Origin of the sequence: Microbacterium amylolyticum (assembly GCF_011046975.1) — a bacterium.
GTDB classification, from domain to species: Bacteria; Actinomycetota; Actinomycetes; order Actinomycetales; family Microbacteriaceae; genus Microbacterium; species Microbacterium amylolyticum.
Genome location: NZ_CP049253.1, coordinates 1,201,590 through 1,311,951, shown reverse-complemented (window position 1 = coordinate 1,311,951; position 110,362 = coordinate 1,201,590). Strand labels below are relative to the sequence as shown.

The following is a 110,362-nucleotide window of genomic DNA, read 5'->3' as shown; positions in this document are numbered from 1 at the left end:
GAAGGCATCCCGGAAGTCTTCGACCGCGATGTTGCGGTCTTTCTTCGCCTGCTGGAGGAACCGCACGCCATTGCCCTGCGGGATGAGGCAACAGGCCGCGTAGTAGTTGATTTCGAGGCGCTGCTGCAGAAAGTCCGCGTACGACGTGGGTGGCTGGTGCCCGAGCAGGCGGTGCGCCATGGCCTGGAGCGCCATGGATCGCAGGCCGTGCCCACCGGGAATCGACGCGGGCGGCAGGTAGATGCGGCCGTTTTCGAGGTCGGTGATTGAACGAGTTGAGCGCGGCAGATCGTTGACGTAGATCAGATCGAAGCCGAGTTGCTCCGCCATGATGCTCACGGTGCGGTGGGTCAGCGCGCCCGCCTGGTGCCCTGCGGCGGCGAGTTGTTTCTCCGCGAGATCCTCGATGTCTGGCAGATAGTTGTTAAGGGCACGCATCTTGCGGCGCAGCTCGGTGTTTGCCCGCCGGGCTTCTTCCGGGGTGGCGTTCGCCTCCCGATCGCGGCGTTGCAACTCGTTGTGCAGCCCCAGGATCGACTCGAGGGTGTCGTCGCTGATGCCCTTGGTGACCTTAATTGCTGGAATGCTCAGCTGGGCGAACGAGGGGCTCTGCTGTGCACGTTCGAGTTCGATCTCCAGAGCTGCACGCCGGTTCGGCGGCTCGGAGGAAATCAGGTCGGTGACACTGACGCCGGTCGCCTCGGCGATTTTTTGAAGCAGCGTGAGCTTCGGCTCACGCTTGCCGTTCTCGATGAGGCTCAGCTGGCTACCCGCCACTCCGACGGCATCGCCGAGCGCATCCAGGGTGTAGCCGCGCGCGAGGCGATGGTGGCGGATGCGGTGACCGAGTGTTTTGAGTTCGATGTGGGGCGTGGACGCTGCCCCCGACGTTGCCGGTGCCATTCCGTCACCATATCCGAAAGAAGCGCGATTCTTTAACCCGTTTTTGGTCGCAAGCCTTGCGAATTTGCCATGAAACTTGGTGTACGGCCCCGCCGTGAACAGTCAGACATCCCGAAGGAGCGCACGATGGCGATCGCAGAACCGCAGGCAGTCACCCGCCCCTCCCGCCTCCGTGAGTTCGGAGACATGCCCCGCTTCACGGGCGATGCCTTCCAGGAACTCGTGGCGTGGGTGCAGGAGATCGCGGATCTCACGAAGCCCGACCGCATCCACTGGGTTGATGGGTCCGCGGACGAGAACGCCGCGCTTCTCGAAGACATGGTCGAGCAGGGAACGCTCATCCCGCTCGATGAGGAGCGCCGCCCGAACAGCTACCTCGCCCGATCAGACGCGGGGGACGTCGCCCGTCTCGAATCGCGGACGTTCATCTCCTCGGAGCGCGAAGAAGACGCCGGCCCGACCAACAACTGGGTTCCGCCGCAGCAGATGAAGAGCGTGCTCACCTCACTCTTCGACGGTGCCATGCGCGGACGGACGATGTTCGTCGTCCCCTTCTCCATGGGCAAGATCGGCGGACCGATTTCGCAGCTTGGCGTGCAGATCACCGACAGTCCCTACGCTGTCGCGTCGATCGGCATCATGACGCGCGTCGGCACGGAGGTCACTCGCTTGATCGCCGGAGGGACCCCGTGGGTACGAACGGTGCACTCGGTCGGCCACCCCCTCACCCCAGGTGAGCACGACGTGTCGTGGCCGTCGAACGAGGAGAAGTACATCGCGCACTTCCCCGACACCCTCGAGGTGTGGTCGTTCGGCTCCGGCTACGGCGGCAACGCGATTCTCGCGAAGAAGTGCTTCGCCCTGCGCATCGCTTCGGTTCTCGGCCGGGACCAGGGCTGGATGGCCGAGCACATGCTGCTCATCCGGGTGATCTCGCCCGAGGGGCGCCGTTTTCACATCGCGGCGGCTTTCCCGTCCGCGTGCGGCAAGACGAACTTGGCGATGCTCCGCCCGACGATCCCCGGCTGGCGCGTTGAGACTCTCGGCGACGACATCGTGTGGATCCGACCCGGCGAGGACGGCCGGTTGCACGCCATTAACCCCGAAGCCGGGTTCTTCGGCGTCGCGCCCGGAACCGGTGCGTCGACGAACGTCACGGCGGTCGAGGCGCTTCACGGCAACGTCATCTTCACCAATGTGGCGCTGACCGACGATGGCGACGTGTGGTGGGAGGGGCTGACGGACGATCCGCCCGCGCACCTGACCGACTGGCAGGGGGAAGACTGGACCCCCGACAGCGGACGCCCGGCCGCGCACCCCAACTCACGCTTCACGGTCGACGCCACACAGGCCCCCTCGATTTCTCCCGACTGGGAAGAAGACGTTCCGCTTGACGCGATCTTGTTCGGCGGTCGTCGAGCAACAAACGTTCCCCTCGTTGCCGAGGCGTTCCACTGGAACCACGGCGTCTTCATGGGGGCGACGATCTCGTCCGAGCGCACGGCAGCCGCCGAAGGCGTCGTCGGCGAGCTGCGGCGCGACCCGTTCGCGATGATGCCGTTCTGCGGATACAACATGGCAGACTACTTCGGTCACTGGATCGAGATGGGGCAGACCGTTCCCCAGCCGCCGGCGATCTTCCAGGTCAACTGGTTCCGCAAGGGTGAGGATGGCCGGTTCCTCTGGCCGGGCTTCGGCGAGAACTCTCGGGTGATCGAGTGGATCTGCCGCCGCCTCGACGGTGAGGCGGGCGCGTTCCCGTCACCCGTGGGCCTCCTCCCCACGCCGGGGTCGCTGAACCGTGACGGAATCGACGTTCCCGCCGGCGACATGGTCGAGCTGTTCGACGTCGATGCCGCATCGTGGCTGGCTGAGGCTGATCTCACCGAGGAGTTCTTCGACTCCTTTGGCGAGAAGATTCCGCAGGAGCTGCGCGAGCAGCTTCGCGCGCTTCGTGCGCGCCTTGAGACCGCGAGGGGCTGACCGCACTCGGCCCGCTCGCGTGGGAGAAGGGACCGCACACCTTCTCCCGCACAACGAAAGCGGCCCACCCTTGCCGATCCGGGGGTGGGCCGCTTCTTCGTCTTCTCGGCCGGAGCGGGGGTCAGTGCGCCATCGCCGCGAGTGCCTCCGGATCGATCGTGGCGATCGAGTGGGTGTCCTGGAAGGCTCGGACGCCGTCAATGCCCTGTTCGCGCCCGAAGCCCGACTGCTTCATGCCGCCGAACGGAGCGCGCAGGTCGAGACGCGTTGCCCCGTGGTCGTTAACCCACACGTATCCGCACACCAATTGCGATCCGATGCGCTGCGCGGTCTCAGGGTCTGCGGTCCACACCGAGCCACACAGGCCGGCCCACGTGTCGTTCGCCGCGGCAACGGCCTCCTCTTCCGAATCGAAGGGGATTACGCCGATGACCGGACCAAACTGTTCCTGGGTAACAACGCGCAGCGACGGGTCCGGGTTGATCACGAGGGCGGGGCGCACGAAATTGCCGTCCGTCATGTCGCCGCCGGGTAGCTCGCCGTATTCGCGCACCTCCGCGCCCGAGTCCTTCGTCTCCTGGATCAGCTCCTCGACGAAGGCCTTCTGCGCCGGCTGATGCAGCGGACCCATCGTTGTCGACTCGTCGAGGCCGTATCCGAGCACCGTCTTCGACAGGCGTTCGTCGAGTCCGGCGATAAGCTCGTCCATTCGCGAGCGGTGCACGTAAATGCGCTTGGCATTCATGCAGATCTGACCGGTCGTGTCGTAGACGGCCGCGAAGATCCGATCAAGGTGAGTGTCGTCGATGATCGCGTCCTCCGCGAAGATCGCCGCGTCGTTCCCGCCCAACTCGAGCGTCACACGGGTGAGCGAGGCGGCACCCATCTCCATCATCTTCTTCCCGCCACCGACGCTGCCCGTGAAGCACACCTTCGCCACATCGGGGCTCTGGATCAGCTGCGACATGTTGGCGTCCTCACCGGTGACGACGTTCAGCACACCCGCGGGGAGCTTCTCCGCCACCCGCTGCACAACGCGCGTTGTCGCGAGCGGCGCTGAGGGCGGTGGCTTGACGATGACGGGGTTTCCCGCCAAGAGGGCATGAGGCAACGCCGCTCCGAGAATGGCGATCGGCCAGTTGAACGGCACAATGATCGTGGTCACCCCGAGCGGCTGGTAGCTGACCTCAGTTGTCACGGGGATGCCGGGCGCCGTTTCCAGCATTCGGCCCTGGTCGACCTCGTCGGCGAGGTCGAGGGCAAGTCGCCAGCGCAGTTCGAAGACGAGAGCGTCGATCCAGCCCTCCATCCGGATCTTGCCGTTCTCCTGCGACAGGATCGCGGCGTCGGTGTCGCGATCGTCCGCGATGCCATCGATGGCGTGCAGCATCTTCTCGGCCCGCTCGGCGGGCGTGAGCGTTCGCCAGCCGCGGTAGGCGCCCTTCGCCGCGGAGATGGCCTCGGCGACATCGTCAGCAGATGCGCTCGCAGCCTCGCCGACGATCACGCCGGGCTTGGCGGGGTCGGCGACGCGTAGCACATCGTCTGTGAAGCGCTCCGCCCCGCCAATGAAGAGTCCTGTTCGGACGGGTTCGTGTGATGAGGTAATCGACATTGATTCACGTGCCTCTCTGTGTTGTGTCGCGCCGAGTCACGGACTACTCGAAGGAATCGGCGTTGTCGTAACCCTGCCCGTTGTAGCGCCGCACGACAACCGTCGACACGGCGGGCTGGCCGTCTTCTGTCGTGGTGATCGAGGTTCCGTCGAGCATGAGCGGCGCCTGGAGCCCGTCGATACTGCGGATCGCCGTCATAAACGACTCCCGGGTGGGCTCCGTCATCGTCGTGAACGCCTCTTCGAGGGCGGCGCCGATCATGTAGCTCCACATACAGTGCGGGAAGTCCGGCGTTGTCGAGTAGGCGCCGGAGTATTCCTCGAGCGCCGATCGGCCGATGAAGTCATGGTCGAATGCCACGTTGCGGTCATAGCCCAGGTCGTACGGGGTGAGGTAGAAGTCCGTGATGTCATCCGAAGTGAATGAACCAGCGAGCGACCCCGCGCGTTCCGCGGGCAACCACGATCGGTACTCGGCAGTCTGCTGCCCGGAGAAGATGGCCGGAAGCGGCGATGGCACCCACGCAGATTCGAGGTTGGCTGACGAATATGCCTGCGATCCCACGAGAACCAGCCCGAGCTCCGCGCCCGCCGTGACAATCGCATCACGCACACTCTCGCCCACGGACTCCATCAGCTCCATGGCCCGCGGGCCCTGGATCTCGTAGCGGTACAGCGCGGGGTTGCCGTCGCGAACGAGTGAGTTGCCATCGCGCATGAAGGACACCTCTTCGTCGCCCGTCTCGCCGTGGAACTGCACCCAGTCGATCACCATGGGATGTCCGACCAGGTCGAACTCTCCGTCGTCGAGATGGAAGAGGATCGCGTCGCCGATAAGAAAACCCTCGTGGTTCACCGCGACGAACTGCTTCGCGCGACCTGGTCCGAAGTTGGCGAAGGAGTTTACTCCGATTCGGCTCAACAGGCGTAGCGCATCGGCACCCGTGATGAACAGGTCCGTCATGTGATGGGACTGGTCGAGGAAGGCAACCGACTCGCGCCACGCACGCTGCTCCGATCTCCAGTTGCTGAACTCCGCGCGGACGGGGAATACCGTCGGCACAAACTGCTTCGCGGTGTTGACGGGGAAGTTCGCGAAACTGTTGATGCCCGTCTCGCTGAGGAGGCGCAGCGCGTCCGGTCCCTTCATGAAGAAGTTGACCATGTGGTGGGTTTGGTCTTAGAGAACGGCGGTGTGTCGCCATGCCTTCTGTTCCCGGCGCCAGTTGGAGAACTCGGTGGGGACAGCGGGGTAGATGTATGTGCCGAGCTTTGATCCGCGAAGAAGGTCGACGGTGTTGCCCGATCTGTCGATGAGCTCCTGCAGGGTGTTCGCCATTGTGGCCTCCGTGTGCGACGGCGTTGTCGGATGATCAAACTAGTGTCGCCGAAATTGTAGACAATATCGGCGACATTAAATGGGGGGAGGAGCGAACCCGATCACGCCACCGGGTCTTAGAGTGAGGGCGATGAGCTCTTCTTACGATTCCCTCGACGACTTTCTCGCACTTCCTCGCCTCGAATCGATCGCTCTTGCGCCTGACGGAACCTGGGCCGCCGGCGTTGTCGCGACGCTGGACCACGATGAGACGGCATGGCGGCGCGCTATCTGGCGGCTTCCGATCACAACGCGGGAGGCACCCATGCGCCTGACCCGCTCCGCGAAGGGAGAGGCTTCGGCGGCGTTCCTCCCGAACGGAGATCTGCTGTTCACCTCCTCGCGGCCCGACGCGGAAACGAAAGAAGAGATCGACGCGGCTCAGCTCTGGGTTCTGCCGTCTTCGGGAGGAGACGCGCGCGCCGTCACCGCGCTTCCAGGCGGCGTTGCATCGATTGCAGCGTCGGCGCGCGGCACCGAGTGCGTTGTCGTCGCCGCCGAGCTCCTTCCCGGAGCCGCCAATCTGGACGCCGAGGGGGAGCTGCGGAAGGCGCGCAAAGACAAAAAGGTGCGAGCGATTCTGCACGAGTCCGCGCCCGTGCGGTTCTGGGACCACGATCTGGGCCCCGCCGAGCCGCACCTGCTCGTGCTGGACGGCGCGCTCGCCGCGGAGAGCACGGCCGGTGCGCCCTCGCGTCCGCCCCTTCGTGATCTGACGCCGCGGCCGGGCGGTGCACTCCGTCGGAGCTCGCAGGCGATCACACCCGATGGGTCCACGCTGATCGCCGGATTTTCCCGCATCGCGGACGGACAGCCGACGACGGCTCTTGTGGCGATTGACGTTGTGACCGGGCACCGGACGACCCTCTGCGACGAGCCGGGAATCTCCCACGGCGGCGTTGTGATCAGTCGCGACGGAACGCGCATCGCCTACACCCGAACACCGGAATCGACCGCGGAGGCCGTGGCCGATAGCGAGATCTGGGCGGCGCGAATCGACGGCTCCGATCCCATCCGGCTGGCCGGTGAGTGGGATCGTTGGCCGGCATCGCTGGCGTTTGCCCCCGACGGCAATGCTCTGATCGCCACAGCCGATGACGACGGCCGCGGACACATTTTCCGCATTCCCCTCGACGGTTCCTCACCCGAGGCCATCACGCGTGACGACTACGCATACGCCTCGGTGAATGTTGCCGACGACGGAACGGTGATCGCCCTGCGCTCGAACTGGCTCGAACCGCCCCATCCCGTTCGCGTCCTCACGGACGGAACGGTCACCCGGCTGGCGACCCCCGCGCCCGTTCCCACTCCGAACGCTCGGATGGAGCGCGTCGAGACGCGTGCAGAGGACGGCGCCCGCGTTGCCGGGTGGTTGCTGCTTCCCGAGCAGGCGGACGAGGCATCACCGCTTCTGCTGTGGGTGCACGGCGGCCCGCTGAACAGCTGGAACGCGTGGAGTTGGCGCTGGGCGCCGCAGCTTGCTGTTGCGCAGGGCTACGCCGTTCTCCTGCCCGACCCTGCTCTGTCGACCGGCTACGGGCTCGACTTCATCCAGCGGGGCTGGGGAGCATGGGGTGAAAAGCCCTACACGGATCTGATGGCGATCACGGATGCCGTGGAGGCGCGGGACGACATAGATGAAACGCGAACGGCCGCGATGGGCGGATCCTTCGGTGGCTATATGGCTAACTGGATCGCTGGCCACACCGATCGTTTCGACGCAATCGTCACACACGCCAGCCTGTGGGCGTTCGATCAGTTCGCCGGAACTACCGATTCCCCTACGTACTGGCGCACCCTGATGTCCACGGAAGCGGCCCAGGAGAACTCCCCTCACCTGTTCGTCGACGCGATCACGACGCCAATGCTCGTCATCCACGGCGATAAGGACTATCGCGTACCGATCGGGGAGGGGCTGCGGCTGTGGTCAGACCTGTACACCGCGCACGCGGATGACACCGGTGCGATGGTCCACCGATTCCTCTACTTCCCCGATGAGAACCACTGGATCCTCACGCCGCAGCACGCGAAGATCTGGTACCAAACGGTTTTTGCGTTCCTCGCTCAGCACGTGCTCGGAGAAGAGGCCACACGGCCGGAACTTCTCGGATAGCGGGTGTGGGCCTCGCCGCTACGGCCGCGAGGCCCACACCCGACCTCGGATCAGGACTGTTCGGAGACGTCGTAGGTGCGCAGTCGGCCGCACATGCCGAAGCCGAGTGCTCCCGGAGACGGCGCCGCCTGCTGAACACGGGCGCCCGACAGATGAGAGAGATCGCCCGCCGCGACGGCCTGCGCCATCGCCAGACTGGCTTCAGCAGCGGCGAGCGGGCGGCGCCGAACCAGGTCGGGCCACGCAGCCGCCCGCCCGCGCACGATGGCACCGGCAGCACCGTGGAATGCCGCAAGCGCTGAACGATCCCCCGCGATCACGGCCGTCTTTAGCGCGAGGAACCCCGTCACGGCGAGGTCCCGTCTGGCGGCTGCTCGTTCCGCTCGGCGATCGGGTTCGTCGCCCAGTGACGCCGCATCGGCATACGACGACGCGTCGGCGACGATCTCGGCGGGGAACGTCATGACCGCATCGCCCGCCTCGGGCAGCCCAGAATTGCTCATCAGAACAACGGCCTGCAGATCACCGTGGTTGACGGCACGGTGAATAACGCCCGGCGTGAACCACACGATCGATCCCGCCTCGAGCCGTGTTTCGCGGAACCCCTCATCAGCGTCGAGAGTCTGCAGGGAGCCGTGTCCGGAGATCACGATGTAGGCCTCTGTCGACACCGTGTGCATGTGAGGAGAACCCCCGCAGATGCCGTCGGGCGCTGCATCGCCGTAGACATCGAGGCGCGAGACAAGCGTTCCGCCGGGGAAGGTCGAATCGGGTGCAGAGAGGGCGCCATTATCGGCGCTCATGATGCCACCGGAACGGCTTTGACGGGCGCCCACGGCACGATTCCGCCACTCATCGACGTCATAAACGGATCATCGCCCGAGATGTCTCCCGCGGCGATCGGCGTGCGCCGGAATGCGGACGCATACGTCGCCGCGGCGAACTCCAGGGTGCGGCGGGCATCGACGATGTCGACGTCCGGACGTTTTCCGGCCGCGATGGCATCGGCGATTGCCGCGATCTGGTGGCGATGGCCGCTGATCCCGTCGTCCGGCAGATCGGTGTTCCAGCGCTCGGCCAGATGTTCGTGACCGGGAGCGGGCGTGAACGTCCAGTCGGCATTGGTGTGCCCATACAGGTGCTCCACCTCCACGGAGGCGTTCTCGAAGTCGATCCGCAGGCGCGATGTTTCCTTCGGGGAGACGAGGGAATTGATGACGGTGGCGATCGCTCCGTTGTCGAAGCGAACGAGCGCCGCGGAGACGTCCTCGGTGTCGGTGGGGCGCAGCTGGCGCTCGGCGACGGCCGTGACCTCTGACCATGGGCCGAGAACCGCCAGGAGTAGATCGAATTGGTGAATGCCGTGACCCATGGTCGGGCCTCCGCCCTCGACGTCCCATCGGCCGCGCCACGGCACCTCGAAGTAGGCAGCGGGGCGGAACCAGAGCGTTTCGCAGGCGGCGACGAGGGGACGGCCGAGTGCGCCCGAGGTGACGAGTTCGCGCAGACGCAGCGACGCTGCTCCGAAGCGGTGCTGGAAGACCGTGAGTGTCTGCGTGCCGGTCTCCTCTTCGACGCGGGCGATCTCGTCCAGCTCGGCGAGGCTGAGGGCGGTCGGCTTTTCGACGAGCGCCGTGACACCGGCGCGCATTGCCGCGATGGCGAGGGGAGCGTGGGTCTGCGGCGGTGTGCAGATGCAGACAACATCCGCCCCGGCGTGAGCGAGAAGATCGTCCGCGCTGGCAAACACGGTCGCACCGCCGTGATCTGCCGCGAAGGCGGCGGCGCGTGCCGCGTCGATATCGGCGACGGCGACAAGCTCGACGCTGCCGCCGAGCTCACGGATCGCCGTCGCGTGAGCACCAGCGATGCCGCCGGTGCCGATGACGCCGACGCGGAGCGCCATACGGGAAGAGGTCATCGAGAGAGGTCCTTTCAATCAGACGGGTGGAGAGTTCCCGTGGACTCGCGCCACACGACGCGTGCCAGAGAGCCCGCACGTTCGGGCTCGGCCTCGCCCCGCATTTTGGCGAGGAGGCGATGGACGGCATGCCGGCCGAGCGCCTGCCGATCGAGTGCCACGGTGGTCAGGGACGGATCGAGGAACGCCGAGAGGTCCAGATCGTCCCATCCGCTGACGCTGACCTGACCGGGAACGGTCCATCCACGTGCGTGGGCGCCGCGAATGGCGCCGGCCGCGACGAGATCGTTCGATGCGATGATCGCGACGGGCGGCGTGTCATCCGGCAGGGTGCGCAGCGCGCGCTCACCGGAGTCGCCCGACCAGTCTCCGGCGATGACGCCGAGGGAGTCGAGCCCGAGACGGGCGATGGTGGACTCGTATGCTGCTCGGCGGGCGAGGGCCGATGCATAGTCTTCGGGGCCGGCGATGTGGAGAAAACGTCGATGCCCCTGCGTGGCGAGCGTCTCGATGATCTCGGCGATGGCGCCAGCCTCGGCCATTTCGCCGGACACGTGCAGGTTCTCGTCGTATGCGGAGAGGGCGAAAACGGTGGTGTGTTCATCGAGGTCGTCGCCGCCCGGCACGCTCATGAACGACAGGATCCCTTCGAATTCGCCTGTTCCGGCGATCTCGAGGAGGCGCTGTTTTCGTGCCTCGGCGGTTCCCGTCAGTCCCTGGAGTTCGAGGACGTATCCGGCTTCCTGCGCGGCCTCAGCGGCACCGCTGATGGCGTCGCCGATACTCGGCGTTGTGAGGGGCATCACGACGGCGAGTCGCCCCGACTTGCGCGTGCGCATGGAACGCGCGGCGAGATTGGGGCGGTAGCGCAGCTCTTCCATCGCCGCGAGAACCCGTTGGCGGGTGGCGTCCGTGACGGTTGTTTTTCCGGTGAGGACGTGGGAGACCGTGGACTGCGAGACACCGGCGCGCGCGGCGACATCCCGGCTGGTTGTTCGTTTCGGCACGGTAGGAGCCTTCCACGTGGTGGCGGCCGTCGTTGGCCGCGGTGGTCACCCTTGACGTGAGGGGGTGTTGTCGAGCGTAGTCCATCATACGTATTAATGATACGTATGAATCGCGCAGACAACGCTGTCACGCGAGCATCAGAAGTACTGCCATCAAGGAGGATGTGCACCGCATGAGCATCGCCGAACTGCGCCAGATTGCGCGCGACCGCCGCCGTAAGGGGGTGAAGGGCGCCAGAGTCCGACTGCCGGACAACAAGGCCGCTCTCTTTTTCCTTGCGCCCTTCGTTCTGGGGGCGGTGCTGCTGACAGGCGGATCTACCGCGCGGCGTTCTACATTCCCAGACTGCTTGGCGCATCGGTTGCCATCGCCGTGATGTGGCGCCTCGCGCACGCGCGCGGGGCGCCACATCACGTCAACGAGAAAGAGCCGTCACACCATGTCCCAGTCCACTGCTCCGGTTGTCCGGTCCGGAGAGTTCGTTTTTGCCGCCGCATACCTCGATCACGGACACGTTTTCGGAATGTCGGAGGGGCTCATCAACGCGGGGGGCGCTCCTGGAGCAGCTCGACGCCGTTCGCGAAACGAGCGCCCGCACGGGGAAAAAGTACGCCGTGTACTACGGCGAGAGGGTGCACTCTGAAGCGGCAGTTCTCGCCGGACGCCTCATCGACGACGGCGCGATCGGACGCGTTGTTCACGTCACGGGAATGGGCCCGCACCGCATCGGGATCCCGCAGTCACGGCCGGAGTGGTTCTTCGACCGCGAGAAATTCGGCGGCATCATCTGCGATCTGGGAAGTCACAACTTCGAGCAGATGCTCCACTTCACGGCCGCGCGTTCCTCATCGGAACGGAGGGATACATCGAACTGCGCAAATACACCAACGTTGCCGCCGAGAACACCCCCGGCCATGTATTCCTCGTGAACGGTGCGGGTGAGCAACACCTGAGAGCCGCAGGTCAGACGGGCTTTCCGTACTTTGGGGAGCTCATCCTCGACTGTCTCGAGAGAACCGAGAAGGCGATGACGCAGGCGCATGCCTTCGCCGCAGCCGAGTTGAGCGTTCGCGCACAGATGATGGCGCGTCGCCTGGGATAACGGCGGTGCTCGCCGTTGTTACCAGATGACGGCGAGCCCGGCGTTGGCCGCCGTCAGAATTCCCACCGACCAGAACAGCCCTGCCGGAACCGAACCCGTGCGCTTCTGCTTCGCAGCGCCAATGCCCAGAAGCGCTCCGACGATCACAACGACGATCAGCTTGATGCCGACCTTCATGTGGTTCAGATCGCCGTCGCCGAGACCCCACGGGGCGGCGAGGGCGAGACCAGCCACGAGGGCGATCGCGAGGCCCCAGTTCATGAGCTTCGTGATCTCGCGGCGGCCGGAGACGGCCTCCACAAGCCACGCGCCGAACAGGGCAGCAAATCCGATCAGGTGAACGAGCACAACAATGCTCCGCAGCGTCTCCATGTTTTCTACTCTACGTAGAATTCTTGGCTAGCGAAAGGTGATCGCTGGCGCGGCGAAGAACAGGCGGGAATAGATCTCCGTCTCCAGCGTTATGCTGGGGGAGAACGTGCTCCGGGGTCGGTGAGAATCCGAACCGGCGGTAAAGTCCGCGAGCCCCTCTTCGAGGGGTTGATCCGGTGAGATTCCGGAACCGACGGTGATGCAGGCACACGCCTGCGAGTCCGGATGAGAGGTAGCACGACAGGTCCTTCGCGGGCCCGTTTCGTGAACCCCGGCGCCACCTGCGCAGAAGGGACGAAACGGATGGCCACACCAGCGGAGATCGCCGCGATGCGTCGCGGGCTCGAACTCGCGACCCGTGGACCGGCCAGTCGCAACCCGCAGGTGGGCGCTGTCATCCTGTCCGCATCCGGAGACGTCATCGCCGAGGGATGGCATCGCGGGGCCGGAACCCCGCACGCCGAAGTCGATGCGCTCTCCCACCTCCCCGCCGATGCGGCGCGCGGTGCCACGGCGGTTGTCACGCTGGAACCCTGCAACCACACCGGCAGAACGGGGCCGTGCGCCGAGGCACTCGTGACAGCGGGCGTTGCCCGCGTCGTCTACGCCATCGACGATCCCGGCGACCGCGAGGCGGGCGGCGCTCGCCGCCTCCGCTCGGCGGGGATCGACGTTGAGGGCGGCGTGCTCGCGGACGAGGGCCACGCGCTCCTCGACCCGTGGCTCACCGTGCGACGGCTGGGGCGCCCACATGTCACCGTGAAATGGGCGCAGAGCCTCGACGGCCGGGCCGCCGCCGCCGACGGATCCAGCCAGTGGATCACGGGCGCGCAGGCGCGTCACGACGTGCACAGGCGACGCTCCGAGGCCGACGCGATCGTCGTCGGAACCGGAACGCTGATCGCTGACGACCCCGCGTTGACGGCGCGAAACGGTGACACCCTCTTCGCCCGGCAGCCCGTTCCCGTTGTCATCGGGACGCGGCCGCTGTCGCGTGACGCGAAGATCTGGCAGCACCCGCAGGAGCCCCTGCTGTTTGCAACGTACGATCTCGCCGCTGTTCTGGACGAGCTGGCTGATCGCGGATTGCATCGCGTGTTCATCGAAGGCGGACCGACGCTCGCCAGCGCGTTTCTTGCGCAGGGACTCGTCGACCGTCTGCTTGCCTATATCGCCCCCACTCTGATCGGCGGGCCGCGGCACGCCATCACCGATATCGGCGTCGCATCGATCGGTGCTCAAATGCGCCTGACGATCGACCAACTCCTTCCCCTCGGCGGCGACGTTCTCGTCGTCGCGACCCCTGAAAGCGCGGTGCACTGATGTTCACAGGACTCATCGAAGAGATCGGTCGCATTTCGGCGATCGAAGAGTCGGGCGATGGTATTCGCCTGACCATCAGCGCCCCGGCCGCGACGGTCGGTGCACACCACGGCGACTCGATCGCGATCAGCGGTGTGTGCCTGACGGTTGTCGACCAGACCGAGGGGGGCTTTACCGCCGATGTGATGAAGCAGACGCTCGACATGTCCACCCTGGGCGATCTCGCCGTCGGGGCGCACGTCAACGTGGAACGCGCTCTCGCAACAGGCGATCGCCTCGGCGGCCACATCGTCCAGGGCCACATCGACGGCACGGGTGTCATCGCCGAGGTGCGTCCGGGGGACGAGTGGCAGGTGGTGCGGGTGTCGATTCCGGCACATCTCGCTCCCCTCGTCGTCGACAAGGGGTCGGTCACGCTCGACGGCACCTCGCTGACGATCAGCGATGTCAGCCCCCCGGATGCCCCGGAGCAGTGGCTTGAGGTATCGCTGATCCCCGAAACCCTCCGCGCCACAACGCTGGGGGAACGCGTCCCCGGCGACCGCCTCAACATCGAAACCGACATCCTCGCGCGCCACGTCCAGCGGCTTGCGGCGTTCGCGACGATTGCAGAAGGATCCGCGCAATGACCTCTGACACCCTTCCTCCGCTGTCGACCATCGACGAGGCACTTGACGCGCTGCGCGCGGGCCGACCCATTCTCGTTGCCGATGACGAAAATCGCGAGAACGAGGGCGACGTCATTCTCTCGGCGCAACTGGCCACACCCGAGTGGATTGCCTGGACCGTTCGGTACACATCGGGCTATCTCTGCGCACCGATGCCACAGGAGTGGGCGGACCGCCTTGAGCTGGCGCCGATGGTGGCCAACAACGAGGACATGCGCGGAACGGCATACACGGTGTCCGTGGACGCCGCGCACGGCGTCACCACGGGAATCAGCGCGCACGATCGCGCGCGCACCCTCAACGTGCTCGCCGATCCCGAATCCACGGCGACCAGTGTCATCCGTCCGGGCCACATCCTTCCGCTGCGCGCTCGGGACGGCGGCGTTCGCGAGCGCGCCGGACATACAGAAGCGGGCGTTGATCTGATGCGGCTCGCTGGTCTGAGCCCTGTTGCCGTGATTGGCGAGGTGCTTGCGGAGGACGGCGACATGATGCGTCTTCCGGGCCTGCTCGAGATGGGGCAGCGCGACGGCATCCCCGTTGTCACCATCGAGCAGCTCGTCGCCTACTTAGGTGAGCGTGACCCGCAGGACGACTCCAGTCATGCGCTCCGCTCCGTGAGCCTCCGCGCCGACACGCGCATTCCCACCGCTCACGGAGATATGCGCTTCCTGGCATACCGCGACAGGGTCACGGGAACCGACCACCTGGCGATCGTGTCGGGTGGGCTGAACAGCGACGCCCCCATCGTCCGCGTGCACTCCGAGTGCCTCACGGGCGAGGCCTTCGGCTCGCTGAAGTGCGAGTGCGGGCCTCAGCTGGATGCAGCTCTCGCCACAATCGCCGAGCACGGCGGTGTGGTGATCTACATGCGGGGGCACGAGGGGCGGGGAATCGGCCTCATCAATAAGCTCCGCGCCTACGCGCTGCAGGAGCGCGGTTTCGACACGCTCGACGCCAATCTCGAGCTGGGGCTGCCGGCCGACGCTCGCGACTACGCCGCGGCGGCATCGATTCTGGCTGATCTCGGTATCAGTCAGATCCGGTTGCTCACGAACAACTCCGACAAAATTGCACAGCTGCGTAGCTTCGGTATCGACATCGTTGACCAGGTTCCGCTGATCGTCGGCGTCGGCCCGAACAACCACCAGTACCTAGAGACCAAGCGCGACCGCATGGGGCACATCATCGGAGAGTCTGAGCTTGAGACCGCCGTCGCAAAGATGAACGAGGGAGCATAAACATGGCAGGTTCCGGAGCACCGGTTCAGGATGCCGTCGATGCCACAGGCATGCGCGTTGTCATCATCGCGGGTACGTGGCACGACGAGATCTCGAACGGCCTGATCGCGGGCGCAGAGCGCTACCTGGAAGCAGCGAACGCCGACTATCGCCTCGTGCGGGTTCCGGGGTCGTTTGAGCTTCCCCTCGTTGCGAAGGCGGCGCTCGAGGGTGGCGCTGATGCGGTCGTGGCGCTCGGCGTGATCATTCGCGGCGGAACGCCTCACTTCGATTTCGTTTCCTCGGCCGCCACCGAGGGGCTGACGCGTGTGGCGCTCGACACCGGAAAGCCCGTGGGCTTCGGTGTGCTCACGCTGGACGACGAACAGCAGGGTATCGACCGCGCAGGGCTTCCCGGATCGAAAGAGGACAAGGGGAACGAGGCGGCCGACGCTGCTGTGCGCACGGCCCTTCTTCTTCGCACGCTGTAGGCGCTTTTCCTCGCCCGTCGCGGGGACGTTCCGCTCTCGGATGGTGCTGGCGGGACATTCGAGCGGAGATCGTGTGCGCTGCGGCGGAAATGCGCACAGCAGCGGATCAAAAGCTGGATGCGGGTCCGCTGGAGCGCACATCTCCGCGTGAAGGCTCGGTGATGTCCGCGGGAGCGCACGGCGCATGGCGCCGCTTGTGGCGGTCGCAATAGCCTGAGGGATGATGCGTAACTGGAGCGTTCCCCACCCACCGCACGCGTGCGATTTCGCGAGATGGAGCTGAGCGACCTCGACAACATGGCGAAGCTCGGGGCTGACGTGGCAGAAGGTCAACGGCCGGGATGTTCTCGAGGTGGGTTACCACGTGCGACGTGACGCCCAGGGTCGTGGATACGCCACGGAAGCGGCGCAGGCGTGCCTCGCCGAGGCCAGGCGTCGAGGGGTTTCCGACCCGTTTAGCGGCCATCATCCACCCCGAAAACAGCGCCACCGTGTACTGAGGGAACGACTCGAGCTCAGATACTCCAGGTCGCCTCGGTGCGCGGATCGGTGCTCAGGAGGCCGGCGAGCCAGCCGTCGAATCGCACGTGGCGGCCATCGAACTCGTGGCTGAGGGCGCTGCGCCGTGTGCCCTCCAGCTGGAAGCCCAGCTTCTGGGCCACACGAGCGGACGCTTCGTTGCCGACGACCGCGTGCCATTCGAGTCTGGACAGCCGCATAGGCCCGAACGCGAAGTCAACGGCCGCACGGGCGGCTTCGGTGACATAGCCGCTTCCGCGCGCAGACGGGGCGGCCCAAAAGCCGATCTCTGCTGAGCCGTCGCGAACGTCGTCCAGCCCGACCAGGCCAGCGAACTCACCGCCCGCGCGGAAGGCCCACGTGAAGGATGTGCCGTCGGCCCAGCCCTTTTCCGTCAGGGCGATGAACCCCGTCGCGTGATCGTGGCGGTAGGGGGAGGGAACTGTTGTGAACTTCTGGATCTCCGGATCCTGGCATGCCTCGTAGACGGCGTCGGCGTCGGCAGACGTCGGCGGGGTCAGAACGAGGCGGTCAGTTCGGAGCGTAACCGGCTCAGCCACGGCCGGGAGCTCGGAGCAGGCCAACACGCTCGTACACCTGCGCGAGCGTCTTCTCAGCCACCTCGGACGCCCGGGCGGCGTTGGCACCGAGCAGGCGGTCGAGCTCGGCGGGGTCTTCCAAAAGTTCGAGCGCACGTGCACGCACCGGCTCGAACTCAGCGACGATCACGTCACGCAGGCCCTTTTTGAAGTCTCCGTAGCCGCGGCCCGCGTACTCATCTTCGATCGCGCCGATCTGCCGTCCTGTGAGGGCCGCATAGATCGTGAGGAGGTTTGAGACCCCGGGCTTGTTTTCGCGGTCGTACCGAACGATGCCATCGCTGTCCGTGACGGCGCGCATGATCTTCTTCGCGGTCACGTTGATATCGTCCAGCAGATAGAGCACGCCGGCCTGCGACTCGGCAGACTTCGACATCTTGGATGTCGGCTCCTGCAGATCGTAGATACGTGCCGTGTCTTTCTGGATCACCGGGTCGGGGATCGTGAACGTCTGGCCGAACCGCGCATTGAAGCGCTCCGCGAGGTTGCGGGTGAGCTCAACGTGCTGCTTCTGGTCGTCTCCGACGGGAACAACCTTGGCCTGATAGAGCAGAATGTCGGCTGCCATCAGCACGGGGTACGTGAACAGCGCAACGCTGGCTTTGTCAGCACCGTAGCGCTGCGACTTGTCCTTGAACTGCGTCATCCGGCTGGCCTCGCCGAAACCTGTGACGGTGGACAAAATCCAGGCGAGCTCGGCATGCGCCGGAACCTGCGACTGCACATACAGCGTCGACTTCGCGGGCTCAATGCCGGCGGCGATGTACTGCGCAGCGGTGCGACGGGTCTTCTCCCGCAGCTCCTTCGGATCCTGCGGCACCGTGATGGCATGCAGGTCAACGACGGTGAAGAACGCATCGTAGGTGTCCTGCATCGTGCGCCACTGCATGAGCGCGCCAATGTAGTTGCCGATCTGGAGAGAATCGGCGGAGGGCTGCATGCCGGAGAAGAGTCGAGCCTTTGTCACCTTCTGATCCTACGCCCGTGATGCATGGGACTCGATCGCGATGATCCCTGATCCTGGATTCGTGCGGCTGATGTGCGCAACGGTGAACCCCGCCGTGGCGAGGCGTGTGGCATCGCCGATGTGGCTCGTGCGCACGGTTCCGGTCGCGAGAACGAGAGCATCCATCACCAGCGGGAGAACGGGTGCGTGCGAGCAGAAGATGGTCGCCTTCGTCTTGGCGACGCGCTGCCCGACGATCAGTTGCGGGTCGGTCAGCCCGTCCTGCCACCTGTCCTGGCTGAGGCTCTTGTGCCGGTGGATTTCGCGGCCGAGCGTCTTCGCCAGGGGCGTCATGGTCTGCACACACCGTGTCGCCGGTGAGGAGTGGATACCCTTGACACCGAAGGCGACAAGCGATCCGACGGCCCCCGCAGCCTGGGTCTCACCACGCTTGGTGAGCTTGCGATCGGCGTCGACTCCTCCGGCCTTCGAGGCCGACTCCGCATGCCCATGCCGCATCAGCACGATGGGGAAGGTGCCGAGGCCACCGGCGGCAACGACCTTTTCAAACTCGTCCAGGATGAGCCCGTCAACCGGGTAGCTGAGGCGCTCACGAGCCTCGGCCAGCGTCGCCCACTCGATGCCGGCGATCTCGCGCCCCGGCCGGAACGTCGACATGCGGACGGCGTCTTCTCTGGCCTCAACCGTCCAATAGTGCACCGTCTTGTCGCGGCCAGATGGCAGGCGGTATTGCACCGTGCCAAGTGACGGACCGAGGTTTCCCGCGATCCCCGTCTCTTCACGAATCTCTCGCACGGCCGTTTCGGCTAGCGACTCGGTGCCTTCGACCTTGCCCTTGGGGAACGAGAAATCGCGGTACTTCGTGCGGTGCACAAGAAGGACCCTGAGTTCTCCCGCGACAAAGCGCCACACCACCCCGCCCGCGGCGAACACGTGTCGCGCTGAGCGGGTCGTCTCATCCGGAAGGGACGATACGAGTGTTCCGGTCACGTGGTGGTCCTTGTGCGACGCGGGCTGCGGCGGCGCTGGATGAACTTCATCCTCTGGTCTTGCAGCTCAACCAGCGGTTTCCCGTCGGCGTCGACACGGTGCCGGGTCCAGGTGCCGTTCTCTCCGAGGTGCCACGTGGCCGTGCCATCGTCCATGGCCAGGTCGAGGTAGTCGGTCAGCTCTGTGATCTGCGCAGGACGCGTAATCTGCACAAGAGCCTCAACGCGACGGTCGAGGTTGCGGTGCATCATGTCTGCGCTGCCGATGAATACCTCAGGCGAACCGTCGTTTTCGAAGGCGAAGATTCGGGCATGCTCGAGGTAGCGGCCAAGCACACTACGAACACGGATGTTGTCGCTGACACCAGGAAGATCAACGCGGAGGCTGCAAATACCGCGAACCCACACATCGACCTTTGCGCCCGCCATGGACGCCCGGTAGAGCGCGTCGATGATCTGCTCGTCGACCATCGAGTTCACCTTGATGCGCACGCGTGCGGGCTTGCCCGCGAGGGCGTTCTGCCGCTCGCGCTCGATCAGGCGGAGCAGCCCCTTGCGCAGGTGCAGGGGAGCCGTCAGTAGCCGCGAGAACTTCTTCTCGATGGCATAGCCGGACAGCTCGTTGAACAGGCGCGTCACATCGCGGCCCACAACCGGGTCGCACGTGAAGAGGCCGAAGTCTTCGTAGATGCGGCTGGTCTTGGGGTTGTAGTTTCCCGTTCCGACGTGCGTGTAGTGCCGCAGGCGGCCGTTCTCTTCGCGGACAACCGACGCGATCTTGCAGTGCGTTTTCAGGCCGACGATGCCGTACACAACGTGCACGCCGGCCTTTTCGAGAATGCGCGCCCACTCGATGTTGTTGGCCTCGTCGAACCGGGCCTTAACTTCAACGAGTGCCAGTACTTGCTTACCCGCCTCAGCCGCCTTAATCAGCGACTTGACGATCGGGCTATCACCCGAGGTGCGGTACAGGGTTTGCTTAATGGCGAGAACGTGAGGATCGCTGGCTGCCTGCTCGAGGAATGCCTGAACGCTGGTGGCAAACGACTCATACGGGTGGTGCACGAGAACATCACCCTTGCGGATCGCCGCGAAAATGTCGGCGCGGGCGTGCTTCGAATCGCTGTCGGTGGGAGCGAAGGCCGCGGCCGTGACGGGAACGTGCTTGTTGTGCTTGAGGTCGGGACGGTCGAGCTCGCTCAGCTGGAACAGCGCGCGCTGGTCGAGGGGAGCGGGAAGGCGGTAGACCTCCTGCTCCGAGATGTCGAGCTCTTCGATCAGCAGGCCGAGGGTCAGGTCGTCCATGTCGTCCGTGATTTCCAGACGAATCGGCGGGCCGAACCGGCGGCGCAGCAACTCCTGTTCGAGAGCCTGGATCAGGTTCTCGGTCTCGTCCTCTTCGATCACCATGTCCTCGTTGCGCGTGAGACGGAACGCATGGTGGTCGAGAACCTCCATTCCCGGGAACAGCTCCGAGAGGTTCTGGGCGATGAGGGACTCCAGGGGCAGATAACGCACGCGATCGGTGTCGCGCTCCGGCACCCGCACGAGGCGGGGGAGCATGGGGGGCACCTTGATGCGTGCGAACTCTTCACGGCCCGTGCGGGAGTGGCGAACGCGAACGGCCAGGTTGAGCGAGAGCCCCGAGATATAGGGGAAGGGGTGTGCCGGGTCAACGGCCAACGGCATCAGCACGGGGAAGACGTAGTCGTGGAAGTACTCGTAGAGGCTCGCACGCTCGAAGTCGGTCAGTTCGGACCATTCGGCGATCGTGATGCCCTCTTCTTCGAGCGCCGGGCGCACGCCTTCCGCCCAGGCGCGCGCGTGGCGCTCCTGCAGCGTGTGTGCCTCGCGGCCGATCGCTTCCAGAACACGCTGAGCGGGCGTGCCGATGTTGGTCGGAACGGCCAGGCCCGTGACGATGCGGCGCTTGAGCCCTGCCACGCGCACCATGAAGAACTCATCGAGGTTGCTCGCGAAGATGGCGAGGAAGTTCGTGCGCTCGAGCAGCGGAACCGTTGGGTCCTCCGCGAGCTCAAGAACGCGCTGGTTGAACCGGAGCCAGCTCAGTTCGCGGTCGGTGTAGCGATGCTCGGGAAGTTCCGAACTCGCTTCCTCAAAGAGGTCGTCGAAATCGTCATCCTCGGCGTCACCGAGGCCCGTATCGACGATGGCAGTTTCACTCATGCGTTCATCCTCCCACTCCCGATTGACGACGAGGTGAACGAAAAAGACGTTCTTGCGTCATCTGTGTCTCGGCGGCTGGTTCGCGTTGGATCCCTCTAATCGGCTTGCGATGGTGATTTTGGTCGAGAACGGGGTGCCGGCACCTGATCGTCTTCGTACACGTTGAAGCGGTATCCGACATTGCGGACCGTGCCGATGAGCTGTTCGAGATCGCCGAGCTTGGCGCGCAGACGGCGCACGTGAACGTCCACCGTTCTGGTGCCACCGAAGTAGTCGTACCCCCACACTTCGCTGAGCAGCTGTTCTCGCGTGAAAACGCGGGACGGGTGCGTTGCGAAGAAGTGCAGAAGCTGGAATTCCTTGTAGGTGAGGTCGAGGGGCTTTCCATGCACCTTGGCCGAGTAGGAGGATTCGTCGATCGAGATACCCGATGTCTGAACGCGCGTCGACTGTGGTTCGGCATCCTGGCGGCCGATCAACAGGCGAACACGGGCATCGACTTCTGCGGGACCCGCGTCGACGAGGATGACATCGTCGATTCCCCAGTCGGCGGAGACGGCGGTGAGACCGCCCTCGGTCACGATGAGCATGAGCGGTGAGTCGAGTCCGGTGGTGCGGAGGATCTTGCACAGGGACTTTGCGCCGACGAGGTCGCCGCGCCCGTCGACGAAGATGACATCGGCGCTGGGCGCATTCACGAGCTGGGCGGGTTCCGCGGGGATCTGGCGCACGCGGTGGCTCAGGAGTTCGAGCGCCGGCAGGACCGGGTTGGCGCTGTGAGATGAGCTGAGAACGAGCAGTTGGGCCACGAGAACTTCCTTCCGGGCCAACCGGGGTTGGGCCCTTGCAGAATGCCCATAATAGGCGAACTCTGAAAGGGTGCTGTACGAAGGTCAGAGGCTACCCGAGTTTGCAGGGTGCCGTGAGGCACAATGGAACGGAGTTCACGCCCCGGAGGAGGCAGTATGGCTGACGCCACGCAACGGTCTCACTCTCGCGTTGGAGTGATGGGACGAATCGCGACCAGCCAGGGCCTGGTTCTGCCGTGGGGCGTGACCTTCGTGATCGGATTGCTCATCGCCCTGTTCGGGCCAGCATCCGAACGCTGGTCCTGGTACGCCGCTGCGGCCGGTATCTGCGTCATCGTGTCGTTCGTCGTTCAACTGATCATCGGCCGCGCGGATGGCTTCATTCTTCGTACCGCGACCGCGTCGCTGGGGAGCATCGTGCTGCTGGGGATGATTTCGCTTGTCGGAACGCTGTTTTCCGCCGTCGGCTCGGCGGGTTCCCTCTTTCCATAAGTCTCCGCCGGGACGGCTCGTGCCGTAGCATGGCGACATGCTCGAATTCCTCGCCAACGTGGACGTATTCGCCCTCGAGATGTTCTTCATCGGCCTGCTGGGTCTTGCTGGCCTCGCCATCGCCTTTGTCTCGGGCACCGTTCTCGTGAACCTCTTCCGCGGTCAGAAGTAGCCGTCACGCTCAGCTAGCAGCGCCCGCTCAGAGTCGAGCGATTCGGCGCTGTTCCCGCGTCGCGCGGATACGCTGGAGGGATCATGATCGAGATTCCCGCAGACATTCCCGCCGAGCTCGTCCCGCTGTCCTGGCTTGTTGGCGTCTGGGAGGGCACAGGCGTCATCGACTACACCGTCGGCGACACCCATTACTCGGGTGAGTTCACGCACCGCGTCAGCTTCAGTCATGACGGCGGATCCTTTTTGAACTACTCCGCCACCGGCGTGATGCGCGCGACGGCCTTCCAGGCCGAGCGTCCTCTCGTTTCCGAGACGGGATTCTGGCGGCTCGCGGTTCCTGCCGACGACACGACCCCTGGCCCCGGTCTTCTGCCGCCGTTGCGTGCGGCCACCGAGCGCACAGCTGAGGACGTCGAGCGGCTGCGCACAGCCGACGGCTCCTTTCCGATCGAGGTCGTTCTCTCGCATTCGGACGGTGTCCAAGAGCTTTACCTCGGTCAGGCGAAAGGACCGCGCATAGATCTGGCGACCGACGCCGTTGTTCGTACCGCGACGTCGCAGCCATATGTCGCGGCATCGCGCATGTACGGCCTCGTCGATGGCCATCTGCTGTGGGCGTGGGACATCGCCGCGCTTGGCCGCGAGCTGGGATCACATGCTTCCGCCCGCCTCGAGAAGGTCTCCTGATGCTTGATGTCTTCCGCGCCCGTTCCGGCGTTGTCTCCTCCGATGACGGCGTGATCCAGCACGCCGGTAATCCGGTTCTTGAACAGCGTCGGCTGATCGCGGGAACGGCCATTGCTCCGCGCGCCGACCGCACGGTGATCGAGGTATCGGGGCCAGATCGACGCACGTGGCTCGACTCGATCACCTCGCAGGCGCTCGGCGCACTGCAGCCGGGCGACAGCACAGAACTGCTTGTTCTTGATCCGCAGGGCCGAATCGAACACACGGCGGCCGTCCTCGAAGACGGTGAGTCGATCTGGCTCCTCGCCGACGCGGGCGATGCTCCCGGACTGGCGAAGTGGTTGACGATGATGCGCTTCCGCTCGCAGGTGGCCGTGGCCGTTCGCGACGATCTGGCGGTTGTCGGCGGCTTTCGCGGGGGCGAGGTATTCGACAGCCTGGTCGCCGCGTCGGTTCACACGGGCGACCTTCCTCTCGTCTGGACCGATCCGTGGCCGCAGGTTTCGGCAGGCGGCTGGCAGTACGCACAGGCAACGGATCACCCGGGCGCGGAGTATCTCTGGGCCGAGGCGATCGTTGACGCGGACGGCATTGTGGCGCTTGCGACAGCCGAGATCGCGGGCGCACTGGCCACCGAGGCGCTCCGCATCGCCGCCTGGCGTCCGCGCTGGGCACACGAGGTTGATGAGCGCGCGATTCCGCACGAGGCCGACTGGATCCGCACGGCCGTTCACCTCAACAAAGGGTGCTATCGCGGGCAGGAGACGGTGGCGAAGGTGCACAACCTCGGACACCCGCCGCGGCGCCTCGTCCTGCTGCACCTCGACGGCTCCGAGAACGTCTTCCCCGAGCGCGGTGACACCGTGTTCGATGGCGAAAAAGAGGCGGGCCAGATCACCTCGTCGGCCCGCCACCACGAGCTGGGGCCCATCGCGCTCGCGCTGGTCGGACGGCGCGTCGACGGTGATGCGACGCTGGAGGTGCTGCATGACGGCGTCCGCGTTGCGGCATCCCAGGAGATCATTGTTCCCGCGGATGCCGGATCTGTCGCCGATGTGCCGCGTTTGACGCGCCTCAGCCGCCGCAAGCAGGCGGCCCCTCCCGCGTGATCAGCATCCGCCGGTAACCTCGCACCGTGTCCGATACTGATCCGCTGACCGAGGTCTTGCCCACCCGTTGGCAAAGCCGGTACCGTCCGCGCGCCGGCATCGTCCGCCTCCGGGATTCCTGGGCGGCAATCGCACAGATCGTCATCGCCGCGGCCGGCGCGTACGGTATCGCCCACCTCCTCTTCGGGCACCAGACGCCCTTGCTGGCCGTCACCGTGACGATCTCGAGTCTCGGGCTTGCGCGAGATGCCCGCCCCTCGAAGGTTCTGCAGACGGTGGCGGGAATGCTCACCGGTATCGCGATCTCGGAGATCGCCCTGTTGTTCTTGCGGCCCGGATGGTGGCAACTCGCGGTTGTTCTCGCCGTGACGCTTGTGATCGCGCGATTCATGTCGCCATCACCGGGCTTCCCGATCGCGGCGGGGATTCAGACGGCGATCGCCTTCATGTTGCCGCTCGGCGAGTTCACCGGCATGCGGATTCTGGATGGCGCGGTCGGTGGAGTGATGGCGCTGCTCGTCACAGCGCTGCTCCCGAGGAATCCGATCAAGGCGATCCTCCGCGACGCCCATGTGGTCTTCGCCGACGTCGACCGAACGATGTCCCGCGTGTCACAGGGACTGCGCCGCGGTGATCGCCTGCGGGCCGAACGCGGGCTACAAAAAGCGAGAGAGCTCGAGGGATCGCTCGCGTCATGGGAGACGTCGTTGGAGTCCGGGCGGGCAATTTCGAGCATGTCGCCGTTTCTGCGGTCGCGTCGGCAGCAGCTGGCGCGGCTCGCGCGGATCATGTCGGCGATGGACCTCGTCACACGAAACCTGCGGCTCGTCGCGCGCCGCGCGCACTACGCCGTTGAGGATGGCCAACCTCGCCCCGTTCTGGCGAGGCTCATCGGTGATGTTCAGCGGTCGGTGGCCCTCGTCTCCGAGTGCCTGACGGATCCGAGCGCCGAGACCGCCGCGCAGGACGAGGTGCGCCGTATCGCTCGCACCCTCGACCCCGCTCTCTTACTGCCAGGGGCCGGACTCGGTGACCAGAATGTGGTCGTATCGCTTCGGCCGCTCGTCGTCGACCTGCTGGTCGCCGCGGGCGAACCCCGCGACGATGCCGCTCACGAACTCCCGCGGATCTAACTCTCGTTTCGTGGCTCGACGGCGGACCAGGGCAGCGTGAGTTCTCCCAACCGCCAGCGTGACTTGGTGCCCTGCACCGGCCACCCGGCATCCCGCAGGGCGGAAACGGTCGCGAGCCACCGCTGGATGGGGCCGAACGTCGCGTATCCGGCCGAGCGGTCCCAGGCGCCATCGAGGGCCGTGAGCAGCTCGTGGATCCTCTCGCCGTCAACGTTGCGGTGGATGAGGGCCTTCGGCAGGCGCTCGGCAACGATCGAGGGCCGTTTAACGTGTGCGAGGCTCAACGAGAGGCTGAACCGCAGCGGCTGCGCGTCTGCTGAAACGTCGATCCACGAGCTGACGCGGCCGATTTCGTCGCAGGTTCCCTCGATCAGAAGGCCATCGGGGGTCAGCTGCGCCGCCATCCGCCGCCATGCCCCGCGCACGTCGGACTCGTCGTACTGTCGGAGCACGTTGTAGGCCCTGATGATCGTTGCTGGCCGCGGGACGGGAACTTCGAAGCCTCCGCGGGCGAACGACACCGGAAGGTCGCTCGGAAAGGGTGTCAGACCTGCGCGCGCGGACGCGAGCTGGTCCTCCGCGACGGCCACACGATCGGGGTCGATCTCCAGGCCCAGCACACGAACGGTGGGGTTAGCGCTGCGCAACCGTGTCGCGAGTTCGAAGGCCGTCACACCGGACGCACCGAAGCCGAGGTCAACGACAAGGGGATCGTGTGCGCGCCGGAACGCCGGAAGATGTGCGATCCACCGGTCAACGCGCCTCAGGCGGTTCGTGCCTGTGGTTCCGCGCGTCGGTGATCCCTCGTGCCCAGCCATCCCTCCATCATCCCGTGAGGGAGCGGGGGAATCCGTGTGGGCGAGGAATTCACACGGCGTTTGATCAGAGGTACGGCGCCGGCGCCGAGGCCCGGTTTCGCACAGCGATACGATGGGAGTATGACGCACACCCTGATCCTGCTCCGCCATGGGCAGAGCGACTGGAACGAAAAGAACTTGTTCACCGGATGGGTCGACGTGCGGCTCACCGAGCAGGGCCGGCGCGAGGCCGCGCGCGGCGGCGAACTGATGAAGGAACAGGGCGTTCTGCCCGACGTTCTGCACACGTCGCTGCTGAGCCGCGCGATTCAGACCGCGAACTTGGCCCTTGAGACGGCCGACCGCCTGTGGGTCCCCGTGAAGCGCTCCTGGCGCCTCAACGAGCGCCACTACGGCGCTCTGCAGGGCAAGGACAAGGCTCAGACTCTGGAAGAGTACGGGCAGGAGAAGTTCATGGAGTGGCGTCGCTCGTTCGACGTGCCGCCGCCCGAGATCGACGCCGACGATGAGTTCGCCCAGACGAACGACCCCCGCTACGACGGGATGGACGGCGAGATGCCGGCGACAGAGTCGCTCAAGCTCGTCATCGACCGCATGCTGCCTTACTGGGAGAACGAGATCGTTCCCGATCTGAAGGCGGGCAAGACGGTTCTCGTCACGGCACACGGCAACTCGCTGCGCGCGCTGGTGAAGCACCTCGACGGCATCAGCGATGAGGACATCGCGGGTCTGAACATCCCCACGGGCATCCCTCTCGTCTACGAGCTCGACGACAACATGGTGCCCACGGGCCCCGGACGCTACCTCGACCCCGAGGCAGCAGCAGCGGGAGCCGCTGCCGTCGCCTCACAGGGCAAGAAGTAACGCCGGACACAAACAGAATCGGCCCCCGCCAGCTGGCGGGGGCCGATTCTGTTTGTGTCAGGAGGCGTTCTCGTCGACGATCTCGATGGTGGAAACGTCTTCTTCGCCCGACCAGTCGCCCGTTGCCAGGTAGACAACCTTTTTCGAAATGGCCACTGCGTGGTCAGCGAAACGTTCGTGGTACCGGCTCGCGAGGGTCGCATCGATCGCACCGGAAACTTCTCCGCCGAAGGAATCGCCGAGCACGCGCTCGTACACAGATGCGTGAAGTTCGTCGATCTCGTCGTCGGTGTCGCGAATCTGCGTGGAGTAGCGCAGGTCCTCGGTGCGCAGCAGCTCGACGAGAGCCTTCGCAACGAGAACGTCCAGCTCTCCCAAGCGCTTGAAGGTCTTCTTCAGGCCCTTGGGAATCGCCCGCTCGGGGTAGCGCTGGCGCACGAGAAGCGCGATGTGCTCGGCGAGATCGCCCATGCGCTCGAGTGATGCGCTGGCGCGCAGCACCGTGACGATGATGCGCAGGTCGCGCGCAACGGGCTGCTGCATCGCGAGGGTTTCTATCGCGATTTCGTCGGTGGTGAGCACCATCTGGTCGATGCGCTCGTCGCCCGCAATGACCTCTTCGGCGAGAGCGACGTCGCCCGTCGTGAAGGCGGTTGTGGCCTTCTCGATCGCCTCGGCCACGAGCTCTGCGACCTCGACGAGTCGGTTTTGAATATCTTCGAGCGTGTCGTGGAACACTTCGCGCATCGGAACGGCCTTTCGGGTTTCGGAATCTTGGGGCCAGTATGGCACCGTCGACCACGTTGCCGCATGGGAGCGGCGCGCCGGTCGATCGAAGGTGAACGCCAGGTGTCACCCTCGTGAATAATCCAGGGTGTCGCCTTGATATCGCGCGACGGTTGTCCTCGGACGTACAGCGGATGACTTTACTCTGTAGTCATGCCGCAAGAGCTCCTGGCCCTTCTCGTTGGGGTCGTCATCGGGGTCGCAGCAACGCTCACGATCTTCGCCGCACGCCGGGCAAAGGCCCGTGCGATCGACGAAGCGAGCCCTCAGCTGCCCGACGCCGTTCCGGCGATGCTGGACGTGCTCGATGACGCCGCCGTTGTCACGGATGCCTCGGGCAATGTCGTGGCCGCGTCCCCGACGGCCACCTGGCTGGGCGCCCTGCCGGGCGAGCGGCTGGAACAGGACGAACTCCGGGCGCTCATGAAGGTGGCTCGTCAGCATGGCGTGAGCGAGGCGCAGACGATGCGGATCCGGTCGGGGCGGCTCTCGCGTGAGCCGCGCCTGGTGATCGCCCGCGCCGCGCAGATCGGGCGCGACTATGTCCTGGTCTCGGTGCGGGACATCTCCGAACAAGAGCGCCTGCAGCAGATGCGCCAGGACTTTATTCAGAACACGAGCCACGAGCTGAAAACACCGGTGGGAGCGATTGCGCTTCTGGCCGAAGCGCTCGAGGTGGCGGCCGACGACCCCGATCAGGTGCGCCGGTTCTCCGAGCGCATGTCGGCGGAAGCCGATCGCCTCGGCCAGTTGACGGGCCGCATCATGAACCTCTCGCGCCTGCAGGCAGCGGACGAGCTCATCGATATTGGTCCCGTTGCCGTCGACGAGGTTGTGCAGGGCGCGATTGAGGCAAACGCCGTCACGGCCAAGGCAGCCCTCGTCGAGGTGCGTTCCGGCGGCGATAAAGGCCTGTACGTCCACGGCGATTCCCGCGTGCTGGTGGAAGCGGTGAGCAACCTCATCTCAAACGCCGTGGCCTATTCCCCCGAAGGATCGCATGTCGGCGTCGGTGTGCGATCGGCCGAAGGTGCCGTCGAAATCGCCGTGACTGATCAGGGAATCGGCATTGCTGATGGAGACCAACGCCGCGTCTTCGAACGATTCTTTCGGGCCGACCAGGCGCGATCGCGGCGCACCGGCGGCACGGGCCTGGGGCTGTCGATCGTCAAACACGCGATCCAGCGCCACGGTGGCGAAGTGCGCCTCTGGTCGCGCGAGGGCCAGGGCTCGACGTTCACCATCAGACTTCCGCAGAAGAACGCGCCAGATGGTGCGACATTCGGCGGCAAACGACCTAAAAAGGGCGCCATCAAAAAGGCGCTACGGAAGGAAACGACCGCATGACGCGTGTTTTGCTCGTGGAGGACGAACCCGACCTCGCGGAACCCCTGGCGTACCTCCTTCAGCGCGAGGGGTACGAGATCGAGATCGCCGACGACGGCGAGAAGGCCCTGCGGATGTTCCGCGAACAGGGCGCAGATGTGATCCTGCTGGACTTGATGCTGCCCGGCATTCCCGGAACCGAGGTGTGCCGACAGGTGCGCGCGAGCTCATCGGTGCCGATCGTGATGCTCACGGCGAAAGACAGCGAAGTGGATATCGTCGTCGGACTGGAGCTCGGCGCGGATGACTATGTCACCAAGCCCTACTCGTCGCGAGAGCTGTTGGCGCGGATGCGTGCGGTGATGCGCCGCTCCGCGGCCGCGGAGGAAGACCTTGAGGAGCACATTCTCGAGGGGGGCCGTGTCACGCTCGACATCGACAGGCACACGGTGTCCGTCGGCGGCGAGCAGATCAACATGCCGTTGAAGGAATTTGAGCTGCTTGAACTTCTGATGCGCAACACGGGCCGTGTCCTTACCCGTGGACAGCTCATCGACCGCGTGTGGGGATCCGATTACTTCGGCGATACCAAAACCCTCGATGTGCACATCAAGCGCATCCGGTCGCGCATCGAAGAGACACCGTCCAAGCCGGTCATGCTCGTGACCGTGCGCGGCCTCGGATACCGCTTCGAGGGATAGCGTCCCTCCATAAGTGCGTTGAGCGCCTCCGGACGGATCCGGGGGCGCTCAGCGCACTTATGAGCAAATCAGTGGTCTGCTTCGGAGACCGATTCGTCGAGATAGCGCTCGCAATAGATGCGATCGGATGTGGCGGAATCGGGTGCGAGGCCGGCGTACTCATCGAGGCAGTCGTTGAGGACGGGGATCTGGGCGTCAATGCCGTCGCCGTTCCCGGACTGTAGGTAGATGTCGGCGATGGCGCCGGGCTCGACGCCCAGGCCGCTGAGCAGGAGGGGCTCATCGTCGGCGCCGAGGGCAATCGTCTGCCCGGCCGGGACGGTGTACTGAGCGCTACCGCCCTCCCAGTCCAGGGTGAGCGTTTCGGCCTCGTTGCCGTCGTTGATGAGCGCGGCGACGAAGTTGCCTTCTGCACCATCCGCCGTTGCGACGATCATCGCGTTGCGAACGAGAAGGTCGCTACCGTCACGGTCGGTGACGTTGATGCCATCGCCCGCCGTATAGGTGTAGGTCGTGGCGACGGGCGTCACGGTTCCGCAGCCGGCGGCCGATAAGAGCACGACGCCACCGAGGGCGAGGGACGCGATGGTGCGCGATTTCACGGATCCTCCAGAAGGTACGACAGGGCCGGAGCTCCGGCTCACCTTCTTCATCTTAGAGGAGGTTCCCGGGTGCCAAGAGACACGGGCGCGCGTAAAGGGCGCGCGTAAAGGGCGCCGATCATAGCGCATCTTTGCCTGTGGTAAACTAGGGGAAGCCGGGAAGGGACGTAATCCATATGCTTTTTGAGGTTGGCGAGACCGTCGTCTACCCCCATCATGGGGCCGCGACTATCACTGAAGTTAAGACTCGAGTCATCAAGGGCGAGGAGCGCACTTACCTCAAGCTCAACGTTACCCAGGGCGATCTGGTTATCGAGGTACCGGCCGAGAATGTCGACCTCGTTGGCGTCCGTGACGTTATCGACGAGGGCGGCCTCAGCGAGGTCCTCGACGTCCTCAAGGCTCCTTTTACGGAAGAGCCGACCAACTGGTCGCGCCGCTACAAGGCCAACCTCGAGAAGCTCGCTTCCGGCGACGTCATCAAGGTCAGCGAAGTTGTTCGCGACCTGTGGCGTCGTGATCAGGACCGCGGGCTTTCCGCCGGTGAAAAGCGCATGCTGGCAAAGGCACGACAGGTGCTGGAGTCTGAGCTCGCGCTCGCCAAGAAGGTTTCGGAAGAGGAAGCCGCGAAGATTCTCGACGTGGCTCTCGCAAGCGACTAACGCGCATCTTCTTTGTCGTCCCGTCTCCCCCTGGGGAGGCGGGACGACTACTTTTATGGGGTGAGCACAGCGACCCGTATTGATACTGCGATCATCATCGTTGCCGCGGGCAGCGGCACCCGGCTCGGAGCGGGTGAGCCGAAAGCGTTCGTTGGCATCGATCACCACAGCCTGCTGCGCCACTGTCTGCGCGGAGTATTCGAGGCGGGACCAGCGCAGGTCATCGTCGTTGCACCGCAGGACCGCGCAGGGGAGGCGCTGGCGCAGGCATATGAGGCCGCGGGCGACAGGCGCGAGCTGGTGACAACCGTGGTCGGCGGAGAAACGCGGCAACTGTCGGTTGCCGCGGGCCTGTCCCGGGTATGGCCCGGTGTGGATGTTGTGCTCGTCCACGACGCGGCACGATCGCTCGTTCCCGGTGACATGATCGACCGCGTCGTCGCGGCCGTGCGGGAAACCGGCCACGGAGCCATTCCCGTTCTGCCCGTCGTTGACACCCTCAAGCGCGTCGACGAGAACCGCGTTGTGGGTGTTGTCGATCGTTCCGAGCTGGCGGCGGCGCAGACCCCCCAGGGGTTCCGGCGCGATGTTCTCGACACCGCGTACGCAGTATCGCGCGAGGAGTACACCGATGATGCCGCTCTCGTTCAGGCTGCCGGGCATCCCGTTGTGGCTATCGAGGGATCTGCGCGCGGCTTTAAGATCACCACCCCGGCGGACCTTCTGCGCGCGCGGCGGATCGTCGCCGACGCACCGGTACCGCCCGTCACCGCGGGCGCCGCGCCTCGTACGCCCCTTCCCCGTGTCGGAATCGGAACAGACGTCCATGCCTTCGGCGGAACAGGATCGCTCTGGCTGGCCGGAATCGAGTGGCCGGACGAACCCGCGCTGTCCGGACACTCCGACGGCGACTCGGTGGCTCACGCGATCGTCGACGCCGTGCTGAACGCCGCGGGGCTCGGCGATATCGGCAGTCATTTCGGAACGGACCGCCCCGAGTTCGCCGGAGCTCACGCTGGTGCTTTCCTTGCGGAAACGCACCGGATTCTGCAGGCAGCGGGGTGGCGCGTCGGAAACGTCTCGGTGCAGGTGCAGGCCAACAGCCCGCGGTTCGCGCCCCGTCGCGCCGAGGCGGAACGGGTGCTCTCCGATGCGCTGGGTGCCCCCGTTTCGGTGACGGCAACAACAACCGACGGGCTCGGACCAACGGGTCGCTCCGAGGGGATTCAGGCGTTCGCCGTGGCGCTTGTCGTACCCGTGTGAGGGCCATCCGCCCGTTTCACGCACGACGAGCAGGGGCGCTCTGCGGACAGCAACACTAGGCTGGAGGGGTGACCGTCCAGCTGTATGACTCCCGCGTTCAGGCGCTTCGCGACTTCGTCCCTCTCGACCAGGGAAACGTCACGATCTACTTGTGTGGGCCCACCGTGCAGTCAGGCCCTCACATCGGACACCTGCGCGGGGCACTGGCATTCGACCTGCTGCGCCGGTGGCTCGTTCACCGCTTCGGCCGTGTCACTCTCGTGCGCAACGTCACCGATATCGACGACAAGGTGCTCGCCAACGCAACGCTCGACGAGCCGTGGTGGGCCCTTGCGTATCGGATGGAGCGCGAGTTCACCTCGGCGTACGAGGCGATCGGAATTCTGCCGCCAACGTATGAACCGCGCGCGACGGCAGCGATCGATCAGATGCAGAAGCTGATTCAGCGCCTCATCGACGCAGGCCACGCCTATGCCGCCGCGGGCGATGTCTACTTCGACGTGCGCTCCTGGCCCGAGTACGGCTCCCTCACCCGACAGTCGCTTGACGCGATGGAGGATGCCGCCGATGCGGACTCTCGAGGGAAGCGTGATCCTCATGACTTCGCCCTCTGGAAGGGTGCGAAGGCTGACGAACCCGCGTCCGCCGTGTGGGCCTCGCCCTGGGGAGCGGGACGGCCGGGGTGGCACATCGAGTGCTCGGCGATGTCGAAGCAGTACCTGGGCAGCGCATTCGACATTCACGGTGGCGGCCTTGACCTGCGCTTTCCTCACCACGAAAACGAACTCGCACAGTCGACGGCAGCAGGCGATGAGTTCGCTCGCTACTGGGTGCACAATGGGCTCGTCACGGTGGACGGGCAGAAGATGTCGAAGTCACTTGGGAACTTTGTTCTCGCGCATGATCTGATCGCCGCGCGACCATCGCGCGTGATTCGATACGCCCTCGCTGCCGCCCACTACCGGTCGAATCTGGACGTGTCGGACCGCGCGTTCGACGAGGCCGCATCGGCGCTCGAGCGCATCGACGGTTTTCTGCGCCGTGCCGAGGGCGCGATTGGTGCGTCCGACGCGACCCCGCTTCCCCCTGCCTTTGCCGCGGCAATGGACGACGATCTGGGGATCCCGCAGGCACTTGCCGTTGTTCATGAGACAGTTCGGGCGGGCAACACCGCGCTCGATCGGGAAGACAGCGACGCGGCGCGCGGCGCCTTCTCAGCCGTTCAGGGCATGATGGGCATGCTCGGTTTCGACGCGCCATCCGGCGATTCTGCGGGGGACGGCGCGAAGCACTCGGCGCTCACCACGATTGTCGATGCACTCATCGAGCAGCGCCAGGCGGCGCGCGCAGAGAAAAACTGGGCGGCCGCCGACCGCATCCGCGACACCTTCGCGGCTGCCGGCGTCATCCTCGAAGACACCCCCAACGGAACGGTTTGGAGCATCGATGGCTAAGCCAGGACGCCCGGGCGCAAGCAAGGGCAAAAAGGGCGCGACGAAGGGCTCAGGCGGCCAGGGGCGGCAAAAGCTCGCCGGTCGCGGGCCCACTCCCAAAGCGGAGGATCGCACCTATCACACCGCGCACAAGCGCAAGAAGCTTGCCGAGAAGGCCGCCGCAAAGCGCAGCCCTCAGCAGCAGAAAAACTCGCAGCGTCGCCGTCCGAACGACGACAACGAATACGTCACCGGGCGCAACAGCGTTCTCGAGGCGTTGCGCACCAAGATCCCCGCCGCGTCGATGTACATCGCGCAGCGGATCGAGATGGATGACCGCGTCAAAGAGATGCTGTCGCTTGCGCGCAAGCGTGAGCTGCCCGTTCTCGAGGTCACGCGGCCCGAGCTCGACCGCATGGCAGGCTTCGACGGCGTGCACCAGGGCGTCGCTCTAAAGGTGCCGCCGTACGAGTACCCGCACCCGCAAGACCTGCTGGAGAGCATCGTCGCCCGCGGCGAGACTCCTCTTCTTGTTGCTCTCGACGGCATCACCGACCCGCGCAACCTCGGTGCGATCATCCGATCGACCGGTGCGTTCGGCGGGCAGGGCGTCATCATCCCGCAGCGCCGCTCGGCCGGTGTGAACTCGGCGGCATGGAAGACGAGCGCCGGAGCGGCGGCACGCATCCCCGTTGCGATGGCGCCGAACCTCACGAGCATCATCAAGGACCTGAAGAAGCAGGGCGTTTTCGTGCTCGGCCTCGACGGCGGCGGCGATGTGCAGCTGCCCAGCGTTGAGCTGGCTGACCGCCCGCTTCTCGTCGTCATCGGGAGCGAGGGCGAGGGGCTCAGCCGCCTCGTCGCTGAGAACTGCGATCAGATCGTCTCCATTCCGATCGCCGAGGTCACGGAGTCGCTGAACGCCGGCATCGCGGCATCGGTGGCGCTGTACCAGATCTCCACCATGCGCGCGGCACAAGATAACTGAGCCGTCTACGCAAAACGGCCCCGCACCGAAAGGTGCGGGGCGGTTTTGCGTTCATCAGCCTTAGACAGAAGGCTTGATCGGCTCCTTGATGAGGCGCTCGCCTGTTTCGGCATCGAACACGTGAACGTGGTCGGGCGCCGGGGTGAGCGTCACCTTTTCGCCGGCCATCGGGTGCTGACGTCCGTCGACGCGAGCGAGCAGCTGAACCGTCTCACCCTCAATCTCGGTGTGGCCGTACAGGTAGCCGTCGGCGCCGAGCTCTTCCACGAGGTCGATCGTGACCTGCAGACCGGGCTCTCCGGCCGGGGATACGACGAAGTCCTCCGGACGGACGCCTGTCTTGACCTTCGACCCGTGCGCACGGCCGAGCGCCTTTGCATCAACGCCCACGGTCTTGTCGCCGAACAGCACGCCGCCGTCGGTAATGTCTGCCGGGAAGAGGTTCATCGCGGGCGAGCCGATGAACCCGGCGACGAAGTCGTTCTGGGGGGATTCGTACAGGTCCCGGGGCGTTCCGACCTGCTGCAGAATGCCGTCCTTGAGAACCGCAATGCGGTCACCCATGGTCAGAGCCTCGGTCTGGTCGTGCGTGACGTAAACCGTTGTGACACCGAGGCGGCGCTGCAGCGACGCGATCTGCGTACGCGTCTGAACGCGAAGCTTGGCGTCGAGGTTCGACAGGGGCTCGTCCATGAGGAACACCTGGGGCTCACGCACGATTGCGCGACCCATCGCAACACGCTGACGCTGACCACCCGAGAGGGCCTTGGGCTTGCGGTCGAGGTAGGGCTCGAGGTCGAGCAGACGAGCGGCCTCTTCGACGCGCTTGCGGCGGTCTTCCTTGTTCACACCGGCGATCTTGAGGGCAAAGCCCATGTTGTCCGCAACGGACATGTGGGGGTACAGCGCGTAGTTCTGGAACACCATCGCGATGTCGCGGTCCTTCGGCGGAACATCGGTGACGTCGCGCTCGCCGATGCGAATTGCGCCGGCGTTGACCTCTTCGAGGCCAGCGAGCATACGCAGCGAGGTGGACTTTCCGCAGCCGGAGGGGCCGACCAGAACGAGGAACTCGCCGTCGCCAACCTCGAGGTTGAGCTTGTCAACCGCGGGGCGAGTGCCGCCGGGGTACAGGCGGGTGGCCTCATCGAACGTGACAGATGCCATGATTTCTCCTTCACCGGCAGGTACGTGCCGGACGATCCGTTGTGGAGGAAGCGGTACCTTGCGGCGCCGAACGCCCACCTTTGGGCGCTGGCGTAAGTATGCCACAGGTCTCGAGGAGATCGCGAGGCGGGCCGAACGCGGACGGTTCCCAGGGGGCGTCACTATGATCGCCGCGTTGCCGCGACAGCGGACCTGCGAGGAGAGAACTGTCATGACGAACGATGAGACGCCGAACCCGACCGAGGTGTCCAGTGAGCAGCGCGAGGCTGTGCGCAAGAGGGCGCAAGCCGTCAACGCGCGGATCACCGCGAAGAAGATTGCGCGTCGCGTGATCGTGACACTGCTGATCGCTGCTGTCGTTGTCGCCGGAGCGTGGTGGGTATGGCAGCAGGTTGCGCCCGAGCTCGACAACGAAGTGCAGGTTCCGCAGAACTTCACGAGCACCGATGGCATCGATGTCATCGCGCTTGCGGCGGGGGAGCCCGTCGACGAGCGGGAATCGACTCCGGCCGATGGTGTTTTGGACATCGACGTGTACATCGACTATTTGGCGCCGGAGGCCGGTGCTTTCGAGACCGAGGTTGCCCCGCACATTTACGAGCGCATCGAGGACGGCACGGTCACCCTGACGTATCACCCGATTGCGATGATGACGGGGCAGGCCCAGGGTACGCAGTACTCCAAGCGTGCGGGCTCAGCGGTCGCGTGCGTTGTGACGCTCGACCCCGCCACCTTCCCGGCGTTCAACACGAGCCTTCTCGAACAGCAACCGGCCCCGGACTCTGAGGGATACAGCGACGAGCAGCTCTCGCAGCTCGCCATTGACGCCGGGGCCGCAGAGAACTCCGGCGTGCGTGAGTGCATCGAGGAGCGCCGCTACGCGTCCTGGATCACCGAGGCCACAGAACGCGCCAGGGACGGCGCCGTGCCCGGAACTGATGATGTGCAGCTGACATCGCCGTTCCTTCTCACGGTCGACGGTCAGGCATACGCCGGCAGCCCCGATGATCCTGCGGAGCTGCAGCAGTTTCTGCTGCTGGTGGAGAGCGAACAGTACTTCGCGCCGACGCCGATGCCCGATGCCGACGACACGGACACCCCGGCCGACTCGTCGAATGAGGACGACACCGAGTAAGGTAGATGCCGGCCCTTCGGGGCCACCGCCGGCTTAGCTCAGTTGGTAGAGCACCTGTCTTGTAAACAGGGGGTCGTCAGTTCGAACCTGGCAGCCGGCACCGTCAGCCCCCGTCTCCCACAGCAATGTGCGGGAGGCGGGGGCTTTCTGCTGGCCGGCCGGGCGCGTTCGAGCGTGTCGCTTACGCGTTCGGTCGTGAAACGACCGGGCCTCGGTGAAGGAAAGACAGGGCAACGCCGATGACGATGTAGACCCGTCCGAATTCGTCGGGGTCGCCCTCGATGGCTGCGCCGATCCAGCCCCACTGGTTGTTGTCGTCGTTGATTCGCGTCCAGGACGTTCCGTCGTCGATCGAGCGGAACACTCCACGCACACCCTCGTACTTCGCGGCGGTGTAGATCGCGGGAGAAGATGCCCCGGGAGTGGCCTTTCCGAAGCCAACGGAGTCAGCTTCATCGAACCCCGAAACAGAGGGCCAGGTCGATCCGGCGTCGGTCGAACGCCACATGCCGTACGGCTCTTCGTCGTCATCGCCTCCGGCCAGCCAGAGATGACCCGCCGCGCCTGGAACCGCTCCGAAACGCACCCGATCGGCGGAGCGAAGCGGTGCGGCACCAACCGGAGCCCACGTCACTGCCGATGCATCAGCGTTGACCGTAATCGTGCCGCTCCCGGACGCTCCGACCGCTGCCGGAGACGCTGTCCACGTCTGCCCTGCGTCCGAAGACACGGCGGCGATAATCGATCCGTCCCCGGCCCGCCCCGTGCGAACGAACGTGTCCGGGGCCAGGCTCGCCGCGTCGACACTTGTCGCTTCGCCGTAGTGCGGGTCCTGGAAGGTGTTCGTCACCGTGTCCGCCCAACGCCGCGATCGACCGCTCACCGGGGTGTCAGATCGCGCTCGGGGCGCTGGGCCGCCTCCGAAAAATGACACCGGAGCTCCTCGCGGCGGACACCGCGGCCGAGCCCGAGACGGACGAAAGCTCGGTCCAAGGCATCTTGGCCGGAATCGTCCTTGACGCCCGATCAGGTCGCCGCATCCCGATCACCACACCCCAGCAACAGGCTGATCTCGGCATCACCGAGGGCGCAGCGGCGTCACCAGACGTGGCCTAACTCCCCGCCACCGGGCTGGCGCACCACGGACAACTCACGGGTGGGCCCGCGATGACGACATCGCGGGCCCACCCGTGAGTTGTTACGCCGAACGGTGCTCGCGGTAGTACGCCAGCAGCGCCCTGGTCGAAGGATCCTGAGCCTCGATGGCGCTCTCATCTCCCTCGATCGCGGGGGCGATCTGCAGAGCCAGCTGCTTGCCCAGCTCGACGCCCCACTGGTCGAAGGAGTTGATACCCCAGATGACGCCCTGTGTGAACGTGATGTGCTCGTACAGCGCGATCAGCTCGCCGAGCACCTTCGGCGTCAGCGAGGACGCAAAGATCGATGTCGTCGGACGGTTTCCCTCGAAGGAGCGCGCCGCCACCAGAGGGCCGGTCGTTCCCTCCGCCTCGACCTCTTCCTCCGTTTTCCCGAAGGCCAGGGCCTTCGTCTGCGCGAGGAAGTTCGCCAGGAAGAGCCCGTGCACATCACGGCCACCGTCCTGCAACGGGTAGGCGGGGTTGGCGAAGGCGATGAAGTCGGCGGGAATCAGTCGCGTTCCCTGGTGGATCAGCTGGTAGAAGGCGTGCTGACCGTTGGTGCCGGGCTCGCCCCAGAAGATCTCTCCCGTGTCCGTTGTGACGGGTGTTCCATCCCATCGCACCGACTTGCCGTTCGACTCCATCGTCAGCTGCTGCAGATAGGCAGGGAACCGGTGCAGCTGCTGGGCATACGGGAGCACAGCGTGCGACTGGGCACCGAGGAAGTTCGTGTACCACACGTTCAGCAGCCCCATGAGGACCGGCACGTTCTGCGCGAGCGGCGTTGTGCGCACGTGCTCGTCAACTGCGTGGAAGCCCGAGAGCAGATCGCGGAAGGCCTCGGGGCCGAGGACAACGGCCAGCGAGGTGCCGATCGCGGAATCCACCGAGTAGCGACCACCCACCCAGTCCCAGAATCCGAACGCGTTATCGGTGTCGATGCCGAACTCCGCGACCTTGTCGAGAGCCGTTGACACGGCAACGAAGTGCCGGGCAACGGCTGCGGTACGGGCATCGTCGTTATCGGCGATCGCGCCCGAGGCCGTCAGCCCCTTCCACAGCCAGTCACGTGCGAGACGCGCGTTCGTCAGCGTCTCCAGCGTCGTGAACGTCTTCGACGCCACGATAAACAGCGTCGTCTCGGGGTCAAGACCCGCCGTCTTCTGGGCAAGGTCGGTCGGGTCGATGTTCGAGATGAAACGCGCCTCGATACCGGCATCCGCGTACGGCGCAAGCGCCTCGTACACCATCACGGGGCCCAGATCGCTTCCGCCGATGCCGATGTTGACAACGTGTGTGACCTTCTTGCCCGTCACACCCGTCCACTCGCCGGAACGCACACGGTTCGCGAACGCCTCGATGCGGCCGAGAACCTCATGAACATCGGCGGCAACGTCCTGGCCGTCGACGACAACAGAAGAACCGGCGGGCAGACGCAACGCCGTGTGGAGAACGGCGCGGTCCTCCGTTGTGTTGATGTGTTCGCCGGCTTCCATCGCGGCGAATCGCTCAGCAACGCCCGTCTCCTCGGCCAGCTTCACGAGCGCCGCCAGCAGGTCGTCCGTGATGAGGTTCTTCGACAGGTCGACATGCAGGTCGGCGAGAGGGAAGCTGAGGCGCTCAGCGCGGGCGGGATCCTCCGCAAACCATTCGCGAAGGTCGGGGGAGAAGCCGTCGCCAAGCGACGTAAGCTCCTCCCAAGCTACTGTGGAGGTGGGATCGACGGGAGCTGTCATGGGCCCCAACTTACTCCCTGCGGATCACGAGCCATGATTGCTCGTTGTGACGTCGGTGCGGTATGACGACCTGTGTCGTCGCGTTGCGTAACAGAGGAGCCCCTGTCGCCGGGGCTCCGTAGGCTCGTTGTATGTCGAGTGAGCAGAGTACGTCCGCGAACGCGCCAGCACGTGGCGCACGAACGCGGGCAGCGCGAGGGGCCAGCAAGCCCCTTGGGCAGTGGAAGGTCGACGGCACCGAGCCGCTCAACGCGAACGAGCAGTTCAAAAAAGAGAGCGGTGGCCTCGAGGTGCGCGAGCGCATCGAGAACATCTACGCGAAGGAAGGCTTCGCGTCGATCGACCCCACCGACCTCCACGGTCGTTTCCGCTGGTGGGGTCTGTACACCCAGCGCAAGCCCGGAATCGATGGCGGTCGCACCGCAACGCTTGAGCCTCACGAGCTCGAAGACGAGTTCTTCATGCTCCGCGTGCGTATCGACGGCGGTCAGCTCACAACCGAGCAGCTGCGCGTTATCGGCCAGATTTCGGTCGACTTCGGCCGGGGCACGGCCGACCTCACGGACCGTCAGAACATCCAGTTGCACTGGATCGAGGTCGAGTCGATGCCCGAAATCTGGCGCCGGCTCGAAAGCGTCGGACTGGGAACGACCGAGGCCTGCGGCGATGTTCCGCGCGTTGTCCTCGGATCGCCCGTTGCCGGAATCTCCGAGGACGAACTGATCGATCCGACGCCGCAGATCGAAGAGATCACGCGTCGATTCATTGGCGACCCCGAACTGGCGAACCTGCCGCGAAAGTTCAAATCCGCGATCACCGGGCACCCCAGCCAGGACATCGTCCACGAGATCAACGACATCGCCTTTGTCGCGGTCAATCACCCCGAGCACGGCGTCGGCTACGACCTCTGGGTCGGCGGCGCGCTGTCCACCGTTCCCCGTCTGGGCGAGCGGCTCGGAACATGGGTCGCCCCCGACAAGGTTGCTGATGTGTGGCACGGCGTGTGCCAGATCTTCCGCGACTACGGATACCGCCGCCTGCGCAACAAGGCGCGCCTGAAGTTCCTCATGGGCGACTGGGGGCCGGAAAAGTTCCGTCAGGTTCTGGAGACCGAGTACCTCGGCTACGCGCTTCCCGATGGCCCTGCTCCCGTGCGGGCAACCGGACGCGGCGACCACGTCGGCGTGCACCGTCAAAAAGACGGACGCTTCTACATTGGCGTGACCCCCGTCGTCGGCCGCGTGTCCGGAGAACGCCTGACCGAGCTCGCGGAAATCATTGAAGAGCACGGATCCACGCGCCTGCGCACAACGCCGCATCAGAAGCTCGTCATCCTCGACATCGAGGAAGATCGCGTTGAGCCCCTGATCGCCCGGCTCGACGAGATCGGTCTCAGCGCGCGGCCCAGCCTCATCCGCCGCGGCACAATCGCCTGCACGGGGATCGAGTTCTGCAAGCTCGCCATCGTCGACACGAAGGACACAGCGATGGCTGCCGTTGCCGACCTCGAGAAGCGATTCGCGGGCGAGGACCTGCCTGCTCCGATGAGTCTGCACATCAACGGATGCCCCAACTCCTGTGCGCGTATTCAAACAGCCGACATCGGGCTCAAGGGTCAGCTGATCACCGACGATGACGGCAACAAGGTCCCCGGTTTCCAGGTGCACCTCGGAGGCGGACTCGCTTCGTCCGACCGGGAAGAGGCCGGCCTGGGCCGGACGGTTCGCGGCCTGAAGGTGTCCGCCGATGGCATCGCCGACTACGTCGAACGCGTTTCTCGTCGCTACGCCGATGATCGCGACGGCGACGAGACGTTCGCACAGTGGGCACACCGTGCAGAAGAAGAGGCACTCATATGACCGTCAGCCTGGCCCCCCGCGCGCTCTCGCGCCGCACGGCCGAAGAGCTCGAAGAGATCGCGCGGGCCGGCGTACAGGAGCTCGGCAGCGGAACCGACCACGAGGCCACCGCCGCCGAAGCCCTCGAATGGGTCGCGCGCACGTTCGGTCTGGGGGCGGTTGCTGTTGCGTCCTCGATGGCCAACACGGTGCTCCCTCACCTCGTGTCGCAGACGCTTCCCGGTGTCGATGTGCTTTTCCTCGACACGGGGTACCACTTCGTCGAGACGATCGCGACGCGCGACGAGGCCCAGCGCCAGCTCGACATCCGGGTTGTGGACATCACGGCCGATCTGACGCCGAAAGAGCAGGACGCGGCGTACGGAGCAGACCTGTTCGCCACGAACGCCGAGTACTGCTGCGCGATGCGCAAGGTCGAGCCGCTGCGGGATTCCCTGCGCGGATACGAAGTGTGGATCTCGGGCGTGCGCCGCGAAGAAGCATCCACCCGCGCTCTCGCTCCGCTCGTGACCTTCGACCACAAGAACGGGCTCGTGAAGGTCAACCCGCTTGTGGCATGGACCAGCGACGAGCTCTATGGGTACGCCGCGCAGCACGGGGTGCCGATGAACCTGCTTCTCAGCGCCGGATACCCCTCGATCGGCTGCGAGCCGTGCACGCAGCCCGTTGAGGAGGGCGCCGACCCGCGCTCGGGCCGCTGGGCCGGCAGCGCGAAGGTCGAGTGCGGCATCCACGTCATCTGATGTACCGCGAGGTGTGCCCGCCTCTCCGTGCGCTGCACGATGAGGCGGGCGTACCGCTCAGGCCTCGTCGGGCGTGAAGTTCAGCGACAGGGAGTTCATGCAGTAGCGGTCGCCCGTTGGCGTGCCGAAGCCGTCAGGGAAGACGTGCCCGAGGTGGCCGCCGCAGGCCGCGCAGCGCACCTCTGTGCGCACCATGCCGAGGCTTGTGTCATCGATGAGCTCAACGGCATCGGGGCGAACCGACTCGTAGAAGCTCGGCCACCCGCAGTGCGAGTCGAACTTCGTGTCCGCCTGAAAAAGCTCGGCGCCGCATCCTGCGCAGGTGTACAGGCCCGAGCGCTCTTCGTCGAGCAACTCTCCCGTCCACGCGCGCTCCGTTCCCGCTTCGCGGAGCACTGCGTACTGCTCGGGCGTCAGCTCGGCGCGCCACTCCTCTTCCGACTTCTCGACCTCGTATGCCATGCCTCCAGGTTACGTCTGTCTGGCGGGCATCGGCTGGGTGTGATCGACACGTGACGTTGGCGCGTCACGGCGGCGGCGCACAGCAGAATAGGGGGATGAGCGAGGCGATCAACGAGGTGCAGGAACGATTCGCGCGATTTGCGCGCGATGAGGCTCCTGGCCGCAGTGCTCGGTACGCGGAGTGGGCCGCTGGAGTGGCGGATGACGCCCGCATCGCCGGTGTGTTCGCACCCCTCCCTTCGCCCCATCGCCAGCCGCCCGTCGTTTTCGCTGTGACGCGGATGCTGGGCGCTCCGCTCCAGAGCTACTCCGCCTGGGCGGAGTTCGTGTGGGCGAACCAGGAGCGTGTTGTCGCGGAGTGCGCCGTTCGCACCACCCAGACGAACGAGCCGCTGCGCTGTGTGCCCCTTCTGCTCGCGCTGGAGCGCGTGGCCGGCCCCATCGCTCTTCTTGAGCTGGGCGCCAGCGCGGGCCTGTGTTTGTTCCCCGATCGCTATTCGTATCGCTTTCGCGACGACGCGGGCCGGGTGATCTCCCTCGACCCGGACGAGCGGGAGAGCGCGGTGGTCCTGACATCGGATCTGCGCGGGGTGAACGCTCCGTCGCGTTTGCCGAATGTCGTGTGGCGCGCCGGAATTGATGTTCAGCCGCGCCGTGCCGATGAGGCGGAGGACCGCGCGTGGATCGCGGGTCTGGTGTGGCCGGGAGAGGATCAGCGTGCACAGAGAGTGAACGCCGCGCTCGATGTCGCCGCAGCGTCCCCTCCTCTGCTCGTGGCGGGGGATGCGGCGGATGGTCATGCGCTGGCCGCGCTCGCTGCGCAAGCGCCGAAGGATGCGACGCTCGTGATCTCAACGCCCGGCGTTCTTCCGCACATTCCGCGCGTCGCGCGCGAGCGGCTGATCGACGCGATTCGCGGGATGGATGCGCGATGGATCACCCTCGACAGTCCGCGGTTGCATGATGCGTGGAGCACGCCGATCGCTGACGGTGCCGAGGGGTTTGCGCTGGCGGTCGACGGTGAGGTGATCGCCCTGTCTGATCCGCTCGGCGGGTGGATTGCGCGCCTTCCCTGACGATCTCGGGAGTGTCTCGGCGGGACCATAGGAGTGACGAATTATCCTGCTGTGATGACGGACGTGCAGCACGACGACGCGGCGGTGGCGAGTCTTGACGAACGTGCGCGCGCGGTTCTGGCGTTTGAGAGCGAATGGCCCCGTCCCTCCGGTGCGAAGGAAGAGGCGATTCGCGCTCACCTGGATCTCGAGCCGGCACGTTACTACCAGCTCCTCGCTCGACTCGTTGATGACCCTGCGGCGTGGGAGCACGCTCCGATGCTCGTTGCCCGGCTCCGTCGTCTGCGCGAACAGCGTGCTGCGCACCGTGCGCGGCTCCTTCGATGACCCGGTAGACAATGTCCCGGATGACGTTCCCTCGAGACAGTTTCGATGATGTTCCGCGCGATGCGCAGCGTGTTGGCGCCCATCGCGCCCAGCGTGCACGGTTCCACGGCCTGGTCGTTTTGCTGTGGTGGTTGCTCGCGGTGGGAATTCTCACAGGCATCGGCATCATCGCGTTCTTGACGTTGTCTCGCAACGAGACGATTTCGCTCCCTGAGCTGTCACCGCGCACGGAACAGACCCAGCCCGTTGTCGACACGTCGTACACGGTTGTGATCCTCAACGGGACCTGGAGTCCGGACACCGGAGATCAGATGCGCGACAGCATTATCCAGATGGGGTGGGATGAGGGGGCAGTTGTTCCCCTGCCGTCTGATGCGGACGACATCCCGACGACGGCTGTCTACTATTCGGGGAGCGAGGATGAGGCCGCGGCGAGGGGGCTCGCAAACGCTCTTGCCGTTGACACCGTCACCCACAGTGATGAGTTTGCGAGCCTGTCGGATGGCGGGCTGACGGTGGTCGTTGGCACCGACCGTGTTTCCGCGCCGTAAAGATCTTGCGACGCTTCTGTCAAACGTGCCGATTTTCGCTCTTGACCGGCGAATTTCGACGGTAGCATCACTCCCGTTACCCGGTCTGGGTAACGCACCGCAGCATCAGGAGTGAGCATGGCCCAGGGCACTGTGAAGTGGTTTAACGCTGAGAAGGGCTTCGGGTTTATCACCCTGGCCGACGGTAGCCAGGACGTCTTCGTTCATTACTCGAATATCGAGATGGACGGCTTCCGCATCCTCGACGAGGGCCAGTCCGTGGAGTTCTCGGTCGGCGCCGGCCAGAAGGGTCCGCAGGCTGAAGCCGTTCGCCCTGTTGGATAGGGGCGCCGACGCCCGATTTCCCCAAAACGCCGCTCGCGAGCATGCCTCGCCGGGCGGCGTTTTGACGTGATCTGTGCGGAATGTTGTGAGACATGCTGTGAGCGTTCGCCGCAGGCACGAGTACGCAAACAGCGGCAACGCGGCGGAAGGAAGTCCTTCGGGATGTTCCTCGTTATCGTCCCGCTGCTCGTGCTGGTGTTCCTGTTCTCGTACTTCCCTCTCTACGGGTGGATCTACTGACGCGAAAGAGGGCGCTGGTTGCCGCCCCGATTGTGATGATCGGAAGACAGGTCAGAAGGAGCAACACGTTCAGGCCGATGAACGATAGGAAGGTCGTCGCGCCCTGCAGGGTTCGGCTATCGGTGTCGATCCGCATCAGTTCACGCCTCAGCGCTGGTGGAGCCGAGCCGTGGCGGCAGCAGCTCGATTCTGTCGCGCTTGGTTCCCGCCAGCAGGTCCAGTGCGGCGCGCGCTGCGGCAGCGCCGATATCCTCTGCAGGCACGATGATGGTGTCGGTGAGTCCCGGCACGGTGCGTGCGAGATGCTCCGGACACATGGCGATGACGTCTCGTCCGCCGGCGATGATGCGCGGGGCGACGTGAGGGAGAGCGCCCTCGTTGTGGAAAAGAACGCCCGTCATTGAGGGGTTCTCGGCGAAAATTCCGTCGACGGTTGCTCGCGCGTCCGTTGAGGTCGGGCAGGCGTGAACGGATCCGCTCAGTCCGTGTTCTTCGCACCCGCCGATAAACCCCTGGCGGAGCCGGTCAACGTAGGAAGTGTGCCGCTCCATGACTTCCTGAGGTGCGCCGAACAGCGCCACGCGCTTGTGCCCCAGCTCGGCGAGCCGCGCAGCGGCGAGCCGGCCAGCGGCCTCGAAGTCGAAGTCGACACAGTGCGCGTCGCCGGACTCGGAGGGGAGGCCGATGAGAACGCTCGGCGCCGGGAGATTCTTCACGGTCTCGATGCGCGGATCAGTGGATTCGACATCCATGACCACAAGAGCGTCAACCGCCGATGCCCGGGCGGCGTGCTCGAGTGCTTCGGAATCGTCACCGGTGAGCAGAAGAATGTTGTAGCGATTGGCGCGCGCGGCGCGTGCGATGCCCGCGACGATCTCCATCACAACGTGCACGTCCACGCCCGCGCGGAGGGGAGCCTGGAGGCCGATCACCTGCGTCGACCGCGACGCGAGAGACCGGGCGCTCGCGTGAGGACTGTAGTTCAGATCGGCAATAGCCTGTGTGACGCGTTCCTTGGTGTCGGGTGAAATGGTTCGCTTGCCACTGAGGACATACGAAACGGTGGAAATGGACACGCGTGCGGCCCGCGCAACATCGGCGATCGTCGTCATGAGGTTTCCTTTGACTCGATGATCATGGCGCGATTCGGGGAAATATCGCAACGTACAGCGGGGAGTCCCGGTCCGGAGAGGGTGGTGGCGGTGCGGGACGCACTCCGCACGGTGACCCGCGTTACTCGAGCGTTCGCCCACGCGACGTCCACGGTGATGCCACCGCGGCACCGGATGCCGGTGATGTTTCCCGTCACCCACGAGGGCGGAAGCGCGGGAAGCAACCGGATCTCCTGCTCGTGCGACTGCACGAGTGCTTCTGCGATGGCTGCGGTGAATCCGAGATTCCCGTCGATCTGGAATGGCGGGTGTGCGCTGAACAGATTGTGGTACACCCCGCCACGGTGCTGTCCTGCCGCGTCTTCGGCGGGGCGCAGCAGCATGCGCAGCTGTCCGTGCACGCGCGCACCCTCACCGAGGCGTGCCCACATCGCGGCGCGCCACGCCAACGCCCAGCCCGTTGACTCCGCGCCGCGGTTCACGATCGAGGTCGCGGCCGCGCGCGCGAGGTCCGGTGTGCGGCTGGGCGTCATACTCCCCAGAGGGAACAGGCCGACTAGATGGGAGAGATGGCGGTGGTCCGGTTCTGCGGGGGTGAGTGGCTCAGCCCACTCCTCAATGCTGCCGTCGGCGGCGATGCGAACGGGCGGTAACAGATCGACGTGCGCGCGAAGTTCGGTGACCCATGCGTCATCGCGGCCCAGGGCCTGTGCTGCTCGTGTGCAGGCGTCGGAGAGCGCTCGCAGCAGTTCGGCGTCCATCGTCGCGGTCATGGTGATGGCGAGCTGCTGCCCGGATTCGTCGAGGTAGTGGTTCTCGGGCGAGGTTGAGGGTGCTGTCCAGGCGGTCTCGCCATCGGTTTGGACCCAGCTGAGTGCGAAGCGTGCCGTTGCTTCAAGAACGGGCCACGCCTCATCACGCAGCGCGCGCAGATCCTGGTCGAAGGTGAAACGGTCCCACATGTGCAGACTGAGCCAGACGCCACCCATGGGCCAGCAGGCCCACGCAGGGTCACCGTGGCCTGCTCCGACGGGTGCCGCGTACCCCCAGATGTCGGAATTGTGGTGCAGAACCCAGCCATCAGCGTCGTAGAGAGCACGCGCGGCGGCGGGGCCGGTTTTTGTCGCGACGCGCGCCACGAAATCGAGAAGCGGCTCGTGGCATTCGGGAAGGGATGTCGTCTCGGCTGGCCAGTACGCCATTTCCATGTTGATGTTCGTCGTATACGCGCTGGACCAGGGGCCGGGAAGCTGAGCGTTCCAGATGCCCTGGAGGTTCGCGGGAGGGCCGCCAGGGCGTCGCGCATCCGGGCGAGGGCCTCGGGACCGCGATCAGCGAGGCTCGCAAGAGGGTCATGTTCCGGTGTTCCCGACCACGCCTCGGCATCGTTGAGCCAGAGTTTTTCGCCGGCGTATTCGCCGGCGCACATGGCACCGCGGTGGCCGTTCCCGACCGGTAGCGCGTCGGTCCAGACGCGCGCGGGGGTGCTATATCGCAGCACGTGGAGGGCTGAGTGGGTCTTCATGGACAACGGCACGTGTCTAGTATATCGTCACCGTGTTGAAGCGCTTCGATAGATGTCTGGAGAGTCTGACGCTGATGTCACCGACACCTCATGTTCCCGGCACGTTTTCTGCGCTCAGCGCAGACATCGGCATTGGCGTCGGCGGCGATTACAACCCGGAGCAATGGCCTCGCGAAACCTGGCGAGAAGACGTCGATCTGATGCGCGAAGCGGGGGTCAATCTCGTCACCGTTGGCGTTTTCAGCTGGGCGATGATCGAGCCCGAGCCGGGACGCCGAGAGTTCGCGTGGTTAGACGAGGTGCTGGAACTTCTGCACGACGGCGGGATCGCCGTTGACCTCGCTACCACCACCGCGTCACCCCCGCCGTGGCTTGGGGTGCGCTATCCCGAGACGCTGCCCGTCGACCGCGAGGGTGTTCGCCTTGTGCCCGGATCGCGCAATCAGTTCTCGCCGTCCTCGCGCGTCTACCGCGAACATGCCCTGTCGATCACGCGTGACCTTGCGACGCGCTACGCCCATCACCCCGCCGTGCGAATGGGGCACATCGGCAACGAGTACGGGCAGATCGACTACGGCGATGAGGCAGCACGCGAATTCCGTACCTGGCTGCGCGAGAAATACGGCACGATCGCGGCGCTCAACGATGCGTGGGGTACGGCCTTCTGGTCGCAGCGTTACGCCGATTTCGGGGAGATTCTTCCTCCTCGGCGGATGCCCTACCTCGTCAACCCCACACAGTCGCTGGACTTCCGGCGGTTCAGCTCCGACCAGATGCTCGTCTGCTATCTCGAGCAACGGGACGCAATCCAGCGAGCGGGCGCTGAGCGCTTTCACTCGGCGATGCTCCCGCATGCGGGAGCCGACAGCGATGTCTTCCGCGGTGTGGTGCGACAAGGTCACGATCTGCGGGCGCTACGCGAGGTCGTCGGAACGCCCGTTGCCACACGGGCGCCGACACTATTGCTCTGCGCGCGACGAACGGTTGCTTTATCCGGGCATCGTCCGATGGAACGGTCATCACCGCGGACAGCGATGAGGCGACCGACGATACCCTGTTCGAGATGACCGACTGGGGCGACGGGCTGCTCACCTTCCGGTCGCTCGCGGCGGCGGGCTCGTTTTGGCCGACGGGGTCACCCTGGACGAGGCCGAGCGGTTCGGGGCACGGATCGTCCGCTCCGGTCAGCAGGCGATCGCGGAAGCGGCTGTTGCTGCCGATGTTGTCCTCGTCGCCGTCGGCAACGACCCCCATCTCGCCGGACGCGAAACAGCTGATCGTCCCCATCTGATGCTTCCGGAGGTCTTTGCCGAGGTGTGGCGGATTGCGCGCCGGCACGCGGAACAGGTTGTTCTGACGATCGTCTCGAGCTATCCGTACGTTCTTGGCGACGCGTTCGCGGCGGAAACGATCGTCTGGTCGAGCCACGGCGGACAGGAGCTGGGGAACGGGCTTGTCGATGTTCTCAGTGGTGACGTTGAGCCGACGGGGCGTCTTGCTCAATCGTGGCCGGCGGATCCCGCACAGGCGGGCGATCTGTTCGACTACGACACACTGCGCCAGCAGGCCACGTACCGCCACCACCCCGAGCCGTATGCCTTCGCCTTCGGACACGGCTGCACATACTCCGCTGTGCGTTACGAGGACGTGCAGCTTTCGGAACCGCAAGTGGCAGCTCCGGAACCCACGCACCATCATCCTGCGCTGGTGGCGTACGAACGCGTGCGCTTGGAGCCGGGTGAATCGCGCGAGGTCGAGCTGAGTTTCGACGCCCGCCGCTTGGCCGTGTGGGACGACGAGCTGCGAATCGAGGGGGCGCCGGAGGACTGGGTGCATGCGGGCGCGTTGCGCGTGCAGCCGGGGGCGTACCGAATCGCCGCGGGGCCCAGCGCCGACGCGCTCGAGGTTGATGCGACGCTGACGGTTGCTGTGCGTTCGTGACGCACACGCTCAGGGGGTTTGCACTCGAGGGGGTCGAGTGCCAGAATGCTCTTAGCACTCAGGTAGATCGAGTGCTAATGACTACCCGCCTTACGTCCGGGAGGGACGACAACACATGGCAAAGATGATCGCTTTCGACGAGGAGGCCCGTCGCGGTCTCGAGCGCGGCCTCAACCAGCTGGCCGACGCCGTCAAGGTGACGCTCGGCCCGCGTGGCCGCAACGTCGTGCTGGAGAAGAAGTGGGGCGCCCCCACAATCACGAACGACGGTGTGTCGATCGCCAAGGAGATCGAGCTCGACGACCCGTACGAGAAGATCGGCGCGGAGCTCGTCAAGGAGGTCGCCAAGAAGACCGATGACGTCGCTGGCGACGGCACGACGACGGCGACCGTTCTCGCTCAGGCGCTCGTCCGCGAGGGCCTGCGCAACGTTGCAGCCGGAGCCGACCCGATCAGCCTGAAGCGCGGCATCGAGAAGGCCGTTCAGGCTGTCTCCGCCGAGCTTCTGGTGAACGCCAAGGAGATCGAGTCGAAGGAAGAGATCGCGGCGACCGCATCGATCTCCGCCGCTGACCCCGAGATCGGCGAGCTCATCGCTCAGGCCATCGACAAGGTTGGCAAGGAGGGCGTTGTCACGGTGGAAGAGGCTCAGGCCTTCGGCACCGAGCTCGAGCTCACCGAGGGTATGCGCTTTGACAAGGGCTACCTGAACCCCTACTTCGTCACGGACCCTGAGCGCCAGGAAGCCGTCTTCGAAGAGCCCTACATCCTCATCGCGAACCAGAAGATCTCGAACATCAAGGATCTTCTCCCCGTCGTCGAGAAGGTCATGCAGGCGGGCAAGGAGCTCGTCATCATCGCCGAGGACGTCGAGGGCGAAGCTCTTGCGACGCTGGTGCTGAACAAGATCCGTGGCATCTTCAAGGCCGTTGCCGTCAAGGCACCGGGCTTCGGCGACCGTCGTAAGGCGCAGCTGCAGGACATCGCGATCCTCACGGGTGGCCAGGTCATCACGGAAGAGGTCGGTCTCAAGCTGGAGAACACCGAGCTCGACCTCCTGGGCCGCGCACGCAAGGTCATCGTCACCAAGGACGAGACGACCATCGTTGAGGGCGCCGGCAACTCGGAGCAGATCGACGGTCGCGTGACCCAGATCCGCCGCGAGATCGAAGCAACCGACAGCGACTACGACCGCGAGAAGCTCCAGGAGCGCCTCGCGAAGCTCGCCGGCGGCGTTGCCGTCATCAAGGCGGGTGCCGCAACCGAGGTGGAGCTCAAGGAGCGCAAGCACCGCATCGAGGATGCCGTTCGCAACGCGAAGGCAGCCGTCGAAGAGGGCATCGTCCCCGGTGGTGGCGTCGCGCTGATCCAGGCCGCCATCACGGCGTTCGACAAGCTCGACCTCTCGGGTGACGAGGCAACCGGTGCACGCATCGTTCGCGTCAGCATCGAAGCACCGCTCAAGCAGATCGCCCTCAACGCTGGCCTCGAGCCCGGTGTTGTGGCCGCGAAGGTTGCCGAACTCGCCACGGGTCACGGCCTCAACGCCGCCACGGGCGAGTACGTCGATATGCTGGCAGCCGGCATCATCGACCCGGCAAAGGTGACGCGTTCGGCGCTGCTGAACGCTGCATCGATCGCTGGTCTGTTCCTGACGACCGAGGTCGTCGTTGCCGAGAAGCCCGAGCCCGCTTCGGCAGGCGCTGCCGGCCCCGAGGCCGGCGGCATGGACTTCTGATCTGACGAAGCCTGTTTGTTGAGAGCCCCTCGCCGCACACGCGGCGAGGGGCTCCTGCCATGGTCGGTCCGGATTTAGCGGAAGATGTTCGCGACGTCCATTTCGACCTGCTGGTAGCCCGTTCCGGCAACCTGCAGGCGTCGCGCAATCGACTGCAGCGCCTCTTCGACCTGGAGGTGCACCACCTGCCATTCCGCTGCCAAGCCCTGGAAGGCCTGCGAGGCACCTCCCTGCCACGAGGACTCCAGCTGGTGGACCTTGCCCATGAGGAAGGCGACCTCGGCGCGCAGGCGCTCTGAGGCGGCCTGCACCTCGCTCTGCGTAGCGAGAATCTGCGTACTGTCGACGGTGAACTGTGCCATTCGCGGCTCCTTTCGGGGATGTGCCACCGACGCTAGGGGCTCGGCATCTTCCCCGTGCGGCGCCGCGAGCCGATCGTCAGACAACATCGCGGAAACGCCGCGTGTGAATGGCCTATTCGGCCAATTCCTTTGGCACCTCGTTCAGGTGGACGAGGGGGAAGCCCACTTGGAACGTCGCGCCGCCACCGGGTGTTTCAAACACCGAGACGGAGCCCTTCAAGCGCTCGACGATCGACGCCACGATGGCCAGGCCGAGCCCGGATCCGCCCGTCTCTCGCGCGCGCGAGGTATCAGCACGCCAAAAGCGCTCGAAGATCTTCTGGCGGATCTCCTCTGGGATGCCCTCGCCGTGGTCGACAACAGAGATCCAGCCGAGGTCCTTCTCCGGGTCGATCCCGACCTCCAACTCAATGGGAGAATCTTCCGCGCTGTATCTGCGGGCGTTCCCCAGCAGGTTCGCGATGACCTGCTGGATCTTCTCAGCGTTGCCGCGAACGATCGGTGGCTGCTCGAGGGGCTTCCCGGCGACCGGCTCGGAAAAGTCCAGCGTATGGACGTCGCCCGAGGACTCCGCGGTATCGTCGTCCTGCTTCTTGTCGCCGCGCTTTTGGAAGAACGATCGCGTTGAGGCCTGCGCCTTCGCAATGGCCGATGTCCACCGGAGGGCGGCGGTTTCCGTTGGCGGTCCCTCTTCTTCCTCCTCGCCGGCGATGAGGGGAGCGGGATCGGGAGCATGCGGTGCCCGCGAAGAGATGATCGTGATCGGCCCGGTCAGCGCCTCGAAGGTTGTGTCGTTGACGTTGATGCGGCGACCGGGATCAGCAGCCTGGACGTCGAGCGCGGCGTTGCGGGCGATTGTGCGGAGGTCGACGTCGGTGATCTCCATCTCGCGGCGTTCGTCGAGTCTGGCCAGGTTGAGGAGGTCCTCCACGAGAGAGGTCATCCGCTTTGCCTCGCTCTCGATGCGCTGCATCGCCTTTCCCGTGTCCTCATGGGTGTTGATCGCGCCCATCCGGAAAAGCTCGGCATAGCCGCGCACACTGACCAGCGGGGTGCGCAGCTCGTGGCTGGCATCGCCGATAAAGCGGCGCATCTTATCGACGGTGGCGTCGCGCTCAGCGAAGGACTCGTCAAGTGTGTCGAGCATCGTGTTGATCGCGAGCTTGAGGCGGCCGACCTCGGTCGTCGGCTCGATATCGGTCATCCGTTGCTGGAAGTTGCCCTCGGCGATGCGCATCGCCGTGTCTTCGACCTGTCCGAGGCGCCGGAAGGCGAGTGTGACGAGCCAGCGGGTCACGAGTGCGCCCAATACGAGCGTGATGGCGGTCATCCCTGTGAAAACGACGATGTATGTCCGGACGAAGGAATCGGCCTCCGTGAGTGGCTGTGCAACGAGCTGGGCGTAGAGGCCGCTCGTCGCACCCGACTGCACTTCAACGGGTGAGACGCTGGCGCGGTAGCTCGATCCGCGGAGGGTGTCGAGCGCGAAGACGCGATCCTGGTTGAGGAAGGCATCCTGCACCGTCAGGGTCGTCGGAAAGACGGGGGTGAGAGCAGGGTCTTGATCGCCGCCGCTGATATCGATGAGCGTGCCATCGGTGTGATACAGCGCGACGATGTACTCCGTACGCGGGGCCGGATTCTTCGCCGAAATGACGATCGCGCCGGTGTCGGGAGCATTCCCGACATCGAACACGGTCTCATAGACGTCGGTTCCCGACAGCTGTTGCACCGACGTGTCGGTGTAGCTGACGAGCATCGTCTGCAGGATCGGCATGGTGCCGAGTCCCGCGGACAACAGGCCCGCCGCGAGTACGCCGACCGTCACACCCGTGATCTTGGCGCGCAGGCTGATCCTGCGCCACCAGCGGGTGAAGGGATCGATCCGGGCGGCCAGGACGTTTCCTCGAGGTGGGTGGGACGGCTATTACAGCTTGTCGACCTTGAGCATGTAGCCGAAGCCGCGCTTGGTCTGGATGAGCGATTCCGCGGCGTGCGGGTCGATCTTGCGGCGCAGGTACGAGATGTAGCTCTCGACGATGCCGGCGTCGCCGTTGAAGTCGTACTCCCACACGTGATCGAGGATCTGCGCCTTCGACAGCACGCGGTTGGGGTTCAGCATGAGATAGCGCAGCAGCTTGAACTCGGTGGGGCTGAGGTCGATCGCCGTGTCTCCGACGTAGACATCGTGCGTGTCCTGGTCCATCGTGAGTTCACCGGCGCGGATCACCGATTCCTCTTCGTCTGTCTGCATCGTGCGGCGAAGAACCGCCTGGATGCGGGCGACGATTTCATCGAGGCTGAAGGGCTTGGTGACGTAGTCGTCGCCGCCAACGTTGAGACCCTTGATCTTGTCGTCGGTCTCGTCCTTGGCGGTGAGGAAGATGATGGGCGCGGTGTACCCCGCGTCGCGAAGACGCTTGGTCACGCTGAACCCGTTCATGTCGGGGAGCATGACATCGAGCACGATCAGATCGGGCTCCTCCTCCAAAACCGCGGAGATCGTCTGCGCGCCGTTGATGACGGTCCTCACCTGGAACCCGGCGAAGCGCAGGCTCTGCGAGAGCAGGTCGCGGATGTTCGGCTCGTCGTCGACTACGAGAATGCGCGGTGCGGTCATGCCCCCATTATGTCGATGAATGCACCAGATGTGGCCAGAATCGCCCCGTGACCCATGAAATGCCGAGAAAACAGCTCGATTCGGGCGCCATTGTGCCGAGAAATCGTGTGGTGTGCGTGCCGCCGTTTACGAGGCTGTTACGTCGGCGGTGAAGAGTGCATGCCTTCAGCCGACCGTTGGTCCGCCGTTCCGACGAATGTTCCGGGGACGTCGACTGTTCCTGGTCGAGTGGGCTCACCTCAGGTGATCGGACACGATCGCGTCGTCGGTTTCGCCGAGGTCGAGGCCGTGACGTTCGATCAGCGTCTCGCGAAACGGTTCCAGCCGTATCTCGCGGTGCGGTTGTGCGGCGCTCGTGAGGCGAGGCCGGATCAGCTCGCAGATTCCGGTGCTGTCGTAGCCGACGATGCTGACATCCTGTGGCACGCGAAGGCCCGCATCGGCGCACGCTCCGATGAGGTCGATTGCGAGCCTGTCTGTTTCGGTGAACACCGCCGTCGGCGGATTCTTCTCGTGCAGCATCGAGAACACGAGGTACCGGGTTGCCGGGCCCCGCTACACCGAGGTGCTGCTGTCGTCCGTTCCCCAGCCGGACCCCGATGCGAAGCGGAACCGGATCGTCCCCAAGGGCGAAGTGCCGAGCCCCACCGACAGGCCACCGGGCTGTCACTTCAGCAACCGCTGCCACTACGCCACCGACCTGTGCCGAACGGCCGAGCCTCCTCTCACGGATGCCGGCGGTGGGCGCATGGTCGCCTGTCGCCTCGCCCGAGCAGCTCCTCTCCGTGATCGACGACATCGAGAGGGCCCGCGGTCTCTCAGGACGTGAACCGGCTCAGCAGGCGCCGCGCTAAGACATGTGGCCGAGGTCGGCCGTGTCCAGGATTGTGTAGCTGTAACCCTGTTCCGCGAGGAACCGCTGTCGGTTCTGCGCGAAGTCCTGGTCCACCGTGTCGCGGGCGATCAGCGTGTAGAAGCTGGCCGTGTGATCGGTCTGCTTCGGGCGGAGCAAACGTCCGAGACGCTGCGCTTCCTCCTGGCGCGAGCCAAAAGAACCAGAGACCTGGATCGCCACCGATGCTTCGGGAAGGTCAACCGAGAAGTTTGCGACCTTTGAGACGACGAGAACGTTCAGGGTCCCGTCGCGGAACGCCTGGAACAGCTGTTCGCGTTCATCGACGGGCGTTGCTCCCGTGATCTTCGGGGCGCCCAGAGCATCGCTGAGTTCGTCGAGCTGATCAAGGTACTGGCCGATGACGAGGATTTGCTCGCCCGTATGCCGATCGACGATGTCCCGGACAGCCTCGATTTTCGACGGCGACGTTGCGGCAAGACGGTATCGCTCGTCGTCGGGGGCGGCGGCGTACTCGAGGCGCTCCGACGACGGCAGATCGATGCGCACCTCGAAACAGGAAGCGGGGGAGATAAAGCCCTGCTGCTCGATCTCCTTCCACGGCGCGTCGAAACGCTTGGGGCCGATCAGGCTGAACACATCCCCTTCGCGGCCGTCCTCGCGAACAAGCGTCGCTGTCAGGCCGAGCCGGCGCCGCGCCTGTAGATCAGCGGTGAGCTTAAAAACGGGGGCGGGAAGCAGGTGCACCTCGTCGTACACAATGAGGCCCCAGTCGAGGGCGTCCAAGACGTCGAGGTGCGCGTAAACACCCTTCCGCTTCGACGTCAGGATCTGATACGTGGCGATGGTGACCGGCTTGATCTCTTTGATCTGCCCGGAGTACTCGCCGATCTCCTCCGCCGTGAGCGATGTGCGCTTGAGCAACTCGTCGCGCCATTGCCGGGCCGAGACGGTGTTGGTGACGAGGATCAGGGTTGTTGTCTTCGTCGTCGCCATGGCGCCGGCTCCGACCAGGGTCTTCCCGGCGCCACACGGAAGAACAACGACGCCAGAGCCATCCCGAGAAAAGGTGTCGACGGCCTGCTGCTGGTATGGCCGCAGGTTCCAGTCGGCCTCGTCGAGAGAGATCGGATGCGGCGTACCCGGGGTGTATCCCGCGAGGTCATCGGCGGGCCAGCCGATCTTCAGGAGCTCCTGTTTGATCTGTCCGCGTGCCCACGCGTCAACGACGAATGCCTCGTCGCTCGCGCGCCCGATCAGAAGAGGGGAGATCTTCTTGTTGCGAGAGACCTCGCTGAGAACCGCTTTGTCGGTTGAGCGCAGGATGAGCTCACCGTCGCTCCCACGATCGATCGTCAGACGTCCGTAGCGGTTGACGGTTTCGCGCAGGTCCGTTGCCACCGAAGGAGGAACGGGGAATCTCGTCCACTGGTCGAGGGTGGCGAGCATATCCTCGGCGGTGTGTCCGGCGGCGCGGGCGTTCCACAACCCCAGCCGTGTGATGCGATACGTGTGGATGTGTTCCGGCGCGCGCTCGAGCTCTGCGAACACCGCCAGCTCATGCCGCGCCGATTCAGCGTCGGGATGTGCCACCTCGAGCAGAACCGTGCGGTCGCTCTGCACAATCAAAGGACCGTCAGCCATAGCAGGCGAGTCTATCTGCCCCGAGGGCCGTGACGCTCAGATACGCCGCATCGATCGAATGAGCCCGACGGGGAGGGTGCGTTCCACATCGGCTTTTGCATCGCGGCCGCGCAGGCGCCCGCCGCCCAAACCGGCTGCTTCGACGGTGAGCTCACGGACCGAGCCGTCCGGCATGTTGATCTCGAGCGCGATGATCGCCCTGTCTTTCACCGCGCTGTCGAGTTCGCGTTTCAGCCATGCGGCATCGGCGTCCGAGCCCTCGCTGTTTCGCAGTCGTTCGATGAGCTCGCCGAATCCGGCGCGCGGCTCGGGATCGGGGGCCAGGCGGTGCCTGTTGAGGGCGATCACATCGCCGTCCTCATCCAGAGCCACAACGGGGTACCGGGCATCGGTAAGCGCCCAGTACGCCACATTGCGCGTTGCCCGCGTACGCAGCAGTGCGCCGTCCGGAAGCAGAGCCAGTGAGCTGAGCGACTGGTCGACGGCCAGCGTTCTGATCATGTCGTGATCGGGGCTCGAGATGACCGTGTGGCCGCCGTCAGGCGCAATCGAGACCCGCACGAGACCGTGCTGGTCATCGGTGCGTTCGATGAGGTATTCGAGGGGCTGTGGCACGCCGGTCAGCGAGAGCTCGTTGAGAAACTCGCGGATGCTGTCGGCGGTTTCGCCCGAGCTGAGCGCCGCGGCGATTGTGCGCTCGGTGAATCGGTAGGTCGATGCCTGCGCGCGTGATTCGCGTTGCGTCATGGCGCGCAGCCGAACGTCGAGGTGCGGCGCAAGGGGACCGGGGCTAATAGCGGTGAGGTCGTTCTGGAGGTATAGCCGGTCGACCTCGTGCGGTAGAAGGGTGATGAGCTGCCCTGCGTCGGCGGCTTTCCCCTCGCGCAGGGGGCGCGCCCACGGGGTTTCCGCCGGGACATGTCCCGGCGGCAGAAGGCCCATCAACCGTGCGAACGCGAGCAGTCGTTCCGCTGTGACCGGCCACTCGGGATCGAGCGGATACGCGCCGGACCAGAGGGCGGGGTCGATCCATCCATTGCCATCGCGCAGCCCGGCGGGCAGAACATCGCGGAAACGCTCGGCGAGCATCTCCCAGCGACGCGGTGTGGGCTTTTGTACCCACGCTGCGCCAACGGACGTCGTACTGATGTGCCCGTCGTGTCCGCGCATCAAACCGGTGTGAGTGGCAAGACGCACGAGCGCATCGGCCTCTTCGGAATCTGAGGCGATCTCCTGTTCGACGAGGCGCCGCTTCTCGCTGGCGCCAAGTGCACCGGATGCGACGCGCGTCAGTGGCCGCGCGAGAGAGCCGAAGACGATGTCGGCAATGGCGGAAATAGTGGAGAACGCGCGTTCCGCCGCATAGCTGGAGGAGGCATCATCCGCGGCAGCCGGGGCGCCTGCGGGAGTCGTCGTCAAGTCGATGTCGACGAGAGCAGCCGCCACCTCGGGCAAGGCCTTTCCGTCGTTATCCGTGAGGGCGAGGAGATCGCGCGGCTCTCCGGATGCGAGCGCCGCGAGCGTGTCACGGGGGAGAGCGGCAACGGCGAGGCGGATCTGCTCGGGCTGCAGAAGAGATTCTGCCGCATCGAAGAAATCACGCCAGGTGGTGGCGGGAGCAGCCAGCGGAGCCAGCCGCCGTGAGGCGAACAGCCCCGCAAGCGCATCATCATCTGCGGCCGCGAGCCGCTCAGCGATCATCCGTGCGGCGGAGCCGTCCACGCGGATCATTCGCGGTTCGCCCTGCCCCGACGGATGAAGCTCATGATGAGAAGCGTCAGCAGAAGCACGAAAGCCACAACGGGCCCCGCGAACTGCACGAAGAAGACGGTGGGCCAGATTCCGGTGTAGTTCGTTACCCCGACGGCGCCAGCAATCATGACGGAGATAAAGCACACGACCGACAGCAGGAGAATCCCGAGGGACATGCCAGCAAGGACCTTGTCGATTCGGCGCACAGGGGGGCCTTCGCCCGGTTTTGTGCTCATCTTTCCCACAGTAGTGCAGGGGCCCGCGCCGACATACCCGCGATAAGCTGGAGCGTTCAGGTATTCCACGACGTGCGAGGTTCACATGCCCACCGGCAAGGTCAGGTTTTACGACGAAGACAAGGGCTTCGGCTTTATCGCGTCGGACGACGGTCAGGACGTCTTCCTGCACGCCAGCGCCCTGCCGTCCGATGCGTCCGTGCGCAAGGGCAGTCGTGTTGAGTTCGGAGTTGCCGATGGCAAGCGCGGGCTCCAGGCGCTGTCGGTTCGCGTTCTCGACGCACCTCCCAGCGTTGCCAAGACGGCGCGGAAGAGCGCTGATGACATGGCGGTCATCGTGGAGGACCTCGTGAAGGTGCTCGACGAGATCAGCACGAACCTGCACCGCGGCCGATACCCTTCGGATCAGAACGCTCGTCAGATCGCCGCGGTTCTGCGAAAGGTCGCCGATGACATCGACATCTGATTCCCGCCTGCATGAGGCGCACGATCTTGCGCGCGCTGCGCTGCGTGAAATCACACCGGAGGCGACGATCGGAGCGCCGGCGGGACATGTGGTGCACGAGGATGGTGCTGTCTCGTTGCGGTTCGACGCCGCGATGCTCGGGTATCCCGGCTGGCACTGGACGGTGTCGGTTGCCGCCGCTCCCGGCGAGGAACCGACCGTCTTGGAGGTCGAGCTGCTGCCGGGTGACGATGCGCTTCTGGCGCCCGAGTGGATTCCGTGGTCGCAGCGTCTCGAGGAGTACAAGGCCGCGCAGATGGCCGCCGCCGATGACCAGGCGAACGCCGATGACCAGGCGAATGACGATGACGACGATGATGACGACGCGGATGATGAGTTCGACGAGGACGGCTCGTCGATTCTGCACGCGGGGGATGTCGACGGCGTCGACATCGACGAGCTCGATGATGAGTCGGACGATGATCGCCCGGACGACGATGATGAGTCGGATGATGACGATGCGTCCGACGGCGGCGACGGCCAGTCTTAGACTGACCTCATGACGCTCGAGATCCCTGCTGACCTTCTGCCCGCTGATGGCCGCTTCGGATGTGGCCCCTCGAAGGTTCGTGCCGCCCAGGTGACGGCTCTCGCTAATGCGGGGGAGGCGCTGCTCGGCACTTCGCACCGACAGGCACCGGTGAAGAACCTCGTGGGCAGTGTTCGCCAGCGCATCGCCGAGCTGTTCCGCCTCCCCGAGGGATACGAGGTCGTTCTCGGCAACGGCGGGTCAACCGCTTTCTGGGATGCCGCGGCATTCGGTCTGATTGAAAAGCGCGCACAGAACCTCACGTTCGGTGAGTTCGGCGGCAAGTTTGCGGCGGCCGCTGCCGCTCCGTGGCTGGACGCGCCCGACGTGCGCCGTGCCGAGCCCGGCACGATCGCGACGGCAGAGCCCACCTCGGGGATCGACGTGTACGCGTGGCCGCACAACGAGACGTCCACGGGCGCATACGCTCCCATCGTCCGCGTCGCGGGCGACGAGGGCGCGCTGACGGTGATTGACGCCACGAGCGCCGCCGGTGGCATCGACGTCGACATCTCACAGACGGACGTCTACTACTTCGCACCGCAGAAGAATCTCGGTTCGGACGGCGGCCTGTGGATCGCGATCATGTCGCCCGCCGCGATTGCGCGCGCCGAGGCGATTGCCGCGTCCGGGCGCTACATCCCCGAGTCGCTGAGCCTGGTGACGGCAATCGACAACTCGCGTAAGAACCAGACGTACAACACCCCCGCGCTCACAACGCTGCACCTTCTGGACAGCCAGCTGGGGTGGATCATCGACAACGGCGGTCTCGCCTGGGCAGACGCCCGCACCCGCGAGTCGTCGGGTGTTCTCTACGAATGGGCAGAGAACAGTGCGGTCGCGACACCGTTCGTCACGGACCCCGCGCATCGTTCTCCCGTAGTTGTGACGATCGACTTCGACGAGTCGGTTGACGCAGGGGCTGTTGCACGCACGCTCCGTGCAAACGGCATTGTTGACACGGAGCCGTACCGCAAGCTCGGCCGCAACCAGCTGCGCGTGTCGACGTTCGTCTCGATCGAACCCGATGACGTGCGTCAGCTGACCCGCGCGATCGACTTCGTTCTCGAAAACAGCTGAGCGTGGCGCGCTGATCGGCCCCCCGTTGGCGCCGGCTGGTTAGGATGGCCTCAGGAGTTTCGGCCTGACGAAAGCGCAGCGATGACGGATCTGATCGACACCACTGAGATGTACCTTCGCACGGTCCTGGACCTGGAGGAAGAGGGCATCGTTCCTCTGCGCGCCCGGATCTCCGAGCGGCTCGGGCACTCCGGGCCTACGGTGTCGCAGACGGTTGGCCGGATGGAGCGCGATGGTCTGCTCATCGTCGGAGCCGATCGCCGTCTCGAACTGACAAACGCTGGACGTCACAAGGCGATTGAGGTCACCCGCAAGCACCGTCTGGCGGAGCGCTTGCTCAGCGATGTGATCGGTCTTGACTGGGCCTATGTTCACGAAGAGGCCTGCCGCTGGGAGCACGTGATGAGCGAGGACGTTGAGCGCCGGTTGGTTGAGTTGCTCGGTCACCCCGACGAGTCACCGTACGGTAACCCCATTCCCGGTCTTCGCGATCTGGGTGATGTCCCCGAGGCACGCGTCGAGGATGCCGCCGTTGCCGTTGTGAAGTTGCTCGACCAGGGTGATGGCGAGCTGCGGGGCCGTGTGCGCCGCCTCGCGGAGCCGCTCCAGGCTGAGCCCGAGCTGTTGAAGCAGCTCCGCGATGCCGACGTCATGCCGGGGTCGGCCGGTCAGTTCCGTTACAACGAGGGCTATGTGCTCATTCAGATGGACGGAAACGACACGGCTCTCGAGCTGCCCGTCGAGATGGCATCGCACGTTTTTCTGGTCGCCGAGTAACCCCGTCGCGGGGTGACCGGTCACATTGCGGGGTGAATATCCCTCCTCAGTGTGACACTTTCGTTATCTTTCGCTACCGTGGAGTGATCGTGGGCGCCCCGACGCCTACGCACCTCGCGGGGAATCGCCTTTGCGGCTCGCCTGCCCCACGGGGTGACACTGATACCCAACCCAGTGTCGGCGAGTCGGCGTCAGATGACGAAGGGCGACGGAGGAACCACATCTTGCCAAAGAACCATTCGACGCACGAAGAGTCACCGAGTCTCGGCTCACAGGCTCTGGCACCGCGCCCCATGGACAGCCGCAGTATGGTTGCCGCCGCTCGTAAAGAGGTCCGCCTCGCCGCGCGTTCCACGCGGAAGAGCGCCGACAGTCAGAAGCGTGGATTCCGTCCCGCTCGCACCGTCGGTACGCTCGCCGCCGTTCTGGCACTGATTGCCGGTGTTGCCATCCCGGCATACGCCGCGACCCAGATCGACGATGTCGAACAGGCAGAGGTCAGCGTTCGTCAGCAGGCAGAAGGAGAAGCCCAGGGCTTCGCCACGTCGGCCGACGCCGCTGTTCTGGACCTCGCCTCCACAACGTACTCGGCAACATCAGCCGAGGAAATCGCGCAGAAGAAGGCAGAAGAAGAAGCCCTCGCACGCGCCCTCGAGGCCCAGCGTCAGCAGGAAGAGCACGCGCGGCAGCAGGCTCTCCAGCCCGACCAAGAGGCGCAGCCCACCGATGGCGCCGGCGGAGGCGCTCCCGCTGCGGTCGATGCCGCCCCCGCTCCTCCCGTTGTTGGGGCAGGCGGCTGGGTCACTCCGGTTGCTCCCGGAACGTACACGCTCGGCGACGGCCTGGGCGCCGGGCGCGGACATCAGGGTGTCGACCTTCTTGCTCCGACAGGAACGCCGATTTATGCCGCGCAGAGTTGTGTGGTCGGCTATGTCGGCTGGTCCGGTGCTTTCGGAAATCTCATCACGCTCGACTGCAACCTTGATGGTCAGCAGGTGACGATCAAGAACGCCCACCTCATGGATGGTGGCTTCGCGGTCAGCGCCGGCCAGCACGTTGCCGCTGGCGAGGTCATCGGCTACATGGGGAGCACTGGCCGATCGACAGCGCCGCACCTTCACCTGGAGGTCTGGGTCAACGGCTCGCTTGCCGACCCGCACGCATACATGGCGCTGTAACAAGCCAGAGTTTCGCATCGCCCGCCCCTCGTGCGAGGGGCGGGCGATGCGCATTTCAGCACCCGTTCACGCCCAGGATTCCTCCCGGGCGTGTTGCATGCGTTACTCTGTTCGCGTCGTCGTCAGCGAGCGCACGAGAGGAAAGGTCTCATGGAGTCGCACCCGAGCATTCGAACCACGGATGCCCTGGGGCGCTATGTCCTGAGGCATTGTGAGTACGTGAGCCGCACCGCTGGTGCGGAAGGAATCAAGGCGCTGTCCATGGGACGGCGCCTTTTTTGTCTCTCGTCCTCTCTTCTTATGCGCCGAACACGCGGCGATCTCGAAGTGATCCCCCCGGAAGCCATCCGGGGGAGAGCGAAAGGACGCAACACATGCGCACCCTGGTATTGAACGCGGGCTATGAGCCCCTTGGCATCGTTTCATTCAAGAGAGCGATTGTTCTCGTGATGAATCAAAAGGCGAGCGTTGTCGAACGCGACGACGATGATCCCGTGTGTGGGCCGTCGGATATGTACGATCGACCGGCCGTGATTTTGCTGAGCAGATACGTTCGGGTGCCGCGAGAAAGGTCGGTTCCCGTGACGCGGCGCGGCGTTCTGCGGCGTGATGGAAACCAGTGCGCGTATTGCGGCCGAAACGCCACGACGATTGACCACGTGCAGCCCCGTTCCCGTGGCGGGGCGGACTCCTGGGAAAACCTTGTCGCGGCGTGCCTCAAGTGCAACAACATGAAAAGCGACCGAACACCGCAGGAAATGGGGTGGGACTTGCGTTTTGTGCCTCGCCCGCCGCAGGGTGTGTCTTGGGCGGTACGCGGGTCCGAGCGTGCCGATCCTTCCTGGGAGCCTTATCTGTCGATGGCTGCCTAACAGTCGCCACTAATTGAACGCTCATTCGCCTAAAGGTGTCTTGTCTGACGAATGTGATCTATTCTGTTGTTATGGCAAAGCAGGTTATTCATCAGCTCATCGACGACATCGATGGAACCGTACTCGAGCCCGGTCGCGGAGTCAGTGTTTCCTTCTCGCTCGAAGGAAAGAGCTACGAGATCGATTTGACGGAGGCGAACGCAGAAAAGCTGAAGGCGGCATTGGAGCCTTATGTTGCTGCGGGTCGTCGCGTCATGTCCACGGTTGGCGCAACGCGTCGACCCACGCGCAAGCCCGTTTCCGGCGGGCGTGACCTCACGGCCGTTCGTGAATGGGCGCGTGCACAGGGGCACACGGTCAGCGATCGCGGCCGCGTTCCCGACGCAATCCTTCAGGCATACGACGCCGCGCACTGACACGGCTCAGCCACCTGAGAAAGCGCGCCCGAACCAGTCGTTAGACTGTTCGGGCGCGCTGTGCGTTTGCCTCTGTAGCTCAGTGGATAGAGCATCGGTTTCCTAAACCGTGTGTCGCTGGTTCGAGTCCAGTCAGGGGCACTTCACTTTCTTCGCAGGTGAGGAGCGGATTTCTGTCGCTCCCTACCGCGCGCCAGCACCGAGACCGGCTCTCAATTGGTCGGTATGTGGTCGGTGGAGCCGTTCGAAACAGCTGGCACCGATTGGTTGTTGCTGAGTTCGGCGGCACGCCGATCGAGTCGCGCTGCCAGGTCGTCGAGCTCGGTCGGGAACATCGACGCGTAGTGCTTCAGCGTTGTCGACGCATCGCGATGGCCCAGCATCTTCGAGACTGCCGAGACGGTGGCACCGGCCTGAAGAGCGAGAGATGCGGCTGTGTCGCGGAAGCAATGCGGCGTGAAATCCGTGATGCCCACAGAAGCCACAGCGCGGTCGAGCACCCGCGACCGGTAGTTGCCGTTCCGCAGCGGTGTTGTCGGCGTTGACGAGTGGAACACGAACGCGTCACAGTCGAGCTTCGACGTCCACTGGGCGAGCGCCCGCGAAACAGTGCGGGGGAGTGGCACAGTGCGTGCTTGATGGCTCTTCACATCTCCGAGGTGAAGGACACCCTTGACCTCGCTCCACGCACGAATGATGCGCAACGTTCCATCGGCTCGAACATCCGCGGGACGAAGCGCCGTCAGCTCACCCCAACGGAGACCTGAGTAGCCCGCGACGAGCACAAGCAGGCGATCTTTCTCGCCCGGCATCGCGTCGGCGAGCTTCCACAGTTGCTCATGGGTAAGCGGATGGGGCTCTCCGGCTTGACTGGCGGGAAGCTTGATGCCCAGCGTGGGATTCGTCTGGATTGCGCCATCACGCATCGCGAGATCGAACGTTCCACGCAATGCGCCGAGAGCGCCGCGAGCAGTCGAAGCACTGTGCGACATGGCGAGGCCACGTGCCCAGGCGGCAACGTCGGAGTGCGCGATCATTCCAAGGGGTTTGCGTCCGAAGGCAGGTGACACGTGAACACGCACGAACCGCTCGCGATCAACGACCGCGCTGGGCTTCCCTCCCATCTTGGAGGCAAGCCAGAGCTTTGCCCACTCATCGACCGTCACGGCGTCGTGCTTGGTCGAATCGAACCAACGCCCCGCTGCGAGAGCATCTTTCGCCTCGCGCTCCCATCGTTCGGCGTCGCGGCGACGAGAGAACGTGCGTGAGGTGATGTATCGCTGGCGGTAGTAGACGCGGACGCGGTATTGACCACTCGGTCTTCGATCAATCATCGCGATGGCTCGCAGAGCTGTGACTCGAGGTATGCATCGAGATCGCCCGGTCGATACCTCACTTGAGCGCCAACCTTGATGTATCGAGGGCCGGTGCCCTGACCGCGCCACGCTCGGAGTGACCCGACGGAGACCGTCAGCCACATTGCTGCGTCGTGCTCGTTGAGAAGCACAGGGGCTCCCGTCGGCGATATGGTCGTCGAATTCATGATGTGGGATCCTCCGAATCGGGCTGCCGCGGGGCCCCGGCCCCTTGCCATAGAAGGGGGTGCTTGCGTGCCGACGCTTCGCGGACGATGGTGGCGTACTGGGGATAGGTGACGTAATCACTGCGAAAGAACCGAAGCGGTACTCCGGCCTCGGCGAGGAAGCCGCGGCCTGGGTGGGCCTCGATTAGCTGCTTGGTCTGCTCGGGCGTCGCGTTCGGGAGCAGCATCTTTACGCTGTCGGCGTTCTCGACCGCCATCACGATCGCGCGGGCGTACTGCGCGCGGTCGTGAAGCACGGCGGCTTCCGGGCGCTGAAGTATCGTCATCACGTGGATCGCGGCCTTGCTCCCTTCGCGGAGCAGCCTGCCGACAACTCGACGGATCTCATCGGCCTGTTTCTTGCCGGCAGCGGTGACGAGGCCGGCATACTCCTCAAGCACGCAGACCACTGCGCCGACGCGAGGGTCTTCGTAGACATGCGGCGGAAGCTGATCGATGCCGAGGCGCATGAGCCGCGCAATGCGCGAGTCCATGAGCCTTTCGACCGACTGAAGTACTTCCACGGCGTGTGCGATCTTTTCCGGGCTCGTCCCGAGAGCGAAGTCACTGTCTTTCCCCTCCGAAGCTGGACCAAGCAGTACACCAGTCGGATCGATGCCGCAGAGCCGAACCCATGGGATTTGAACAGCGTCACTTAGCATTCTGTAGGCCGCGACCGACTTGCCGCTCCTCGTCCTTCCGGCGAGGACGGTATGCAGGCTGGCAGGGTGATAAGCGACCCGCGTGCCGTCTTCTGCGGTGCCGAAGTCAATCATGAGTGACGTCGATTTCCACAGCATGTGCGAAGCACGTCAACGCATCTGCGAGGGTCCAGGCCTCGTGGCTGAGCATTGTTAAGCGCGTCTGCGGACCTTCGAGGACAACCACTTTCCGCGTGTCCTCCAGGCCCGAAGCGAGTCGAATAGAGACTGCGCCTCCGACATGCTGAATACCAACGTCGACAGGCCCGCCATTAACCTTGTGGACCTGCCGATGCTTGCGCTCGTGAGTTGCCCGGCGGTCATGGTGGTCATGAGGGATGTCGTGCAATGCCCGGGTCAGCAACGTTCGGAGCGCTCGTGCGTCTTCAACTCGGAGGTGCAGTTCCTGCCCATCGACAACAATGACCACGACGGTGTCGTCAGTCTCAGTGTCGAAGGACGCGACGCCGATCGAATCCGCAATTGGCGGCGTGGCCGGATGGGTAGTCGTCGAGTCACCGCGCGCTCCATCGCCGTACTCAACACCTTCGACGCGCAGATCATCTGTGGCCATTGCTCCCACCACCCTTTCCCAGGAAGTCATCGGCGGTGACCTGTGCAGCGGCGTCGGGTACATCTGTGAACGCGCGCTGCACACCTGCGAGGGGATCTCGGATGTGCGCGACGATCATTGCTTCTCCAGGACGGGCTCGGCTGACTTCCACGCGATCCGCTCCCCAGACGTCCGCGATCGTCTCCTTAGCCTTTTCTATTTGAGTGGTACCGCACGTGGGCGTGAGCCGGACGGTCGCGCCCCAGCCCGCCGGATGGGGCTCAAGGCGGATGATGCGGGGGCCGGACGGGGAACCGTTGCCCGTTGCCCGTTCCGCGGCACGAACGACGTATGGAACCCGCAACCCGAGTGCGTCGCGGGGCATCCATCCGCATGACTCGACCAGGGTGGGCCAGGTTTCGAGAACCTTCGCACTGATGCTGAGCAGCGAGCCGGGCGTTCCGTTACCAACAAGGACGGCGAGCTTCAACCAGGTCGAACCACGCCGCCAGGCCCAAATCACTACGAGCGCAGCGGCCGCGAACGCTGCGATTCCGAAGATCACGGAGAAGAACCGCACGCCGACGATTGACGACAAGAATAGGCATCCCACGAGCACCGCGAGACGGTCCAAAGGAAGGAGGTAGATCAACTGGCGGACGTCTGGCCAGCGAACTGAAGACAACATAATTGAACTGCTCCGATCGTGTGGGAATCAAGGTGGAGGTTCGAAGGAGGGGGGCGGGTATCAGCCGCCCCTCCTTCTTCGTGGGGGGCTCTAAGCGCCCTTACGCGAGCCCTGTTTTCCGTGTGGCTGAGGGAAGAGCACGTTTGATGCATGGTTCAGCACCGCGATCGCGCCATCCAAATGAAGGATCACTTCGTGCATCGCTTCGTTGAACGCGCGATTCTCACTCCCGAGGTCATCGACATCGGTGTGCTCATCGAGCGCGTATCGAACGTTGATGAGCGCATTTCGCCGTTCGCGAAACTCCTCTTCGTGGATCACGATGCCTCCTTCGCCTGGCGGCGGGCGGCCTGGCTCACCAGGTCCGCGATCGCTCCCGCCGGGCGCAGGTTTTCGACCCAGAGCTTTCCCGCGATCTCTCCACGCGGAGCACCGCCGTTAAAGCCCGGTCGAGCGTCAGCGCGCACCGTGAGCTCAGCTGTACCGTCGCCGACGAGGACTGAGCCAGCGGGGATATCCGTCTCCCCGAAGTCTGTGGCCGTTTCGATTGTCATGCCCTCCAACGCAGACCCATCGAGGAAGGCAGTTGCACCACGGAGTCGGTGGACCGCGCGACCAGCGCGTGTGACCACCTCGCCCGTTGCCACGCCGTCCACGAACTTGGCGGCGGGGCGTGAGGTTGCACCGCCAACGATTGTGATCTTCTCTGCATTCACGGGCAGGTGTACTTGGTTCGCCATATTTCTGCATTCCTTCTGTTCGTAGCCGGGCAATCCCGGATAGATGTCTTGTGAGACAAACTGTCTGTTAGAGTGATCACCTAGGTGGACCCGGGACTGCCCGAGTCGACCCGTGACCATCGGGGTCGATCCGTGACTAGCATCCCGACTGGCACGGAGAGAGTCAAGCTGGCAAATGGGGCACACGGGAAATTCTCAGGAACTGTGAGACAATGAGCCTATGCAGGACTTAACTGCCGCAGAGGCATGCCAGGAGCTCGGAGGGATCGCCGGGACAACCCTTGCGACGCTCAGGGCGACGGGAGTAATTGCTGGCGACCAGGTGGGGCGGACGGTGAGGTACCAAGCGGCTGATGTTGCCCAACTCCGCGACGCACCAGCGCCGCCGGCGGAGCCCGCGTGGATCGTACGGCTCGGTCGGAGCCGTTTCTCGGAGGTTGACGATCGTTGGATCGGCTGGGATGAGTCGTGGTCGGAGGGTCGCAAGCGTGAAGCGGCAAGGCAATGGTGGCGGATCGCGGACCCTGATCGCTACGTCGGACAGACGCTCGTCGCGACAGTCGCTCAGTGGGCGGTTGGTGCGTGGCGAATCGCCCCTGGCGGCAAAATCCATTTTGGACTTGCGTCGTTCCAGGTTGATTCGCACCCGGACCCGGGAGCATGGATCGGCTCCCGCTTCCCGATTAGCGGTGGCCCTGTAGTGCTCCATTGGCCACCTAAGTCGGGTCGATCCAGGCCGTCATGATGTCGAAGGAACAGCTACTTGGAACGCTCGTGGATCGAGCCGCGACGATGAGATTCACGAAGCCGGTGAGGTTTCGCGCGAGACCGGGCGACGGGTGGGGCCAAGCTACCTACGAGAAATCCGAGGCAGAGTTCGCGGAGGATGCCAGACGAAACGCGCATTGGCTCCAGGGGACACTCGAAGCGAAGTTCGCCGAGGATCTAGCGCCATACCCCGAGCATTGTCGGGACGAGCCTCAAGAGATTCCCGAGTCCGTTCCGTATCGAAACGTTTTCGAGCGTGCGAACCTGACGGTCGATATTGCGGGACCATACTGGAGCGGCGCTGTTGCCGATCTGTCCCAGCTGACGGAGCCGGACCGGCGTTGGGTGTTCGATCGACTTGCGCCTACGGCCACAGCGGTTGGACGTGAGATCGGGTACTTCGCGAAGGAGGAAAAGTGGACATGGATCTGGGGTCAGCCTCAGCTCCTGGCGGAACCCCCGAAAGAGGGGCGCGGCGCACCGCCCAAATTAGTCCGACCCGACATCGTGGTGGGTGGGCCCAAGAATAGCTTCGGGGTAATTGACCTCAGTGTGTCGAGCGCCGGGCATCGGTCCAAGCTCGACGCCCACGGCCATCCACGCAAAAGCGTGCGTAGCGACATGGCTCGGTGGATCAAGCTCCTTCAGCGGGCTGGGTATAGATACGACTCCGAGCTTGGTGCTCAACTGCTATTGGTCGAGCCCACAGAAGAAGCGAACGTGGCGATAGCTTGCCGCTGGGAGCGAGTCGAGATCTGAAGGATGTCAGAGAAGGAACCTCGCCGTTACGTCGGCGCATGATCCGGAATGGACACGCGAATCGATCGAGGATCATCTATCCGCCAACTCCTTGACGGTTAAAGTCGCGGAGTCGTTCTCGTTGATGAGGTCAGCCATTCTTTGGGGATCGAATCTGTTGGCGTCGTCGTCACGGGCTTCGACTGCAGTGGCCTCCTGAGCGCGCCATTCGTCGCCGTACGCTGACCACCACGGGCACATGTCGTCGTGCTGATCCTTGTCGCACGCGTGGGGTCCGGGACCATGATGCGCTCCGATCGTGCGTTCCTCGAACGGGCGCGAGTGCGAGCAGTGGATCATCTCCGGGATGCCCGGTGAAGGTTTGAACATCGGTACCTCGCTCACGGAACATTTCTACACGATCGGTGACGACGAGGGACAGCTTTCCGGGCGGTTACACGCCGATGTCTGCTCGCACAGTGAACCTCGCCCTAAACCACGCTCCGCGGAAATTCCCCTTCCATGAACAAGGGGCCCGCTTCGCGGGCCCTCGGCCTGTGGCCGTGCGTCGCGGCATGCGGGCTTCGCCCGGTCCGCGCCGCCCGTCCCCAGTCCTCGGAAGGGATGTGCGAGGGCGGGTGGCGTCAGTTTCTGGCCGCTTTGCCGTCAACCGGGCGCCTGCGCGGGTGTAGGACATGACGAATGGCCCCATCGTCGTCAATGAGGCTGGCTGGTAGGGCGGTCGTCATGGAGCGGCTTGTGCGTGCTCTTTCGCTTCCCAGGCGTCTCGGGCGCGTTCAGCCCGTAGATCGTTCGCGAATCTCGCCCACCAGGCCTGATCTTCGCCGTTGGTGTCGTCGTCAGCCACAGGGTAATTCGCCGCTGCCCAGGCCATCCGCTCCTCACGTATCTGCTTTCGTGTGAGCTGCGAGAACGACCACCCCGTGCGATTCTCAGTCGGGCGACTCATCGTGACGGTGTGACCGCCGTACCCGAGGTTGCGGTGCGCCGCCCTGATGCAGTTGACGGGGCCTTCGTCCGGGCAGTCCTTGCATCGCACGTGAAGCCGAGCGGCAGCGCGCAATCGTTCTACGAACGCCAGGCGGTCCGGTGACGGATCGCTTCCCGCCACGTCCTGGCCAGGTGTGATGTCCTTCAAGCTGTAGTTCAGGGCCTTCGAGACGTAGGAGATGACGCGTGTGGCTGCAGTCGACATGTTGACCGGAAGATCGACCTCGTGGCGGCGGCGGGCGGTGATCTCGCGGTCCTGAACGCCCTTCTGGCCCCACGCCATCATCTCGCCGGTTGCCGGATGAGCGGCCTCGGCTCGTCGGGCAGCTGCACCGAGACTCGCAGCAGACGACGGTGACCCGGCAGGGACGCGGACGATCGCATGCGCGTGCAGAGCCATCCGGGCCTGCACCTCGCGAACGACGAAGTATTCGAGCGACGGCTCCTGGCGGCGCATGGCATCGACCGAGGACGACCACAGGCGCGACAGTCCGCCGTGCCATCGCACCTGTCCGTTGTAATCGTAGGCATCGATGTTGACGGGGAGTCCTCGTAGCTCGACATCCTCGGGGGAGTGCGCTGCGCCGCATGCGCACCGACGGCGTACCTTGTCCCAGGGCTTCGGCACTCGATGGACGGCACCGAACGACGGCGCCGAGAGCGTGATGAAGAAGTAACGGTAACCTTCGACGGGCCGACCATCGGCGTCGTACATGCCAGAGCGGGCAAGGCGCTGCCAATCACCGCGATATTGAGCGGCGCAGGAAGGGCAGGCGGCAGAACGGCGCGACTGGCAGCGCACGTAAACCCCCCGCTCAACCTCGTATGGGCGGGCGCAGGCAGAACGCCTCAGAACCTCCGCGATTATTTCGCGGGCGTCCCCTTTGATATCCACTGCGGTCTCCGAAACCGGAGGCGCAGCTCGTCATGAGCAGCGCTCCTGTCTTTGGAGCCGGGTCGGTGTGGGGTCGGTGGAGTGCGCGAAACCGCTCGAACTGGTTCGCACGATTCGGAGCTGCCGAGCTGTCGCTGAATGCGATCGGGGCGGCGTCCAACGCATCGATTACTGCACTGGATGGTTTCCTAAACCGTGTGTCGCTGGTTCGAGTCCAGTCAGGGGCACATAATGTCCGAAGTTCCAATATGCAGCCAAATGGATGGTGTTGGGGCTTCGGACTTTTGCGTTGTGGCGGCGTGGGCCGCGGACCACGTGTGGGCGTCGCTGGCCTTGTCTGGGTCGAGGATGAGGGCGTGAGGAACGAACTGGTGACAGTTTCGGTTTAGGCCGCGAGTGTGAGCGGCTCGGTTAGCTTGGCTTCGAACTCGATGGGCGTCAACCCACCGAGGGTGTCCTGTGCTCGTTGCCGGTGGTATTTCCGCTCGATCCAGACGACGATGGCCAGTCGAAGTTCCTGCCGCGTTGCCCACCGCTGCTGGTTGAGCACGTTCGTCTGCAGCACTGACTGCCCCTGTCGGCATGCAGGATGCAGCCAGCGACCTCACCACGGCGGCGCTGCGCAGACGAGAGAATCCCCGCCTGAGAACACAACTTCCATGCCGTCCGTCAGCTCATCCGCCAACCCGCACGGCGGGCCTCGTCGGCGAGGTATCGGTATCCGAACGTCGGATCGTCGTGGTGAGCGTCGTGCAGGACGTTGATCCGGTGCGCGCGGAGCACGTCCGCGTCCCGGACAGGGTCGTTGCGCCACCGGTAGTAGGGCTGGCGGGCGAGCTTGAGGACCCGGCACGACACCGTGACGGGGATGCCGTACTCGGCGAGCTCAGATACGAGCGGGTACGTCATTTTGGGGAGCCACCGAGTTTCAGATTCGCCTGCGACAGATACGCCGCAGCCTTCCGGAGCACCTCGTTCTCCTGCTCGAGTAGGCGAATCCGCTTCTTCAGCTCCCGCGCTTCCGCAGCATCCGCCGCAGTCTGGCCAGGCCGACTGCCTTCTTCGACGTCGGCCTGGTGGAGCCAGTTTTGCAACGTCGCTTCGCTGATGCCGAAGTCAGTGGCGATCTGGTTGATGGTGACGCCGCTCTCACGGCTGCGAGCGACCGCGACAACGTCCTCGCGGAACTCTCTGGGGTATGGACCGGGCATGATGAGATCCTCCCCGTCACCGCCTCCCGACGCTAACGATCAGTTGTCACCGATCCATTCCTCACGCCCCTGCCCTTTAATCTTGCGAGAACGCCAAACGGTCGGCTGGCACTCAAGGGTCCGAACCTCCTTAGCGATTCGCAAGAGCCATGCAGTCACACCGAGAGACACTCCGGAGTGAATGCCAACGGCGAACACATCCTGCGGACTTCTAGATCTAACAACTAGATGGCAAACAGGGTGCAGCCGTCGGCCTGATGGTGAAGTTTCGCCACTGGCGCACACGTCCTGCGACTCAGGTGTCGGAGATTGTCGCGATCTCGTCGCGGATGATGTCGAGCGCCCAGGCGCAGTCGTCCTCTGGTGACTGGTGGATGAGGTGGAACGCGAGCCCGTCAACTAGCGCGTGCAGCCGACGAGCTTGTCGTGTCGTGGCTGGCGTGTCCCTCTCTCCGGTGAGCATCTCGACCAGACGCACGCTGAGTCCTGCGAGCTGCCGGTGCGCGTCGTCTCGCACTTCCACCAGTTCGGGCACCGCGGCGCGCTCGGCGAACAGCGCGAGGTTGACTTCGAGCTCTGCCCGGCTGTCGACCTCTAGCGGAAGCACGTGCTGGACGATGGCGAACACATACTCGCGCGGATCATCGTGAGGTGTCGTGGCAAGGAGCCTCTCAGTGGCGCGCTCCACCATGAGCTCGGCGGAGAAGCGCACGAGTTCCGAGCGCGTCGGGAAGACGTGTCTGAGCGAGCCGACGACGACGCCGGCGCGCTCGGCAACGGTACGGACGGAGACCGCGGAGATGCCTTGGTCGAGGATCACCTGCCATACCGCTTCGGCCAGCTGGGCCTTGCGCGCATCCCGGTCCATCGTGCGTGACATGCTTGCACTCTAACACGGTCGTGCTAGAGTGGCCATGTTAATAGAAGCACGACTGTGCTAATGGTTTGGTGGAGGAGGCTCCCGCTGGATACGACGAATTTGGGCACCCTGGTCGTGCTCGCTCTGGTGGACTCGATGAGCTTCGGGACGCTGCTGATTCCGGTCTGGCTGCTCATGACACCTGGCGGGGTGCGCGTGGGCCGGGTGCTGGCCTTCCTGATCGCGGTCGTGCTCGCGTATTTCCTGATCGGTGTCGCGCTGCTGCTGGGAGCGTCTACTCTGCTCGACACGTTCGATCATGTGCAGGGCACCGAACCGTTCCTGATCGGACAGTTCGTGATCGGTGCCGCTCTATTCGGCGTGAGCTTTCTCATGGACAGCAAGGGCGCGAAGGCTCGGGCCGCCGAACGCGCGGCGAACGGGGAGGGGCGCATCTCGCGATGGCGCGCAAAAGCGATGGGCGACGGTGTCGCCACGACCGGGTCGATGGCGACGCTCATGGCGCTCGCAATCACCGCGGTGCTCGCTGAGGTCGCGACGATGCTCCCGTATCTCGCGGCCATCGGGATCATTACCGCCGAAGGGCCCGGTCTGCCCGGCGACGCCGCCCTACTGGCGGGGTACTGCCTGGTGATGATCATGCCCGCCTTGGTGCTGATGTTCGGGCGCATCGTCGCCCGTGACGCCCTCGAAAGTCCGTTGACGAGGCTCGACCGTTGGCTCACGAAGAACGCGCAGTCCACGACCGCGTGGATCATCGGCATCGTCGGCGCGATCCTCGCCCTGCGAGCCGTCTACGACCTGGGGTGGATCGGCGGCTGAGACTCATGCAGCCCGCCCCGCTCATCACGAGAACTATGAACATGAGAAGGAGTACGATGACTGACTATCTCTTGGAGGCCCACGACGTTAGGCGCGTCTTCGGTTCGGGGCAGACTCGGTTTGAAGCGTTGCAGGGCGTGACCGTGCAGATCGCGGAGGGTGACTCGCTCGCTATCGCCGGTGAGAGCGGGTCGGGAAAGTCCACACTGCTGCACATCCTGGGAGCACTCGACCGGCCCGACGCGGGCGAGGTCCGCTACGACGGCGCCGCGCTGAGCGAGATGTCAACCTCGCAGACCGACGCGCTGCGCAACCGGGAGTTCGGGTTCGTGTTCCAGCAGTTCTACCTGGACGAGCGCGCAACTGTGCTCGAGAACGTCGCCCTGCCGATGACCATCGCCGGCGTGCCCCGCACCCAGCGACGCGAGAGAGTGCATGAGGCGCTCAAGCGGCTGGGCATGCAAGAACGCATCGACGAGCGCGCCGGCCGGCTCTCGGGCGGGCAGCGGCAGCGAATCGCGATCGCCCGCGCCCTCGCGGGACGCCCGCGCGTACTGTTCGCCGATGAACCTACCGGCGCTCTGGACACCGAGAACGGAGAAGCCGTAACGAAGTTCCTGTTCGAGCTGAACGAGCAGGACGGGATCACGCTGATCCTCGTCACCCACAGCCGCGACCTCGCCGACCGGTGCGCCAGACGGATCACGATCAGCGACGGACAGCTCCTCCACGACGACGCCTTGCACACCACCACGGAAGGGGCCGCCCTGTGAAGTTCACTGACCTGCTGCGCACCACCGCAACGAACACCTTCCGCCGCCCGCTGCGCGCCTGCCTGACGATCGTCGCGATCATGATCGGCGCGTTCACGTTCACCATCACCAGCGGTCTGGACACTGGCGTCAACGCCTACATCGATTCCCAAACCCGCGCGGTCGGCGCGACCAACACCGTGCAGGTGACCGCTACGAATCCGACCTCGTTCCTCAATGAGCAGATGGAGGAGTATGACGAGGACATGGCCTCAGCCGGCACCGACATCGGCCAGGGCATCATGAGCGAGGACGACATCTCCCGAATCGAAGACCAACTCGGTCCCGGCGACCAGCTCACCGCCACCAGCCAAGTCACCCCGCTCTACTACTCCCATGATGAGGGGCAGCGCTACCGGTTCATCTACAACGGATACTGGCCCGGCAAAGAGATGAACCTCGCCGCAGGCGACCAGCTCACCGACGACACCGACCAAACCCAGATCATCATCCCCACCTACGCCGTCGGACCACTCGGCTTCTCTACTCCCGACGATGCGATCGGCTCCACAGTGCAAGTCGGGGTGCTCGGCCAGGACGGGCAGACCCGAGATCTCGACGCCACCGTCGTCGGTGTCCAGGTTCGCTCCCTGATCGGAGGCAACCTGCCGTTCGGTAACGAGGCGTTCAACGACGACCTCCAAGAGCTCTCCGCGATCGGTGCCGAGCCAGGACAAGCGCAGTGGTATCCGACCGCGCTGGTCACCAGCGACGACGTCGACGCGGTCATGACCGTCCTGGAAGACGAGGGCTTTGCTGTTTCGACCGCGGAGTACATTATCGGCGACTACCGCTCCATCGTGAGCGCGGTACTGATGTTGCTCAACGTTCTGGCCGCCGTCGCGATTGCCGCCGCAATGTTCGGCATCATCAACACCCTGCTCATGTCCGTGCAGGAACGCACCCGACAGATCGGCATGTTCCGTGCCCTCGGAATGCCCCGCCGCACCGTGTTCTCCTCAATCGCCCTCGAATCTGTCTTCCTCAGCGTCATCGGTGGCATCATCGCCGCCGCCCTCGCTATCACCGCCGGAGCCCTGCTCGGCCCCGTCGCTCTGGAAGCCGCAGGCCTCGACCTCCCAGGCCTGACCCTGTTCGAGTTCGAGCCACTGAACGTAGTGCTTATCATCGTCGGCGTGATGCTCGCAGCACTCCTTGCCGCAGTACTGCCAGCGCTCCGCGCTGCGCGACTCGAACCAATGCATGCGCTACGCAGCGACACATGATCCAACGGGGCACATCACACGGGAGGAGGCGACGCGAGCAGAAACGCGAGGTCGTCGCCTAAAGCCGCCGTAGACTGGAATCGGCAGAAACCAGCCAAGGGCGTGAGGAACGAACTGGTGACAGGTTCGGTTTAGGCCGCGAGTGTGAGCGGCTCGGTTAGCTTGGCTTCGAACTCGATGGGCGTCAACCCGCCGAGGGTGTCCTGTGCTCGTTGCCGGTGGTATTTCCGCTCGATCCAGACGACGATGGCCAGTCGAAGTTCCTGCCGCGTTGCCCACCGCTGCTGGTTGAGCACGTTCGTCTGCAGCAACGACCAGAACGACTCCATCGCGGCGTTGTCTCCGGCGGCGCCAACGCGACCCATGGACCCGACCATGTCGTGACGGCGCAGCTCGCGGGCCATGGCTCGGCTGCGAAACTGACTGCCCCTGTCGGCATGCAGGATGCAGCCAGCGACCTCACCACGGCGGGCGACGGCGTTGCGGAGCGCGTCAACGGCGAGCTTCGCGGTCATCCGATCCGAGATCGAGTAGCCGACGATCCGGTTCGAGAACACGTCCTTGATCGCGCAGCAGTAGAGCTTGCCCTCGGTGGTGGTGCGGTGCTCGGTGATGTCGGTCAGCCACACCCGGTTCGGCGCGTCAGCGCGGAACACGCGCTTCACGTGATCATCGAACACCGGCGGGCCAGCCTTCTTGCCCTTCCCGCGTCGGCGGCGCTGCGCAGACGAGAGAATCCCCGCCTGAGAACACAACTTCCATGCGGTCCGTCGGCTCATCCGCCAACCCGCACGGCGGGCCTCGTCGGCGAGGTATCGGTATCCGAACGTCGGATCGTCGTGGTGAGCGTCGTGCAGGACGTTGATCCGATACGCGCGGAGCACGTCCGCGTCCCGGACAGGGTCGTTGCGCCACCGGTAGTAGGGCTGGCGGGCGAGCTTGAGGACCCGGCACGACACCGTGACGGGGATGCCGTACTCGGCGAGCTCAGATACGAGCGGGTACGTCATTTTGGGGAGCCACCGAGTTTCAGATTCGCCTGCGACAGATACGCCGCAGCCCTCCGGAGCACCTCGTTCTCCTGCTCGAGTAGGCGAATCCGCTTCTTCAGCTCCCGCGCTTCCGCAGCATCCGCCGCAGTCTGACCAGGCCGACTGCCTTCTTCGACGTCGGCCTGGCGGAGCCCGTTCTGCAACGTCGCTTCGCTGATCCCGAAATCGGTTGCGATCTGCTTGATGGTGACGCCGCTCTCACGGTTGCGAGCGACCGCGACAACGTCCTCGCGGAACTCTCTGGGATAGGGACCGGGCATGATGACATCCTCCCCGTCAGCGCCTCCCGACGCTAACGATCAGTTGTCACCGATCCATTCCTCACGCCCGGGGGGTGTTTGTGTCCTGTCCCCGGCCGCAGCTTCGTGCGTGATGGGTCGTGTGCGGGCGAACGGCCAGTGTGCAGCATGTGTGTGGGGTACAGCGACAACCTGAACCGCGTCTTCGTAGGTGACCCGACCGGGCGCAGTCGTCCTGAGTTCAACCCAGCCTATTTCATGGCGGTCAAGTAGCTTCAAGTATTGTCGCGTCATCGTGATGAGCTCTTTTGCTGATGACTTAAACCACGATCGCGCCCCGGGATTCTTGTCTCGGTCGTAACACTCGGGCTCAACTGTTGTCGGATCGGCGTACAGTTCGTTCGCGAGTGCATTAGTTGCCCTTAGCCACCCGAAGTCTTGAGCAGAGAGAGCCCCATCTGCTGCCAGCCCATTTGCGAGCGCAAAAACCCCAGGCCAGTTTCCATGCCTGTTCGGGACGACACTCTGGTACCGGATGAACTCCATCATCAACTCAATCTACGTCGGCACGCGGCAACGAGCACCTCTCGCCGTGCGTGACACTAGATGTGCGCGAGCTGCCTCGCAGCGGGGAGTGCGTCCTCGCGCGGGCAGCCTAATGTGGTGCCAGGGGTCGTCCCGTGAGGATGCTGGCGGCTCTGCGACTACTGAGGCGGTACCAGCCGAAGCTTCGTGAGCGAGCGATATGGCTTGCCTGGCGAGGCCAGGAAGGACGATTCCGAGCTGTCGATGTATCAGTCGGTGGTGCAGATCGGGCAGTAGACAGGTGTGTATGCCGGCACGTTGCGCGGCTGGACTCCGCCGGCCGCGATCGATGCGGGCGCGCAGCTGAGGACGCTGACAAGTGATGCTGACCGGTCCAATCAGCGCTCGGGCGCTCGAGCTCAAGACACGGCGATTCTCTCGGCGGCGTTCCGCCTCGGCTACGTCCCGCCCGACGAGTACGAAGCCGCGTGGTGCGCGGACCTCGAAACACCAGCCCACCTGGCGCAGGCACCACATAGTGGCGGCCGCGAATCAGGGACAGTTCAAAAGATCTCAGCCATGGAAGTGGTTCTGGGGTACATTCGGTCGAGGACAGCGTGGTGGGCGCCGACACGATGCGGCACCGACACCCACCACGCAGAACGTCTAGCGAGCGGCCAGAAGTTCTTCCATCTCTGCGATCTCCGTGGTCTGCGCATCGATGATCGTCCGCGCGAGCTCGACAGCATCCGGAGAGCTGCCGTGATCGATCTGCGTCTGCGCCATCACGACGGCTCCCTCGTGGTGGATGATCATCTGCTCGAGGAACAGCGACGATGCGTCGGCGCCGCCAGCGGCATCGAGGGCCGCCAGGTCGTCTTCGCTCATCATCCCGTCGCCATGATCCATGTCATGCATCTGGTGCTCGTCGGGTGAAACGCCCCAGTCGTCGAGCCACGACTGCATGAGCTCGATCTCGGGGCCCTGAGCAGCCTTGATGGCTTCTGCCAGGCCCCGCACCTGCGGGTCGGCATCGTCCTTCGCCAGGATGATGTCGCTCATCTCGATGGCCTGCTCGTGGTGCACGATCATCATCGAGGCGAACTCGACGTCCGCGTCGTTGATGACGACCGCATCATTGTGTGAATCGGGAGCGTGACTCGCCACCGTGTTGTTGTCGGGACCTGCCGAGCATCCGGCCAGAACGAGGGCAGCGGAGAGGGCGATTGCGGCGGTTACCGCGGGACGAAATGTCATGAGAATTCTCCAGTATCAGGGTCGCTTGTGGGACGCGTGCGCCATGAACGGCGCCGCGTGAACGAGGGGAACCGCGAGACCACGGGGGTGCGGCGGTTCAGCAGCCCCTCACGTGCGACTGATGCAGAGAACGTGCAACGACGGAGCCCGGGATAACAGGCGTGGAACGGCGCCGATACGGAGCGCCGGCCAGATCGGTGTGTGCCGGCGTCCGGGCAGAAGCCGCGGGGGGACCACGAAGAGCAGACCGAGCAGGAGTGCGAGGAGGCACGCCATCGCCATGCTCAGATGCTCACCCGATACGCAGTGCGTGCACGCTCCGTGCGTCTCCTCGCTTGTTCCGTGCGAGTCATGCGTGGCTGACGCTCCGTGATGCGTCCCGTCAGCAGAGAGAGCCTGGATCGATACGGCGCCGGACGCGTGAGCTGCTGGTGTGCCATGCAGGTTCAGCGTGTGCATCGCGAGCACCCCGAGAATCACGGCGGCCGCGAGGACGCCGCCCAGCAACAGGCGCCGAGAGAGGCGACGAAGGCCCGTCTCGGATGCTGTCGCCGGCAGGGAACTCATGACGACAAGTGTACGGTGCCGACCGTCGCGCGGCGCGCCGTCTCAAGGTCCGGTGAATCGGGCACAGCTACGCTCGAATCCATGAGCACACGACGCAGCTGGGTGAGCAATGCGGTCCGGCTTCTCGAGGCCGACGCCAATCGCAGCGCCGACACCCACCTGCATGTCTTTCCCCTTCCTGTCGACTGGGGGATCGACCTGTATTTGAAGGACGAGTCGGTTCATCCGACGGGGTCGCTGAAGCATCGTCTTGCCCGGTCTCTGTTTCTGTACGGGCTTGTCGGAGGGAACATCGGCCCCGACACCGTTCTCGTGGAGGCCTCCAGCGGCTCGACGGCCGTCAGCGAGGCGTATTTCGCGCGCATGCTGGGTTTGGAATTCGTCACGGTTGTTCCGCGATCGACGAGCCGCGAGAAAATCGAGCTGATCGAGTTCGCGGGTGGCCGGTGCCACTACGTTGACGAACCGCTGGAGGTGTACGCGGAGGCACAGCGTCTCGCGCACGAGTGCGACGGGCACTACCTTGACCAGTTCACGTACGCGGAGCGCGCGACCGACTGGCGCGGAAACAACAACATCGCTGACAGCGTGTTCCAGCAGCTCCGCCATGAGAGGTTCCCCGTTCCCGCGTGGATCGTTGTCGGCGCCGGAACCGGTGGCACGAGTGCCACGTTCGGACGGTATGTGCGCTACCACCGCCACGACACGCAGCTGGCCGTTGTCGATCCTGAAGGCTCCGCGTTCTACGAGGCGTGGCGCACGGGCGACACGGGCTACGAAACGGGACTCGGCAGCCGCATCGAGGGCATCGGCCGACCCCGGATGGAAGCGTCGTTCATTCCCACGATCGTCGACGACATGATGCGCATCCCCGATGCGGAGTCACTCGCCGCAATTCGCGTGCTGCGCGAGCGCACAATGCACTGGGCGGGCGGCTCCACCGGCACGAACCTCGCGGGAGCCTTCCGGCTCATTGCCCGGATGCGCGCCGCGGGGCAGACGGGGTCGATCGTCACGCTCATCTGTGATGGCGGGGCGCGATACGCCGAGACGTACTACAGCGATGAGTGGGTTGCCCGGCACGGCATGGATATGGCGCCGTACCGGGCCCGCATTGATGAGTTCCTCGACACCGGAGCCTGGCGCGAGGACGTGTGAGGCTAGTGTGACGCGAGAAAAGCGTCGATCTCGTCGCGTGTGGGGGGTTACCGGGCCGCTCGGCTGAGGACAGATGAGATCGACTCCTCTGTCATGTGGTGTCGACGCTTGGCCCACTTGCTGAACGCATCTCGCGTGTTCACGAGATCCCGAGTGAGAACGAAGTCCGTAGGCCCGATTCGGAAACCTCGCATCTCTCGTGTCGGTATGACGAGGAACGTCTCGGATGGCGCGTTGTAACCTCTCTGTCGCTTCAGCGAACGAAGGTTCTCCATCAGGAGGGGAAGAGATTCCCTGCCCTCATCCTCAGGGAAGACCGAGTCGAGCCATGAGCTCACCTCACGCCAGCGGTCGGAGAGATACGTTCGCAGGGTTGGCAGATCCGCCAGTTCGGGCGCATCGATATCGAGACACACGAGTCCGGTTGCCTGCGAAGCGCCGAGTCTGCTGGCCCAAAGGAGCGCTTGTGATTCAAGCTCTTGAGACATGCCCCCCTCGCTCGTTGGCCCATCCTCGAGCATTCCGGCTCTCGTCACGTACCCGCCGCTCTGCAGAACCCACAGGGCACCAGCGAGCCCGCGGGCTCTGGGGAAAGATGCCCTCCGTATGGCCATGGATCTACTGTAGCGATGCGATGAGAATGGGCAACCGGGAATTCACATTTGGTACTTGTGTTCAACCATCTATTGCATCATTCTGATCCCGAGGTGGGCGAGGTCCGCAGAATGGTGGGAGACCATGATCAAGAAGGCCAGAACTTCACTCGTTATTGTTGCGACGTTTTCAGCTATTTGCGGGATGCTGTTGGGGCCGCCTGCAGCGTTCGCCGTTGAGTCAGATGAAGCAGCACCGTCATCGGCCTTTGTGGTCGCCGAGGGCACGAACGACATCCCTGAGGGGGCGGTCTCTGTCGAGGCAGTGCTCGCATGCGATGAGTTCACCGGCAATGTTCTCGAGTACGCCCAGGAGCATGGTTACTGTCCGACTCTTGGTGAGGACGGAGTGACTACGCAAGCAGTGCAGACGTACAGATGTGGATCAGCCTGGATCTACGGATTCAATAACGGCATCCGTGGTCGAATGTATGTCTCATATGGATTCAGCTCCAGCAATGGTGTTGTGGCTTACCGAAACCTCGCTGTCGGGACGTCCCTTGGCATCGGATGGGGCGACAGTTCCGTGATGTGGAGCTCCAACTACGACTCGGGCTCTCGGTACGTTGGGGCGGGGTCTCTGGGGTGGCACTCGGCTTCGTTCTCTGGGACCGTCACGCTGGCCTGGGGTGGATGGTGCACCATTCCTACGCTCACCGACAATTTCACGATTTGACCTTAGGCTAGGTCACTTCCTCGCAACGTCCGAGAGCTCCGACATCTGTCTTGTCCCGTGTGAATGCGGTCTGCGTGATTGACTTCTTCACAGGGGCCCCTATGTGGTTTGTCAAGCCGTGAGGGCTTGATCTGACCACGCGGGAGCTTGGTAGATAGTCCCGTCGCGGAGCATCGCGAACAGGACATCCGAGCGACGGCGTGCGAGAGCGATGAGGGCCTGGTTGTGGCGCTTGCCCTGCGCGATCTTGCGGTCGTAGTAACCGCGTGAAACCGGGTCTCTGAGCGCGGCGAAGGCGGAGAGGAACATGGTCCGTTTCAGGATCTTGTTTCCGCGTCTGGAGGGGTGCTCGCCCCGGATTGACGAACCGGAGCGCCGCGTGACCGGGGCGAGGCCGGCGTAGGAAGCGAGGTGTCCTGCGGTTGGGAAGTGTTTCGTGGTGACCTCGGTGAGGAGCCTCGCCGCGGTCCTGACGCCGACTCCCGGCATGCTCGTCAGGACCGGAGAAAGAGGGTGAATTTCAACGAGGCGCTCGACCTCGGCCGCGACCTCGTCGCGCTGATCCCGGAACGCGGTGAGTTGTGCGTCGAGCTTCGGGAGGACGAGCGTGGCGGCGTTCGTGCCGGTAACGGTCACGGTCTGCGCGTCGAGCGCAGCGATGATCTCCGCAGCCCAAACTCGCCCCTTGCGCGGGGCGCGCTTGATGAGCCGGTTCGCGATGCGCTTCTCTCCGGCTGCTCGGAAGCCTGCCGGGGAAGCGTAGTGCTCGAGGGCGTCGAGGATCGCGGGGTGATCCAGCCTCGGTCCGAGGACGCGCTCGAGCGCGGGGTGGATCTGGGTGAGGAGGCCGCGGATGCGGTTTGTGAACTGGGTGATCTGTCCGGCGAGGTCTTCGTCGAATCCGCAGAGCATGGCCAGTTCCGCGACTTGTTCGTCGGCGATCTGGATCGAGCGGAGAGCGTGGGGCATGGTGCGGGCCGCGTTGGCGATGATCCTCGCGTCACGCGCGTCGGTCTTCGCTTCTCCGGGGTGGAGGTCGGCGATGCGGCGCATCGCGAGGCCGGGGAGGTAGGCGACGTGCGTGCCGGCGGCCTGGGCGACGGCGACGGGAAGCGCGCCGATCGTCGCGGGCTGGTCGACGACGAGCAGGATCCGTGTCGGGTTGCCGAGTTCGGCGAGGAGGGCGCGGAGTTTTCCCTCGTCGTTGGGTAGGGCCCGGTCGAGGAGGTGTTTGCCGCCTGGGTCGAGGGCGACGGCGTGGTGTTCGCCTTTGCCGACGTCGAGGCCGATGAACACCTCGATCTCGGGTGGGTTGTTATTGAGGGTGACCACGTTGTCCTCCCGTTCGTGCTGGCGGTGTTTTGGCAGCCAGCGGTGGGGAGTGTGTCTCGGCATCCACGTTACGGTCGGCCTCGAACCAGGGGTTCGGGTCCAGCCCCTATCAGCGATCACGCACTGCCCGACCGGGCTCGGTGGCAACACCCCCCCCAGATCATGGTTTCGACAGGGGGGCAGTAGTCATGCCGAGCCCGGCTGGCTGTCACCGTCCAGCATGCCGCTGAACGGGTCACGAAGAAAGTAACGGGGCGGTCGCAGTGGGCAGATATGATGTGGTGACGCTATGGCCGGATCCCTTCGTCGATCTCGACGAAGCACGCCGAGACGTGTTCCGTCAGGCTTTCGCATCGCAGTACCTCTCCGGTTGGGAACCCAACCGCGCTGACGTTGTAGATCTCCTTAATCTCAAACGTGGTGTGATTACCCGCGACGAGTACCTACAGCGCATTCGTTTGCGCGCCCAGGGGCCGATGACGTCTGCGGCCGGGTAGGGGATCTGCGCATCGCTCTCATCCAAGCTGATGGAGAGACGGAGTTTGTTAGGCCTCCGCGAGAAAAGCGTCGATCTCCTCGCGCGTGGGGGCGGCGGGGGCCGCACCGAACCGGGTGACGGCGATGGCGCCTGCCGCTGACGCCGCGGCGAGAGCGGCACTGAGCTCATCGCCGCGGGCGAGCGCCGCAACCATCGCGCCGACGAAGGTATCTCCGGCGCCCGTTGTGTCGACGGCGTCTGCGGGGTGAGCGGCGACGGTGGCAACGATCTCGCCGCCCGTGGCGACGATGGCACCCTTGGCGCCAAGGGTCGTTACAACAATGCCCACCTGGCGGCTGAGAGCGCGTGCCGCTGACTGGGCGTCTCCCTCGCCCGACAGCTCAATCGCTTCGGTTTCGTTGGGGACGAGGATGTCCGTGAACGGCAGCAGGCGCACGGCATCGGCGTCGACGGGCGCAGGGGTGAGCACCGTTGTTGCGCCGCCATCCTTCGCCAGGGCGAAGGCCTTCTCGATCAGCGTCAGGGGGCGCTCGAGCTGTGCCACGAGAAGGCTCGACGAGCGGATTCCGGCCTCATCAGCCGCAGAGATATCGTCAGCACCGTTCGCTCCGGCGACGATGACGATGCTGTTCTCTCCGCCGTCGACGACGCTCACGATCGCGATGCCCGTTGGTCCTTCGATCGTGCGAAGAGTGTCGGTGCCGACGCCTTCGTGATCCAGGAAGCTACGGAGTTCGCTACCGAAGCCGTCTGATCCGACGGCTCCGATGAAGGTAACCTCGACTCCGGCGCGACGGGCGGCTACGGCTTGGTTGAGGCCCTTGCCACCCGGGCCGGTCGTGAAGGTGGAACCCGCGATCGTCTCACCGGGGAGGGGGAGACGGGGTTGCTGTGTGACGAGATCCATGTTGGCGCTGCCGAGAACCGCCACTGAGCCGAGATGCATGGAGGTTATCTTTCCACGTCATGGCAGGGAGCTCGCGGCACCACCTTCGCCGGTGTCTGGCCGTCTGTGGCTGCCCACGATATGGGTGTTGACGAGACCGATCGCCTCCATGAGAGCGAATATCGTTGTGGGGCCCACCCAGCGGAAGCCGGCGGCCTTCAGCGCCTTCGCCAGAGCGACCGACTCGTGTGTTGTCGTGGGCACATCGGCGGCCGTCAGAGGGACGGGCGAGACATCAGGCTTCTGTGCCCACACGAAGGCGGCGAGATCGACGCCCGTTTCACGCAGCGCGACGGTCGCTTTGGCGTTGTCGATTGTGGCGAGGATCTTCGCGCGATTGCGGATGATGGCGGCGTCCGCCAGAAGGCGTTCCACATCGGCGTTATCGAATGCGGCAACGCGATCGGGGTCAAAGCCCGCGAACGCCGCCCGGAACGCCGGTCGCTTTTTGAGAACGGTTGCCCATGAGAGCCCGGACTGAAAAACCTCGAGGCTGAGACGCTCGAAAACGCCCGTTTCGTCGCGAACGGGGCGGCCCCATTCGTGGTCGTAGTAGTTGCGCAGGAGGTCGCTCTGTTCGGCCCAGGCGGGGCGGACGAGCCCGTCGGGTCCGCGCACGAGACCGGGGGTCAGCGTCGTCGAATCGGTCATGTCTTCATCTTCGCGCGGACCCCCGACGTGTGACGGTGACAGCGGGCGCAACGGGGAGAGAGCGCGGGGATGGCGTGCTGTGAATGCCTTGACGTAGCAATCTGCCGGGTTTTTCCCGCCTACCACGGCGATCCGGCCCGGAATCACGACACGAGATGCGTAGCCTTGCGCGTGTGTGGCGTATCAATGGAACAGCGGCCCTCACGGGAGCCGCTCAGTCAGAGGCGGGGAAGGGCGTGAGCTCTGCGGAACTGCAGTCGGCCGATGTCGGCACCGAGCATGCCTTCGGCTCCGCACACGATCGCCTGCGCGCCGCTGCCGCTGAGCTCGGTGGCGCATCCACTCTTCTGCACTACCGCGAGGCCTCCGGCTCGTTCATCGAGATCACGACCGCCCACCCCGGCAGTCTGCCGCAGTTCATCACGGGCCGTTCGACCCTGCTGTCCAACCTCTTCCGCGACGAGGTCGCGCTGCGCGGGTCGCGGCTGGCGGCGGAGCGCATCGCTGCGAAGAATGTTGAACTGCGGACGGCGCGGGGAATCGACGCTGTTCGTCTCGCCGTTGGCCTGGCATCGTGGCAGCTCGACGAAGAGATCTTCACGGCTCCTGTTCTTCTGCGCCCGCTCGCCCTGCGCCGTCACCACGCCGACTTCGAGCTGAAGCTCCGTGGCCACTTCTCGGTCAACCCCGCGCTGGTGCGGGCCATGCGCGAGCAATTCGGCATCGAGCTCGACGGCGCTTCGCTCGCCTCGCTCGCGTACCAAGACGGGCTGTTTCAGCCGCAGCCGGTGATCGATCGCCTGCGTGCGCTCACGGCGCACGTCGATTCATTTTCTGTGAAGCCGCGCCTGCTCGTGTCGACATTCGCGGATGTTGCCGGGCCGGTCCGTCGTGATCTGACGAACCTCGACCACCCCGTTCTCGATGCCCTGTCTGGCGATGACGATGCGGTGCGCGCGATCAAAGCGCCGCGCCGTGCGGCAACACAGACCAGTCCCGATGATCGCGCCCCCGCGTCCGATACCCTCCTGCTCGACGCCGATGCCGAACAAGAAGCTGTTCTGGCGCGGATCACGGCCGGAGAATCGATCGCCATTCATACGCTTCCCGGAACGGGCGGCACGCAGACGGTGATCAACGCCGTCGGACAGCTCGTTCGCGCGGGGCGTCGCGTTCTCGTCGTCAGCGCCCGGCGCTCAACGCTCGACGGCGTCGCGCACCGCCTGCGCGGCATCCACCTCGAGAGCCTGGCCGTGAGCCCCAGCGCGCTACGCGCCGATCTGATCCGCGCGATCGGACGCAACGAGCGCGCGACACAGTCGAACGTGTCGGAGGTCGACGACGCACTCGTGCGCCTGCGCACAGTTCTGCGCGACTATCGCGACGCGCTCACCGCGACGCGTGATCGTCTCGGAGTCTCCGTTTTGGAAGTTACGAGTGAGCTCACGCGCCTTGCTTCGCTTCCTGTTCCGCCGTCATCGACGGCCCGTCTCGGTGTGAGCGCGCTCGAAAAGCTCGCCGGTGATCGTTCGGAAGCGGCTGCAACACTTGCTCTGGCCGCGCGCCTGGGCGAGTTCCGCGTCGGCCCGGATGATTCGCCGTGGTACGGCGTGAGCTTCGAGAGCACTGATGAGGCGCGCACGGCGCACGCGCTTGCCGGAACGCTTCACCGTTCGAGCGTCCCCGAGCTTCTGGAACGCGGCTATGCGCTCATCTCGCAGACGCGTATGCGCCCGTTCCGCACCCTGGATGAGCTGGGCGAGTACCTTCGCCTTCTGCACGGCATCCGCGATTCGCTTGACCGCTTCCGGCCCATCGCCTTCGAACGACCGCTGTCGGACATGATCAAGGCTTTCGGCACCCGCCGCGACTCGGCGGGAATGTCGGGAACGCAGCGTCGGCGCCTCAAGCGTCTCTCCCGTGAGCTTGTGCGACCCGGTGTGCACGTGACGGATATGCACGCGGCGCTCACCCGAATTCACCACCAGCGCACACAGTGGCAGCGGCTCGTCGAGGGCGTCAGCGCCCCCGAGGTGCCGCTCGGCCTTGCCGATGTGCAGGTGGAATGGCAGAAGGTGGAGTCCGAGCTGGATCAGCTCGACCGATCGCTGGGTCGCGGCACACGCATGGCATCGCTGCCCGTCGAGCGCCTCATTCGAACCCTGGCCGGTCTTGCTGCCGAGTCCGATGTCTTCGAGAACATCGTTGAGCGTGCCGAACTGCGCGCGAAGCTCGACGACCTCGGCCTGTCGCCGTTGCTCACGGAGCTCAGCGTGCGCCACGTTGACGAGGCGCTCGTCGGCGAAGAGCTGGAGTTCACCTGGTGGCAGTCGGCTCTGGAGCACCTGCTGCAGACGGACCGGTCGCTGCTCGGCGCCAACACGAGCGTTATCGACCGCCTCGAAAAAGACTTCCGGTTGGTCGATGAGGCACACGCCTCCGCCGCGGGCCCGCTTCTGGCATGGCAGCTTGCCGCGCAGTGGAAGATCGGTATTGTCGACGAGCCCGACGAGTCCGATCGCCTGCGCCGTGCTCTGACACGCGGAGAAGTCACTCCCACGCAGCTCCAGGCAGACGCGCCGGTTCTCATGCGCACCCTTGCTCCGGTGTGGATCTCCTCGCCGTACGAGGTGCCGATGCTGCCGGATAACGAACGGTTCGACGTGGTGATGCTCGTCGACTCGGCTGCGATTAGCCTGGCCGAGGCCGCGCCCGCGATTCGCCGGGCGAAGCAGATCGTTGCGTTCGGTGATCCCGTGACGCAGCGTCCGACGCCCTTCGACGTGTCGGCGGCCGCGCCGCGCGGAACGCATGAGCCCGCGCCCACCAGCGATGAGCGCAGTGTTTTCGAGTTGCTCTCCGACCTGCTTCCCGTCGAGACGCTCACCCGCAGCTACCGCGCCGGAGGCGAAGACCTCGCGCACCTCGTGAACGACGCCTTCTATGGCGGGGAAATTGTGTCGCTGCCCTGGGCAGGGTCGTACCTCGGCCGTGGCAGCCTCACGGTGGACTTCGTCGACAACGGCAGCGGCGCGCCCGATCCTGAAACGGGGGCCGTTGAAAGCCCCGATGCCGAGGTCGCCCGCGTTGTGACGCTCGTTGTCGAGCACGCGGTCAACCGCCCGAAGGAATCGCTGATGGTCGTCACCGCGAGCCGGCGTCATGCCGATCGCGTGCGCGCCGCGGTCACGGCTGCTTTCGCCGGTCGTTCCGATGTGGCCGACTTCGTGTCCCGGGAGACCGCGGAACCGCTGGCTGTTCTGACTCTCGAAGAATCGGTGGCCGAGAGCCGCGATCGCGTGGTGTTCTCCCTCGGATACGGCAAAACCCGCCACGGACGCGTGCTCAGCGAGTTGGGTGATCTTTCCGGCCCCGACGGCGAGCGTCTGCTGACCGTCGGGATGACGCGCGCACGGCGGTCGATGGTTGTCGTTTCGTGCGTTCGCCCACCCGACATCGACGACGGCCGTTTTTCCAACGGCGCGGCGCTGTTGATGGGCATTTTGCGTTCCTATGAGGAGCGCACAAAGGAACCGCGAAGCGAAGACCGCGCCGATCCGCTGACGCGGGTTCTTGCCCGCGAACTGCGCCGCATGGGCGTCGCCGTCGAGATCGACTACCGCGGGCTGTTGCCCCTTGTCGCACAGGCGAATGGCAAGGCGGTGATTGTCGAGAACGATCCGGAATCTCGGGGAGAGTCGCTGCGAGAATCACTGCGTCTGCGCCCCGAGGTGCTCCGCCGGCTCGGCTGGCACTATGTGCGCGTGCACGCCTTCGATCTCTATAGCGACCCCGTCGCGGTAGCCGAGCGTATCGCCGCGATTCTTGGAATTCGCGACGACGCCTTTCGTGTCGACAGCGACACTGAGCCTCTTGTCTGAGGACAAACGGCAGAAGGTCGAGAAGGTGCACGGTTCACGCCGTGCGCGGCTCACCCCGGTTGACGGCACTCTGAGCGACTCGGATGCGGAGGCAACGCTGCGCGGTGATTCCCCCGAGCTGAAGGACGACGGTTCGCGTGGACCGAACGATGCCCGCCTTCGTCAGGACAAGCCGCCTCACTACGGCTGAGTACGCACAGGGGCGCCGACCGGCGAAGGTCGGCGCCCCTGTTGCGGCGGAACTACTTTGTCTGCTGAGCCTGCAGCAGATCGCGAATCTCGGTGAGAAGCTGCTCCTGCGACGGCGGCAGGTCTTCGTCGGCACCGCTGTCGCGGCGGGCGGCGAGGCGGTTCATCGGCATGACGAGCACGAAGTAGACGACGGCGGCGACCACGAGGAAGTTCAGCGCGGCGCCAAGAACGGCGCCGAAGGCGAAGGTGGATGTGCCGCCCAGGAGGGTCGGAACCTGCACGATGAGCGCGGTGTCAAGGCTGTCTGCACTGAAGAACAAGGCGATCAGCGGGTTGATGATCGATTCGACAAACACCGTGACAATCGCCGTGAACGCCGTTCCGATAACGACGGCAACAGCCAGTTCGACGACGCTGCCACGCATGATGAATTCTTTGAAACCCTGAAGCATGTGAGTGTCCCCTTTGTGGGTGTGGGCCCGTTTTTTCGGTTGAGGCGGCTACTTCGAAGAGGTGGACGCCGCGGCCGGCTGAGCGGCCGTTGAAGTTGATGATGCACCGGACGAGGAAGAATCGCCGGAAGCCGCGCCCGTGCCGGTCGAAGTCGCCGGACGCGAGTCGGTTCGGTAGAAACCGGAACCGTTGAAGGTCACCCCGATCGATCCGTACTGCTTACGCAGCCTGCCATCGCACTGCGGGCATTCCGTGAGCGATGCATCGGCAAAGGACTGCACGATGTCGAAGGTGTGGTTGCAGTCTGCGCAGGCGTAGGCATAGGTGGGCATGGCGTGACCTCCTGGGAGGTGGCCGCAGTCAGCGACCGAAGGAAAGGATGCGGGTCGGAGTCACGATTCCCGTGACGGGCATATCGTGTGTGTCGTGGGGGACGGAATCGACCACCTCGGCATCATAGATCACGGCATAGACAGGGATGCCCGGTGCCAGCTGTGCGAGAGCGCGATCGTAGTACCCGCGTCCCCACCCTAAACGCGTGCCGTCGCGTGCGATGGCGGCGGCGGGGATGAATAGCAGATCCGCGGAGGCAATGGCGTCGCGCCCGAGTCTCGCACCCGTCGGCTCGGGGACGCCGAGAGATGAGGCGCGCTCCTCGCCGGGCTCTGCCCAGTCGAGGATTCCGTCGTCGAGGCTGACGGGGAGCAGAACACGAATACCGTGTTCCGCCGCCCAGGTGAGAACGCCGTGCGTTGGAGGCTCGGTGGGAGCAGGAAGATAACAGGCGATGGTCTGCGCGCCCGTGCGGGTGACGAGGTCGGCGGCGTTGATCGCGATCTGTTCGTCCGCCCGTTCTCGAGCAGAAGTGGGCACGGCCGCGCGCTCGGCACGGACCCTCCTGCGCAGCGCGCGCTTGTCATCGTCGACGCTCATGCCGACCAGCGTAGGCCAGACCGGATATGTCGACCTTCGGGGCGCAGTTCCGAAGACCTGCAGAATCGTCGCCTATCGTTACTGTTATGGAACCTGCGAAGATCAAAGCCGTTATGCCGGTCGCTGGTCTGGGGACCCGCTTCCTTCCCGCCACCAAGGCGACGCCGAAGGAGATGCTCCCGGTCGTCGACAAGCCTGCCATTCAGTATGTGGTGGAGGAAGCGGTTGCCGCGGGTATCCGCGACGTTCTCATGATCATCGGTCGCAACAAGAACGCGATCGCCAACCACTTCGACTCGGTCCCCGAGCTCGAAGAGAAGCTCACCGCCAAGGGCGATGACTCCAAGCTGGGCCGTGTGCGCAAGTCGAGCGATCTCGCTGATGTGCACCTGCTGCGCCAGGGCGAGCCCAAGGGCCTCGGCCACGCCGTCTACCGCGCAAAGCAGCACGTTGGTGACTCTCCCTTTGCCGTGATGCTCGGCGACGACCTCATCGACGAGCGCGACCCGCTGCTCCCGAAGATGATCGAGGTCAACGAGCAGAAGAAGGCCATGGTCGTCGCGCTCATGGAGGTTGAGCCCGAGAACATCAGCCTGTACGGGTGCGCCTCTGTTGAAAAGACCGACGACCCCGACGTTGTGAAGGTGGTCGACCTCGTCGAAAAGCCTGCGCAGGAGGACGCCCCCTCGAACCTCGCGATCATCGGCCGCTACCTGCTGACGCCCGAGATCTTCGACGTTCTGGAGCGCACCGAGCCGGGCAAGGGTAATGAGATCCAGCTGACCGATGCCCTGAAGGACGTTGCCACCGACGACAACAACGTCGACGTGTACGGCGTGATCTTCCGCGGCCGCCGCTACGACACGGGTGACAAGCTCGACTACATCAAGGCCATTATGCGCCTGGCCGCCGACCGCGAAGACCTCGGCCCCGAGCTGCGTCCGTGGTTCAAGGAGTTCGCCGCTACGCTGTGATTCACGCGCGCGGAATGCACTATTTCGCGAAGTGAGGAGAGCCGGATGGAGACGCTCGAGAGCTCGTACGGGGCCGTGTCCATCCGGCTCATTCGTTCCCGCGACGCACGCCCACTGCAGCAGGAGCTGATGTCGAATCGCTCCTGGCTCGCACCCTGGGAGGCAACGAACCCCGATGGGTTCGTGTCGATCGACATGAAGTCGGGCGTACGCCGCCTGCTCCAGCAGTATCGCGACGGGATGAGCGTGCCCTTCGTCATGGAGTACGACGGTGAGGTCGCCGGGCAAATGAACGTCTGGGGGATCGCGCGCGGGTCACTCTCGTCCGCAACGATCGGCTACTGGGTATCCGAGCGCTTCGCCGGGAAGGGAATCACCCCAACGGCCGTGGCCCTCGCGACCGACATCTGCTTTCGCCAGCTGGGGCTGCACCGCATGGAGATCTGCATCCGGCCCGAAAACGGACCGAGCCTGCGTGTGGTCGAGAAGCTGGGGTTCCGGTACGAGGGCTTCCGCGAGCGCTATATCCACATCAACGGAGCCTGGCGAGACCACTACGCCTTCGCTCTGACGCGAGAAGACGTTCCCGACGGCGTGCTCAAAAGATGGATCTCCAACGACGTTCCGCCCGGCGTTTCCGCCATTCCCGAGGAAGACCGGCCGACGCTGGCGTGATCTCTGAGAAACCCGGGGTTGATACACCTGGGGAATGAGCTCGTTAACTCTTCGCGGCGCGCATGCCGTCTGGTCCGCCGACGTCGAAGGCGTCCATGATGTGCACATCGTGGACGGCAGCATCTCATCCCAACCCGCACAACCAGCCGAGCGTATCGATGTCACGGGGTGCGTTGTGACGCCCGGGCTCGTTAATGCCCATCATCACCTGATGCAGAGCGCTTTTCGCACTCTGCCGGGCACTCGGGGCGTCTCGATGGCCGAGTGGCTCCCGACCATGGCAGCGGCCTATACCGAGGCGAGGATCGATGAATCCCTGACCTATGCCGCCGCGAGGGCCGGAATCGCGGAGTCGCTCCTGTGCGGAGTCACGATGGTCGCCGATCACCATCTGAACTGGGCAGGAGCAAAGGATACGGTTTCCGTTGCGGCAGGGGTTGTCCGAGCATCGCGAGAACTCGGAGCGCGTGTGGCGTTTGTCCGCGGCTCGGCGGGGGACGATCCGGACGCAGCGGCTGCGTCCGCCGACAAGATCGCAGCGGAGTTCGCACCGGACGTCGGAGGTGTCTCTGCCGACGGCGGCGTCCAAATCGCGGTTGGTCCGGCCGGGGTGCATAGCGATGGCGAAGCGATGTTTCGTGCTCTCGCGGATGTTGCGACGGACCGTGGTTTGCGGCGGCGCACCCAAGCGAACGAGCAGGTCGACACCGCTGTGGCCCTGGAACGGTATGGGCGCCGACCTCTTGAGCTTCTCGACGACTGGGGCTGGTTGGAACCCGACGTCACCATTGCGCACGCGTGTGATGTCACCGACGACGAGATAGGGCTCCTCGCGAGTCGCGGGGTCTCGGTAACGCACGCTCCCGGGTGCGATGTGCCGATGGGGTGGGGCATTGCGCCCGTACACAAACTTCGGCAGGCAGGAATCGAGGTGGGGATGGGTACATCCGGCGGCGGTAGCAATGATGCCGGACACCTGCTCGCAGATGCACGGTTGGCGATGCAGGTCTCCGGCCTCGTTGGTCCGGCTCTTGACGCGCGATCGATTCTCGCCGCCGCAACGGCGGGATCGGCACGCGGCCTCGGACGACACGAACTCGCAACGCTGGAGGTCGGATCGACGGCCGATGTCTGTGTGTGGGACGTGTCGACAATTACCGATGCCGGGACGGCGGATCCGGTTGCGGGGCTACTCTGGTTGAACCCGGGGAGGCGTCCGCGGCACGTCATCGTCGGTGGGCGCTTCGTCGTCCGCGACTACGCTCTCGTCACCGGTGACGAACACGAGATTCGTGCCGCTCTGCGTGCCCGGACGGGGAGATAGTTCTATACGTCGAGTACCAGTCGTGAGCAGGCGGCTCGGGACACACAGATCATCATGACGGGGCTCGTCTCACGTTCGCTCGCCGTCAGGACGCGATCACGATGGTCGACGTCGCCTTCGATGACCACCGTTTCGCAGGTGCCGCAGGTGCCCTCGCGACAGGACGACACCGCGAAAACACCGCGTTCCTCAAGCGCTTCGAGGATCGATGTGTCTTCGCCCACGCTGATGACGTCACCCGTTGACGCCAACTCGACATCGAATGGGCCTCGCCAGGCAGGGGCAGGCAGAGCGCCAGGTGCGAACCGTTCGGCCTGGAGGTTAGTGTGCTGCGTCGCTGCGTCGGTCAGAGCCGTGATCATGCGTTCAGGTCCGCAGGCCCAAATGGGGGCCGCTCCTGCTTCGTCGATCAGCGTTGACGGGTCGATGCGGCGGCCCTCCTCCGACACGTATACGCGTACGCGGTCCCCGTAGCACTGCAGCTCATCGAGGGATACGAGAGCCTCGCGCGAGCGCGCGGCGTAGTGAAGGACCCAGTCCGCACCCGCGTCGGCAGCCGCATGAATCATCGGCAAGATCGGTGTGATGCCGATTCCCCCTGCAATAAACACTGCGGGAGCGCCGGACGGCGGCGCAGCGAACGGGAACGTCGACCGTGGTCCGCGCACGCGGAGGACATCACCGACGGAAATTTCGTGCGCGGCGATGGATCCGCCGCGGCCATCAGCTTCGCGGAGAACAGCGATCCGCCATGTGTCTCGCCGATCTGGGCGTGAGCATAACGAGTACTGTCGCTCGGTTCCGGAGCGCAAGATCACGTCGATATGTGCCCCCGGGGTCCAGGCCGGCAGTGGACGTCCATTCGATGCGGAAAAGGTCAATGCGACGACGTCGGGCGCGACGATGTCGCGTCGTGTCACGGTGACTTCGCGTTCGACGTCGGTGAAGAAACTCATGTGTGGCTCTCGCCGTTGTGATCGCATCCGCGATTGTCCGAGCGCATCCGCTCTTTGACGATCATGACACGGTAGGCGGCGCCGTCCGGGCTTGCCCACCGGTGCGGAGTGTTGCCGCGGATGTAGCGGGATTCGCCAACGGAGACGGGCGCGATGTCCTCGCCGAGGTCGATGACGATCATCCCCGAGAGAACAGTGACGAACTCGTCTTCGGGATGCTGGTAGAAATCGCCGAAGTCGCGGCTGTCGCCCGACATGTCGATCACAGTGAACGACGTATCCCCGCTCGTCAGCATGCGCGCTTCACCGGCCCCGAAGGCACCAGGGGCCGCGCGGGAGACGTCGAGGGCTGTTCCGCTCATCAGCTCGATCTGGCTCGTTCCAAGGGCGCGTGCGAGGCGTGCGAGCGAATCGAAACTGGGGTTCGCCCTTCCTCGCTCCACTTGGCTCACGAAAGGATGGGACAAACCGGCGGCCGTCGCGAGGTGCACGATTGTCATCTTCAGGGCCTTGCGGCGGGCACGGATGGCTGGGCCGAGACGGCTGGGGGCGTCGTCTGTCACGGCTCCTCGATTCTTTTTCTGGCGGGCGTCTTCCGGAAATCCCGGGGAAACACTTCGGTTCTACCGTCATGGATGTTGATGTGATCAACATTCATTCGAGAAACAGGTGTATCACATGTTCGTTTCCTCCCCGAGCGCGCTTCGCGGAGCAACCCTCATTGACGGGCGCGTCGTCGACATCATGATCGTTGACGACATCGTCGTATCCGTTGTCCCTGCCAGCGCGTCACCGGTCCGTGAGGGAGAGCTGGACGCACACGGCTATCTCGTTCTGACGGCACCGGCTGATCCACACACACATCTCGACAAGGCCCTCTCCTGGTCGCTCATCCGGCCGCCATCCGGCGACCTCGAGACGGCGATCGCATCCTGGCTCGATTATGTCGCCACCGTCGACTCGGAAGAGATCTACGGCCGAGCCGTGCGGGCCATCGAGGAGTACGTCGCCAATGGCGTCACGGCGCTACGCACTCACGTTGACGTGCCTCACACGGGTGATCCGCTCCGCGGCGTGAACGCCATCGTGCGGGCCCGCGAAGAATTCGCGGACATCGCGGATATCGAGATCGTCGCTCTTCCGGGCCGAGAGACAACGCGTGATCGATTGGAAGCAGCTCTCGATGCCGGAGCGGACCTCGTTGGCGGCGCACCGCATCTCGCGGAGGACGAAACCGCGGATGTCCATCGGCTCATTGATGTCGCCGAAGCGCGCGGCATCGGAATCGATATTCACGCTGATGAGGCGCTGTACCGCGGTACGACTCTTCGCACGCTTGCGGAACGCACCCTCAGGTGGTCAGCGACGCGAACAGCGGGTCACTGCGTGCGGCTCTCCACTCTGCCGGACCACGAACTGTTGCCGCTCATGAGCAACATTGCTGCCGCGGGCATCGGGGTTGTCGCTAACCCCATCACCAACCTCTATTTGCAGGGGTGGGAAAGCGATGTCGCAACGCCGCGTGGCATCGCGCCGGTCAATCGACTTCGGGCGGCTGGCGTCCTTACGGCCGCCGGCGGAGACAACGTTCGAGATCCCTTTAATCCCATGGGGCGTGCGGACGCCCTCGAAACAGCAATGCTGCTGGTGACCGCCTGCCATGTCCCGATTGACGACGCCTGGGCAGCGGTATCCACCGATGCCCGTCGAGTGATGGGTCTTCCCGCCGCAGGAACGGAGGTCGGAATGCGCGCAGATCTGATCGGCATACGCGCAGCGTCGCTCGCGGACGCTCTTGCGACGGCTCCTGCTGATCGATTCGTCATCTCGCGCGGACGTCTCGTCGCACGAACTCGGACAACGCGCTGGACAGCTCCGCGCGCGATTAAGGAGGTAGCACTGTGACCAGAAACCCGGCAAATACGGCGGAGCGAAACGGCGATGTGATCGCCGAATTCCGCGATGTCGGCATGACATATGACGGCGGAACCGTTGCCCTCGAAAACATCGACATTCGTGTGCGCCGAGGAGAGCTCGTGACTGTTGTCGGCCCCTCTGGCTGCGGAAAATCGACACTTCTTCGCATTGCGGCAGGGCTCGAAAACAACACCGAGGGCGAGTGCACAACGTTCACAGATCGAATCGGCTTCGTGTTTCAGGATGCAACGCTGTTGCCGTGGCGCACTGTCCGTAAGAACGTTGAACTGCTGGCCGAGCTGGACGGAGCTCGCGCTCACCAGCGCGAGGTCATGGCGCAGAACGCGATCGATCTCGTCGGTCTCTCCGGATTCGAACAGGCCATGCCACGCCAATTGTCCGGCGGCATGAAGATGCGCGCGTCGCTTGCCCGTTCCCTCACGCTTGAACCCGATCTCTTCCTCTTTGATGAGCCCTTCGGTGCGTTGGATGAAATCACCCGACAGCGTTTGAATGATGAACTCCTCAAGCTGTTTGTCGCGCGGGGTTTCGCCGGGCTGTTCATCACCCACTCGGTCGCAGAGGCCGTTTATCTTTCGACCCGCGTCGTCGTCATGTCTGGTCGTCCCGGGCGCATCGTCGACACCGTTGAGATTCCGTTCGAAATGCCCCGCGATCCAGATGTCCGCTTTACCGCGGAGTTCGGCGAACTGGTTGGGCGGGTGTCACATGCACTCAAGGAGGCTCACACATGACCCAGGTAGCCGCCCCGCCCGCACCGGCGGCACGCACGGAGAAACCGCGAACGCATCCGGCTGTGACCCGGCGCGAAACTCGGCATCGTTCGGCCAGCACGTTCTGGCCCCCGCTCATCGTTTTCGTCGCGATCATCGCCGTGTGGTCGATTGCGAGCGCGCTGCTCGGCGACAGGAGCTTTCTTCTGCCCGCTCCGTATCGCATTTTTACCGAGGGACTGTTTCACCCCAGCGTGCTCCCGGAAATTCTGAGGGCGCTCGGACAGACGACCCTCGTGGCGTTCATCGGCCTCGCGATCGCGGTGGCGCTGGGCGTCTCGTGGGCGATCGTCATGCTCCAGGCGAAGTGGATTGAGCGATCCCTCTATCCCTACGCCGTGATCTTGCAGTGCATTCCGATTCTGGCCCTCGTGCCACTGATCGGATTCTGGTTCGGTTACGGACTACCCGCACGCGTGATCGTCTGCGTTTTAATCGCGCTGTTTCCGATGGTGTCGAACACCCTTTTCGGGCTGCAATCCGTGGAGAAATCCCAGCGTGAGCTTTTCCAGCTCAAACGCGTTAACCGATGGACCACGCTCTGGAAGCTTCAGGTTCCCACGGCCCTTCCGTCTGTTTTTATCGGCCTGCGGACCTCCGCCGGTTTGGCCGTTGTCGGCGCGATCGTCGGCGACTTCTTCTTCCGGCGTGGCACGCCAGGACTGGGCTCTTTGATGAGCACCTACACCTCCCGACTCCTCGCGCCGCAGCTGTACGCATCCGTTTTGGTCGCAGCGCTCCTCGGCGTTGTGATCTTCCTCGCTTTCGGTCTGCTGTCGAAGCTTGCCGTTGGCCGCTGGTACGACGCAACAAAAGCCTGATTCACCCTGAGAGAAGGAACACCTGATGAACACCACTCGACGCTCCATCGCCTCCCTCTCCGTCGTTGGCGCCGCGGCGCTGCTCGCCGCGAGTTGCGCTGCCGACACGACGGCGGACACCGCAGCCGGCTTTGACATCGGACCCCTCGACCTGTCCGACGTGTGCCCCGCGACGTTCGTCGTGCAGACGGACTGGAACCCACAGGCCGAACACGGCCACGTTCTCGAACTGATCGACAACGAGCACTACACGATCGACGCGGCGCAAAAGTCGGTGTCGTCTCCTTTGTTCGTCAACGAGGAGTTCACCGGGATCACGTTCGAGGTGCGAGCGGGCGGCCCCGCCGTCGGCTACAGCTCCGTGCAGGCGCTCATGTACCAGGAAAGCGACATCGATCTCGGGTATGTGCATTCGGATGCGGCGATTTCCAGCTCCGCGACGACGCCGGCCGTCGGTGTGATGGCGCAGTTGGACGTCAACCCTCAGATGGTCATGTGGGACCCGGAGACATACCCAGACGTTGAGACGATCGAAGACCTCGCTTCAGCTCTCGAAGAATCCGGCGGAGCATGGCGGTACTTCGGAGGCGCCGCGTACATGGAGTACCTCATTGCGGCTGGGATCGTGCCCGATTCGATCGTCGATGGTGGCTACGACGGCACCCCGGCTTCCTTTGTGGCCGAGAACGGCCTGTCCGCACAGCAGGGGTTCGCATCGGCGGAGCCGTACATCTATGAGAACGAGGTAGCCGAGTGGGGGAAGCCCGTCTCCTATGCTCTGATTGACTCCGCGGGATGGAACATCTACGGTTCCGCGCTTTCCGTTCGGGCGGACCGCCTCGAGGAAATGTCGCCATGTCTCGAACAGATGGTGCCCATTCTGCAGCAGGCTGAGGTCGACTTCTTCGATGACCCCAGCTCAACGATCGATCTGATCCTGGAACTTGTCGACGCGTACGACACCGGGTGGACCTATTCGCAGGAAATTGCTGACTATGCCGTTCAGACGATGATCTCCGAAGGGCTCGTCTCCAACGGCGACAACGGATACATCGGAGACTTTGACCCCGATCGCGTCGCCGACTTCTTCGCGACGGGAATGGAGCTGTTCAGCAGTATCGCGGCAGACGTCGACCCGGACCTTACACCGGAGGACATCTACACGAACCAGTTCCTCGACACATCGATTGGCCTGAGCGAATGACGACGGTGCAGACCGCTGTGAACGCTGTAGCGAGTCTCGCGGAGGAATTGGTCGACCTGCTGGGTCCCCGTAACGTTTCGACCGACGGGAGGATGCTCGAGCGCGCATCTGTGGACGGTGCGCGCATGTCTCCGCTGATCAGTGAACAGCTGCCGCTGGGAGTCGCTGAGATCGTCGCATTTCCGACGAGCGCTGAACAGATTGCCGACGTTGTGCGCGCGGCAGTAGCCAAAGGCATTCCGGTGACTCCTCGCGGCAAAGGAACCGGAAATTACGGTCAGGCGATTCCACTCTCCGGAGGACTCGTTCTCGACATGTCACGTGCACGCACGATCGTCGAAGTCGGTGAGGAGACAATCACCGCGGACGCTGGTGCGTCCATGGCTCAGCTCGAACAGGCTGCGAGCGAGCACGGCCGCGAGCTGTGGATGTACCCGTCCACGATGAACTCGTCTATCGGTGGTTTCCTGTCCGGCGGATCCGGCGGTACGGGAACAATCGAACACGGCGCGAATCACGAGGGCTTCGTCGCGGCGCTTGACGTTGTGCACGCGGATGGGGCGGGCCTTGTCCATGTCGAAGGCGAAGAAGCACAGGTGTACGTGCACAACTACGGCACCGCGGGCATCATCGCGCGCGCCACCGTCAGAACCGAACCACTGGTCACGTGGCGGGCTCTCTATGCGTCGTTCCCTGATGTCGATGGATCTGTCTCTGTGCTTCGAGACATCGGAAACCTGCGTCCCGCTCCGCGGCTGGTGTCGGCCGACACGGTGACAGTTTCTGAGGCCCTGCCCGACGATCCCGCGATTCCAGAAGGGCGTTCCAGCCTGCGAGCGATCCTGCACCCGGACACACTCGAAACGGCGCGAACAATGATCGAACAAGCCGGAGGGCGGATCGAAGACATCCGTCGTGGTTCCCAGGCTGTCGCGAAGATGTCGATGCTGAGCTACAACCACCCCATTGAGTGGCTGCAGAAATCGCGCCCCGGCTTTTACTACCACCTCGAGGTCGGCGGGGATCTCCTTGTCGATGACCTCGACCTCGTACACGCGACGATCGGTGACGGCCTGCTGCACGTTGAAGCGGGACACACCGTTCCGATCGGCATGCTTGCTGCGGAGTACACCGGGCCGGAATGCATCGACGATGCCATTCGCCGATTGACCGCGATCGGTGTTCGAGTGCATAACTGCCACCAGTGGAACGTCGATTTCGAGATAGCTCGTACCGTCGAACGGGCAGCCAGAACGGATCCCGGGGGGCTGCTGAACCCGGGCAAACTCAACCCGGCGTATTCGGGGGCGCAGAAGGGCTCCATTCGATGAGCAGAATGCTGACCGATTCGCCGCAGCCTGTTGTCGCCGAAATGCTGACGGAGTCGTCCATCATCGTCCAACCCGTTGGCGCGCTGGAGCAGCACGGGCCCCATCTGCCGCTCAATACGGACCTCGTGATCCCCGAGATGATCAGCGCACGTGCGGTCGAGCGCGCCGTTGCGGCGGGAGTGGATGCGTGGCTGCTACCTCCGATCACGGCGAGCAAGAGTGATGAGCACCACGCCTTCGCCGGAACCATTTGGATGGAAGCGGCGACGATCTGGAACACGCTCGTGGACGTGGGGAGATCGGTCGCGGCAACGAGGGCGAAGACTCTTGTCTTTGTAAACGGCCATGGGGGAAACTCTGCGCTCTTGCAAGTCGTCAACCGGGAAATCCGTCGCCGGTTCGGCCTGCGGACTTTTTCCATGGGGACCGGAACACAGCGAGCAGCCTCTGGTGAAGGAAGTGACCCGGATGAACGTGGGATGGGGATTCACGCGGGGCATTCCGAAACGAGCGTCATGCTCGCGTTGCGTCCGGATCTCGTCGATATGCGTCGTGCCGTTAGAAACGTGCCCGAACACCTGGCAGGGTTCGACACCATCGGATTTAACGGGTTCCCGGTGAGCTTCGGTTGGACGGCTGATGACTTCGGGAACATCGGCGTGATCGGCGACGCAACGGGTGCCACCGCCGAATACGGTGAACAACTGGTCGAGGAGGGAACATCCTTCGTCGCACAGGCTCTCCGCGAGATCGCACGATTCCGGCACGCCGCATGAGCCGCGAGACATCGGGTGCGCCCGGCAACGTGCCGCCGAAAACGCTCGAGCGCCCTGTTCAAGACGGTCGAGTGCCGCACGACCCGTTCCCCCTCCTTGCCGACTGGCTTCCGGAAAACGAAGATCCGAATCGGCCGGTGTGCACACTGGCGACGGTCGATGAGAACGGCCTTCCGGATGCTCGGACGCTGCTCCTGTCGGGGCACTATGACGATCGCGTGACGTTTCACACGGAAGCATCGAGTCGCAAGGCGATCCAGATTCGCGTGAATCCCGTCGGTGCGATCGTCGTGCGGTGGGAAGAGCTCGCTCGACAAGTTGTCCTGCGCGGACGAGTTGTTCCGAGCTCGGAAGCCGAAGCCGCCGCGGCCTTCGCAAGGCGCAACCGCTACCTCCGTCTGTTGGCGTCGCTCAACACAGACGAGATGGCGGCGCGTCCGCGGGTCGAGCGGGAAGCGGCATTCGCGGACGTCGACCGGTCTCAGCCGAATCCCCCTCAGCCCGAGGGGTGGGCGGGGTACGCCCTCATCCCTTCTGATGTGCTGTTTTGGGAGGGGTCAGGAGCAGGTCCGAGTCGGCGAGCGCGTTACCGACGCGACGGCTCCGGCTGGAGCCTGTCGTTCCTTGCCGGATGAGTCCGAAGAGCCGTGAGGCGACGCGCGGCGCGCGTGTCGCGCGTCAGTCTCGCCTGGGTCGCATAGCGTAGTGAACATGGGTGGGCCGGTACTTGGCGGGGGAGCGATCGTTCTGGTGGTTGCCGTGCTCTGGCTTGCCTATCTTGTGCCGTCCTGGCAGATGAAGGCTCGGTATAACGCTGCTGAGCGCAACGCCGCTCGCCTCAACCAGGCACTGCGCGTTCTTGCCGAGACCAGCGAGATGCCGGACGAAGTCCGCGTCGAGCTGTCGCGGCGAGACGCGGCGAAACAGCACCGCCTCGTCAAGAAACTGCAGGCGGAGGACGATCGTTTGCGGGTCGAGAGCGACAAGCTTGCGCTCGAACGGAAGAAGCAGCAGGTCGAGGCCACGCGCCTCGAGCGCGCGATCGCCGTTGAAGAAGAGCGCCGGCGCCTTGCGGCACTGCGAGCCGATCCCCGGGCTGTGCAGGCGCGTGCTCGTCGACGGGTGCGTCTCGTGGCGACAACGCTTGTGACCCTTGGTCTGACGGCCTTGGTGATTGGCGTCTGGCAGATAGCCGCGGTCGGAACATGGCAGTGGCTCGTCGGCGGTGTGGTCGCGGTCGCTCTGGGAAGCGCGGTGTTGCGACGCATGGCGGGTGTCGCGGCAAACGCCCGTGCGCGTGTTGCTGCGCTGAGCGTCGCGGAACAGCCGGCCCGTCGTGGGCAGTCGCAGCTCCTCAACCCCGAGGACCGCGGATGGGTTCCCCGAACGCTTCCCGCACCTCTCACGGCGACAGCAGGTTCGCGCGCCGCCGAAGAGGTGCGCGCCGCAACGGCGCAGGAGCAGATGCGTCAGGTCGCGCGCGAAGAGGCCGCCAGGGCTCGCATCGAGGCGGAGCAGGTCGCGTCCGTCGCCAACGAAACCAGCCGCTTCGCACGCATGGGGCACGTCGACGACGCCGAGATCGAAGCCCACGTACGCGGGCTCATCGCTCGACGCGCCGCCGGCTGATCGGCGGTTTTGAGGCCGTATTCGGCTCTGGTAAAGTCGTCCAGGTTGTGAGGGCCCATGGCGCAGGTGGTAGCGCGTCTCGTTCGCAATGAGAAGGTCGGGAGTTCGAGTCTCCCTGGGTCCACACTGTGTTGAGACAGTATGAGAAGGCCTCCGCTTCGGCGGAGGCCTTCTCATTTTCTCCGGCGCACCTCACCAGAGCTTCGTTGCGCGGACTTACACGGTCTCGTCGGGCCACCGCAACAATGCGGTCGGTTCCGTGACGGGACGAGCCTCGCGCGGCTCATCCTCTGATTCGGCGTCCTCCTCCTCGATGAGAACACGTGCGTCGGTAAGAACGGCGGCGCGAGCGAGGGCTTCGGCCGCCGAGATGCGCGCAACAACAGCGACCCCCAAGCCGTGTCGATCGGGTTGACAGCGCGGGATCGCGAAGCTAGCCGTGCCCGGGCGGCTCCTCGTTCTCCAGACGTTCACCAGACCAGGTTCTGCGGAGGTCGGGGCCGTACACCAGACTGGTGACCGTGACAAGCGTCGATCCTCCGCAGACAGCTCGCCGCGATGGAAACCCCTTCGAGGTGTTCTGGACGTTTCTGCGCCTGGGGGTGACGTCGTTTGGTGGCCCGGTCGCACACCTCGGGTTCTTTCGCGAGGCCTTTGTGCATAAGAAGAAGTGGCTGACGGATCGTGCGTACGCGGATCTCGTGGCACTGTGCCAGTTTCTTCCGGGGCCGGCGTCGAGCCAGGTCGGGATGGCGATCGGTCTGCACCGTGCGGGGCCTCTCGGGATGCTGGCCGCGTGGCTGGCGTTCACGCTTCCGTCCGCCGTTCTCCTCGTGGGCTTTGCCTTCGGCGTCGCGGCCTTCGGCGATGCGGTGGGAACGGGGTGGCTAACCGGGCTGAAAGCCGCCGCGGTGGCCGTCGTTGCGCATGCCGTTCTGGGCATGGCGAAAACTCTCACGCCCGATGCTCGCCGCGCAACCATCGCCGTTGCCGCGCTCGTGATCGTTCTGCTCACGGCCGGCGTCTGGGCGCAGGTGATGGTGATCGTTGCAGCGGGCATCGCCGGATGGGTATTCGTGCGCCCGGACGAAACCTCCGCGGACGGTGAGGACCGGCTACGCGTGCAGATCCCTCGCGGTGTGGCCGTCGCCTGTTTGGCGCTGTTCGGGCTTCTGCTCGTCGCGCTGCCCGCGCTCGCCGCCGCAACAGGGAACGACGCGCTGCGCCTTGCCGACATCTTCTACCGCGCGGGCGCCCTGGTCTTCGGCGGCGGGCACGTGGTGCTGCCATTGCTGGAGGCCGAAACGGTACAGACGGGGATCGTCGATCACGACGCCTTCCTGGCCGGATACGGTGCGGCACAGGCCGTTCCCGGGCCGCTTTTCACCTTCGCGGCGTATCTCGGCGCCGTGACAACGTCGGGACCTACCGGCATCGCGGGGGCGACGATTGCTCTGGTCGCCATCTTCCTGCCGTCGGCGCTGCTCGTTGCCGGAGCGCTGCCGTTCTGGGAGAAGTTGCGCCAGGCACGTCACGCCCGGCGGGCGCTCGCCGGTGTCAACGCGGGCGTCGTGGGGATTCTTGCCGCCGCCCTGTACACCCCCGTTTTCACACAGGGAGTGACGGGCGTGGGAACGTTGTCCGTTGCGGCGGTTGCCTTTGTTGCGCTGCAATCGTGGAAGGCACCCGCCTGGGCTGTGGTGATCGGGGCGGCTCTTGTCGGAGGCGTTCTGCTCTGACGCTGTCATCGCACGAAATCACCCGGTCGCCCTCGCACGAGGGTCGACCGGGTGATTTCTCGTATCCCGGGGTTACGCCGGAATGAAGTCGAACACGTCGGGGTCGGGGCCCGTGCGGCGGTTCTGGTTCAGCGAGGAAATGCGCAGAATGTCCTCGTCTGTCAGCTCGAAGTCGAACAGCCGGAAGTTCTCTTCAACACGCGAGCGGGTAACCGATTTCGGGAACACGATGTCGCCGCGCTGAATGTGCCAGCGGAGGGTGACCTGCGCTGTTGTCCGCTGTACGCGCTCGGCGATGTCGGTGATCACCGGATCGCTCAGAACGGCGCCCTGGGCGATGGGCGACCAGGCCTCCGTCGCGATGCCGGCCGCCTCGCCAGCGGCGCGCACCGTCTCATTGGTGAGGTACGCGTGTACCTCGATCTGGTTCACGGCGGGTGTGACACCCGTTTCGTCGATGATGCGCTTCAGATGCGGCACCTGGAAGTTGGAGACACCGATCGACCGGGCCAGACCGCTGTCGCGGATCTCGATCATGGCCTTCCAGGTTTCGAGATAATCCACGTCGATCGTTGGCAGCGGCCAGTGGATGAGGAACAGGTCCATGCTGTCTACGCCGAGCCTGGCCACGCTCTCTTCCGCCGCGCGCAATGCGTCATCGCGGCGGTGCTTGCCATTGTTGAGCTTGCTCGTGATGAACACGTCCTCGCGCGCCAGGCCGGAGGCCTTCAGCGCGTCGCCCACGCCCTGTTCGTTGCCGTACATCTGAGCGGTCGTTTGTGTCGCAGCCCGGGCTGTCCACCTCGTGCCGCTCCTGGAAGCCGTTCGCCTCGACGTCGCGATTGTGGCGCGGGGCGCTGATCGTCACGCGCGGTTTCGGCGTGGCCGTCGTTCCCGAGTCGATCGCGGCGAAGCGGTCGGCCGATCATCTCATTCGCACCCCGATCGCCGATGCTCCGGAGTGGGACGTGCACCTGGCGCTGACAACGAATCCCACGCCCGCGGTGCGGGCCTTTGCCGCGATGTTCGTTCCCCTTGCGGACATCACGGATCTTCAGGCGGAACTCGCCCCGGCCTGAGACGGATGGCGCCGAACGGGCGGGACCCGTCGTAGGGTCGAAACGTGAGTGTGAACGATGCGAAAACCGTCCCAGCAGACGAAACCTCCCGCAAGAGCCTTGAGAACCAGGGCCTGGTCTACCGGGTGATCGATGACGGCGACTTCGCCGTGCTGGCTCCCGCGGAACATCGGGGGTTTCTCGGGCCCGAGCCCACTGACGAACAGATCGAGAGCGAGCGGGAGCTTCTTGCCGAGCGCCGCGTGATCGGCGTTTTCGACGAGACGGCCCCACAGCCGTTGCCCGTGGGAACGGTGATGTCGTGGGGCACGCCCCTGACGATCCCCAGCGGAGAGATTCCGATGTGGGCGATCAGCGGAGTGACGGTTGCTGCGACGCACCGGCGCCGGGGAATTGCTCGCGCGATGCTCGAGGGAGAGCTGCGCGCCGCGCAGAACGCGGGCTTTGCTATCGCCGGCCTCACGGTGTCGGAGACCACCATCTACGGGCGGTATGGGTTCGAGCCCGCTGTTCCGGTTCAGCGACTGACGATTGACGTGCGTCGAGCCGGATGGGCCGGCGGCAACCCCGCTGCGCAGATCCGGTTCGTGGATCGGGAACAGCTCGCCGACGACCTCGAGGCGCTTCACGAGCGCACGCGAACATCGAGGCTGGGCGACATTCCCGCGTGGCGTCGCCGCTGGAAGCAGACGATGGGACTCACCCCCGACGCCGAAAAGCCACGGGACATCCGCGGTGTGCGGGCGACCGATGGGGAGGGGAACCTCGTCGGCGCCATGTCGTTCACGCTGGGCGACGGTCCCGACTTCCAAAATCATGTATTGAACGTGCGGCATTTGGTTGCTGCGACCGACGACGCCTACGCGGCGCTGTGGCGCTTCGCACTGACCTATGACCTGGTCGGCACCGTGAAGGCCGAGCTGCGACCCGTTGACGAACCTCTCGATTGGCTGGTGTCCGACTCGCGCGGCATCGAGCATCGCGTGCACGATCACGGCTGGTTGCGCATTCTGAACGTGCCGGAGGCGCTCGCCGCGCGCCCGCTCTCCGGGCCCGTCGGGGTGCGGCTGCGCGTGACGGACCCGCTCGGGCTCGCAGACGGCGCCTGGACGCTGCTGCAGATCGGCGGCCAGGGGCTGCAGGTGAAGCCGCTGGAGGACAGCGAGCGCGCTGAAGTCACAATCGATATCGGCGCACTGTCTGCCGCCTATCTCGGAGCGGTCACCCTCGAGAAGCTGGCGGCGGTTGGTCGTGTGCAGGGCGACCCGGCGAAGATCCGCGAACTGTCGGTGGCTCTGCGCACCGACAGCGCCCCGCACCTGTCGATTTGGTACTGAAATGGCAGCTCCCACGGTTCTTGCCGTCTGCGTCGTTCACCAGCTTCTGCCTGACTCCGGGGCGGTCGGGGCGACGGGAATCGACAAGCGGCCGGTCGACGGTGCGGTGAAGGTGGGCAAGCTCGGCGTTTACGCCGACGTTCAGGCTGATCGCAAGCACCACGGCGGCGAGAAGCAAGCCGTCTATGCCTACGCACAAGAGGATGCCAACTGGTGGGCGGCTGAGCTCGGCCGCGACATCCCGTTCGGAACGCTTTTCGGCGAAAACCTTCGCACCACCGGAATCGATGTGTCGAACGTGCGCGTGGGGGAGCAGTGGCGTATCGGCACGGTGATGCTCGAGGCGACCAGCCCCCGCAACCCCTGTATGACATTTGCGCGCCGCATGGGGCTGGAAAAGGCCGGATGGGTGAAGCGCTTTGCGCAGGAGGGGCGGCTCGGGACCTACTTCCGCGTTCTGAAAACGGGGACGATCACGGCAGGGGACACCATCGAGGTCGTTCACGTTCCGGAGGGCGCCCCGACGGTGCGCGAAGCTGCCGCAGGGCCGGGGCGCGCGACCGACTGACGGTTGCGGCCCGCCCTCTCGCATGCAGCCGTCATGTGCCCTACGCTCGGGCCCATGAATGTCATGCTCATCGCGGGGTTCTGGCTGGACGGGTCGTCCTGGAGCCGGCAGGTTGCCGCGCTGGAGGCGGCCGGGCACACGGTGTTTACGCCGACGCTTCCCGGTTTCACCCCCGGTGAGAGCAGCGACGTGGGGCTCAGCGATCAGATCGATGCGATTATCGACCTGATCGACCACCAGGAGGGCCCTGTTGCGCTCGTCGGACATTCCGGCGGAGCCTTCGTCGCGTGGGGCGCGGCGGATGCCCGGCCCGATCGAATCGCACGCGTTATTTTTGTCGACGCGGTTCCGCCCTCGAACGGCATGGCGATCAATCCCGACCTGCCCGTGGAAAACGGAACCGTCCCGTTCCCCCGTGACCACGGTGCTTTCTTCGATGACAGCGAGTTCCAGGGGTTCTCCGCCGGCGAGCTTGCGGAGTTCATCGCGGCCG

General features: G+C 64.8%; 117 protein-coding genes, 3 tRNA genes, 3 pseudogenes and 1 riboswitch (2 of these 124 only partly in view). Of the genes and pseudogenes, 68 read left to right on the top strand and 55 right to left on the bottom strand.

Features of this window, described 5'->3' with window-relative positions:
• Positions 1-903, bottom strand: partial view of a helix-turn-helix domain-containing protein gene (locus G6N81_RS06405; protein WP_165134632.1) — the 5' portion only. Its footprint begins 564 nt before the window's first position; only the first 903 of its 1,467 coding nucleotides appear in the window; the start codon lies at positions 901-903; the stop codon falls past the left edge of the window.
• A 126-nt stretch (positions 904-1,029) separates the two neighbouring features.
• Between G6N81_RS06405 and G6N81_RS06400 the strand changes: the two genes are divergently transcribed.
• The gene (locus G6N81_RS06400; protein WP_165134629.1) at positions 1,030-2,886 is read left to right on the top strand and encodes a phosphoenolpyruvate carboxykinase (GTP); all 1,857 of its coding nucleotides are present in this window, start codon (positions 1,030-1,032) and stop codon (positions 2,884-2,886) included.
• A 121-nt stretch (positions 2,887-3,007) separates the two neighbouring features.
• On the opposite strand, the gene G6N81_RS06395 is transcribed toward G6N81_RS06400, so the two are convergent.
• Genes G6N81_RS06395 through G6N81_RS12705 form a run of 3 tightly spaced genes read right to left on the bottom strand, consistent with a single transcriptional unit; the run spans position 3,008 to position 5,840 of the window.
• Entirely contained in the window at positions 3,008-4,501 is a 1,494-nt protein-coding gene (locus tag G6N81_RS06395; protein WP_165134626.1) for an aldehyde dehydrogenase family protein, read from the bottom strand.
• A 43-nt stretch (positions 4,502-4,544) separates the two neighbouring features.
• On the bottom strand, positions 4,545-5,666 hold the full coding sequence (locus tag G6N81_RS12710; RefSeq protein ID WP_241244880.1) for a hypothetical protein: 1,122 nt from the start codon (positions 5,664-5,666) through the stop codon (positions 4,545-4,547).
• A gap of 15 nt (positions 5,667-5,681) precedes the next feature.
• The gene (locus tag G6N81_RS12705) at positions 5,682-5,840 is read right to left on the bottom strand and encodes a hypothetical protein (protein WP_241244879.1); all 159 of its coding nucleotides are present in this window, start codon (positions 5,838-5,840) and stop codon (positions 5,682-5,684) included.
• Between the two features lie 130 nt (positions 5,841-5,970).
• Between G6N81_RS12705 and G6N81_RS06385 the strand changes: the two genes are divergently transcribed.
• Positions 5,971-7,992, top strand: a complete 2,022-nt coding sequence (locus tag G6N81_RS06385; RefSeq protein WP_165134623.1) for an alpha/beta hydrolase family protein — start codon at positions 5,971-5,973, stop codon at positions 7,990-7,992.
• A gap of 50 nt (positions 7,993-8,042) precedes the next feature.
• Here the strand turns inward: G6N81_RS06385 and G6N81_RS06380 are convergent, their stop codons facing one another.
• The 3 genes from G6N81_RS06380 to G6N81_RS06370 are packed head-to-tail and all read right to left on the bottom strand — an operon-like array spanning position 8,043 to position 10,920.
• Positions 8,043-8,795: a cupin domain-containing protein gene (locus G6N81_RS06380; protein ID WP_165134620.1), complete on the bottom strand. Its 753-nt coding sequence runs from the start codon at positions 8,793-8,795 to the stop codon at positions 8,043-8,045.
• A complete protein-coding gene (locus G6N81_RS06375) occupies positions 8,792-9,913 on the bottom strand; it encodes a Gfo/Idh/MocA family protein (protein WP_241244877.1) in 1,122 nt (373 codons plus the stop codon). The genes G6N81_RS06380 and G6N81_RS06375 overlap by 4 nt, the downstream gene beginning before the upstream one ends.
• A gap of 14 nt (positions 9,914-9,927) precedes the next feature.
• Positions 9,928-10,920, bottom strand: coding sequence for a LacI family DNA-binding transcriptional regulator (locus G6N81_RS06370; RefSeq protein ID WP_165134617.1), 993 nt, complete (start codon positions 10,918-10,920; stop codon positions 9,928-9,930).
• A 173-nt stretch (positions 10,921-11,093) separates the two neighbouring features.
• On the opposite strand from G6N81_RS06370, the gene G6N81_RS06365 reads away from it, so the two are divergent.
• Complete coding sequence (locus G6N81_RS06365) at positions 11,094-11,297, top strand: hypothetical protein (protein ID WP_165134614.1); 204 nt, start codon at positions 11,094-11,096, stop codon at positions 11,295-11,297.
• Positions 11,298-11,553: 256 nt separating this feature from the next.
• A complete protein-coding gene (locus G6N81_RS12885; protein WP_338143990.1) occupies positions 11,554-11,850 on the top strand; it encodes a Gfo/Idh/MocA family protein in 297 nt (98 codons plus the stop codon).
• A 191-nt stretch (positions 11,851-12,041) separates the two neighbouring features.
• Here the strand turns inward: G6N81_RS12885 and G6N81_RS06355 are convergent, their stop codons facing one another.
• Complete coding sequence (locus G6N81_RS06355; RefSeq protein WP_165134611.1) at positions 12,042-12,395, bottom strand: Fe-S protein; 354 nt, start codon at positions 12,393-12,395, stop codon at positions 12,042-12,044.
• A 103-nt stretch (positions 12,396-12,498) separates the two neighbouring features.
• Positions 12,499-12,637, top strand: a riboswitch (FMN riboswitch).
• A gap of 61 nt (positions 12,638-12,698) precedes the next feature.
• Here G6N81_RS06355 and ribD point away from each other — a divergent pair.
• The 5 genes from ribD (at position 12,699) to G6N81_RS12565 (ending at position 16,710) form a co-directional block, all read left to right on the top strand.
• Positions 12,699-13,718, top strand: a complete 1,020-nt coding sequence (ribD, locus tag G6N81_RS06350; protein WP_165134608.1) for a bifunctional diaminohydroxyphosphoribosylaminopyrimidine deaminase/5-amino-6-(5-phosphoribosylamino)uracil reductase RibD — start codon at positions 12,699-12,701, stop codon at positions 13,716-13,718.
• Positions 13,718-14,347 carry a riboflavin synthase gene (locus G6N81_RS06345; protein WP_165134605.1) on the top strand — a complete coding sequence of 210 codons (630 nt, stop codon included), beginning with the start codon at positions 13,718-13,720 and terminating at the stop codon, positions 14,345-14,347. Before ribD ends, G6N81_RS06345 begins: the two co-directional genes overlap by 1 nt.
• Positions 14,344-15,627, top strand: coding sequence for a GTP cyclohydrolase II (gene ribA, locus G6N81_RS06340; protein ID WP_165134601.1), 1,284 nt, complete (start codon positions 14,344-14,346; stop codon positions 15,625-15,627). Before G6N81_RS06345 ends, ribA begins: the two co-directional genes overlap by 4 nt.
• Before the next feature lie 2 nt (positions 15,628-15,629).
• Positions 15,630-16,097, top strand: coding sequence for a 6,7-dimethyl-8-ribityllumazine synthase (ribH, locus tag G6N81_RS06335; RefSeq protein ID WP_165134598.1), 468 nt, complete (start codon positions 15,630-15,632; stop codon positions 16,095-16,097).
• Between the two features lie 352 nt (positions 16,098-16,449).
• On the top strand, positions 16,450-16,710 hold the full coding sequence (locus G6N81_RS12565) for a GNAT family N-acetyltransferase (RefSeq protein WP_338143989.1): 261 nt from the start codon (positions 16,450-16,452) through the stop codon (positions 16,708-16,710).
• Here G6N81_RS12565 and G6N81_RS06325 read toward each other — a convergent pair.
• From G6N81_RS06325 to G6N81_RS06305, 5 genes are all read right to left on the bottom strand, one after another.
• Positions 16,613-17,176 (bottom strand): GNAT family N-acetyltransferase, encoded by a 564-nt coding sequence (locus G6N81_RS06325; protein WP_165134595.1) that lies wholly within the window; start codon positions 17,174-17,176, stop codon positions 16,613-16,615. The two genes, G6N81_RS12565 and G6N81_RS06325, sit on opposite strands and share 98 nt — an antisense overlap.
• On the bottom strand, positions 17,169-18,155 hold the full coding sequence (gene trpS / locus G6N81_RS06320; RefSeq protein ID WP_241245125.1) for a tryptophan--tRNA ligase: 987 nt from the start codon (positions 18,153-18,155) through the stop codon (positions 17,169-17,171). The genes G6N81_RS06325 and trpS overlap by 8 nt, the downstream gene beginning before the upstream one ends.
• Positions 18,156-18,191: 36 nt before the next feature.
• Positions 18,192-19,172: an NUDIX hydrolase gene (locus G6N81_RS06315; protein ID WP_165134589.1), complete on the bottom strand. Its 981-nt coding sequence runs from the start codon at positions 19,170-19,172 to the stop codon at positions 18,192-18,194.
• Positions 19,169-21,358 carry an RNA degradosome polyphosphate kinase gene (locus G6N81_RS06310; RefSeq protein WP_165134586.1) on the bottom strand — a complete coding sequence of 730 codons (2,190 nt, stop codon included), beginning with the start codon at positions 21,356-21,358 and terminating at the stop codon, positions 19,169-19,171. Before G6N81_RS06310 ends, G6N81_RS06315 begins: the two co-directional genes overlap by 4 nt.
• 95 nt (positions 21,359-21,453) lie before the next feature.
• A complete protein-coding gene (locus tag G6N81_RS06305; RefSeq protein ID WP_165134583.1) occupies positions 21,454-22,167 on the bottom strand; it encodes a response regulator transcription factor in 714 nt (237 codons plus the stop codon).
• A gap of 156 nt (positions 22,168-22,323) precedes the next feature.
• Between G6N81_RS06305 and G6N81_RS06300 the strand changes: the two genes are divergently transcribed.
• The 5 genes from G6N81_RS06300 (at position 22,324) to G6N81_RS06285 (ending at position 25,762) form a co-directional block, all read left to right on the top strand.
• Positions 22,324-22,659 (top strand): hypothetical protein, encoded by a 336-nt coding sequence (locus tag G6N81_RS06300; RefSeq protein WP_165134580.1) that lies wholly within the window; start codon positions 22,324-22,326, stop codon positions 22,657-22,659.
• A 37-nt stretch (positions 22,660-22,696) separates the two neighbouring features.
• On the top strand, positions 22,697-22,831 hold the full coding sequence (locus G6N81_RS12825; protein WP_277602637.1) for a hypothetical protein: 135 nt from the start codon (positions 22,697-22,699) through the stop codon (positions 22,829-22,831).
• 83 nt (positions 22,832-22,914) lie between these two features.
• The gene (locus tag G6N81_RS06295; RefSeq protein ID WP_165134577.1) at positions 22,915-23,520 is read left to right on the top strand and encodes a nitrobindin family protein; all 606 of its coding nucleotides are present in this window, start codon (positions 22,915-22,917) and stop codon (positions 23,518-23,520) included.
• The gene (gene ygfZ / locus G6N81_RS06290; protein ID WP_165134574.1) at positions 23,520-24,629 is read left to right on the top strand and encodes a CAF17-like 4Fe-4S cluster assembly/insertion protein YgfZ; all 1,110 of its coding nucleotides are present in this window, start codon (positions 23,520-23,522) and stop codon (positions 24,627-24,629) included. Before G6N81_RS06295 ends, ygfZ begins: the two co-directional genes overlap by 1 nt.
• Positions 24,630-24,655: 26 nt before the next feature.
• Positions 24,656-25,762 (top strand): FUSC family protein, encoded by a 1,107-nt coding sequence (locus G6N81_RS06285; RefSeq protein WP_206527849.1) that lies wholly within the window; start codon positions 24,656-24,658, stop codon positions 25,760-25,762.
• Here G6N81_RS06285 and G6N81_RS06280 read toward each other — a convergent pair.
• Positions 25,759-26,580, bottom strand: coding sequence for a class I SAM-dependent methyltransferase (locus tag G6N81_RS06280; protein WP_165134571.1), 822 nt, complete (start codon positions 26,578-26,580; stop codon positions 25,759-25,761). The two genes, G6N81_RS06285 and G6N81_RS06280, sit on opposite strands and share 4 nt — an antisense overlap.
• A 120-nt stretch (positions 26,581-26,700) precedes the next feature.
• Here G6N81_RS06280 and G6N81_RS06275 point away from each other — a divergent pair, with 120 nt between their 5' ends.
• A complete protein-coding gene (locus G6N81_RS06275) occupies positions 26,701-27,444 on the top strand; it encodes a phosphoglyceromutase (protein WP_165134568.1) in 744 nt (247 codons plus the stop codon).
• A gap of 57 nt (positions 27,445-27,501) precedes the next feature.
• Here G6N81_RS06275 and phoU read toward each other — a convergent pair whose 3' ends face one another.
• Positions 27,502-28,191: a phosphate signaling complex protein PhoU gene (gene phoU, locus G6N81_RS06270; protein ID WP_165134565.1), complete on the bottom strand. Its 690-nt coding sequence runs from the start codon at positions 28,189-28,191 to the stop codon at positions 27,502-27,504.
• Between the two features lie 192 nt (positions 28,192-28,383).
• Between phoU and G6N81_RS06265 the strand changes: the two genes are divergently transcribed.
• Together G6N81_RS06265 and G6N81_RS06260 are read left to right on the top strand one after the other, a co-directional pair.
• Positions 28,384-29,577, top strand: coding sequence for a sensor histidine kinase (locus G6N81_RS06265; RefSeq protein ID WP_165134562.1), 1,194 nt, complete (start codon positions 28,384-28,386; stop codon positions 29,575-29,577).
• On the top strand, positions 29,574-30,257 hold the full coding sequence (locus G6N81_RS06260) for a response regulator transcription factor (protein WP_165134559.1): 684 nt from the start codon (positions 29,574-29,576) through the stop codon (positions 30,255-30,257). Before G6N81_RS06265 ends, G6N81_RS06260 begins: the two co-directional genes overlap by 4 nt.
• 68 nt (positions 30,258-30,325) lie before the next feature.
• On the opposite strand, the gene G6N81_RS06255 is transcribed toward G6N81_RS06260, so the two are convergent.
• Positions 30,326-30,859, bottom strand: coding sequence for a DNA modification methylase (locus G6N81_RS06255; RefSeq protein WP_165134556.1), 534 nt, complete (start codon positions 30,857-30,859; stop codon positions 30,326-30,328).
• Between the two features lie 176 nt (positions 30,860-31,035).
• Here G6N81_RS06255 and G6N81_RS06250 point away from each other — a divergent pair, with 176 nt between their 5' ends.
• The 4 genes from G6N81_RS06250 to rlmB all read left to right on the top strand — a co-directional run bounded on the left by G6N81_RS06250 (position 31,036) and on the right by rlmB (position 35,205).
• Positions 31,036-31,521, top strand: a complete 486-nt coding sequence (locus tag G6N81_RS06250; protein WP_165134553.1) for a CarD family transcriptional regulator — start codon at positions 31,036-31,038, stop codon at positions 31,519-31,521.
• A gap of 60 nt (positions 31,522-31,581) precedes the next feature.
• Complete coding sequence (ispD, locus tag G6N81_RS06245; protein WP_165134550.1) at positions 31,582-32,784, top strand: 2-C-methyl-D-erythritol 4-phosphate cytidylyltransferase; 1,203 nt, start codon at positions 31,582-31,584, stop codon at positions 32,782-32,784.
• Positions 32,785-32,852: 68 nt separating this feature from the next.
• Positions 32,853-34,238, top strand: a complete 1,386-nt coding sequence (gene cysS / locus G6N81_RS06240) for a cysteine--tRNA ligase (RefSeq protein ID WP_165134547.1) — start codon at positions 32,853-32,855, stop codon at positions 34,236-34,238.
• A complete protein-coding gene (rlmB, locus tag G6N81_RS06235; RefSeq protein WP_165134544.1) occupies positions 34,231-35,205 on the top strand; it encodes a 23S rRNA (guanosine(2251)-2'-O)-methyltransferase RlmB in 975 nt (324 codons plus the stop codon). The genes cysS and rlmB overlap by 8 nt, the downstream gene beginning before the upstream one ends.
• Before the next feature lie 60 nt (positions 35,206-35,265).
• On the opposite strand, the gene G6N81_RS06230 is transcribed toward rlmB, so the two are convergent.
• Positions 35,266-36,372, bottom strand: coding sequence for an ABC transporter ATP-binding protein (locus tag G6N81_RS06230; protein WP_165134541.1), 1,107 nt, complete (start codon positions 36,370-36,372; stop codon positions 35,266-35,268).
• 211 nt (positions 36,373-36,583) lie between these two features.
• Here G6N81_RS06230 and G6N81_RS06225 point away from each other — a divergent pair, with 211 nt between their 5' ends.
• Both G6N81_RS06225 and G6N81_RS06220 read left to right on the top strand, forming a co-directional pair.
• The gene (locus tag G6N81_RS06225) at positions 36,584-37,507 is read left to right on the top strand and encodes a thioredoxin domain-containing protein (protein ID WP_165134538.1); all 924 of its coding nucleotides are present in this window, start codon (positions 36,584-36,586) and stop codon (positions 37,505-37,507) included.
• 27 nt (positions 37,508-37,534) lie between these two features.
• Positions 37,535-37,607: transfer RNA gene (locus G6N81_RS06220), tRNA-Thr, on the top strand.
• Between the two features lie 81 nt (positions 37,608-37,688).
• Here the strand turns inward: G6N81_RS06220 and G6N81_RS06215 are convergent.
• The gene (locus tag G6N81_RS06215; protein WP_165131311.1) at positions 37,689-38,357 is read right to left on the bottom strand and encodes a beta propeller repeat protein; all 669 of its coding nucleotides are present in this window, start codon (positions 38,355-38,357) and stop codon (positions 37,689-37,691) included.
• A 77-nt stretch (positions 38,358-38,434) separates the two neighbouring features.
• On the opposite strand from G6N81_RS06215, the gene G6N81_RS06210 reads away from it, so the two are divergent.
• A complete protein-coding gene (locus tag G6N81_RS06210; protein WP_206527848.1) occupies positions 38,435-38,623 on the top strand; it encodes a hypothetical protein in 189 nt (62 codons plus the stop codon).
• A gap of 82 nt (positions 38,624-38,705) precedes the next feature.
• Here the strand turns inward: G6N81_RS06210 and pgi are convergent, their stop codons facing one another.
• Positions 38,706-40,382, bottom strand: coding sequence for a glucose-6-phosphate isomerase (pgi, locus tag G6N81_RS06205; RefSeq protein WP_165134535.1), 1,677 nt, complete (start codon positions 40,380-40,382; stop codon positions 38,706-38,708).
• Positions 40,383-40,513: 131 nt separating this feature from the next.
• On the opposite strand from pgi, the gene G6N81_RS06200 reads away from it, so the two are divergent.
• Positions 40,514-42,241 (top strand): nitrite/sulfite reductase, encoded by a 1,728-nt coding sequence (locus tag G6N81_RS06200; protein ID WP_165134532.1) that lies wholly within the window; start codon positions 40,514-40,516, stop codon positions 42,239-42,241.
• Positions 42,238-42,984 (top strand): phosphoadenylyl-sulfate reductase, encoded by a 747-nt coding sequence (locus G6N81_RS06195; protein ID WP_165134529.1) that lies wholly within the window; start codon positions 42,238-42,240, stop codon positions 42,982-42,984. The genes G6N81_RS06200 and G6N81_RS06195 overlap by 4 nt, the downstream gene beginning before the upstream one ends.
• 57 nt (positions 42,985-43,041) lie before the next feature.
• Here the strand turns inward: G6N81_RS06195 and msrB are convergent, their stop codons facing one another.
• Positions 43,042-43,446, bottom strand: coding sequence for a peptide-methionine (R)-S-oxide reductase MsrB (gene msrB / locus G6N81_RS06190; RefSeq protein ID WP_165134526.1), 405 nt, complete (start codon positions 43,444-43,446; stop codon positions 43,042-43,044).
• A 95-nt stretch (positions 43,447-43,541) separates the two neighbouring features.
• Here msrB and G6N81_RS06185 point away from each other — a divergent pair, with 95 nt between their 5' ends.
• The 4 genes from G6N81_RS06185 (at position 43,542) to G6N81_RS06170 (ending at position 45,724) form a co-directional block, all read left to right on the top strand.
• Positions 43,542-44,522, top strand: coding sequence for a DUF2332 family protein (locus G6N81_RS06185; protein WP_165134523.1), 981 nt, complete (start codon positions 43,542-43,544; stop codon positions 44,520-44,522).
• A gap of 54 nt (positions 44,523-44,576) precedes the next feature.
• Positions 44,577-44,849: a DUF3263 domain-containing protein gene (locus G6N81_RS06180; RefSeq protein ID WP_165134520.1), complete on the top strand. Its 273-nt coding sequence runs from the start codon at positions 44,577-44,579 to the stop codon at positions 44,847-44,849.
• Positions 44,850-44,869: 20 nt separating this feature from the next.
• Positions 44,870-45,400 carry a LytR C-terminal domain-containing protein gene (locus G6N81_RS06175; protein WP_165134517.1) on the top strand — a complete coding sequence of 177 codons (531 nt, stop codon included), beginning with the start codon at positions 44,870-44,872 and terminating at the stop codon, positions 45,398-45,400.
• A gap of 117 nt (positions 45,401-45,517) precedes the next feature.
• Positions 45,518-45,724: a cold-shock protein gene (locus G6N81_RS06170; protein WP_165134514.1), complete on the top strand. Its 207-nt coding sequence runs from the start codon at positions 45,518-45,520 to the stop codon at positions 45,722-45,724.
• A gap of 172 nt (positions 45,725-45,896) precedes the next feature.
• On the opposite strand, the gene G6N81_RS12880 is transcribed toward G6N81_RS06170, so the two are convergent.
• From G6N81_RS12880 to G6N81_RS12945, 4 genes and pseudogenes are all read right to left on the bottom strand, one after another.
• Positions 45,897-46,100, bottom strand: a complete 204-nt coding sequence (locus tag G6N81_RS12880) for a DUF624 domain-containing protein (protein WP_165134511.1) — start codon at positions 46,098-46,100, stop codon at positions 45,897-45,899.
• Positions 46,101-46,104: 4 nt separating this feature from the next.
• Positions 46,105-47,076: a LacI family DNA-binding transcriptional regulator gene (locus G6N81_RS06160; protein ID WP_165134508.1), complete on the bottom strand. Its 972-nt coding sequence runs from the start codon at positions 47,074-47,076 to the stop codon at positions 46,105-46,107.
• The gene (locus G6N81_RS12700) at positions 47,073-48,341 is read right to left on the bottom strand and encodes a glycosyl hydrolase family 95 catalytic domain-containing protein (RefSeq protein WP_420901784.1); all 1,269 of its coding nucleotides are present in this window, start codon (positions 48,339-48,341) and stop codon (positions 47,073-47,075) included. Before G6N81_RS12700 ends, G6N81_RS06160 begins: the two co-directional genes overlap by 4 nt.
• Before the next feature lie 80 nt (positions 48,342-48,421).
• Positions 48,422-48,601 (bottom strand): annotated as a pseudogene (locus G6N81_RS12945) (glycoside hydrolase N-terminal domain-containing protein); the annotation flags it as partial.
• 74 nt (positions 48,602-48,675) lie between these two features.
• On the opposite strand from G6N81_RS12945, the pseudogene G6N81_RS06145 reads away from it, so the two are divergent.
• The 3 genes and pseudogenes from G6N81_RS06145 to groL form a co-directional block, all read left to right on the top strand.
• Positions 48,676-49,425 (top strand): annotated as a pseudogene (locus tag G6N81_RS06145) (beta-galactosidase); the annotation flags it as partial.
• Between the two features lie 298 nt (positions 49,426-49,723).
• Positions 49,724-50,542 carry a glycoside hydrolase family 3 C-terminal domain-containing protein gene (locus tag G6N81_RS06140; RefSeq protein WP_206527913.1) on the top strand — a complete coding sequence of 273 codons (819 nt, stop codon included), beginning with the start codon at positions 49,724-49,726 and terminating at the stop codon, positions 50,540-50,542.
• Between the two features lie 115 nt (positions 50,543-50,657).
• Positions 50,658-52,280, top strand: a complete 1,623-nt coding sequence (gene groL, locus G6N81_RS06135; protein ID WP_165134496.1) for a chaperonin GroEL — start codon at positions 50,658-50,660, stop codon at positions 52,278-52,280.
• Positions 52,281-52,354: 74 nt separating this feature from the next.
• Here groL and G6N81_RS06130 read toward each other — a convergent pair whose 3' ends face one another.
• The 4 genes from G6N81_RS06130 to G6N81_RS06115 all read right to left on the bottom strand — a co-directional run bounded on the left by G6N81_RS06130 (position 52,355) and on the right by G6N81_RS06115 (position 55,784).
• The gene (locus G6N81_RS06130) at positions 52,355-52,642 is read right to left on the bottom strand and encodes a WXG100 family type VII secretion target (protein ID WP_165134493.1); all 288 of its coding nucleotides are present in this window, start codon (positions 52,640-52,642) and stop codon (positions 52,355-52,357) included.
• 112 nt (positions 52,643-52,754) lie between these two features.
• A complete protein-coding gene (locus G6N81_RS06125; protein WP_165134490.1) occupies positions 52,755-54,470 on the bottom strand; it encodes a sensor histidine kinase in 1,716 nt (571 codons plus the stop codon).
• Positions 54,471-54,569: 99 nt separating this feature from the next.
• Entirely contained in the window at positions 54,570-55,262 is a 693-nt protein-coding gene (locus tag G6N81_RS06120; RefSeq protein WP_165134487.1) for a response regulator transcription factor, read from the bottom strand.
• Positions 55,263-55,496: 234 nt separating this feature from the next.
• Positions 55,497-55,784, bottom strand: coding sequence for a substrate-binding domain-containing protein (locus G6N81_RS06115; protein ID WP_241245092.1), 288 nt, complete (start codon positions 55,782-55,784; stop codon positions 55,497-55,499).
• Between G6N81_RS06115 and G6N81_RS06110 the strand changes: the two genes are divergently transcribed.
• On the top strand, positions 55,669-56,091 hold the full coding sequence (locus tag G6N81_RS06110) for an oligopeptide/dipeptide ABC transporter ATP-binding protein (protein ID WP_165134481.1): 423 nt from the start codon (positions 55,669-55,671) through the stop codon (positions 56,089-56,091). The genes G6N81_RS06115 and G6N81_RS06110 overlap by 116 nt on opposite strands.
• Before the next feature lie 21 nt (positions 56,092-56,112).
• Here G6N81_RS06110 and G6N81_RS06105 read toward each other — a convergent pair whose 3' ends face one another.
• The 3 genes from G6N81_RS06105 to G6N81_RS06095 are packed head-to-tail and all read right to left on the bottom strand — an operon-like array spanning position 56,113 to position 59,747.
• On the bottom strand, positions 56,113-57,759 hold the full coding sequence (locus G6N81_RS06105) for a DNA repair helicase XPB (protein ID WP_165134478.1): 1,647 nt from the start codon (positions 57,757-57,759) through the stop codon (positions 56,113-56,115).
• 36 nt (positions 57,760-57,795) lie between these two features.
• Entirely contained in the window at positions 57,796-59,490 is a 1,695-nt protein-coding gene (locus G6N81_RS06100) for a helicase-associated domain-containing protein (protein WP_241245090.1), read from the bottom strand.
• Complete coding sequence (locus tag G6N81_RS06095) at positions 59,487-59,747, bottom strand: multidrug ABC transporter ATPase (RefSeq protein WP_165134475.1); 261 nt, start codon at positions 59,745-59,747, stop codon at positions 59,487-59,489. Before G6N81_RS06095 ends, G6N81_RS06100 begins: the two co-directional genes overlap by 4 nt.
• 85 nt (positions 59,748-59,832) lie before the next feature.
• Here G6N81_RS06095 and G6N81_RS06090 point away from each other — a divergent pair, with 85 nt between their 5' ends.
• The 8 genes from G6N81_RS06090 to G6N81_RS06055 all read left to right on the top strand — a co-directional run bounded on the left by G6N81_RS06090 (position 59,833) and on the right by G6N81_RS06055 (position 65,245).
• Positions 59,833-60,213 (top strand): cold-shock protein, encoded by a 381-nt coding sequence (locus G6N81_RS06090; RefSeq protein ID WP_165134472.1) that lies wholly within the window; start codon positions 59,833-59,835, stop codon positions 60,211-60,213.
• Complete coding sequence (locus G6N81_RS06085; protein ID WP_165134469.1) at positions 60,197-60,742, top strand: DUF3027 domain-containing protein; 546 nt, start codon at positions 60,197-60,199, stop codon at positions 60,740-60,742. Before G6N81_RS06090 ends, G6N81_RS06085 begins: the two co-directional genes overlap by 17 nt.
• A 9-nt stretch (positions 60,743-60,751) precedes the next feature.
• Positions 60,752-61,861 (top strand): phosphoserine transaminase, encoded by a 1,110-nt coding sequence (serC, locus tag G6N81_RS06080; RefSeq protein ID WP_165134466.1) that lies wholly within the window; start codon positions 60,752-60,754, stop codon positions 61,859-61,861.
• Between the two features lie 81 nt (positions 61,862-61,942).
• Positions 61,943-62,638 carry an iron-dependent transcriptional repressor DtxR gene (locus tag G6N81_RS06075; protein ID WP_165134463.1) on the top strand — a complete coding sequence of 232 codons (696 nt, stop codon included), beginning with the start codon at positions 61,943-61,945 and terminating at the stop codon, positions 62,636-62,638.
• 224 nt (positions 62,639-62,862) lie between these two features.
• Positions 62,863-63,816 carry a peptidoglycan DD-metalloendopeptidase family protein gene (locus tag G6N81_RS06070; RefSeq protein WP_165134460.1) on the top strand — a complete coding sequence of 318 codons (954 nt, stop codon included), beginning with the start codon at positions 62,863-62,865 and terminating at the stop codon, positions 63,814-63,816.
• 374 nt (positions 63,817-64,190) lie between these two features.
• Complete coding sequence (locus tag G6N81_RS06065; RefSeq protein ID WP_165134457.1) at positions 64,191-64,688, top strand: HNH endonuclease; 498 nt, start codon at positions 64,191-64,193, stop codon at positions 64,686-64,688.
• 71 nt (positions 64,689-64,759) lie between these two features.
• The gene (locus tag G6N81_RS06060; protein WP_165134454.1) at positions 64,760-65,104 is read left to right on the top strand and encodes a histone-like nucleoid-structuring protein Lsr2; all 345 of its coding nucleotides are present in this window, start codon (positions 64,760-64,762) and stop codon (positions 65,102-65,104) included.
• A gap of 68 nt (positions 65,105-65,172) precedes the next feature.
• Positions 65,173-65,245, top strand: a tRNA-Arg gene (locus G6N81_RS06055).
• A 71-nt stretch (positions 65,246-65,316) separates the two neighbouring features.
• On the opposite strand, the gene G6N81_RS06050 is transcribed toward G6N81_RS06055, so the two are convergent.
• From G6N81_RS06050 to G6N81_RS06025, 6 genes are all read right to left on the bottom strand, one after another.
• A complete protein-coding gene (locus tag G6N81_RS06050; RefSeq protein ID WP_165134451.1) occupies positions 65,317-66,438 on the bottom strand; it encodes a tyrosine-type recombinase/integrase in 1,122 nt (373 codons plus the stop codon).
• Positions 66,439-66,643: 205 nt separating this feature from the next.
• Positions 66,644-67,462 carry an FtsK/SpoIIIE domain-containing protein gene (locus tag G6N81_RS06045; RefSeq protein WP_165134448.1) on the bottom strand — a complete coding sequence of 273 codons (819 nt, stop codon included), beginning with the start codon at positions 67,460-67,462 and terminating at the stop codon, positions 66,644-66,646.
• Positions 67,455-67,961 (bottom strand): hypothetical protein, encoded by a 507-nt coding sequence (locus G6N81_RS06040; protein WP_165134445.1) that lies wholly within the window; start codon positions 67,959-67,961, stop codon positions 67,455-67,457. Before G6N81_RS06040 ends, G6N81_RS06045 begins: the two co-directional genes overlap by 8 nt.
• Complete coding sequence (locus G6N81_RS06035) at positions 67,948-68,628, bottom strand: hypothetical protein (RefSeq protein WP_165134442.1); 681 nt, start codon at positions 68,626-68,628, stop codon at positions 67,948-67,950. The genes G6N81_RS06040 and G6N81_RS06035 overlap by 14 nt, the downstream gene beginning before the upstream one ends.
• 90 nt (positions 68,629-68,718) lie before the next feature.
• On the bottom strand, positions 68,719-68,949 hold the full coding sequence (locus G6N81_RS06030) for a hypothetical protein (protein WP_165134439.1): 231 nt from the start codon (positions 68,947-68,949) through the stop codon (positions 68,719-68,721).
• Positions 68,946-69,368, bottom strand: a complete 423-nt coding sequence (locus G6N81_RS06025) for a hypothetical protein (RefSeq protein ID WP_165134436.1) — start codon at positions 69,366-69,368, stop codon at positions 68,946-68,948. The genes G6N81_RS06030 and G6N81_RS06025 overlap by 4 nt, the downstream gene beginning before the upstream one ends.
• Before the next feature lie 792 nt (positions 69,369-70,160).
• On the opposite strand from G6N81_RS06025, the gene G6N81_RS06020 reads away from it, so the two are divergent.
• On the top strand, positions 70,161-70,895 hold the full coding sequence (locus tag G6N81_RS06020) for a hypothetical protein (RefSeq protein WP_206527912.1): 735 nt from the start codon (positions 70,161-70,163) through the stop codon (positions 70,893-70,895).
• A 72-nt stretch (positions 70,896-70,967) separates the two neighbouring features.
• Here the strand turns inward: G6N81_RS06020 and G6N81_RS06015 are convergent, their stop codons facing one another.
• From G6N81_RS06015 to G6N81_RS06000, 4 genes and pseudogenes are all read right to left on the bottom strand, one after another.
• A complete protein-coding gene (locus G6N81_RS06015) occupies positions 70,968-71,279 on the bottom strand; it encodes a hypothetical protein (RefSeq protein ID WP_165134430.1) in 312 nt (103 codons plus the stop codon).
• Positions 71,280-71,619: 340 nt separating this feature from the next.
• Entirely contained in the window at positions 71,620-72,687 is a 1,068-nt protein-coding gene (locus tag G6N81_RS06010) for a replication initiator (protein WP_338144008.1), read from the bottom strand.
• Between the two features lie 478 nt (positions 72,688-73,165).
• Positions 73,166-73,991, bottom strand: a pseudogene (locus G6N81_RS06005) (transposase).
• A gap of 295 nt (positions 73,992-74,286) precedes the next feature.
• On the bottom strand, positions 74,287-74,871 hold the full coding sequence (locus G6N81_RS06000) for a TetR/AcrR family transcriptional regulator (RefSeq protein WP_165134424.1): 585 nt from the start codon (positions 74,869-74,871) through the stop codon (positions 74,287-74,289).
• A gap of 135 nt (positions 74,872-75,006) precedes the next feature.
• On the opposite strand from G6N81_RS06000, the gene G6N81_RS05995 reads away from it, so the two are divergent.
• Genes G6N81_RS05995 through G6N81_RS05985 form a run of 3 tightly spaced genes read left to right on the top strand, consistent with a single transcriptional unit; the run spans position 75,007 to position 77,731 of the window.
• Positions 75,007-75,693, top strand: a complete 687-nt coding sequence (locus G6N81_RS05995; RefSeq protein ID WP_241245089.1) for a GAP family protein — start codon at positions 75,007-75,009, stop codon at positions 75,691-75,693.
• 56 nt (positions 75,694-75,749) lie between these two features.
• Positions 75,750-76,466 (top strand): ABC transporter ATP-binding protein, encoded by a 717-nt coding sequence (locus G6N81_RS05990; protein WP_165134421.1) that lies wholly within the window; start codon positions 75,750-75,752, stop codon positions 76,464-76,466.
• Entirely contained in the window at positions 76,463-77,731 is a 1,269-nt protein-coding gene (locus G6N81_RS05985; RefSeq protein WP_165134418.1) for an ABC transporter permease, read from the top strand. The genes G6N81_RS05990 and G6N81_RS05985 overlap by 4 nt, the downstream gene beginning before the upstream one ends.
• Before the next feature lie 131 nt (positions 77,732-77,862).
• Here G6N81_RS05985 and G6N81_RS05980 read toward each other — a convergent pair.
• The 3 genes from G6N81_RS05980 to G6N81_RS05965 all read right to left on the bottom strand — a co-directional run bounded on the left by G6N81_RS05980 (position 77,863) and on the right by G6N81_RS05965 (position 81,371).
• A protein-coding gene (locus G6N81_RS05980; RefSeq protein WP_378731642.1) for an IS3 family transposase occupies positions 77,863-79,043 on the bottom strand; the annotation gives its coding sequence in 2 pieces (ribosomal slippage) (positions 77,863-78,774 and positions 78,777-79,043; 1,179 coding nt in all).
• A 1,170-nt stretch (positions 79,044-80,213) separates the two neighbouring features.
• Positions 80,214-80,804, bottom strand: a complete 591-nt coding sequence (locus G6N81_RS05970) for a DUF305 domain-containing protein (RefSeq protein WP_165134415.1) — start codon at positions 80,802-80,804, stop codon at positions 80,214-80,216.
• A gap of 108 nt (positions 80,805-80,912) precedes the next feature.
• On the bottom strand, positions 80,913-81,371 hold the full coding sequence (locus tag G6N81_RS05965; protein WP_241245088.1) for a DUF6153 family protein: 459 nt from the start codon (positions 81,369-81,371) through the stop codon (positions 80,913-80,915).
• A gap of 81 nt (positions 81,372-81,452) precedes the next feature.
• Here G6N81_RS05965 and G6N81_RS05960 point away from each other — a divergent pair, with 81 nt between their 5' ends.
• Entirely contained in the window at positions 81,453-82,529 is a 1,077-nt protein-coding gene (locus G6N81_RS05960; RefSeq protein WP_165134412.1) for a PLP-dependent cysteine synthase family protein, read from the top strand.
• A gap of 47 nt (positions 82,530-82,576) precedes the next feature.
• Here the strand turns inward: G6N81_RS05960 and G6N81_RS05955 are convergent, their stop codons facing one another.
• The gene (locus G6N81_RS05955) at positions 82,577-83,017 is read right to left on the bottom strand and encodes a hypothetical protein (protein WP_165134409.1); all 441 of its coding nucleotides are present in this window, start codon (positions 83,015-83,017) and stop codon (positions 82,577-82,579) included.
• A 250-nt stretch (positions 83,018-83,267) separates the two neighbouring features.
• Here G6N81_RS05955 and G6N81_RS05950 point away from each other — a divergent pair, with 250 nt between their 5' ends.
• Positions 83,268-83,858 carry a hypothetical protein gene (locus tag G6N81_RS05950; protein ID WP_165134406.1) on the top strand — a complete coding sequence of 197 codons (591 nt, stop codon included), beginning with the start codon at positions 83,268-83,270 and terminating at the stop codon, positions 83,856-83,858.
• Between the two features lie 111 nt (positions 83,859-83,969).
• Here G6N81_RS05950 and G6N81_RS05945 read toward each other — a convergent pair whose 3' ends face one another.
• Entirely contained in the window at positions 83,970-85,190 is a 1,221-nt protein-coding gene (locus G6N81_RS05945; protein ID WP_165137817.1) for an IS110 family RNA-guided transposase, read from the bottom strand.
• 281 nt (positions 85,191-85,471) lie between these two features.
• Between G6N81_RS05945 and G6N81_RS05940 the strand changes: the two genes are divergently transcribed.
• Positions 85,472-85,687 (top strand): antitoxin VbhA family protein, encoded by a 216-nt coding sequence (locus G6N81_RS05940; RefSeq protein WP_165134403.1) that lies wholly within the window; start codon positions 85,472-85,474, stop codon positions 85,685-85,687.
• A 48-nt stretch (positions 85,688-85,735) separates the two neighbouring features.
• Here G6N81_RS05940 and G6N81_RS05935 read toward each other — a convergent pair whose 3' ends face one another.
• Both G6N81_RS05935 and G6N81_RS05930 read right to left on the bottom strand, forming a co-directional pair.
• A complete protein-coding gene (locus G6N81_RS05935; protein WP_165134400.1) occupies positions 85,736-86,635 on the bottom strand; it encodes a ribokinase in 900 nt (299 codons plus the stop codon).
• A gap of 18 nt (positions 86,636-86,653) precedes the next feature.
• Positions 86,654-87,286 carry a DNA-3-methyladenine glycosylase I gene (locus tag G6N81_RS05930; protein ID WP_165134397.1) on the bottom strand — a complete coding sequence of 211 codons (633 nt, stop codon included), beginning with the start codon at positions 87,284-87,286 and terminating at the stop codon, positions 86,654-86,656.
• Positions 87,287-87,441: 155 nt separating this feature from the next.
• Between G6N81_RS05930 and G6N81_RS05925 the strand changes: the two genes are divergently transcribed.
• A complete protein-coding gene (locus G6N81_RS05925; RefSeq protein ID WP_165134394.1) occupies positions 87,442-91,167 on the top strand; it encodes an AAA family ATPase in 3,726 nt (1,241 codons plus the stop codon).
• Positions 91,160-91,357 (top strand): hypothetical protein, encoded by a 198-nt coding sequence (locus tag G6N81_RS05920; protein WP_165134391.1) that lies wholly within the window; start codon positions 91,160-91,162, stop codon positions 91,355-91,357. Before G6N81_RS05925 ends, G6N81_RS05920 begins: the two co-directional genes overlap by 8 nt.
• A 52-nt stretch (positions 91,358-91,409) precedes the next feature.
• Here the strand turns inward: G6N81_RS05920 and mscL are convergent, their stop codons facing one another.
• From mscL to G6N81_RS05905, 3 genes are all read right to left on the bottom strand, one after another.
• The gene (mscL, locus tag G6N81_RS05915; RefSeq protein ID WP_241245087.1) at positions 91,410-91,784 is read right to left on the bottom strand and encodes a large conductance mechanosensitive channel protein MscL; all 375 of its coding nucleotides are present in this window, start codon (positions 91,782-91,784) and stop codon (positions 91,410-91,412) included.
• 75 nt (positions 91,785-91,859) lie between these two features.
• Positions 91,860-92,144, bottom strand: a complete 285-nt coding sequence (locus G6N81_RS05910) for an FmdB family zinc ribbon protein (RefSeq protein WP_165134385.1) — start codon at positions 92,142-92,144, stop codon at positions 91,860-91,862.
• 28 nt (positions 92,145-92,172) lie between these two features.
• A complete protein-coding gene (locus G6N81_RS05905; RefSeq protein ID WP_165134382.1) occupies positions 92,173-92,745 on the bottom strand; it encodes a 5-formyltetrahydrofolate cyclo-ligase in 573 nt (190 codons plus the stop codon).
• Positions 92,746-92,831: 86 nt separating this feature from the next.
• Between G6N81_RS05905 and galU the strand changes: the two genes are divergently transcribed.
• The 3 genes from galU to G6N81_RS05890 are packed head-to-tail and all read left to right on the top strand — an operon-like array spanning position 92,832 to position 95,718.
• Positions 92,832-93,719: a UTP--glucose-1-phosphate uridylyltransferase GalU gene (galU, locus tag G6N81_RS05900; protein ID WP_165134379.1), complete on the top strand. Its 888-nt coding sequence runs from the start codon at positions 92,832-92,834 to the stop codon at positions 93,717-93,719.
• A 45-nt stretch (positions 93,720-93,764) separates the two neighbouring features.
• Complete coding sequence (locus G6N81_RS05895; protein ID WP_165134376.1) at positions 93,765-94,394, top strand: GNAT family N-acetyltransferase; 630 nt, start codon at positions 93,765-93,767, stop codon at positions 94,392-94,394.
• Positions 94,395-94,428: 34 nt separating this feature from the next.
• Complete coding sequence (locus G6N81_RS05890; RefSeq protein ID WP_165134372.1) at positions 94,429-95,718, top strand: amidohydrolase family protein; 1,290 nt, start codon at positions 94,429-94,431, stop codon at positions 95,716-95,718.
• Between the two features lie 2 nt (positions 95,719-95,720).
• Here G6N81_RS05890 and G6N81_RS05885 read toward each other — a convergent pair whose 3' ends face one another.
• Positions 95,721-96,674, bottom strand: coding sequence for a PDR/VanB family oxidoreductase (locus G6N81_RS05885; RefSeq protein WP_165134369.1), 954 nt, complete (start codon positions 96,672-96,674; stop codon positions 95,721-95,723).
• On the bottom strand, positions 96,671-97,237 hold the full coding sequence (locus G6N81_RS05880) for a helix-turn-helix domain-containing protein (protein ID WP_241245086.1): 567 nt from the start codon (positions 97,235-97,237) through the stop codon (positions 96,671-96,673). The genes G6N81_RS05885 and G6N81_RS05880 overlap by 4 nt, the downstream gene beginning before the upstream one ends.
• 115 nt (positions 97,238-97,352) lie before the next feature.
• Between G6N81_RS05880 and G6N81_RS05875 the strand changes: the two genes are divergently transcribed.
• The 9 genes from G6N81_RS05875 (at position 97,353) to G6N81_RS05835 (ending at position 105,270) form a co-directional block, all read left to right on the top strand.
• On the top strand, positions 97,353-98,579 hold the full coding sequence (locus G6N81_RS05875) for an amidohydrolase family protein (protein ID WP_165134366.1): 1,227 nt from the start codon (positions 97,353-97,355) through the stop codon (positions 98,577-98,579).
• Entirely contained in the window at positions 98,576-99,346 is a 771-nt protein-coding gene (locus tag G6N81_RS05870; protein WP_241245085.1) for an ABC transporter ATP-binding protein, read from the top strand. The genes G6N81_RS05875 and G6N81_RS05870 overlap by 4 nt, the downstream gene beginning before the upstream one ends.
• Positions 99,343-100,206 (top strand): ABC transporter permease, encoded by an 864-nt coding sequence (locus tag G6N81_RS05865; RefSeq protein WP_165134363.1) that lies wholly within the window; start codon positions 99,343-99,345, stop codon positions 100,204-100,206. Before G6N81_RS05870 ends, G6N81_RS05865 begins: the two co-directional genes overlap by 4 nt.
• A 25-nt stretch (positions 100,207-100,231) precedes the next feature.
• Complete coding sequence (locus tag G6N81_RS05860) at positions 100,232-101,410, top strand: ABC transporter substrate-binding protein (protein ID WP_165134360.1); 1,179 nt, start codon at positions 100,232-100,234, stop codon at positions 101,408-101,410.
• Complete coding sequence (locus G6N81_RS05855) at positions 101,407-102,741, top strand: FAD-binding oxidoreductase (RefSeq protein WP_165134357.1); 1,335 nt, start codon at positions 101,407-101,409, stop codon at positions 102,739-102,741. Before G6N81_RS05860 ends, G6N81_RS05855 begins: the two co-directional genes overlap by 4 nt.
• Complete coding sequence (locus tag G6N81_RS05850; protein WP_165134354.1) at positions 102,738-103,517, top strand: creatininase family protein; 780 nt, start codon at positions 102,738-102,740, stop codon at positions 103,515-103,517. Before G6N81_RS05855 ends, G6N81_RS05850 begins: the two co-directional genes overlap by 4 nt.
• Positions 103,514-104,152, top strand: coding sequence for a pyridoxamine 5'-phosphate oxidase family protein (locus tag G6N81_RS05845; protein ID WP_165134351.1), 639 nt, complete (start codon positions 103,514-103,516; stop codon positions 104,150-104,152). The genes G6N81_RS05850 and G6N81_RS05845 overlap by 4 nt, the downstream gene beginning before the upstream one ends.
• Positions 104,153-104,228: 76 nt before the next feature.
• Entirely contained in the window at positions 104,229-105,146 is a 918-nt protein-coding gene (locus G6N81_RS05840; RefSeq protein ID WP_165134348.1) for a large exoprotein, read from the top strand.
• A 51-nt stretch (positions 105,147-105,197) separates the two neighbouring features.
• Positions 105,198-105,270: transfer RNA gene (locus tag G6N81_RS05835), tRNA-Ala, on the top strand.
• Between the two features lie 92 nt (positions 105,271-105,362).
• Here the strand turns inward: G6N81_RS05835 and G6N81_RS05830 are convergent.
• Positions 105,363-105,542, bottom strand: coding sequence for a hypothetical protein (locus tag G6N81_RS05830; RefSeq protein ID WP_165134345.1), 180 nt, complete (start codon positions 105,540-105,542; stop codon positions 105,363-105,365).
• 119 nt (positions 105,543-105,661) lie between these two features.
• On the opposite strand from G6N81_RS05830, the gene chrA reads away from it, so the two are divergent.
• Complete coding sequence (chrA, locus tag G6N81_RS05825; protein WP_241245084.1) at positions 105,662-106,885, top strand: chromate efflux transporter; 1,224 nt, start codon at positions 105,662-105,664, stop codon at positions 106,883-106,885.
• Positions 106,886-106,957: 72 nt separating this feature from the next.
• On the opposite strand, the gene G6N81_RS05820 is transcribed toward chrA, so the two are convergent.
• Positions 106,958-107,650, bottom strand: a complete 693-nt coding sequence (locus tag G6N81_RS05820) for an aldo/keto reductase (protein ID WP_165134342.1) — start codon at positions 107,648-107,650, stop codon at positions 106,958-106,960.
• 14 nt (positions 107,651-107,664) lie between these two features.
• On the opposite strand from G6N81_RS05820, the gene G6N81_RS05815 reads away from it, so the two are divergent.
• The 4 genes in view from G6N81_RS05815 to G6N81_RS05800 are tightly spaced (at most 54 nt apart) and all read left to right on the top strand, a layout consistent with a single transcriptional unit that may run on beyond the window.
• Positions 107,665-107,964, top strand: coding sequence for a type 2 periplasmic-binding domain-containing protein (locus tag G6N81_RS05815; protein ID WP_165134339.1), 300 nt, complete (start codon positions 107,665-107,667; stop codon positions 107,962-107,964).
• Between the two features lie 44 nt (positions 107,965-108,008).
• Positions 108,009-109,301 (top strand): GNAT family N-acetyltransferase, encoded by a 1,293-nt coding sequence (locus tag G6N81_RS05810; RefSeq protein WP_165134336.1) that lies wholly within the window; start codon positions 108,009-108,011, stop codon positions 109,299-109,301.
• A 1-nt stretch (position 109,302) separates the two neighbouring features.
• Positions 109,303-109,869 (top strand): MOSC domain-containing protein, encoded by a 567-nt coding sequence (locus G6N81_RS05805; RefSeq protein WP_165134333.1) that lies wholly within the window; start codon positions 109,303-109,305, stop codon positions 109,867-109,869.
• 54 nt (positions 109,870-109,923) lie between these two features.
• Positions 109,924-110,362: the 5' portion of an alpha/beta fold hydrolase gene (locus tag G6N81_RS05800; protein WP_165134330.1), read on the top strand. Its footprint extends 293 nt past the window's final position; 439 of the gene's 732 nt are visible here — the first part of the coding sequence; the start codon lies at positions 109,924-109,926; the stop codon falls past the right edge of the window.

What these genes read in the sequence shown, in the direction of transcription:
- G6N81_RS06400 (WP_165134629.1), top strand. Translation starts at nt 1,030, where the DNA reads ATGGCGATCGCAGAACCGCAGGCAGTCACCCGCCCCTCCCGCCTCCGT.
- G6N81_RS06395 (WP_165134626.1), bottom strand. Translation starts at nt 4,501, where the DNA reads ATGTCGATTACCTCATCACACGAACCCGTCCGAACAGGACTCTTCATT.
- G6N81_RS12710 (WP_241244880.1), bottom strand. Translation starts at nt 5,666, where the DNA reads ATGGTCAACTTCTTCATGAAGGGACCGGACGCGCTGCGCCTCCTCAGC.
- G6N81_RS12705 (WP_241244879.1), bottom strand. Translation starts at nt 5,840, where the DNA reads ATGGCGAACACCCTGCAGGAGCTCATCGACAGATCGGGCAACACCGTC.
- G6N81_RS06385 (WP_165134623.1), top strand. Translation starts at nt 5,971, where the DNA reads ATGAGCTCTTCTTACGATTCCCTCGACGACTTTCTCGCACTTCCTCGC.
- G6N81_RS06380 (WP_165134620.1), bottom strand. Translation starts at nt 8,795, where the DNA reads ATGAGCGCCGATAATGGCGCCCTCTCTGCACCCGATTCGACCTTCCCC.
- G6N81_RS06375 (WP_241244877.1), bottom strand. Translation starts at nt 9,913, where the DNA reads ATGACCTCTTCCCGTATGGCGCTCCGCGTCGGCGTCATCGGCACCGGC.
- G6N81_RS06365 (WP_165134614.1), top strand. Translation starts at nt 11,094, where the DNA reads ATGAGCATCGCCGAACTGCGCCAGATTGCGCGCGACCGCCGCCGTAAG.
- G6N81_RS06355 (WP_165134611.1), bottom strand. Translation starts at nt 12,395, where the DNA reads ATGGAGACGCTGCGGAGCATTGTTGTGCTCGTTCACCTGATCGGATTT.
- ribD (WP_165134608.1), top strand. Translation starts at nt 12,699, where the DNA reads ATGGCCACACCAGCGGAGATCGCCGCGATGCGTCGCGGGCTCGAACTC.
- G6N81_RS06345 (WP_165134605.1), top strand. Translation starts at nt 13,718, where the DNA reads ATGTTCACAGGACTCATCGAAGAGATCGGTCGCATTTCGGCGATCGAA.
- ribA (WP_165134601.1), top strand. Translation starts at nt 14,344, where the DNA reads ATGACCTCTGACACCCTTCCTCCGCTGTCGACCATCGACGAGGCACTT.
- ribH (WP_165134598.1), top strand. Translation starts at nt 15,630, where the DNA reads ATGGCAGGTTCCGGAGCACCGGTTCAGGATGCCGTCGATGCCACAGGC.
- trpS (WP_241245125.1), bottom strand. Translation starts at nt 18,155, where the DNA reads ATGCAGCCCTCCGCCGATTCTCTCCAGATCGGCAACTACATTGGCGCG.
- G6N81_RS06310 (WP_165134586.1), bottom strand. Translation starts at nt 21,358, where the DNA reads ATGAGTGAAACTGCCATCGTCGATACGGGCCTCGGTGACGCCGAGGAT.
- G6N81_RS06300 (WP_165134580.1), top strand. Translation starts at nt 22,324, where the DNA reads ATGGCTGACGCCACGCAACGGTCTCACTCTCGCGTTGGAGTGATGGGA.
- G6N81_RS12825 (WP_277602637.1), top strand. Translation starts at nt 22,697, where the DNA reads ATGCTCGAATTCCTCGCCAACGTGGACGTATTCGCCCTCGAGATGTTC.
- G6N81_RS06295 (WP_165134577.1), top strand. Translation starts at nt 22,915, where the DNA reads ATGATCGAGATTCCCGCAGACATTCCCGCCGAGCTCGTCCCGCTGTCC.
- ygfZ (WP_165134574.1), top strand. Translation starts at nt 23,520, where the DNA reads ATGCTTGATGTCTTCCGCGCCCGTTCCGGCGTTGTCTCCTCCGATGAC.
- G6N81_RS06280 (WP_165134571.1), bottom strand. Translation starts at nt 26,580, where the DNA reads ATGGCTGGGCACGAGGGATCACCGACGCGCGGAACCACAGGCACGAAC.
- G6N81_RS06275 (WP_165134568.1), top strand. Translation starts at nt 26,701, where the DNA reads ATGACGCACACCCTGATCCTGCTCCGCCATGGGCAGAGCGACTGGAAC.
- phoU (WP_165134565.1), bottom strand. Translation starts at nt 28,191, where the DNA reads ATGCGCGAAGTGTTCCACGACACGCTCGAAGATATTCAAAACCGACTC.
- G6N81_RS06265 (WP_165134562.1), top strand. Translation starts at nt 28,384, where the DNA reads ATGCCGCAAGAGCTCCTGGCCCTTCTCGTTGGGGTCGTCATCGGGGTC.
- G6N81_RS06260 (WP_165134559.1), top strand. Translation starts at nt 29,574, where the DNA reads ATGACGCGTGTTTTGCTCGTGGAGGACGAACCCGACCTCGCGGAACCC.
- G6N81_RS06250 (WP_165134553.1), top strand. Translation starts at nt 31,036, where the DNA reads ATGCTTTTTGAGGTTGGCGAGACCGTCGTCTACCCCCATCATGGGGCC.
- rlmB (WP_165134544.1), top strand. Translation starts at nt 34,231, where the DNA reads ATGGCTAAGCCAGGACGCCCGGGCGCAAGCAAGGGCAAAAAGGGCGCG.
- G6N81_RS06230 (WP_165134541.1), bottom strand. Translation starts at nt 36,372, where the DNA reads ATGGCATCTGTCACGTTCGATGAGGCCACCCGCCTGTACCCCGGCGGC.
- G6N81_RS06225 (WP_165134538.1), top strand. Translation starts at nt 36,584, where the DNA reads ATGACGAACGATGAGACGCCGAACCCGACCGAGGTGTCCAGTGAGCAG.
- G6N81_RS06210 (WP_206527848.1), top strand. Translation starts at nt 38,435, where the DNA reads ATGACACCGGAGCTCCTCGCGGCGGACACCGCGGCCGAGCCCGAGACG.
- pgi (WP_165134535.1), bottom strand. Translation starts at nt 40,382, where the DNA reads ATGACAGCTCCCGTCGATCCCACCTCCACAGTAGCTTGGGAGGAGCTT.
- G6N81_RS06200 (WP_165134532.1), top strand. Translation starts at nt 40,514, where the DNA reads ATGTCGAGTGAGCAGAGTACGTCCGCGAACGCGCCAGCACGTGGCGCA.
- G6N81_RS06195 (WP_165134529.1), top strand. Translation starts at nt 42,238, where the DNA reads ATGACCGTCAGCCTGGCCCCCCGCGCGCTCTCGCGCCGCACGGCCGAA.
- msrB (WP_165134526.1), bottom strand. Translation starts at nt 43,446, where the DNA reads ATGGCATACGAGGTCGAGAAGTCGGAAGAGGAGTGGCGCGCCGAGCTG.
- G6N81_RS06185 (WP_165134523.1), top strand. Translation starts at nt 43,542, where the DNA reads ATGAGCGAGGCGATCAACGAGGTGCAGGAACGATTCGCGCGATTTGCG.
- G6N81_RS06180 (WP_165134520.1), top strand. Translation starts at nt 44,577, where the DNA reads ATGACGGACGTGCAGCACGACGACGCGGCGGTGGCGAGTCTTGACGAA.
- G6N81_RS06175 (WP_165134517.1), top strand. Translation starts at nt 44,870, where the DNA reads ATGACGTTCCCTCGAGACAGTTTCGATGATGTTCCGCGCGATGCGCAG.
- G6N81_RS06170 (WP_165134514.1), top strand. Translation starts at nt 45,518, where the DNA reads ATGGCCCAGGGCACTGTGAAGTGGTTTAACGCTGAGAAGGGCTTCGGG.
- G6N81_RS12880 (WP_165134511.1), bottom strand. Translation starts at nt 46,100, where the DNA reads ATGCGGATCGACACCGATAGCCGAACCCTGCAGGGCGCGACGACCTTC.
- G6N81_RS06160 (WP_165134508.1), bottom strand. Translation starts at nt 47,076, where the DNA reads ATGACGACGATCGCCGATGTTGCGCGGGCCGCACGCGTGTCCATTTCC.
- groL (WP_165134496.1), top strand. Translation starts at nt 50,658, where the DNA reads ATGGCAAAGATGATCGCTTTCGACGAGGAGGCCCGTCGCGGTCTCGAG.
- G6N81_RS06130 (WP_165134493.1), bottom strand. Translation starts at nt 52,642, where the DNA reads ATGGCACAGTTCACCGTCGACAGTACGCAGATTCTCGCTACGCAGAGC.
- G6N81_RS06120 (WP_165134487.1), bottom strand. Translation starts at nt 55,262, where the DNA reads ATGACCGCACCGCGCATTCTCGTAGTCGACGACGAGCCGAACATCCGC.
- G6N81_RS06110 (WP_165134481.1), top strand. Translation starts at nt 55,669, where the DNA reads ATGCTGACATCCTGTGGCACGCGAAGGCCCGCATCGGCGCACGCTCCG.
- G6N81_RS06115 (WP_241245092.1), bottom strand. Translation starts at nt 55,784, where the DNA reads ATGCTGCACGAGAAGAATCCGCCGACGGCGGTGTTCACCGAAACAGAC.
- G6N81_RS06105 (WP_165134478.1), bottom strand. Translation starts at nt 57,759, where the DNA reads ATGGCTGACGGTCCTTTGATTGTGCAGAGCGACCGCACGGTTCTGCTC.
- G6N81_RS06100 (WP_241245090.1), bottom strand. Translation starts at nt 59,490, where the DNA reads ATGATCCGCGTGGACGGCTCCGCCGCACGGATGATCGCTGAGCGGCTC.
- G6N81_RS06095 (WP_165134475.1), bottom strand. Translation starts at nt 59,747, where the DNA reads ATGAGCACAAAACCGGGCGAAGGCCCCCCTGTGCGCCGAATCGACAAG.
- G6N81_RS06090 (WP_165134472.1), top strand. Translation starts at nt 59,833, where the DNA reads ATGCCCACCGGCAAGGTCAGGTTTTACGACGAAGACAAGGGCTTCGGC.
- G6N81_RS06085 (WP_165134469.1), top strand. Translation starts at nt 60,197, where the DNA reads ATGACATCGACATCTGATTCCCGCCTGCATGAGGCGCACGATCTTGCG.
- serC (WP_165134466.1), top strand. Translation starts at nt 60,752, where the DNA reads ATGACGCTCGAGATCCCTGCTGACCTTCTGCCCGCTGATGGCCGCTTC.
- G6N81_RS06075 (WP_165134463.1), top strand. Translation starts at nt 61,943, where the DNA reads ATGACGGATCTGATCGACACCACTGAGATGTACCTTCGCACGGTCCTG.
- G6N81_RS06065 (WP_165134457.1), top strand. Translation starts at nt 64,191, where the DNA reads ATGCGCACCCTGGTATTGAACGCGGGCTATGAGCCCCTTGGCATCGTT.
- G6N81_RS06060 (WP_165134454.1), top strand. Translation starts at nt 64,760, where the DNA reads ATGGCAAAGCAGGTTATTCATCAGCTCATCGACGACATCGATGGAACC.
- G6N81_RS06050 (WP_165134451.1), bottom strand. Translation starts at nt 66,438, where the DNA reads ATGATTGATCGAAGACCGAGTGGTCAATACCGCGTCCGCGTCTACTAC.
- G6N81_RS06045 (WP_165134448.1), bottom strand. Translation starts at nt 67,462, where the DNA reads ATGATTGACTTCGGCACCGCAGAAGACGGCACGCGGGTCGCTTATCAC.
- G6N81_RS06040 (WP_165134445.1), bottom strand. Translation starts at nt 67,961, where the DNA reads ATGGCCACAGATGATCTGCGCGTCGAAGGTGTTGAGTACGGCGATGGA.
- G6N81_RS06035 (WP_165134442.1), bottom strand. Translation starts at nt 68,628, where the DNA reads ATGTTGTCTTCAGTTCGCTGGCCAGACGTCCGCCAGTTGATCTACCTC.
- G6N81_RS06025 (WP_165134436.1), bottom strand. Translation starts at nt 69,368, where the DNA reads ATGGCGAACCAAGTACACCTGCCCGTGAATGCAGAGAAGATCACAATC.
- G6N81_RS06020 (WP_206527912.1), top strand. Translation starts at nt 70,161, where the DNA reads ATGAGATTCACGAAGCCGGTGAGGTTTCGCGCGAGACCGGGCGACGGG.
- G6N81_RS06000 (WP_165134424.1), bottom strand. Translation starts at nt 74,871, where the DNA reads ATGTCACGCACGATGGACCGGGATGCGCGCAAGGCCCAGCTGGCCGAA.
- G6N81_RS05995 (WP_241245089.1), top strand. Translation starts at nt 75,007, where the DNA reads ATGAGCTTCGGGACGCTGCTGATTCCGGTCTGGCTGCTCATGACACCT.
- G6N81_RS05990 (WP_165134421.1), top strand. Translation starts at nt 75,750, where the DNA reads ATGACTGACTATCTCTTGGAGGCCCACGACGTTAGGCGCGTCTTCGGT.
- G6N81_RS05970 (WP_165134415.1), bottom strand. Translation starts at nt 80,804, where the DNA reads ATGACATTTCGTCCCGCGGTAACCGCCGCAATCGCCCTCTCCGCTGCC.
- G6N81_RS05965 (WP_241245088.1), bottom strand. Translation starts at nt 81,371, where the DNA reads ATGAGTTCCCTGCCGGCGACAGCATCCGAGACGGGCCTTCGTCGCCTC.
- G6N81_RS05960 (WP_165134412.1), top strand. Translation starts at nt 81,453, where the DNA reads ATGAGCACACGACGCAGCTGGGTGAGCAATGCGGTCCGGCTTCTCGAG.
- G6N81_RS05955 (WP_165134409.1), bottom strand. Translation starts at nt 83,017, where the DNA reads ATGTCTCAAGAGCTTGAATCACAAGCGCTCCTTTGGGCCAGCAGACTC.
- G6N81_RS05950 (WP_165134406.1), top strand. Translation starts at nt 83,268, where the DNA reads ATGATCAAGAAGGCCAGAACTTCACTCGTTATTGTTGCGACGTTTTCA.
- G6N81_RS05935 (WP_165134400.1), bottom strand. Translation starts at nt 86,635, where the DNA reads ATGCATCTCGGCTCAGTGGCGGTTCTCGGCAGCGCCAACATGGATCTC.
- G6N81_RS05930 (WP_165134397.1), bottom strand. Translation starts at nt 87,286, where the DNA reads ATGACCGATTCGACGACGCTGACCCCCGGTCTCGTGCGCGGACCCGAC.
- G6N81_RS05925 (WP_165134394.1), top strand. Translation starts at nt 87,442, where the DNA reads ATGCGTAGCCTTGCGCGTGTGTGGCGTATCAATGGAACAGCGGCCCTC.
- mscL (WP_241245087.1), bottom strand. Translation starts at nt 91,784, where the DNA reads ATGCGTGGCAGCGTCGTCGAACTGGCTGTTGCCGTCGTTATCGGAACG.
- G6N81_RS05910 (WP_165134385.1), bottom strand. Translation starts at nt 92,144, where the DNA reads ATGCCCACCTATGCCTACGCCTGCGCAGACTGCAACCACACCTTCGAC.
- G6N81_RS05905 (WP_165134382.1), bottom strand. Translation starts at nt 92,745, where the DNA reads ATGAGCGTCGACGATGACAAGCGCGCGCTGCGCAGGAGGGTCCGTGCC.
- galU (WP_165134379.1), top strand. Translation starts at nt 92,832, where the DNA reads ATGGAACCTGCGAAGATCAAAGCCGTTATGCCGGTCGCTGGTCTGGGG.
- G6N81_RS05895 (WP_165134376.1), top strand. Translation starts at nt 93,765, where the DNA reads ATGGAGACGCTCGAGAGCTCGTACGGGGCCGTGTCCATCCGGCTCATT.
- G6N81_RS05890 (WP_165134372.1), top strand. Translation starts at nt 94,429, where the DNA reads ATGAGCTCGTTAACTCTTCGCGGCGCGCATGCCGTCTGGTCCGCCGAC.
- G6N81_RS05885 (WP_165134369.1), bottom strand. Translation starts at nt 96,674, where the DNA reads ATGAGTTTCTTCACCGACGTCGAACGCGAAGTCACCGTGACACGACGC.
- G6N81_RS05875 (WP_165134366.1), top strand. Translation starts at nt 97,353, where the DNA reads ATGTTCGTTTCCTCCCCGAGCGCGCTTCGCGGAGCAACCCTCATTGAC.
- G6N81_RS05865 (WP_165134363.1), top strand. Translation starts at nt 99,343, where the DNA reads ATGACCCAGGTAGCCGCCCCGCCCGCACCGGCGGCACGCACGGAGAAA.
- G6N81_RS05860 (WP_165134360.1), top strand. Translation starts at nt 100,232, where the DNA reads ATGAACACCACTCGACGCTCCATCGCCTCCCTCTCCGTCGTTGGCGCC.
- G6N81_RS05855 (WP_165134357.1), top strand. Translation starts at nt 101,407, where the DNA reads ATGACGACGGTGCAGACCGCTGTGAACGCTGTAGCGAGTCTCGCGGAG.
- G6N81_RS05850 (WP_165134354.1), top strand. Translation starts at nt 102,738, where the DNA reads ATGAGCAGAATGCTGACCGATTCGCCGCAGCCTGTTGTCGCCGAAATG.
- G6N81_RS05845 (WP_165134351.1), top strand. Translation starts at nt 103,514, where the DNA reads ATGAGCCGCGAGACATCGGGTGCGCCCGGCAACGTGCCGCCGAAAACG.
- G6N81_RS05840 (WP_165134348.1), top strand. Translation starts at nt 104,229, where the DNA reads ATGGGTGGGCCGGTACTTGGCGGGGGAGCGATCGTTCTGGTGGTTGCC.
- G6N81_RS05820 (WP_165134342.1), bottom strand. Translation starts at nt 107,650, where the DNA reads ATGTACGGCAACGAACAGGGCGTGGGCGACGCGCTGAAGGCCTCCGGC.
- G6N81_RS05805 (WP_165134333.1), top strand. Translation starts at nt 109,303, where the DNA reads ATGGCAGCTCCCACGGTTCTTGCCGTCTGCGTCGTTCACCAGCTTCTG.